Raw genomic sequence first — 113,198 nt, 5'->3', positions numbered from 1 at the left:
AGCTCCTGAACCAAGCCGTCCAAAGGGTATCGCCATGACCGCTTCGACGCCGACCGCCGCCCTCGCCTGCATCGTCCTGGCGGCGGGGAAGGGCACCCGGATGAAGTCCGACCTGCCCAAGGTGCTGCACCCGATCGCCAATGAGCCCATGGTGGCCCATGTCCTGCGGGCGGCGGCGGCGCTGAACCCGGATCGCGTCGTCGTGGTGGTGGGGCCGGGGCAGGAGGGGGTGGCCAAGGCCGTGGCGCCGCATACCACCGTGTTGCAGCCCCAGCAGCTGGGCACGGCCGACGCGGTGAAGGCGGCGCGGGCGGCCCTGGGGGATTTCCATGGCGACGTGCTGGTGCTGTTCGGAGACACCCCCCTGGTGCGGCCTGAGACGCTGTCCCTGCTGGTCCAGGCGCGGCGCGGTGCCGGTGATCCAGCCGTGGCGGTGCTGGGCATGCGCCCGGCCGACCCCGCCGCCTATGGCCGTTTGGTGCAGGATGAGACCGGTGGCCTGACCAAGATCGTGGAGTACCTGGACGCGACGGCCGAGGAGCGCGCCATTGGCCTGTGCAACGCCGGCCTCATGGCCTTCGATGGGCGCCGCCTGTGGGCCATCCTGGACGCCATCGGCAACGCCAACGCCAAGGGCGAATACTACCTGACGGACGCCGTGGCCGTGGCCCGCGCCCAGGGCCATGCCTGCGCGGTGGCGGAGGGGGACCCGGCGGATGTGGAAGGCGTCAATTCCCGTGTCGAGCTGGCCAAGCTGGAAAAGCTGATGCAGGCCCGCCTGCGCCGCCAGGCCATGCTGGACGGCGCCACCCTGGCCGACCCGGACACGGTGTGGTTCTCCGCCGACACGGTGCTGGGCCGCGACGTCACCGTGGGCCAGAACGTGGTGTTCGGCCCCGGCGTGGTGGTCGAGGATGGCGTGACCATCCGGCCCTTCTGCCATCTGGAAGGGGTGGTGGTGCGGCGCGAGGCCATCATCGGCCCCTATTCCCGCCTGCGCCCCGGATCCGACATCGGCGCCGGCGCCCACATCGGCAACTTCGTGGAGGTCAAGGCCTCCACCCTGGGCCAGGGCGCCAAGGCCAACCATCTGGCCTATGTCGGCGATGCCGATATCGGGGAGGGGACCAACATCGGGGCCGGTGCCATCACCTGCAACTATGACGGCACCTTCAAGTACCGCACCCAGGTGGGCCGCAACGTCTTCGTCGGCACCAACGCCACCCTGGTGGCCCCGGTGCAGGTGGGCGACGGCGCCTTCATCGCCGGCGGCAGCACCATCACCGAGCCTGTTCCCGCCGACGCCCTGGCCATCGGCCGTGGCCGCCAGGTGGTGAAGGAGGGTTGGGCCGCCGCCTTTACCGCCGCCCAGAAAGCGCGCAAGGCGGCGCAGAAGAAGGGCTGACCGGGAAAGGGTTAGGCTGGGATGGCCCGGCTGGGCGATGGTAGGGGACCAAGGATGGGTGCGGCGCATTAACGACAGGGGGCGTCATGCACAGGACGATGGCGGAGCCAGGCTGGCGGGAACTTTATAAACCCAAGCTGGTCACGGTGCTGCGTGAGGGGTATGGCCTGCGCGACCTGCGGGCCGACCTGGTGGCCGGGCTGACGGTGGCCATCGTGGCCTTGCCGCTGTCCATGGCCATCGCCATCGCCTCGGGCGTCACACCGGACCGGGGGCTGTACACCGCCATCGTTGGCGGCTTCCTGGTGTCGCTGCTGGGCGGCAGCCGGTTCCAGATCGGTGGCCCGGCCGGGGCCTTCATCGTGCTGGTCGCCGCGTCGGTGGAGCGGCTGGGGGTGGGGGGCATGGCGCTGGCCGTGGTCCTGTCCGGCCTGATCCTCATGGCCATCGGTGCCCTGCGCCTGGGCACCTTCATCAAGTACATCCCCTATCCCGTCACCGTGGGATTCACCGCCGGCATCGCCGTCATCATCGCGGCCAGCCAGGCTCGTGACCTGCTGGGCCTGACGCTGCCGGGCAAGGAGCCGGGGCCGCTGGTGCCCAAGCTGCTGGCCCTGGGGCACGCGCTGCCCACGCTGAACCCCGCCGCGCTGGGTACGGCGGTGGCGACCATCGCCCTGATCGTGCTGCTGCGGCGCTGGCGCCCTCACTGGCCCGTCCTGCTGATCGCGGTGGCGGCGGCCAGTGTGGCCGCGGCGCTTGCCCACCTGCCCGTCGAGACCATCGGCACGCGCTTCGGCGGCATCCCGCGCAGCCTGCCGGCCCCCCATCTGCCGCCCCTGTCGCCGGACCTGGTATTAGCGGTTTTGCCGGACGCGGTGTCCTTCGCGCTGTTGGGCGCCATCGAAAGCCTGCTGTCCGCCGTGGTGGCCGATGGCATGACCGGCCGGCGCCACCGGGCCAATGCCGAGTTGGTGGCGCAAGGTGTTGCCAACATCGCCAGCGCGCTCTGCGGCGGCATCTGCGTCACCGGCACCATTGCCCGCACCGCCACCAATGTGCGGGCCGGTGCGCGCGGCCCGGTGTCGGGCATGGCGCATGCCGTGTTCCTGGCGCTGTTCATGGCGGTGGCCGCCCCGCTGGCCAGCTATATCCCCCTGCCGGCGCTGGCGGCGGTGCTGGCGATCGTCGCCTGGAACATGGCGGAGAAGCATGCCTTCGGCCTGTTGCTGCGGGCGTCCTGGGGGGATGCCGCGGTGCTGCTGTCCACCTTCCTGCTGACGATCCTGCGGGACCTGACGCTGGGCATCGTCGTCGGCTTCGCCACCGGGTCGCTGCTGTTCATCCACCGCATGGCCGGGACCCTGCGGGTGGAGGGGGGCAGCCCCCTGGTGGCACCTGACGTGGCCGATCACGCCGGCCCGCTGCCGGACCAACCCCAGACACACGACGACGACATCCTGGTCTTCCGCCTGTCCGGTGCGTTCTTTTTCGGGGCGGCGGCCGGCGTGTCCGCCCTGTTCGACCGTATCGCGGCCCGGCCGAGGGCTTACGTGCTGGACCTGACGGCTGTGCCGCTGCTGGATTCCACGGCCGTGACCGTCATCGACGGGCTGGTGGCCAAGGCGCGCAAGCAGGGGGCCGTGGTGGCCATCGCCCTGGCCGATCCGGAGGCGCGGCGCCTGCTGCTGACCCAGGGCCTGAAGCCGCCGCAGGTCCATTTCGGCCGCACCCTGGACCAGGCGCTGGTCCGCGCGCGCCGTGCCTTGGGCCGGGCGGGGAGCCTGCCGGATACGGATCACGAAGCGGCCTGAGCCCCAAGATCCGGATTGCAGCTTGGCCTGGGAACGCAGGCGGGGGATGGCCGGTTATGACCCGCTGGCCGATAGTCGTGCCGGTTCCCGCATTGCAACACCGCCGTAGCCCGCCTACGTAAGAACCATGCCCCCCAGGCGGCCCCCAGGCGGTTGTTACAAGAGGTTTGCCATGGATACCCCCGTTCGCGCCCCCCAAGTTCGCGCCCCCCACGGGCCCCTCATCCGCACGGCTCAGGCCCTTGGGCTGAAAGACCCCGGCTTGCTGCGGGACCAGGCTTATATCGGCGGGTCCTGGGTGGATGCCGACAGTGGCGGCACCCTGGACGTCGACAACCCCGCGACGGGCGAGGTCATCGGCACCATCCCCAACATGGGCGCCGCCGAGACGGCATTGGCCATCAAGGCGGCCAATGCCGCCTGGGCCGGCTGGCGCGCGCGTACCGCCAAGGACCGCGCGGCCGTCATGCGCCGCTGGTTCGAGATGATCATGGCGGCGCAGGAGGACCTGGCCCGCATCATGACGGCGGAACAGGGCAAGCCCCTGGCCGAATCGCGGGGCGAGGTCGCCTATGGCGCCAGCTTCATCGAGTGGTTTGCGGAGGAGGGCAAGCGCGCCTACGGCGACACCATCCCCAGCTTCGCCGGCGATAAGCGCATCGTGGTGGTGAAGGAGCCCATCGGCGTCGCCGCCGCCATCACCCCCTGGAACTTCCCCATCGCCATGATCACCCGCAAGGTGGGACCGGCCCTGGCCGCCGGCTGCCCTATCGTGGTGCGGCCGTCCGAGGTGACGCCCTACAGCGCCCTGGCGCTGGCCGTGCTGGCGGAGCGGGCGGGCTTGCCGCCGGGGGTCTTCAGCGTCGTCACCGGCCATCCCAAGCCCATCGGCGGGGAGATGACCTCCAACCCGCTGGTGCGCAAGCTGTCCTTCACCGGGTCCACGCCGGTGGGCAAGCTGCTGATGAAGCAGAGCGCCGACACGCTGAAGAAGCTGTCGCTGGAACTGGGCGGCAACGCGCCCTTCATCGTCTTCGACGACGCTGACCTGGACGCGGCGGTGGAGGGGGCCATGGCCTCCAAATACCGCAACGCCGGCCAGACCTGCGTTTGCGCCAACCGAATCCTAGTGCAGGACGGCGTCTATGACGCCTTCGCCGCCCGGCTGGCGGAGGCGGTGGGACGGCTCCGCGTGGGCGATGGAGCGGAGCAGGGGGTGACCACCGGACCCCTGATCAACGCCGCCGCCGTGGAGAAGGCGGAACGTCACATCGCAGATGCGGTGTCCAAGGGCGCCCGCGTGGCCATGGGCGGCCGGCGCCATGCCCTGGGCGGCAACTTCTTCGAGCCCACCCTGCTGCTGGATGCCACGCCGGACATGATCCTGGCGCGGGAGGAGACCTTCGGCCCGGTGGCGCCGCTGTTCCGTTTCACGGACGAGGCCGAGGCCATCCGCATGGCCAACGATACCGAGTTCGGCCTCGCCGCCTATTTCTACAGCCGCGACATCGGCCGTATCTGGCGGGTGGCGGAGGCGCTGGAATACGGCATGGTCGGCATCAACGAGGGCATCATCTCCACGGAGGTGGCGCCTTTCGGCGGCGTGAAGCAGAGCGGCCTGGGCCGCGAAGGCTCCAAGTACGGCATCGAGGATTACCTGGTGGTGAAATACCTGCTGATGGGCGGCCTGAAGGCCTGAGCGGGCGCGCCGCCCACCCTGGAGAGCGCCTGCGGCCGCAGGGCAGTCATGTTGCGAAATTACCGGAAAATCACCGACCTTGTTACCAAAGGGGTGATTTTCCGGTGGCGCTTCCAGGGAATTGTGGTAGTGAAATAACCGCATAATTGATAACGGGCGGATGGCCCTGCCATCCCTGGGAACCTAAGCCAAGGCGCCATGATGGCTGAAGTGCTGCAAGTCAATCCCTTCGATTTCGTCGTTTTCGGCGGTACCGGCGACCTTGCCATGCGCAAGCTGTTGCCCGGTCTCTATTACCGGGAACGCGACCGGCAGATGACGGATGAAAGCCGCATCATCGCCGTCAGCCGCACCGAGCAGACGGTGGAGGATTTCCGGGGCACGGTGTGGGCGGCGCTGCAGCGCCACGTGCCCGCCGCCGACCTGGAGCCGGCCGTGTGGGAGCGTTTTTCCGCCCGGCTCAGCTACGTGTCGCTGGACGCCACCAAGCCCGCCGGCTGGGAGCCGCTGCAGAAGCTGCTGAAGGGGCATGAGGGCAAGGCCCGCGTCTGCTATTTGGCGACCGCGCCCAGCCTGTTCGGTGCCATCTGCCGCAACCTGCAAGCCGCCGGCCTGGTGACCGACACCTGCCGCGTCGTGCTGGAAAAGCCCATCGGCCACGACGGCCAGTCCGCCAATGCCGTGAACGAGGAGGTGGGCGCCGTCTTCCCCGAAGACCGCATCTACCGCATCGACCATTACCTGGGTAAGGAGTCGGTGCAGAACCTGATGGTCCTACGCTTCGGCAACGCCTTGTTCGAGCCGTTGTGGAACAGCAGCTGGATCGACCATATCCAGATCACCGTGGCCGAGAGCGTCGGCGTCGAAGGCCGGGCCGAGTATTACGACAAGGCCGGCGCCCTGCGCGACATGGTGCAGAACCACTTCCTGCAGCTGCTGTGCCTGGTGGCGATGGAGCCGCCGGCTCACCTGTCGGGCGACCAGATCCGCAATGAGAAGATCAAGGTGCTGCGGGCCCTGCGCCCCATCACCCAGACGGATGTGAAGGCCAAGACGGTGCGCGGCCAGTACCGCGCCGGTTCCATCAACGGCCAGCCCGTGCCGGGCTACGCCGATGAACTGACCCGCTCCAGTAACACCGAGACGCTGGTCGCCATCAAGGCCGAGATCGAGAATTGGCGGTGGAGCGGCGTGCCCTTCTACCTGCGCACGGGCAAGCGCCTGCCGGTCCGGTATTCCGAGATCGTCGTCCAGTTCAAGGACGTGCCCCACAGCGTCTTCCCCAAGGGCTCGGGCGACCTGATGGCCAACCGCCTGGTCATCCGCCTGCAGCCGGACGAGGGCGTGCAGCTGAACATCATGACCAAGGTGCCGGGGCCCGGTGGCCTGCGCCTGCGGTCCGTGCCGCTGAACCTGTCGTACGCCGAGGCCTTCAAGGATCGGTATCCGGAGGCTTATGAGCGGCTGCTGATGGATGTGGTGCGGGGCAACCCGTCGCTGTTCATGCGCCGTGACGAGGTGGACGCCGCCTGGTCGTGGATTGACACCATCCTGGCCGGCTGGGAACAGACGGACATGCGCCCGGACCCCTATGCCGCCGGCGGTTGGGGCCCGATCAGCGCCGCCCTGCTGCTGGACCGTGACGGCCGCCGCTGGCACGACCCCGAACTGTAAGGGTTCGGCGGAGTTCATTCGACTTGAAGCCCCGGGGCCGGCACCGCATCGCCGGCCCCGTCGGCGCCCCACGTTCATGGCTTTTCAGCCAGGGAGGACCCCATGGCGCTACACGACACCCTGCGGCGGGTCACAGACCGCGTCATCCAGCGCAGCGCGGACAGCCGCGCCCTCTATCTGCGGCGCCTGGACGCCCAGAAGGGCCAGAGCCCCCGGCGCGGAGCGCTGGGCTGCGGCAACCTGGCCCATGGTTTCGCCGGCTGCGCCGCCGACGACAAGGCGGCGCTGGCGGGCAACCGCAAATCCAACATCGCCATCGTGTCGGCTTATAACGACATGCTGTCGGCCCACCAGCCGTTCGAGCGCTTCCCCGCCATCATCAAGAAGGCGGCGCATGAGGCCGGTGTGGTCGCCCAGTTCGCTGGCGGCGTGCCCGCCATGTGCGATGGCGTGACCCAGGGCCGCGACGGCATGGAGCTGTCGCTGTTCTCCCGCGATGTCATCGCCCAGGCCACGGCCATCGCCCTGTCGCACGACATGTTCGACGCCGCCCTGTACCTGGGCATTTGCGACAAGATCGTTCCCGGCCTGCTGATCGGCGCCCTGTCCTTCGGCCACCTGCCGGCCATCTTCGTGCCGGGCGGCCCCATGCCGTCGGGCCTGTCCAACCCGGAAAAGGCGCGCATCCGCCAGCTGTACGCGGAAGGCAAGGCCACCCGCGACGACCTGCTGGAGGCGGAGTCCAAGTCCTACCACTCCCCGGGCACCTGCACCTTCTACGGCACCGCCAACTCCAACCAGATGCTGATGGAGATCATGGGCCTGCATTTGCCGGGCGCCTCCTTCATCAACCCGAATACGGAGCTGCGCGACGCCCTGACGGTGGCGGCCACCCAGCGTGTGGCCCAGCTGACGGAGCAGGCGGGCAACTACCTGCCCATCGGCCGCCTGGTGGATGAGCGCAGCATCGTCAACGCCATCGTCGGCCTGCTGGCCACGGGCGGATCGACCAACCACACCCTGCACCTGGTGGCGGTGGCGCGCGCCGCCGGCGTCCGCATCGACTGGCAGGATTTCAGCGACCTGTCGGGGGCGGTCCCCTTGCTGGCGCGGGTTTACCCCAACGGCGTGTCGGACGTGAACCACTTCCACGCCGCGGGCGGGCTGCAGTTCCTGATCAGCACCCTGCTGGACGCCGGCCTGCTGCATGGCGATGTCGCCACCGTGGTTGACGGCACGGAGCAGGGCACCGGCCTGGACGCCTACCGCCATGAGGCCTGGCTGAAGGACGGCAAGGCCGCCTGGCGCCCTGGCACCCCGCACAGCGCCGACACCACCATCCTGCGCCCCGCAGCCGAGCCCTTCGATCCGTCGGGCGGTATCCGCCTGCTGACCGGCAACGCCGGCCGCGCCATCATCAAGGTGTCGGCGGTGAAGCCGCAGCACCGCATCGTCGAGGCGCCAGCCATCGTCTTCGACAGTCAGGACGACATGCTGGCCGCCTTCAAGCGCGGTGAGCTGGAGCGGGACTTCATCGCCGTCATCCGCTTCCAGGGCCCTGCGGCCAACGGCATGCCGGAACTGCACAAGCTGACGCCGCCTCTGGGCGTGCTGCAGGACAAGGGCTTCAAGGTGGCCTTGGTCACCGACGGCCGCATGTCCGGCGCCTCGGGCAAGGTGCCGGCCGCCATCCATCTGACGCCGGAGGCGCTGAAGGGCGGCTCCCTGGCCCGCATCCAGACCGGCGACGTGGTGCGCCTGGATGGCGAGGCCGGCACGCTGGACATCCTGGTGGACGCGGCCGAGTTCGCCACCCGCCCGGCCGCCGCGCCCGACCTGAGCGCCAACAGCTGGGGCACCGGCCGCAACCTGTTCGGGGCCATGCGCGCCCATGTGACCGGCGCCGAGGAAGGCGCCCATAGCTTCGGAGAGGATTTCGCATGAGTTCGCAGAGCAAGTACGGCGTGGGCGAAATCCTGGCGCTGGGCCCCGTCGTCCCCGTCCTGATCATCGAAAAGGCCGAGGATGCCCTGCCGCTGGCTGAGGCCCTGGTCGAGGGCGGTGTGCGGGTGCTGGAGGTCACCTTGCGCACGGAGGCCGCCCTGGCCGCCATCGAGACCATCGCCGCCAAGGTGCCGGACGCCGTGGTCGGTGCCGGCACGGTGGTGACGCCGGACCAGGTGGGCCGGGTCCAGGATGCCGGGTCGCAGTTCATCGTCAGCCCCGGCTGCTATCCCGCCCTGCTGGACGAGGTGTTGGCCAAGGGCGTGCCCTTCCTGCCCGGCACAGCCACCCCGTCCGAGGTGATGGCGTTGCAGGCGCGGGGCCTGCGCCATGTGAAGCTGTTTCCGGCCGAGGCCGTGGGCGGCCTGAAGCTGATCAAGTCGCTGGCCTCGCCCCTGCCGGGTGTGACCTTCTGCCCCACGGGCGGCATCACCGTGAAGACGGCGCCCGACTATCTGGCCCAGCCCAACGTCGCCTGCGTCGGTGGCTCCTGGCTCACCCCGGCGGACCTGGTGGCGGCCAAGGATTGGGCCGGCATCACCAAGCTGGCGCGCGAGGCCTCCGCCCTGCGCGGCTGAGGACAATCGACTCCAACCACGTCTTACAGGGGGCAGGGCGTCGGCGGATCACCGCCGGCGCCCTTTTCCTAAGGAATAGGGGGACTTGCCGGGGGGCCGGCGGCCCGGCACAGTGCGGGCATGACCGACCATCCGTCCCCCCTGCACCTGACGCTCGACGATGACGGCATCGCCCTGGCGACGCTGGACGCCCCTGGCCGTGCCAACCTGGTGGATGACGCCCTGGTGGCGGCGCTGGATGAACTGGCCGCCATCCTGGAGGACCGGGAGGAGGTGCGCGGCTTGGTCATCACGTCGGCCAAGGGGCATTTCCTGCTGGGGCGGGAGCCGCTGGGCCTGCTGGCCCTGGCGGATGCAGCACCCGGTCTGGCCGACGACGCGCTGCTGGCGGCTATCGCCCCTTATGGCGACATCCTGCGTCGCCTGGAAGGAACGGCCAAACCCATCGCGGCGGCGCTCAGCGGGTCGGCCCTGGGACCGGGGCTGGAGCTGGCGCTAGCCTGCGGCTACCGCGTCGCCACCGACCATCCCGCCGCGCAATTCGGCTTCCCCGACCAGCGCCTGGGCCTGATGCCCATGGCCGGCGGCACCCAGCGCCTGCCCCGCCTGCTGGGTTGGGTGGGCGCGCACGGCCTGCTGTCCGGCGGCCATATGGTGACGGCGGCGGCGGCGCTGGAGGCGCAGCTGGTGAACGAGGTGGTGCCGGCCAGCCATGTGCGCGCGGCGGCCAAGGCCTGGGTACGTGGCCGTCTGGCGCAGAGGGCGGAACCGCCCTTCGTCGTTGGCCAGAAGCGCAAGCCCATCGCCGTGGCCTCGGCCACCGCCGCCATCGATACGGCGGTCAGCCAGGGGCTGAGCCTGGCGTTGGATGAGGGACTGGCGTTGGAACGGGCGCTGGCCGCCGGCCTCTTGCGCCGGGGCGAGGTCGCGGCCCTGGTCCGCACCCTGGTCGTGGCGAAGGGGGAGGCGGACAAGGCCACCTGGCGCCCGGCGTTGCCGGTGGCGGATTTGGCGCGCGTCGCCGTCCTGGGACGCGGCCCGGCGGCGGACGCCGTGGCGCTGGCGGCCCGCCGCGCCGGCCTGGATGTGTATGTGGTGGCGGACGCCGACGGTCTGGACCATCTGGCGCCCGCGCGCCTGGGCGGCCGTAAGATCGAAATCCTGTTCGACGCCAGCCGCGAGGATTTGGCGGCCAAGCGGGCCCTGCTGGCCGCGGCGGAGGCGGTGCTGGGCGATGATACCCTGTTGGCGCTGACGGGGCCCCGCCTGCGCGTGGGCGCGGTGGCCCAGGGCTTGTCCTGGCCGGACCGCCTGGTGGGCCTGCACCTGCCGGCCGATGGCGGCGTGGCGGAGGTGGTGGCCGGGTCCGCGACCTCGGCCCCCGCCCTGTCCATCGCCATCGACGCCGCCCGGCGCCTGGGCCGCACCCCCTTTCGGGTGGAGGACGGGGAGGGCCGTTTCCTTGGCCGGCTGTACGCGGCCTATCTGCGGGCGGCCCTGGACTTGGGCCCCACGGTTGGCGCGGCGGACGTGGACGCGGCGGCGCGCGGCGCCGGCCTGGCGGAGGGGCCTTGGTCCCTGGCCCGCCGGCTGGGATATGCCGGCGTCACCGACCTGTTGGGGGAGGAGGGGGCCGCCGCTGTCCTCGCCGCCCTGAAGCGCCCGCCGGACGACCCGCCGCCCGCCGATGCCGGGCGGCAACTGATGGCGGCGGTGCGCACCGCCATGGTCACGGCCCTGGCCGAGGGGCTGGTCAACGACGCGGCGTCCGCCGACCTCTTGGCCGTCCTGGGTTTCGGCTGGCCGGCCGCCAGTGGCGGACCGCTGGGCAGCTTCGCCCGGCGTTAGGTTCCCCCCGGATAGAAACAAAAAAGGGCCGGGCGATGCGGTCGCCCGGCCCTTTTCATCACCGGAAGCGCACCGATCAAGCGGCGCGGCGGCGGCTGTAGAAGAAGTACACGCCGAAGCCGATGACCATCCAGATGATCAGGCGCAGCCAGGTATCGCCCGGCAGGCCCGACATCAGGTAACCGCAGACCAGCACGCCCAAGGGGCAGACCAGCCAGAACAGCGGCGTCTTGAAGGGCCGTTCGGTGTCCGGCTGGGTGATGCGCAGCACCAGGACGCAGCCGCAGACGATGGCGAAGGCCAGCAGGGTGCCGATGGAAACCAGCTCACCCAGGATGTCGATGGGGAACAGGCCCGCCAGGAAGGCGGCCAGGACGCCGGTGACGACGGTGGCCACGTGAGGCGTGCGGTAGGTCGGGTGCACCTTGCCCAGCACCGGGGGCAGCAGCTTGTCGCGCGACATGGCGTACAGCACGCGGCTCTGGCCCAGCATCATGACCAGCATGACGGTGGTCAGGCCCGCCACGGCGCCCAGGTCCACCGGCAGGGCCAGCCAGTGCAGATCCTTCACCGCCTCGATGGCCACGACCACCGGGTGGGGCACGTTCAGCTCGGTGTAGGGGACCAAGCCGGTCAGCACCAGGGACATCAGGATGTACAGCACGGTGCAGAAGATCAGCGATCCCAGGATGCCGATGGGCATGTCGCGCTGGGGCCGCACCGCCTCCTGCGCCGTGGTCGAGACCGCGTCGAAGCCGATATAGGCGAAGAAGATGACGCCGGCGCCGCGCAGCACGCCGCTCCAGCCATAGTGGGAGCCCTTCTCGTCCACCACCTCGGCCGGGATCAGCGGCGACCAATGCGCCGGGACCACGTAGAACAGGCCGAAGCCGATGACCAGGAACACCACCACCAGCTTCAACAGCACGATCAGGCCGTTGACGCGGGCCGAATTGCGGATGCCCAGATACAGCAGCACGGTGATCAGGCCCACCAGCACCACGGCCGGCAGGTTCAGGATGGCGCCCGTGGTCTCAAAGTGGAAGCCGTCCTTCACCGTCAGCGGGGCGGAGGTCAAAGCTGGTGGGATGACGATGCCCACCTGTTTCAGCAGGTTCACGAAATAGCCCGACCAGCCGACCGCCACCGTGCCCGACGCGAACAGATATTCCAGCGCCAAATCCCAGCCGATGATCCAGGCCAGGAACTGGCCGACGGTGACATAGGCGTAGGTGTAGGCGCTGCCGGCCACCGGCACCATGGCCGCGAACTCGGCGTAGCACAGGCCAGCGAACAGGCAAGCGGTGGCCGCCAGCACGAAGGATAGGACGATTCCGGGGCCGGCGTACTGGGCCGCGGCCGAGCCCGTCAGGACGAAGATGCCGGCGCCGACGATGGCGCCGATGCCCAGCGCGGTCAGGTTCCATGCATTCAGGCTGCGCGCCAGGGTGGGGCGGCCTTCGTCGCCGTCATTGTCGGCGCTGGCCTCCGCAATAGTCTTTTTCGTCCAAAGGCTCAAAACCACCTCTCCCGTATCTGCCCAACCGGATGGCGGCGCTGTGCAAGCGCGTGCCGCCGGCGTGATGTGATGCCCCGCGTATTGCTTGGATGTCGATGTACCCGCTGGCGGGGGCGCTGTCACCTTAAACGGCGACCAAAAATGTTGATGGGCCAAGCTTTTCCGATGGTGCGGCCCCCGGCGGGGGTGAAGCGCGCTTGGCAGGCCATCCCGTCACACCATCCCCGCCTGGTCCACGCCTGTCCGGTTGGCCTAGTCACTTGGTGCGCGTCCCCGGTTATCCTGGATTGGTTTGAACCCGAAACGATTGCCGTTAATTGACACTCGGCGCGGCGGGGCCTGAAGATGGACCCCATGCCGCGCAGGGTCGGGGGTACGCCCGGCATGGGACCAAGGGAAGCGGCACGGACGGCATGGCAGGCCGGGTGGCGGCGGCAGGCCCCTCGAGTCTGATGGCGTCGGGCGCACCCTATGCGAATGCGCGCTTTATGGATTTGGGAACGCGTGGGTCGGCCTGATACCATTCCTGGTGCCGGGCGATGCCCCGGTCCGCTATTTGGAGTTCCCGCCGTGCGAGGCGACGCGCCCAACCCCTGGAAACGGCAGCCCGACAAGGGTCAGTTGTACACCCGCATCATCGGCGACATCCGGCAGTTGGAGCAGTCGGTGGGTGCCCTGCAGCGCACCTGCCAGATGGTGGCGCGGACCAAGGAGCTGAACGCCTTCCGCAGGCTGTGGGTGGAGGTGGGGGACACCCTGTCCTTCATCACCGTGCTGGCGTCGCGCGGGGAAAGCCTGGATGAGAGCAAGCGTCCCGCCACGCTGATCCGCCTGGCCCAACTGCGCCAGACGGTGACGGAACTGCACATCCAGTCGGTGGAGCCGGTGTTGCAGGCGATGGTGGACCGGGCTGAGCCCATGGGCCTGGGCACTGGCTATGTCATGGAAAAGTGGATCAGCCACCTGGACGTGACGGCGCAGGAGGTGGCACAGGCCGTTGCCGATCTGGAGCGATTGCACCAGGACGTGCGGCACGCCGCCCTGTTGGCGGAGACGGTGCCCGTGGGCGACGCGGCGGCCCCCTTGCTGAAGCAGGACGCGGTGGAGGCCTCGTACGAGGCGGCGGTGGCGGGCTATGGCCGCCTGGGCGGCGCTATCGCCCGGTCCCGCGCGCTGGCCCAGATCATCGTCCAGTCCGCACCCGCCCTGCGCGACTTCACCCATGACCGCCAGGAACAGACCGTCACGGCCTATCTGCGGGGCCCCGGCGATGTCGCCGCCCTGCCGGGACCAGGGGGCGGGGGCGCCATGACCGGCACGCTCTATCTGATCCGCAAGGAGGGGAAGCTCTATGTCGATCCGGAGCTGTCGTCCGACGCGGTGAAATCGTTGCGCGGCGGCGGCCTGATGGAGGATCTGTCCAAGCGGGTCGATCTGCCGCGCCACAAGCTCACCACCCTGCTGGCCGGCCGCGACGGTATCAATTTCACCTTCCTGTCCAAGCTGAAGGCGGGGGTGGAGGGCATGACCGGCGCCGGCGGCGTGAAGGTCGAGGTTCTGCAGACCTGAGCGGTCGGCAGGGGCCGCTTCTGCCATTGCCATCGCCCTCAAGGTCTGCCCCTAATCCAGCGCACCTTGCGAAGCGGTCCCGATGGTCAAGCCTGCCAGCCTTTCCCCCTCCCCAGACGACACGGTCCCCGCGGACGACGCCGACAATCCGCTGGCGCTGGATCGCCAGCTGTGTTTCGCCCTGTACCAGGCGACCAACCGCATCACCCGGGCCTATCGCCCGCTGCTAGAAGCCTTGGGCCTGACCTACCCGCAATATCTGGCGCTTATGGTGCTCTGGCAGGGGGCGCCCCCGGGGTCGTCCATGACGGTGGGGGATTTGGGGGCGCGCCTGGATCTCAACTCCGGCACCCTGACCCCCTTGCTGAAGCGCCTGGAGGCTGCCGGCCTGGTGGCCCGGCGCCGTGATCCGGAGGATGAGCGCCGCGTGCGTGTCGAGCTGACGCCGGCGGGATGGGCGCTGCGCGACAAGGCGCTGGCCATTCCCGGCGCCATGTTCTGCCGCTTTCCCATGCCCCTGGATGAGGTGACGGACCTGCGCGACCGCCTGCATCGGTTGGCGGCGGCGCTGGGCGAGGGCTGAGCCCTACTTCATGGGCACCAGCTTGACCTCGAACACCTTGGGCCAGCGCTTGCCGGTGACGAACAGCCGGTCACCTGCCGCGTCATAGGCGATGCCGTTCAGCACGTTGTCGACGTTGGGGGCCCGGCCCGACAGCGCCTCCAGCGGGGTCAGGTCGATCCAGCCGGTGACGGCGCCGGTGGTGGGGTTGATGCGGGCGATCAGGTTGGTCTGCCAGATGTTGGCCAGGATCTCGCCCTTGACGAACTCCAGCTCATTCAGGTTGCGGATGGGGTAGCCATTGTCGGTGACGGTGATGCGCCCCGTTTCCGCCAGCGTCTCCGGATCCAGGAAACGCAGTTCCGGCGTGCCGTCGCTCATGATCAGCCGGTGGCCGTCCTGGGTCAGGGCCCAGCCTTCGCCGCGATAGCGGAAGCTCTTCCGCTCTTTGAAATCGCCCAGGCCGTAGACGAAGCCGACCTCGCTGCGATAGGTCAGCTGCACCAGCCGGTCCTTCCAGTTGACGATGCCCTCGCCGAAATACTGGGACGGCAGGTCATGGCTTTGCACCACCTTGCCCGTCGCCAGTTCCACCTTGCGGACGGTGGACTGCCGTTCCAGGCCGGTGCTCTCGTACAGGAAGCCGTCCAGGTAGAAGAGGCCCTCGGTGAAGGCTTGGCTGTCGTGGGGATAGGTGCGCACCACCTCCACCCCATATTTGGCCGGCGCCACGGCCTGGGGTACCGGCTGGAACGCCGCCTGGGCCTGGGCGGCGACGGGCCAAGCCGCCGGGGACAGGGCTCCCAGGACAATAGCCATCAGCGGGGCGCGGACCAGTGGGACGCGGAGTCGGGACAAGGGCATGGGGGCGGGGCTCATGCGGAATAAGGGGCAGGGGCGTTATACGAGGGGCGGGCGCGGCCGTCGTCGGTCACGGCGCCGCGGCGGTGTCGGCCAGGGGATTTGGCGGTTCCTCCGACGGGGCGTCGCCCTCGGCCGGGACGTCAGGCTTCAGGCCCTGGCCCGTCACCTCGATGCCCCATTCCTCCACCAGCGCCTGGCGTTGCTCATCCAGCTCCCGGATTTTGGCCTGGTCACGGGCGACGGCCCAGCCGGCCACCAGGGGCGGTATGCCGAAATAGAGCAGCCAGCCCACGCCAGCGGCGGAATACATGACCAGCCAGGTCACGGGCTGGACCAGCAGGCCGGCGGCATAGTCCATGGTGTGGCCATGCTGCCAAAGCTGGATGCAGAAGGGCATGACGCCGCACAGGTTCAGGCCACCCACGGTCACCGCCGCGGGCTTGTCCGGGTCGCGGTCGACAATCCACGCCACCAGCGTGGGGATCATGCCGATGACGGTCAGCACCGAGGTGGGCAGCACCAGCGCGCCCAGGGGCAGCAGCAGCACGGCGGCGGCCAGCAGGCCGCCATAGCTGCGGCGTCGGGGGGATGAGGCGCTGTTCATGGCACCACCCTGGCTCACTTCACGCCCGCCATCAAGGTGACGATCAAGGCCAGGCCGGCCAGGGAGATGCCGCTGGCCACCATGGCGGCCACCCGCTTGCCCTTGGACACGGCGACGTCGCTGCGGTCGCCCAGTGTTTCCTCGATTTTGCTAATGCGGGCCGTCAGGCTTTCATGCCGGCGCATCGCGTCCAGGAAGCCATGGTGGTCCTGGGTCAGGGCCTTGGGGTCGTCGACGATGCTGAGCAGGATGTCCAGCACGCCCTCGCGTGCCGCCTTCTGCGCCGCCACGCGCACCTCCTCCCGCTTTTTCAGGTTGCGGAAGCGCTTGAACGACGGTTCCAGGATGCTGGTCATCCACAGGGCCAAGCCTGGAACCTTGGGCGGGCCCGCCCGGCGCTGGGTGTCGGCCAGGATGGCCAGCACCCCCACCGGCCGCCGCGCCGACTCCGCCGCCAGCGTGGCCAGCAGGCGCTCGTTCAACTTGGGATTGCGGGTGGCGACGAAGGCGGCGACATGGCGGTCCATGGGGTCCCGTCCCGGGCCGGCGCCTGCGCCCACCACGTCCAGCGCCGCCATCAGGTCACCCAGCGTCAGGGGGTAATCGTCGGCCACGGCCGGGCTGAGGCAGGGCGCCACCTGGTTCAGGCCGTACAGCGCGCGCTCGATGCCGAATCCGGGGCTGGTGTTCTCCAGCACGGCGCGCACCGCGTCGAACTGCTGGATCATCAGCACCTGCTCGGCCTTGTATTCCGATTGCACGCTGATCCAGAAGGCCGGCAACTGGCCCACGATCATCTCCGCCAGGGCCTGGCCGCCCTCCCCGGTGGCCAGGGCCTCGGCCAGGGCGGTGCCGAAGCCGTCCGGCATGATGGCCCGGCCCTTGTAGCGCAGGGGGCCTGGGGGATCGAGGGCGGTGCAGACGCGCGACACCAGCCGCTCCTCCACGTTGGAGGCGCGGCCGCCCGAGGTGGCGGTGCGGATGGCGTTGGCCACGGCTTCCGCCCGTGGCTCGTCATTCAGGGACCGGCGCAGCCAGCGATCCAACTCCCCGCGCTCGATCACCTGGGCGGCGGCGACGGGGGATTTGGAAAAGGCCCAGGCCGCACCCCGGACGTGCCAGATTTCCCGACCCTGGAATTCCATGGGGCGCGGTGCCCGCTTAGGCAGCTGCGCCTGCTTGGGGCTGAGGCGGCGCCCTTGCATCCACATGTCCAGGTCGTTCAGGGTCCAGCGCTGGCGGGCGTCGTCGGTGATCAGGCCGCGCAGCGGCTCCACCAGCGACTGCGGGATGCGCACGCCCGACGTCAGCGCCGAATACGTGCCCCTGTCCATGCGCGCCTGCAGCAGCGTCTGGTCGTCCAGCCCCCGGCCGGGTGCGCGCCCCAGGTATAGGGTCAGCAGGGTCACGCCCAGGGCGTACAGGTCGTCGGCGATGGTGCCGTTGCCCCGGCCGGCGCGGTCGGCCAACGCGCGCTCCAGCGGCTCGAACACCAGGGGCTGGGCATAGCCGGGGGGCAGGCTGACACAATCGCCGAGAACCACCGCCGCCGCCGCCGATTTGCGGATGAACAGGTTGGTGGGGTTGAGCGCGCCACAGCTCAAGCTGCGCTGGGCGATGTCGCGCAACACGGCGGTCAGCTGCGGCAACACCACCCGCACCAGCGCGTCGTCGGCGATGCCCTCGATGACGTCGTCCAACCGTTCCATGATGCGGCGGCCGGAGGGCCGCTCGAACACGCAAACGAAGCGGCGTCGATGTTCGGGCGTCCAATCGACCACACCCCAGTCCATGAGGTGCAGCAGGTTGTTGTTGTCGATGGCGCGAAAGCTGCTCATCGCCTCGATGCGCGGCGGCACGGGCTGTTCGCAGACGATGGCGAACAGCTCCGTCTTTTTTTCGCGCATGCGGTGGCACAGATAGGCGCGGCCGCCCGGCATGTCGAAGGCGGGCAGGGGGGCGCTGGGCTGGATCTCCGCCCGGCCGCCCAGGTCGACAGGGCCCAGGTCGGGAACCGGAAACTCTCTATTCGCCGCCGCCATCACACCCCATCCGGCCGGCGCCCGGCCAACCTCTCGCCCTCCGACCGCGCCCCCGCGTCCGGCATTCCCGATCATGCCCCATGGCGGGGGCGGCGAACAAGCCGGCTGGCCGGAATAGACAATCGGATCAAAGCCATTGGCCTAACGGCCGTCCTGTCCGCGCCGGGCCGTCGGCTGAAGGGCTCCTGACTGATTCCCAAGGCGGATTGCGATGGATCAATACCCCCGGCGCGGCGGCAGGCGCATGATGTCTGGCACATACCGTCCGGTGGCAACATCGTTGCCCTGCTAAACCACAGGGTTGATACTGCGTCCCGCTGATGCGCGAAATCGGGACCCTACTGATCAGGATGCCTTTCTTATGCTGTTTTCTGGCGATGATTCTTCCAGCGGCGTGGCTGCGCCTGCGGGCGAGGGCACCTTCGCCGTGGAGCGTCGCTGGCGGCCCCTGGTGCTGGTCGTCACCTTGGCCGCCCTATCCTTCGCCGGCCTGTTCGCCGCCGGCCTGGGGCGGGAAAACGGCATGGGCACGCCCCTGGTCATGGCACTGGGGGCCCTGGGCATCGTTGCCGGCCTGACGCTGGCGGCCCTGGTGCATGGGCGCGTGCGCCGGCATGAGGTGTTGCGCAGCCAGGTACGCCAGCGCACCTGGGAACTGGAACAGGCCCGCCACCTGGCCGAGGAACAGGCGGGCGCGCTGGCCGCCACCATCCGCGACCTGCGCGTCGCCGCGCGGGTGATCGAGCATAGTGTCGACGGCATCATCGTCACCGACGCCGACAACCGCATCGTCCTGGTCAACCGCGCCTTCACCGAAATCTCCGGCTACGCGGCCGATGAGGTGATGGGCCAGGACCCCCGCCTGTTGAACTCGGGCCGCCAGGGGCCGGAGTTCTACCGGGTGATGTGGCGCGCCTTGCGGGATGAGGGCAGCTGGACCGGCGAGATCTGGAACCGGCGCAAGGACGGCACCCTTTATCCCGAATGGCTGCGCATCACCCTGCTGCGGGATGAGGCGGGCGCCATCACCCACCACATCGCCGTCTTCAGCGACCTGACCGCCAAGAAGGAGGCGGAGGAGCGCAACCGTCATCTCTCCTATCATGATCCGCTGACGGGCCTGGCCAACCGCGCGCTGCTCATCGGCCGGGTGCGGCTGGCCCTGGCCAACGGTCGCCGCACGGGGGAGCCGGTGGCCCTGCTGCTGCTGGATCTGGATCATTTCAAGCTGCTGAACGACACCCGCGGCCATCCGACGGGGGACGCCGCCATCATCGCGGCGGGAGAGCGCATCCGGCGCACGGTGCGGCCGGGCGATACCGTGGCCCGCCTGGGCGGGGACGAGTTCGCCGTCATCCTCACCGGGCTGTCGCAGGGAAGCACGCCCCTGACCGGCGCCGACAGGCGGGAGGAAGCGCTGGCCGCCGTCGGCCAGGTGGCTGAGCGGCTGGTCGCCGCCTTCCAACAGCCACTGATGCTGGAGGGCAACGGCGGCGGGGAGGTGCGGCTGGCTTGTTCTGTCGGCGTGGCCGTGGCCCCCGCCGATGGCGACACGTGGGAGGCTTTGCTGCGCCATGCCGACGTGGCGCTGTATGCCGCCAAGCACGCCGGCCGCGACCGCTATCACTTCTTCACGCCCGAGATTGGCGACCGGGTGCGCGACCGCACCTGGATCGAGGAGGGCTTGCGCCTTTCCCTGGGGGTGGCCTCTGGCGGGGGCGACGATGCCGAGGTGCAGGGGTTCAGCCTGGCCTACCAGCCGCAATACCGGCCCGCCGCCCACGGCGGGGCCGGTGTTCTGATGGGGGCGGAGGCGCTGTTGCGCTGGAACCATCCAGAGGATTTGAGCCCCGTGTCGCCCGCCCGCTTCATCCCGGTGGCGGAGGAGACGGGCCTGATCGTGCCGCTGGGCGACTGGGTGTTCCGCACGGCCTGCCGCACCGCGCGCAAGGTGCGGGAGCGGGGGGTGGTGGGTTTCAAGATGGCGGTCAACCTGTCGGCGGTGCAACTGCGCGACAAGGGCTGTGGCGAGCGCCTGCTGCAAATCCTGACGGAGGAGGGCTGCACCCCCGCCGACATCGCGCTGGAGATCACGGAAAGCGCCCTGATGGGCGATGCCGAGGGCAACCTGCAGGCGGTGCATGAGCTGCGCGCCAATGGCTTCCGCTTCGCCATCGACGATTTCGGCACCGGCTATTCCTCGCTGGCCTACCTGCGCAAGTTCGCCGCCGCCTATGTGAAGATCGACAAGTCCTTCGTCGACGGCCTGCCCGGCGATGACGCCAGCCGCCAGATCGTGGCCGCCGTCATCGCCATGGCCCACCATCTGGGCCTGGAAACCATCGCCGAGGGCATCGAAACCCAGCCGCAGCTGGACTGCCTGCACGAGCTAGGCTGCGACATCATCCAGGGCTATTTGCTGGGCCGCCCCATGCCGGAGGCGCAGCTCATGGCGCTGCTGGCGCCGGCGACGGCCCCCGTCTAATACCCAGCGGCACGAGACAGTGGCTCGTGCCGCTGTAGGCCCCGAACGGGGCTGCCGGAGCGAGCACCGTAGGGCGCAGCGAGGACAAGCCTAGGCGGACGGATGTCCGCCGCCCGGCGACTGAGGGAGCCTTTGAACGGTCACGTTCAAAGGCCGCGCGTATAATTGCCCAAATCGACCCCAGCCTTCCAGTCGGTGCCGGCCTTGTAGATGCCCAGGCGCTTCATCTCGGTGGTGAAGCCCTCCCAGCGGGCGGCGGTCATGCGGCCGATGGCGTCGGGGCCGGTGGCATTGGAACCGGCCGGTGTGCCCTCCACGATGCCGTTGTCCACCAGGGCCTTGCGGCCATAGGCCAGGGTCTCCGCGTCCATATCGGGGTTGGACTTGCGGATCAGGGCGTCGGCGGCGGCCGCGTCGCCGTGCAGGTAGTGGCGCCAGCCCTCCGCCGTGGCGGCGACGAAGGCCTTCACCGCCGCCGGATGGGCCTGGATATAGGCGTCGTTGAACATCACCAGGCCGCTGTAGCCGTCATAGCCCTGGTCGGCCAGCAGGAAAACCTTCACGTCCGCCCCGGCCTTCTTGGCGATCAGCGGCTCGCTGGTGACATAGCCCTGGGCCGCCGCGGCGGGGGTGGTGAGGAAGGGCGCCAGGCTGCCGGTGTAGCGGCGGATCTGGCCGTCCTCATAGGGGTACTTGCTCTTCAGCCAGCGCCACAGGGTGTTGATGCTGGGATCGCCCAGGAAGATGGGGCGGCCCTTCAGGTCCGCCAGGCTGGTGGTGTTCTGGGCGTGCGCCATCAGGATGGTGGGGTCCTTCTGGAACATGGACGCCACCGCCTTCACCTTGGCGCCCGCCTCCACCAGGTTCAGCACGTAGAAGGCGTTGGAGCCGATGGTGCCGTCGATCTTGCCGGCGGCCAGCATCTGCTGCGCGCTCATCCCTGGGCCGCCGGGCACGATGGTCACGTCCAGCCCGGCCTTCTGGTACAGGCCCTCCGCCACCGCCTGGAAATAGCCGCCATGCTCGGCCTCCGCCTGCCAGTCCAGCATGAACACCAGCTTCTCGGCGGCGCGGGCCGGGTGGCTCAGGACCGGGGCGGTCAACAGGGCGGCCAGCGCCAGGCCGGCCTTCAGCAGGGCGCGGCGGGGGTGACGGGCAGGCATGGGGGCTCCCTCATCTCTCTCGATGGTCGACGGGGGCGGAGCATACCCACAGACGCCAGGGGACGGAAGCGGTGGCGGGATTTGCGGCTTGCGGCCAGGGAAGGCGGCCCTATAAGACTCAAGGGTGATTAACCCCTTGCTCTGGAAAGCCGTCCCCGACCATGCCGTGCCGCCCCTCCTTTCGCCGGAACGCCTATGCCTGCGCGGAGGGCCGGTCATGAGCCGCTGGCTGTTGGTGACGGGCGGGGCCAAGCGCCTGGGCCGCCTGATCGCGCTGACGGCGGCGGGGGCGGGCTGGGACGTCGCCCTGCATTGCCATGCCTCGGCGGAGACCGCCGAGGCCACGGCGGATGAGGTGCGGGCGCTGGGTCGGCGCGCCGTGGTGGTGCGGGCCGATCTGGCCGATCCCGCCCAGGTGGAAACCCTGCTGCCCCAGGCGGCCAGCGCCGCCGGCCAGGCCATCCAGGGCCTGGTCAACTCCGCCTCGCTCTTCGAATGGGATGACGCCGCCAGCCTGACGGCGCCGGGATTCCTGACGCACCAGACGGTCAACACCCTGGCGCCGGTGCTGCTGATCCGCGCCTTGCACCAAGGGCTGGTGGTGGAAGGGGCGGAACGGCGCGGCGCGGTGGTCAACATCCTGGATTTCAAGCTGGCCAATCCCAACCCGGACCACCTGTCCTACACCCTGTCCAAGTACGCGCTGGCCGGGGCCTCGCGCGTGCTGGCCCGCGCCCTGGCGCCCACCGTGCGGGTCAACACCGTCTCCCCCGGCTATGTCCTGCCGGCCCCCGGCCAGGACGAGGCGGAGTTCCAGCGCCTGAGCCGCCGCAACCCCCTGGACCGTGCGCCCGACGCGCAGCAGGTGGCCGACGCCGTGGTCTTCCTGCTGAACCACGACACCATCACCGACCAGGACATCGCCGTCGATTGCGGCCTGCATTTCCTGAGCCTGGCGCGCGACATCGGCATCGCCTGACGGGCACGCCGTAGGGCCCGCCGCACTGGTGCCGTCGCTCAATCTGATATGTCTGGAGAAGGGGAACGGATGGTGGGCGCGGTAGGGATTGAACCTACGACCCCCGCCGTGTGAAGGCGATGCTCTCCCGCTGAGCTACGCGCCCATCCGTCCGGGCTGTGCCAGCCTCTGCTGGCGGCAACATGATCTAAGGCATTGATCATGTTGGTTTCGACGAATGGTGGGCGCGGTAGGGATTGAACCTACGACCCCCGCCGTGTGAAGGCGATGCTCTCCCGCTGAGCTACGCGCCCATCCGTCGTGGGGGCGGTTTGTAGAGGGATGGGGGGCTGGTGTCAATATGCTTGTTCGGGGCCGATGATAAATCCATTCTGGTGCCGTCCCGGGGACCGGTCGGGTGCTGGGACAGGGGTTTCTGAGGGAAGGAATGGGTATGCGCGTCGCCTTGTGCCTGAGCGGCCAGCCGCGGACCTGGCGTCATTGCATCGACAGCCTGTACCGCTTCGTGGCCGGCCACGAGGTCACCACCTTCCTGCATCTGTGGGATGAGGTGCCGGCGGAGGAGCGGACGGAGATGCTGGCCGCCTATCAGCCGGCCGCGCATCTGGTGACGGCGCGTCCGCCCTTCGCGGCTGAGAAGCGGCGCATGGCGGAGCGCTGGCACTACCGCCCGCCCTTTTCCATCTTCGACATGTTCCACGCCGTGCAGCAGGTCCTGACCCTGGCGCTGGGCCATAAGGGGGCGGACGGCAAGGCGGCCCCCTTCGACGCCATCATCCGGGTGCGCTATGACAGCCGCTTCGACGACACCCTGCCGGATGACTGGTTCCGCACCCCCGGGCTGATCACCCCCGACAGCTGGTCCCCGCCCGCCGGGTACAACGACCAGTTCGCGTTCGGCCGTCCGCCCTTCATGCGCCTCTACGCCGCCTTCGCCACCTGGCTGCCCCGGGGGATGGAGGGGCATGAGCGGCCGGTGTTCCAGCCGGAGGTGGTGCTGCGGCATTACCTGGACCGCGTGGCCATGGTGCCCGTGCGCCAGGCGCCGCTGCGCATCACCCTGCTGCGCGAGGGGCAGGAGGATGTGCCCTTCGACAAGCTGACGGACCTGCCCATGGTCCACGCCCAGAAGGCCGCCGCCTGGAAGCAGTACGCGGTCGAGGGCCTGCCGCCGGAGCTGGTGGAAAAGCTGGACTTCTCCCATTACGCCGAGGCGCCGCTGGTGGTGGACCAGCAACTGGAGGCCCTGCTGGCCCCCATGGGGGAGGAGGCGCGACACGCCCTGCTGCGGTCCCCCTGGGCCGAGCGCATCGTGGCCGTGGACTCCTTCCTGGCCGCCCAGGTGTCGCAACGCTCCGGCAACGGCACCCTGACGGGAGAGGAATATGAGCGGCTGCGCCTGCTGTGCGCCGGCCTGATCTACCGCATGCCCCGGGACAGCATGATGGACCCGGATTCCGCCATCCTGCACGTGCTGTCCTGCAACGTGGTCGACGCCACGCGGGTTTCCGAATGGCTGAACGTGGTGGGCGATCCGGGGCGGGCGGCGCTGCAGCGCCGGCTGACGCGCCTGACCATCCTGGCGGCGGCCATCGCCCACGCCGACCCCTTCGAGCAGGACTTCCGCCTGGGCTGGCGCCTGAACTGAGCCGTCAGGGGGCCGGCTCCACCAGCGGCGCCAGGCTGCGCAGTGCGGCCAGCGCGTCGGGCGTGTCCACGTCCAGGTGAACGCCGTCCTCGGCCGGCACCTCCGCCACGCGGTCGGCATGAAGCGCCAGCAGCCCGCGGGCACCCTGGTCGCCGCTGATCCCGGCCATGGCGGGAACCAGGTTCGCCGGCCACAGCACGGGATTGCCGCGCCGCCCGTCCGCCACCGGCGCCACGATGGCACCGCCACGCTCTTGCCGGAACCGCGCCAGCAGCCGGCGCTGCAGATCCGCAGTGACGCGCGGCATGTCGCCCAGGCACACCAGCACGCCCGCCGCATCGGCGTCCAGGCCGGCCAAGCCGGCCTTGAGGGAAGCGCTGAGCCCCGCCGCGTGGTCTGGCGCCTCGATGAAGCGGACCGCCAGCCCGGCCAGGGCGGCCCGCACCTCGGCCGCCTGGTGGCCCAGCACCACCGTGACCCGGCCCGGGTTCGCCGCCAGCGCCGCCGTCACCGCGTGCCACACCAGCGGGCGCCCGGCGTAGTCGGCCAACAGCTTGTTGCTGCCCATGCGCCGCGCGGACCCCGCCGCCAGCACCAGGGTGGTGACGGGGGCTACCGCCGCGTCGGCAGTCGGCGGCGCCGCGCGCTGGCGTGGCATGGGGCGGCTGGGGATGTCCGTCAGCAGGCCGCCGACGCCCATGCCCATGATGTCGTCCGGCGTGACCTCCACCCCGGCGGCGATGCGCTGCAGGATCCAGTCGAAGCCGTTGACGCGGGGCGAGCGGGCGCAGCCCGGCAGGCCCAGCACCGGCACACCGTGCAACCGGGCCAGTAGCATCAGGTTGCCCGGGTCCACCGGCATGCCGAAATGCAGCACCTGGCCGCCCGCGCCCTCGATGCCGGCCGGCAGGACGTCGCGCCGGTCGGTGATGGCGGAGGCGCCGATGACCAGCAGCAGGTCAAGGTTCTGGCCCGCAAGCGCCTCCAGCGCTCCGGCCACGGACGCCGCGTCATGGGCCGTGCGCCGTTCGGCCACCAAGGTCCCGCCCACCTGGGCCAGGCGGGCGGCGGTGACGCCGGCGGTCTTGTCCAGGGTGACGGCCTTCAGGCCGGGCAGGCGGGTCTGCACCAGGCCGGCGCGGACGCCGCGCCAGGGGGCCAGGCGGAGGATGGGGCCGGCATCGCCGGCATCATCCGTGGCCACCTCAGCCACGCGGATCAGCAAGTCCGCCGGCACGGCGAAGGGGATGATCTTGACGGTGGCGGCCATGGCGCCCGCCTCCAGGGGCGTATGCGCGGCGACGGTGGCGACCGTCACCGCCTCATGCACCCGGTTCAGGCGGTTGAGGCGCGCGGCATCCACCAGCAGCAGCCCGGCGCGCTCCGCCATCAGGTTGACGCGGCCGGTGGTGGCCCGCGTCAGGGCCAGTCCGGGGCCGGCGATGGCGCCGGCCACCCGGGAGGCCGCCGCATCCTCCCCCACGTCGCCCGTTTCCAGCCGCACAGCAACCACCTCGGTCACGCCGGCGGCGGTCAGGTCCGCGAGATCGGCCTGCGTCAGCCGCTGTCCCTTGGGATAGCGCAGCGCCCCTGCCTTCAGGCTATGGGCCAGCACGGCCCCCTCGGCATCGGCGACGGGCAGGGGGCCGAACAGCATGGGCGTCAGCGCCCCGCGCCGGCGCGTTCGGCCTTGGCGCCGCGCAGGGCCAGGGTCACCTGCGCCAGGATGGACACCGCGATCTCCGCCGGAGTCACGGCGCCGATGTCCAGGCCGACGGGGCCCTGGATGCGTTCCAGCGCCGTGGGGCCGAAGTCGGCCATGCGTTCCAGCCGCCGCTGATGGGTCTTGCGGCTGCCCAGGGCGCCGATGAAGAAGGCGTCGCTTTCCAGGGCCGCGCGCAGGGCCGGTTCGTCCAGCTTGGCGTCGTGGGTCAGGGTGACCACGGCGGTGCGCCGGTCGGGCGCCAGGGCCGCCACGGCGTCATCCGGCCATTCCCGCACCAGCGTGACGCCAGCGGCGTCGGGGAAGCGGGCGGCGCTGGCGAAGGCGACGCGCGGGTCCACCACAATCACCTCATAACCGGCCAGGCGGGCCATGGGCGCCAGCGCCTGGGCGATATGCACCGCCCCCACCAGGACCAGGCGCAGGGGCGGGTTCCACACCTGCGCGAACCATTCCCCGTCCATGTCCTCCCCCTCCGGGTCCTCTCCTTCTGGGGCCCGGGGGGTGATGAGGGTGGAGCGGTCGCGGGCGATAGCATCGAGCACCTGGGCGCGGATGTCGTCGGGCAGGGCGGTTTCGCCCTGCTGGCGGTCGGCCTCCACCAAGGTCTGCTGTCCCGTGGCGAGGTCGGTCACCAGGGCGGCCGGCCGCTTGGCATCCGCGGCGGCCAACAGGGCGGAAAGCAGCCGCCGGCGGGTGGCGCCGTGGCCAGGGCCGACGGGGGCCACGTAGATGCGCACGGTGCCACCGCAGGCCAGCCCGACCTCCCACGCCCGCTCATCGGGCACGCCGAAGGTCAGCAGCCGCGGCTCCCCATCCTCCAGGGCGCGCAAGGCCTCTTCCACCACCGCGCCCTCGACGCAGCCGCCGGAGACGGAGCCGATCATGGTGCCCGCGGCGTCCACCGCCAGCTTGCTGCCCACCGGCCGGGGGGAGGAGCCCCAGGTGGCGATGACGGTGGCGATGGCCGCCGGGCGCCCCTGGGCCAGCCAGCCCTCGACCGTGCGCAGGATGGACAGCTCGTCCACCGGCGCGTTGACGGTGAACGGAATAAGGGGGGCGGACGGATCAGCGGTCATGGACACCAACGCATGGGACACCATTACGGGACCTGGGCTGCTGCATTGTCGATGGCGACATGCCCAGTCTTCCCCAGATAAGGGGTGTGGGGGTACTTTGCCAGCGCGGACATTGTGGGCGGATACGGATTCCAGCAGACCGTACTTTGGTGGTGTTGCGCGGATAAATCGTAAGTCCTACGGTGTCTTCATCCTGTCACGCGTGCGGGGCTTGGCCATGATGTGCGGCGAGATGCGGTATTCTTCTAAGATTGTCCTGGTTCTCCTGGGGGCGCTTGCAGGGCTGGTGGTCGCCATGGGCCTGTCCGGCCTGATCCTGACCGCGGTGTGGGGGGACGCTGTACCCCCGTCCTGTGTGGCCGGTGGTGGCCTGTTGCTGTTCCAGGCGGCAGCCACCGCCATCCTTTACTGGCGTCGTATCCGTGGGGCGCGGCGTGCGGGGCAGTTGGTGTCCACCCGGGCTACGCGCGGTGTGCGCCTCATGGGGGCGGAGGCCGCCTTTTTGCCGGTCATCATTTGTGTGCCGGCCATGGCGACGGGGCGTGGCGCGTCGTTTCAGGAGTGGACGCCGCTCCTCCTGACGTTGCTGGCCGCCGGCTTGCTGGTCATGCTGGCCGCCTTCCGCCTGACGCGGGCAGAGCCCTGAGCGGCCCGCTCGCCTAGCGGATCAGCACGATCAGCAGCAGCAGGACCAGGACCAGCAGCGGGATCCAGATCATGGGGCGCAGACCGGCATGGGTGACCGGGTGCGCCACTGTGGGCGCCGGTTGGGCGTCATCGGGCGCCGCTGCCGGAGACACCGGTTCAGGGGGAGGGAAATGCCGGCCGATCCCAGCGCCTCCGCCTCCGTCGGCCGCACCTGATGCTCGATGGCGCGGGCGTGGGCTTCCGGCTCCAGGGGCAGGGTGGCAGGTTCGGGGGCGGCCTCGGACGCGGCCTCTGACTGGGCGGCTATGACCAGGGACGGCGCCATGGCCTCGCTCAGCGGCGCCATCTCGACCAGCGGGATGGACTCCGCCGGCACCGCTTCGGAAATGGCGGCGGCGTCGACGGCAGGTTCGGCCAGGGCCACATCCGCGACCAGGGCGGCGTTCGGGCCGCTCGCGGCCTCCAAGAGAGCCGCCAGGTGGGCGAAGAAGGCGCGGGTGTCCTCCTCGGCGCCCACGTCGATCTCCGCGTCGAAGGCCAGGCGCGTCCGGCCGTCGTCGGCGACGGCCAGCCGAACCCGTGCCCGTTGGCCGTCACCGTTCAGGACGCAGGCATGGGGCGGTTCCAGGTCCGACAGGGTGAGGGTGCTGGAATATCCCGGCGGCACGCTTTGCCGCAGCACCTCGGCGTCGGTCAACGCCGCCCACACCCGGTCCTGCGGGGCCGCGATCAAATATTCGCCGGTAAAGTCCATGGGGGACGTCCTTATTCTGCCAATTCCCGCGACCGTACTGGGCAGGCGCCTTTGGGGCAAGTGTCTGGAAAGCCGCGCGTTCCGGCATCATGGGGCCTGGTGGTGGCGGCGTGCTGGCGGATGCCTGACCATTTGGCATAGGCTTCATTGCGCCGTGTCGGCAAAAACACCCTATTTTCATTGCCGAACGGAAAGGGCGATCTTCGACAAAGGCAATAACCGCGAGGGTGATCTTGGCCTAATGACGGGAGCGTTGTGGCCTCTATTAGGGGAAGTCTGTCCTTCCCTTGAGATCCGATTCGATTCGCGGTAGGGTGGTGTATTATGATCATGATACCGCCGCCCCCTGTCCTGGACCTCAGCCCCGCCCACCCCCCGGCGGCGTCGCTGCATGTCGACCGGGTGGACGCGGTGCAGGAGCGTGAGGCGCGGCAGCGGGACCGCCGTCGCCGCACGCCCGCTGAGGCGGGGCAGCGTCATGGCCGCTCCCTCTTCGATGACATCGTGGATGAGGCCGACCCCACCGGCGCCCTGGAACCCCACCATGAGGAACGGCTGCGCCAGAACCTGCGCGGCCTCGTCCGCAGCGGGGCCCCGGTGGCGCCACCGGCCCCGGGCCAGGAACTGGCGCATGTGGTGGACCATCTCGCCCCCCAGCATGCGGAACTGAGCGATGCCGAGCGGCTGGAGAACGCCCGCCTAGCCGACGCCCTGCGCCAATGTCTGGCGGTGCACAGTGACGGTGCCCGCAAGATCGCCAGCTATCTGCAGGCCCTGTTGGCCCAGAACGGTGAGATCCATCATGTGGAACTCACCGTCTGACACGACCGCTTGGCGTGGGGCCGTCCGACTGGGCGTCAGCTGGTGCGCCGGGCGCCCAGGGGCAGGCTCAGCAGCGCCTCGCGCCGTTGTTCCTGCCGCAGGCTGAGGTGACGGACCGCCAACAGGTCGCGCTGCGCCACCAGGCCCACCAAACGGCCGCTGTCCCGTGACAGGACGGGCAGGCGGCTGTGGTCGGTGGCCCCCATGCGGTCGGCCACCCGCCCCACCAACTCGTCATCATAGGCGACGGCCACCGATCCATGGGCGCATTGGTCGCCCAGCGTCCAGCCCTTTCCGGCCGCGCCTTCCTTGTCCCACTGCCCATCCCTGGCCCAGCGCAGCGCATCGGTGCGCGACGCCATGCCCACCACCTGGCCGTCGGCGTCCACCACCGGATAGCTGCGGTGCCGGGTCCTGGGCGCCTGTCCGTCCTCCTCGGGTCCGGTGAAGAACGCCAGCGCGTCGGTCAGGGGCATGGCGGCCGGCAGGGTGTCCACCGGTTGGGCCATCACCTGGGCCACACGCATGGTCTCGAACGGGTCGACGGCGTATTCGCGCACGATGTGATGCCCGCGCCGGGCCACCTTCTCGGTGAGGATGGAGCGTTTCAGCAGCAGCACCGTGGTGCCGTGCGACAGGGCGCAGGCGATGGCGAGCGGCAGCAGCGCACCGACGTCGTGCGACAGTTCCAGGGCGAAAATCATGGCGGTCAGCGGGGCCCGCATGGTGCCGCCCATCATGGCCGCCATGCCCACCAGCGCCCACTCGCCAGCCTCGCCCATGGGCGCCACGGCGCCGAACAGGGCGCCCAGCGCGCCGCCCATCATCAGTAGGGGCGCCAGCACCCCGCCCGACGTGCCGGACCCCAGCGCCACCGACCAGATCACCGCCTTCACCGCCACCAGCGTGAGGGCGGAGGCCGGGGGGATTTGCCCGTGCAGCAGCCCGGCGATGTTGTCATAGCCTACGCCCAGCGCGCGCGGGTCGATCAGGCCGCCCAGGCCGATGAACACGCCGCCGATCATGGGCCACCACATCCAATGCAGGGGCAGGCGGCCGAACAGGTCCTCGAACCCGTAGACCAGGCTGGTCAGAAGGCCGGAGCCCAGGCCCGCCAGCACGCCCAGCACGGCGCACAGGGCCAGGCCCGTCGCCGGCAGCGCGGCGCTGTCGGCCAGGGGAAACAGCGGGCCGGCGCCCAGCAGGGCGGGCCGGCAGGCGGCCGCCACGGCGGCGGCGATGGCCACCGGGATGAAGCTGCGCGGCTTCCACTCGAACAGCAGCAGTTCCACGGCCAGCAGCATGGCCGCCACCGGGGTGCCGAAGGTGGCGCTCATGCCGGCGGCGGCACCCGCCACCAGCAGGGTTTTGCGCTCCGCATCCGTCAGATGGAAGAACTGCGCAAAAAGGGAACCGATGGCGCCGCCCGTCATGATGATGGGCCCCTCGGCGCCGAACGGCCCGCCGCTGCCAATCGAGATGGCCGAGGACAGGGGCTTCAGCAGCGCCACCTTGGGCTGGATGCGACTGCGGCCCACCAGGATGGCCTCCATGGCCTCCGGGATGCCGTGTCCCCGGATCTTCTCGCTGCCGTAACGCGCCATCAGTCCGATGATCAGGCAGCCGACGACGGGCACCAGGGGCATGAAGGGCCCCCAGATGCTTTGGGCGATCACGGCCGGCGCGGTGCTGAGCCGCCCGAAGTAGAACAGGTTGGTGGCAAGGTCGATCAGGCGCAGCAGCACCCAGGCGGTGCCCGCCCCGGCGGCCCCCACCACCCCGGCCATGGCCATCAGCATCAGCAGCCGCCGGTCGGCGCTGAAATCGCCCAACACGTGGTCCTGGGTCACAGGGTCCTGGGGCGTCTTGGTGGCCTCCTGCGGCGCGGCCGGGCGCGCCTCACCGGGCTGGCCGCCCAACAGCAAATCATTCGCCATCGCATCAACAACCGTTAAAAAGGGGAAAGCCGGACCCGCCGGCCGATGGCTTGAATATATCGTATTGCGATATTTATGAAGAGGCCATCCGACAGTGCTGTATTGCGTCCCGACTGCAGGAGTGGCCCCCCATGCCCGATACCGTGGAATCCCTCGAAAAGGCGGACTATGAGCTGCTGGCGGAGTTCCGGCACATGCTGCGCTGTTTCCTGTCCTTCAGTGAGGACGCGGCGGCGGAGGCCGGGCTGACGGCGCAGCAGCATCAGGCGCTGTTGGCCATCAAGGGCTATCCCGGTCGCGACCATGTGACGGTGGGGGAACTGGCGGACCGGCTGTGCGTGCGCCCGCACAGCGCCGTGGGCCTGATCGACCGCCTGGAAAGCCATGGCTGGGTGCGCCGGGCCCCGGGGCCGGAAGACCGGCGCCAAGTGGTCATCAGCCTGACCCCGGCGGCGGAGGATTCTGTTGGCCGGCCTGTCGCGGGTGCACCGGGACGAAATCCGCCGCCTGTCCCCCCTGTTGCGCACCCTGTTCGACCGGCTGGAGGGTTAAGGGACGCGCGCCCGCAATTCAGCGGCAAAGCTGTAGATCTGCACCAGATAGCCGTCCAGGTCGCGCATGAATGCGGACGGGTAGGGCGTATCCATGTCGCGCCGTTCCAGCAGTTGGCCACCAGCGGCCAGCCATTCTTGTACCAGGCCTTCCACCTCTGCCGGCTCGTCCACCTCTATGCCCAGATGGTCGATGCCACCCAGGCTGCCGACAGGGCCCGTGGGGCCGGTGTCATATTCCCGCGTCTCTTTCCGATCGGTCAGGTTCATGACATAGCGCAGGCCGGGGGCGGCCAAGGTGATGGTGTGGGGCTCCGTCCGCACCCGGGCCAGACCCATGATGCGCTGGTAGAAGGTGGCGGCGCGGTCAATGTCGGTCACGACCAGCACGATGTGGCGAAAGCCCAATGAGGCGGCCATCGGCATCCCCCTAAACGGCGCGGGTGAGGGTGATGGCGTGCTCGGGGCAGGCGGCCACGCACAGGCCGCAGGCCCGGCACTGGTCCGCCCGCACGGCGAAGGCCTGGTGATAGCCGTGGAAGAAGCCCTTTATCCGGCCACCCAGGCTTAAGTCCCGGCGCTCCGCCTCCGGCAACACCCCGATCTCAAAGACGTCGTAGGGGCAGACGCGCACGCAATCGTCTTTGCCTTCGCAGCGGTTGCGGTCGATGCGCGGGACGATGACGCCAGGGTCCTGCTTGCAGGACAGGTTGCCGGTCACGATAATCCTCCGTAAATATGAGTAAAAGCTCGCATCATAGTAGGGGGCCGCGTCTTGGCTGAAAACTCGCGTTCCGAACGGCCTGCGGCGGCTTGCCCAACCCCAAGGAAACGGCCGCGCCAGGCCCGGTCCCGCGCCTTGGTGGACGCCATCCTGGATGCGACCGCTCGCGTTCTGGTGCGCGACGGCTACGCCGCCTTGACCACCAACGCCGTCGCGGTCGCGGCAGGGGTCAGCATCGGCTCGCTCTACCAGTATTTCCCCAATAAGGAGGCGCTGGTCCTGGCTCTGCGGGAACGCCATGTACGGCATATGAGCGCCCTGATGATGCGGGAGGCCGCATTTTGGGACGCGGCGGAGCAGGACGTACCCCTGGAAGCCTTGATCACCCGCACCATCCATGTCGCCATGGTGGCGCACCGGCTGGAGCCTGCGCTGCACAAGGTGCTGGCGCTGGAGGCGGCGCACCTGGAAGCCCACCATGAGGAGGACGGAACGGAGGGCGTGCTGAGGGCCCTGCTGGAACGCTATTCCCAGGGACCGGACGCCGAGGTCACCGTGCCGATCTGGATGTCGCCACCTTTGTCGTGGGACGCATGGCCCACGCCCTGATCCATGCCGCCGTTCTGGACCCGCCGCCGGGCGCCGACCCGCATACCCTGGAGCGGGAGACGGTGCGGGCGGTGATGGCCTATCTGACGGCGTAGCGTGGGGGTTAAGGAAGCGGGTCCAGGCGCAGCGCCCGGCTCGGCGGTGGGGGAACGTGGCACGGGGCTGAAAGCGGCGGGGCGCCATCCGGCCGGTTCAGCGCCACATCCTGGCCGGCGGCGCACCGCGCTACCACCGCCTGGAACAGGGCCATGGCGTCACCCGCCAGGGCATGCCCTTCCATCCCGGTCACCACCGGATCGCCTGACAGGGGGCCGCAGCGGTCGCCGGTGTCCAGCGTGTAGCGGGCGCCCCGCCAAAAGCCATGGGTGCCCGTGCAACTTTGCTTCAGCACATGCTCCAGTACCTCATCCGCCGATGGCGCCCCCGTGTCCACCCAGCGGGCCGAAACACCCAGCCCAGCCAGGCTATCGGCCCAGTTGGTCCAGCGCTCCGGTCCCCCGCCCGTCAGCAGCAGGGACAGCGCGCGGGTGGCGGCGGGGCTGCCGGCCACCGCCTGGCGCAGGCTGTCGCCGGCGCTGACGCCATCGTGCGCCGTCATGTCGGCCCACAGCGCGAACAGGCCCGTGTCGTCGGGCTTGCCGGTCCGGCGCAGCGCCTTGTCCACCAGCCAGTGGGCGACGAAGCCGCAGGCATAGGGCATCCGGTTGCGCGCCGTGGTGGCGGGGTTGTCCAGCGGACGGTCGCCCAGGCTAGTGACGCACAAATCCAATTGGATCTGAACCTCCGGCAGGGAGGGCAGCGCGCCGTGGCGCATGACCAGGCCCGCGGCGTAGTCGGCCGCCCCTTCGTTCATCCAATCGGGGAAATCGGCATTGTCATGGCGGCGCAGGAACAGGTGGAAGGTTTCATGCGCCAGCACCCGGTCCCGCTCCGGCTTCAGTTCAAGCCGCGGCACCCGCCAGACGCCGCCGACCTGCAGCAGCATCACGCCGCCGCCGGTGACGCTGCCCCGCAGGAAGGGGGCCGGCTGGTCCTGATAGACGATGATGGGGGAGACGGTGTTGCCGCGTGGCGACAGGCGCGCACGATAGTAGGCCAAGGCACGGGCCAGGCCCGGCGCCACCTCATCCCGCCAGGCGGCGGGCAGGTCCGGCCGCGCGACAAGGCGCCCCAGGCCCGGATGGACCGCGTCAATGGGCCTGACATAACCCGCGGGGCCGACGAAGAAATAGCCCTCCAAGGCGCGGCCGCCTGCCGGTTCGGTGGGGATGGTCCCCTGGCTCAAGCCGGTCGCCAAGCTGTCCGAGCGCACCAGCAGGAAAGGCCCATAGACCAGAAACCCTTGCGGCCCCAGCCGCAGCATCACCGGATAAGTTCGATCGACGACGCGCTTATCCTCATCGATCAGCAGGCTGAACTCCCTGAAGGCTCGACCATCCGCCGCCCGCACCTCCTGATTCTGCAGAACCAAGCCGGGGGTTTCCATCCGCCATACCGGATTCCGCCAGGCGACCGGACCTTCGCCCAGGCTCAGGCGCGTGACAGGGGTGTCCAGGCGGTAGGTGGCGCGCAGGCTGGCGCCCTGGGGGCTGAGCGTGATGTAGGCGGCCGGCGGGACCGGCGGCACGGTTGCCCGCGCCGGCCAACCCATCAGCAGCGCCAGGAGCACCAGGACGATGGAGGTGCAGTGTCTAGGCATGGTGCTGCACCCGGGCATTTGGAAGGGCCGCCGGTTCGGACGGTGGTGGCCTTCAGGCCCGCCGGCCGCCAAAGGTCAGGATCAGGAACAGCGCCAGCGCCGCCAGGCCCGGCCAGAACAGCAGGTGGTTCAGCCCCTCCCAATGCGCCATGTCGCGCACCGAGGTGTAGGGGTTCACAAACAGGTCGATCTTGTCGCTGAGGCTGAGATCGCCTGCCTTGAAGCGGTCCGGGGACTGGCCGAAGATCTGGCCGATGGCGCCCGCCATGTCCGCCAGCGCGCGGGAGGGCGCGCGGATGCGGTCCACCGCCTGCTGATAGGCCAGCACGTGGTTGCCGATCAGGCCGATGATGGCCACCCACTTGGCCGCCTGGCGCAATCCACCCGCTTCCGTCGCCATAGTTCGCCTTCCCAATCAGAATATTCCGCAAGCTAGAGCAGATCGCGTAAAGGCGGAATCGCCTTGACGCGTGAATCTGCTCGCGGACAAACTCAGCTAGAGCCGGTTGTGGTTCCGATCAAACGCAACCGGTTCTAGACGGCCGATGGGAGAAGCGCAAAAGCAAAACGGCGCGGTCCCGAGGAACCGCGCCGTTTCGTTACTCAGGCGATCCGACGAAGGATCAGGCCTCGGTCTCTTCCGTGGCCTCGTCGGCGGCTTCCACCACCTCTTCGTCCTCGTCCTCATCACGCTGGCCGGCGACCATGCCACCGCGAGCGGCCTGCAGGCCGGCTTCTTCGGTGGTACGGGCGACGTTCACGGTGATGCTCACCGACACTTCCGGATGCAGGACCAGACGGACCTTGAACAGGCCCAGGGTCTTGATCGGGGTGTCGATGGCGACCTGGCTGCGCTCCACGGCGGTGCCGGCGGCGGTGACCGCCTCGGCAACGTCACGGGCGCTCACCGAACCGTACAGAATGCCGGTTTCGGCAGACTGGCGGATGATGATGACCGACAGATCGTTGATCTTGGACGCGACCTTCTCAGCCTCGACCTTGCGCTCGGCGTTCTGCGCTTCCAACTTGGCCTTCTGGCTCTCGAAGTAAGCCAAGTTGTCCTTGGAGGCGCGCAGGGCCTTCTTCTGGGGCAGCAGGTAGTTGCGGGCGAAGCCGGGCTTCACCGTGACCACTTCGCCCATGCGGCCGAGCTTCTCGACACGCTCCAGCAGAATGACTTCCATCGTTCCTACTCCTTACTTCACGATGTAAGGCAGCAGGGCGAGGAAGCGGGCGCGCTTAATGGCGCGGGCCAGCTCACGCTGCTTCTTGGCCGAAACCGCGGTGATGCGGCTCGGGACGATCTTGCCCCGCTCGGAGATGAAGCGCGACAGCAGCTTCACGTCCTTGTAGTCGATCGCCGGAGCGTTCGGACCGGAGAAGGGGCAGGTCTTGCGACGACGGAAGAACGGACGACGGCCACCGCCGCCACCGGCCGGACGCGGCGCGCCGGCGTTACCCTGGGTGCCGAAGCTCATGCCCGGTCTCCTTCAGAAGAGGCTTCCATGCGGCGGGGCGGACGGGGGCCGCGATCACCGCGGTCACCACGGTCGCCACGATCCTCGAAGCGGCGCGGACCGCGATCGCCACGCTCACCGCGTTCACCACGCTCGCCGCGATCGCCCTTGTTGGACAGCATCGCGGTCTGACCTTCCTCGATCTTCTCGATGCGGGTGGTCATGAAGCGCAGGACGTCTTCGTTCAGGCCCATGTTACGCTCCATCTCGGCGACGGCGGCCGGGGCGGAATCGTGGGCGAAGTAGACGTAGTGGCCCTTGCGGTTCTTCTTGATCTTGTAGGTGAGGGTCTTCAGACCCCACTGCTCGACCTTGGCAACCTGGCCACCGTTCTCCTTCAGGATACCGGTGAAGGTTTCGGTCAGGCCTTCCACCTGGGCGGACGTGATGTCCTGCCGTGCGATCAGCACGGTCTCATACAAAGCCATTTGATACTCCTCATGGCTGTTACGTGGTCCGCCGCTGTGCCCGTCCGGGACATCGGATCATTCCGATGGCCAAGGGGTGGGTCAGCCGCACGGACCTAGCCGGCGCCATGGCAAAGGCACCGGCAAGGAGCGGTTGAAGCGCGGGCTTATACAGGAAGCTCAGCCGGCGGGCAAGGGAAAAGGTGGTCGCCCCGGCCACCCGCCAGGCTCAGCAGGCGTTGCGCCGCCAGGGCCACGCAGCCGGGCACCGTCGGGCCTTGCGGGGCGGCCGGAATGATCGCCATGGCATTGAACCACGGCCGCGCCCCGGTGCCCAGCATGGACCAGTCATGGTCGGTGCCCAGGCGCCAGCACGGTACCCCCAGCGCCCCCGCCAGTTCCCCCACGGCGGTGGGGGCGGTGATCACCAGGTCCAGCCCCGCCATCAGGCCCGCCACCCCCTCCATATCCTCGCGCAGGTCCAGGTCCGGCCAGCGGTGCAGGGTGACGCCCAGCGCCCGTTCCACCGGCCGGATCTCCTCCTCGGGCGCGCTGTATTGCAGGGTGACGGGGATGAGCCCGGGCAGGGTCAGCACCGGGGCGTAGTCCGCCAGGGTGGTATAGGCGCCGTCGCGGTCGCCGCGCCGGATGCCGCTGCGCCAGCTGATGCCCACGCGCAGGCCGGGGCCCAATGGGTCCAGCCGGCTCCGCCACAGGGCGGCCAGATCGTCCCGGGGCGTCAGGAAGGGCGCACCGCCGTGCCAGTCGGCCAGGCGGGGGCGCAGCAGGCCGGGCAGGCTGCCCATGGGCAGATGAAAGTCCATGTCCGACAGCATGGGCGCGCCCGGGGCCGAGGTCGGCGGCCGGACCACCACACCCGGCAGCGCCCGACCGAACAGGCCCACCAGGCGCGGCGTGCACTCCACCACCAATTGCCCGCCCTCCGCCCTCATCCGCCGGTGCAGGTCGGGCAGCAGGCTGGCGAACAGGATCTCGTCGCCCAGGCCCTGTTCACCCCACACCAGCAGGCGCTTGCCCGCCAGCCCCTCGCCCCGCCACTGCGGCGCGGGGAAGGGACGCCAGAAGGGGGCCAACTGCCGCCCCCGCCAGCGGGCCTCGTAACCCGGCCAGCCGCTGGCGAGGTCGCCGGCGGCCAGGCGGGTGGTGCCCAGGCAGAAGCGGGCGTCGGCATGGTCCGGATCGGCGTCCAGCGCCCGGCGGTACAGCGCCTCCGCCTCCTCCTGGCGGGCCAGCGCCTGCACCGTGGTGGCCAGGTTGTGGAGGATGTCCGCGTCATGGGGCGTCAGGGCCAGGGCCGCACGAAAGTGGCGCTCCGCCTCCGTCAGACGGCCCAGGCGCTGCAGCAGCGTGCCCAATGTGTCCAGCGTGGCGGCGTGTCCGGGGCGTAGGGCTAGCGCCCGCTCGGCATGGGACAGCGCCTCGCGTACCAGGGCTGGGTCGCGCATCAGCAGGTCGCTGGCCAACAGGCGGGCCAGGTTCAGGTGGGCGTCTGCGTCGCCGGGGGCCAGGGCTGCCGCCTGGCGCAGGCAGGCCGTCGCCTCCGCTATCCGATCCTGCGCCTGCAAGACGGCGCCCAAATTGTTCAGGGCATCGGCGTGGGCGGCATCCAGCGCCAGGGCCTGGCGCAATTCAGCCTCCGCCCCGGCCAGGTCGCCCAGCGCTTTCAAGGTCTTGCCCAGGTTGACCCGGGCCAGGACTAGGCCGGGATTCAGGGCCAGGGCGCGGCGGTAATGGCCGGCGGCTTCTTCCAGGCGGCCTTGGGCCTGGCGGGCGGAGCCCAGGCCGTTATGGGCGTTGGCATAGTCGGGCCTCACCGCGATGGCCTGGCCATAGTGTGTCGCGGCTTCGTCCAGGCGGCCCAGATCCTTCAGCGCGTTGCCCAGGGTGTTCCGCGTCTCCGCCTGATCCGGTTTCATGGCCAAGGCCCGCTGGAGCGGCGCCAGGGCGTCGGCAGGGCGGCGCAGGGTCAGCAGCACGGTGCCCAGGGCGGCCTGCATGTGGGCGGCATCGCCCTGGGCGGCCACAGCCTTGCCCAGTAGCTCGGCGGCGGCGTCGTGCCGGCCGGTCTGGTGATGGACCATCCCCAGCAGGTACAGCGCGTCGGCATGGCGGGGGGCTTGAGCCAGCACCTGGCGGTAAGCCGATTCCGCCTCCGCCAGGCGGCCGGCCTGGTGATGCTGAGTTGCCTGGCTGAACAGCAGTTGCGCCGCCGCGGGTACGGGGAGCGTGCCCTGCTTCTTGTCCAGGCGGCGCTGGTTGCGGTTCATCTGTCTGTCCTGACATGGTTCCAAGCCGCAGACTAGCCTGCCGATGGGGCCCGCGTCGATGACGCCGCGCGGCCGGGCGGGGCTGGCTTAATCCAAGGAAGTACACCGGCAGATAGGCCGCCATGGTCGCCGTCATGTCATATCCCGGGCGCACCATGACGCTTCCCATCCTGATGGAGGTGGCACATGTCTCAGGTCCCGGCGCGCGCCTGGTGCAACAACGAAGTGGCCTGTCTGGCATGGCGTGCGGCCGGCCGCATCGACGGCCTGTTGGGCTTCATGATCGTGCGTGTGCATGAGGACGGCGAACGCCGCCTGCTGCCCACCTGGGTGGCGTTCACGGACCAGTCCAATCCCGATTGGCACCAGCAGGACAGCAGTGTCTGGCCCATACAGAAGTTCTCCTGGCGCGACCTGACCCTGCGGCGTAGCCGTGACAGCCTGTCGGTGCGCCAGCCCTTCACCTGCCATTATGAGATCACCCCCGTGGGCTATGCCGCGCCGGGGCGGGAGGCGGTGGCCGACTGGGTGAAGCGGACTGAGACGTTCAGCAGCGCCCAGCCCGGCGCCTACACCGGCACGCCCCGGCCCCTGTTCATCTGCGATGACGCGGTGGTGACCAACGCCATCACCGTCACCTGGACCTATGGTGATTTCACCGCCGTCTTCACCAACGGCATCCTGTCGACGCAGAACCTGCGCCAGCAATTGCACACCCCCGCTGGCCAGGCACCCAGCAAGGGCTATGTGCTGGATCAGGTGCGTCAGCCGGGTAACGCCATCCGCACCTTCCTGACCGGTGACGTGCTGCCCACCCTGACCGATTTCCTGGGCCAGGTGGGACCGGCCGACAAGATCTACGCCGCTCTTTATGAGTTGTCGGACCCGGAACTGGTGGCCGGCCTGACCGGCCTGGGCGACCGGCTGCACCTGATCCTGTCGACGGCGGGCGAGGGAACCAAGACCAACCCCGTCTGGGACCGAACCAACCAGGCGGCCCGCCAGGCCCTGCACGGCACGGCGAACGAGGTCATCGACCGGCTGTTCAACAACAGCGCCCATATCGGTCATAACAAGTTCCTGGTGCGCACGGACGCCAACGACACGCCGCTGGCCCTGCTGACCGGCAGCACCAACTGGACGCCCACGGGCCTGTGCACCCAGTCCAACAACACCATCCTCACCCAGGATACCGCCCTGGCGCAGGCCTACCTGGATTATTGGAACCGGCTGAAGACGGACACGGCCAGCTTCCCGGTGCAGGCCGGCACCGGCGCCCCCAACCACAATGTTCAGCAAAAGCCCCTGCGGCGGGCGGACGGCCACGCCTATCCCGATGCCGCCGCCAATCCCCGGGTCTGGTGCGCGCCCACCACGCTGGCCACCACCAAGACCGCGGCCACGCCGCCAGACCTGGCCGATGTGTTCCAACTGATGGACCAGGCGCGGCACGCCATCCTGTTCCTGACCTTCTACCCTTCCGTCGAGGGCAAGCAGAGCATCATCGAGGCGGCGGTGGACCTGGGCAAGCAGCGCCCCGATCTGATGGTCATGGGCGCCGTCAGCAGCCCCCAGGCCCTGCCCATCGAGGGGGACGCCAGCAGCGGCGATGACGCGGGCGACGAGACGGATGCCCAGGGCGCCAAAATCCCCAAGCCCTCCGTCTATGCGCCCAAGGATGCGCCGCAGGTGCTGGTGGTCCGGGCCGCCGCCATCGACACGCCCACGGGCGACCTGCAGCCCGAACTGCTGACCGCCGGGGCCGCCATCATCCACGACAAGATCGTGGTGATCGACCCCTTCTCCCCCGACGGCGTCGTCATCACCGGCAGCCACAACCTGGGCTACAAGGCCTCTTACGCCAACGATGACAACCTGCTGATCATCCAGGGCAACCAGCCGCTGGCCCAGGCATACGCCGTCCATGTCCTGGACGTCTATGAGCACTATCGCCAGCGCGCCATCCTGGAAGAGCGGGAGCGGGACGCCCTGCTGAAGGGACAGCCGGCCCCCAGCACCCCGCAAGGCGGTTTCCTGTCCACCAACGACCAGTGGCAGGACGCCTATCTGTCGGGCGACAAAGGCAAGGAGCTGGACTACTTCCTGAGCTGATGCCCGGACACTGATTGTCCGGCCGCATGCTCCGCTAGCGGCCGGACAACGGTTTCAGATCATGCTTCAGCCTTCGTCAAAGAAATCGACGGTGCCCTCATCCAAATCGTAGGTGGCGCCGACGATGCGCAGCTTCCGTTTACTCAGCGGTTCCAAGAGCATTGGCTCCGACGCGGTGCGAAGCCGCATAACGGTCCGCGCCACGTTGGCCTGAACCGATTCCCGAAGCAAGTCGGCCGGCTTTTTGGCCTGCGCCGACAACACCGCGGGAACGATGGGTTCGATCATACGGCCGATGGAGCCAGGGTAATAACTGTTCTTGGTCACCACGTTCACCGCCGCTTCGACGGCGCCACAGCGTTCATGCCCCAGGATGACGATGAGCGGGACTCCCAGAACACCCACCGCGTATTCGATCGACCCCAGCGCCGTGGCGTCAACGGTGTTGCCAGCGTTGCGAATGACGAAAAGTTCCCCCAAACCACGACCGAACAGGAGTTCCGGAGGAACCCGTGAGTCGGAGCACGTCACGACTGCGGCGAATGGGGCCTGCTTCTGCGCGATGGCATTGCGTCTTTCTCGCCCAATCGCCGCGTTGTACGGTGTGTCGACCTTGAATTCGGAATTGCCTTTTTTAAGCAATTCCAATGCCTCCTCCGGTGTTAGATCGGTCTTCGTACCCTCGGCGGCATAAGCGGAGGCCGGTATGAATCCCCCCCCAAGGGTCAGCCCAATGCCATACGCGGACCCGACAATTAAAACTCTGCGGGAAACACTCATAATGGTGCCTCTATAAGGGAAGGCCATGGAGAGGCGGTCGCCTCCGGGCGCTTGGCTTCAGTTCGCCGGCGATTGCGCGTGGTGCAACGCCGCCGCCAGCTTGGCGACGCATTGGCGGTGATCGACGCTGCCGGGGGTGTGTCCCATTTCGGCGCAGGCTCGCGACTTAGGCAGCGTCTGCTGGGCGGCCGTCGCCTGCTTTTTCAAGCTGTCCACGCAAGCGACAAAATCCACATTGGTGGGGGCCAACCCCATGGTGTCGCGGCAGACGCGCCGCGCCGCGTCCTGAGCGCCATCCTGCGCGTCCGCGGCCTGAGCCACGGTGCAGCACATAGCCAGGGTTAGGGCTCCGACCAGCGCGGCGGGGACAATCAGCGCCTTGTAAAAAGGGGCATTCATCGACATCTCCTTTTATTTTCTCTGAGAGGGTGAATGCTTGGGGTTTCCCTGGATTTATTTTTATTTGGAAAATGAAAACAATTAATATTGGATGCGCTGCATTGATTTTCTAATGGCAGCCATTTAATTTAATAAAATTAAAAAATTTAATGACGGAAATGAAAATTAGAATCGGAGCCGGTGCCGGTTGATGGTCGTGGTTGGCAGGGTAATTTGTGGGTCTATTTCCTAGGCGAAGTGGTGGTCGATCAGGCCTTGATAACGATATTCCGCGGATTTTGCTGCGCGGGCATCTTATATCACTCTCAAGAACAAAACGTCCAGACGGTTTGTGATCGTGAGAATTCCGAATTTGAGACGGTTCAAGAGGGGCGGCGCCCCTGGGCAAGTCGCCCTACGCCTTCGCTTATTTAGTTGTATTAGCCCGTTGGGTGTAGGCATTCTCACGACGTAAGGCGCAACTTAACCTAATCCTTAAGGCATATATCTGTGGCATGGCGCCTCATTGGTACTCCGCCGGAATGGCCACCCACGCCGCAGGCGAACGCCCCGCACCCGTGGCCATTGGGGACGTTTTCCAATCCAGTGTTGGGGGCTTGGCCGGCTTTTCAGCTGATTGGATGCCGGCGGCGAACCAGCAGCAGGGCGCTTCCGGCCGCCAGCACGGCCAGCACCGCCGCCCCGCCCAGCAGGGCCTTGCGATGGTTCTGCCGGATCCAGCGGTGCGCCTGCCGCGCCGGCGCCTGCCACCATTCCTTGGCGGCGGCGTCGAAATCCGGCGCCGGGCAGGCGTGGCCGAAAGGAGCGGCCCAGGGTTGGTGGGGGCCGGTTTTGATGTACCGGTCGTAGAGCGCGGCCGCGCGGCCCTTTGCCTGCTTGTCACGCTCGATGATGCCGCGCACGACCGATTGCCAATAAGGATCCTGGATGGTGTTGGGATCGTCGGTCCAGGTGCCGATCATCTGATCCGTGGCATAATTGACCGCCCAGCACAGGGTGGCGGCATAGGCCTGGCTGGTGTGCGGCAGCTGGTCGGCCGCATGCTCGGCGGCATCGGTGGCCATGAAGCGGTAATGGAAGCGCTGGTCGGGCTGCGGTGTGCTGTCGGCGAAGCGTTTGCGCTCCCCATCCGTCACGTACGGGGCTCCGGCGGGCGGCAACGTGGCCTGGCCGATGCCCACATCGTAAGCGCCTTTCAGGGCGGCCTCATCCGGCGGGCCCTCCGTCCCCATGATCTCCATGCCCTTCGTCCGAGCCAATTGCGCCGCCTGGAACCAGGCGCGGGCGCGGCTGGCGCCCCACCAGGCGCTTCCGGCTGTCTCCAACGCGTCCAGATAGCCGCGCGCATCCTTGGCCACGGCCGGATTGTGATAGTAGGCCAACGCCTCCTTGCCCCGGCCCGCCCGCATCAGGCGGCGGGCCAGCAGGCTGCGCAATCCCAGGGGCGCGCCCTGGTAGCGCAGCCGGTCAGCCTCCTCATCATACTTATAGCCCACGCCCATGGTGTCCAGCAGGGAGTTGGGCCACTGTTTGTTGTCCACCGTCCGCGTCCAGTTGGCGACGATGCTGGCCGGCAGCTTGGCATCGACATAGGCCTTCAGCTCATCGACGGTCAGCACCCGCTCCGCGATATGCACCACATCGCCCCAATAGATGTCGGCCATGGGCATCAACTGATCCAGCGCCGCCACGTACTCGCCCCGCGCCAAGGCCACCACACCGCTTTCGCCCAGCAGGCGGTTGCGCTCCGCTGCTCGCATAGTGGTTCCCTGGGGACCGTCGCCGGAGGCGGGGAAGGCGGCCGCCGCCTCGGCATAGAATTTGGCCGCTTGCGCCAGGTCGCCCCTTTGCAGGGCCAGCTTGGCCTGGACCCAGCTGGACAGGGGGCCCGGCTTCATGGCTGCCAGGCGGGCCGCCAGCTCATAATCACCCTTGCGGTAAGCCAGCGTCGCCAACTGGTCGGCGGCGGCCGGGGTGGGGCCGCCCGTCGCGCCGATTTGGGCTTCCGCCAGTGCCGCCGTCAACGCCCCGAGGTGCGGGGTGGGCGGCGTTGTCGGATCCATGCCCCGGTGAGGCCGCCAACTGGGCGTGTCCGCCTCGAACGCCAGGACATGGGCGGCCAGCAGGCGTTGGACCAGCGGATCGGTAACGGCGGCCTTCAACGGTGCCGAATGATCCAGCAAATAAGTGCCGATGAGATAAAGCGCTTCCACACCGTGGAAAGAGTCATGAGCCGCTTGTTGGGCGTAAAGGCTTATCGCCTGGCTCAGGGCGGCGGAATCAAGTGGGCCGATCGCGCGAATTTCGACGGCATATGTGGAAACGGCGCGCGCCGGCGTGTCGTCATCCGTCGCCTCGTGAACCGACAGCCCCGCCTGCGCCAGGCGCACGCGGGCTTCCTCGCCCAGGCTGGCCACGCCCAGGCCCAGCGGGTCGGGCGCGCCGGCCTGGGCCAGGCTGCGGGTCTTGGCGAAGGCAGCCGTCGCCGCGTCCTGCTGGCCCCGCAGCGCCGCCACGCGGCCCAGCATGTAGGCGGCCCAGACAGCGCGGGGTGCCGCCTCCGCCGCTGGCAGGTCCAGCACCGCCTGGAAGCGGGTGGCGGCCTGGTCCAGCCGGCCGGCCTGGTAATCCACGGCGGCGGCGGTGTAGAGGCGCACGGCGGCCGGCAGCTTCTCCCCCAGGCCGTAGGCCTTGTCGCCGTCGCCGGCCGCGCGCATCGCGCTGATCAGGCTGGCCGCTTCCGGGCTCAGGCCCGTCGTTTCGGCGTCGATACGCAGCTTGGCGCGCGTGTCGTCGGTGGCCCAGCGGTTCTCCACCGCCTTCATCGTGTCCGTGGGGGTGGGCACCAGATGTGCCGCCTCCCAGGCGAAGGGGTTGGCCGGCGTCTCCGCCAGGGTCACGTCGCGGCGGTCCAGCAACTGCCAGGGAAAGTCCGGCCCGCAGGCGATGGCGATGCCGGCGGCGCCGGTCAGCAGAAGGACGGACAGGGCGAGGGCACGGCGCTTATTACGGACGGACATGGATCACCGGGGATGAGGGGACGTCGGGGCACCGCACCCAACCGACGGACCGGTGGTCGCCGGGGTGCAACAGGCCGGGGGACAGGCGCACCAGACGCGGAGCCGTCTGGGGGGCCAGGGGATCGCGGGCATAACCGTTGGCGCCGTCGCCCAAGGGGCAGGCGGCGGGCAGGTCCAGGCCGGATGGCAGCTCGGCATCGGCGGCGCCATCGTTGACCAGCATCAGGGTGGACAGGCCGGGCGTGGCCGTGGCCTCGGCCGTCGCTGTGACATGGGCCATGGGCGTTTCCCCCCGCGCCACCGTCGCCCAGGTGGCCAGTGACCACGCGCGGCGATCCTCGGTGGTGGGCAGACGGAACCAGGCGATGCCCCTGAGATTGGCCGGCGCCTGGGCGCGCAGATCTTTCAGGAAGGCCGCCACATCGGCGGGCCTGGCCATCAACTCGTTGGCGTGCGCGCCGCCCCCCAGCAGGGGCGTCTCACCCTCCACCGTCGCCAGGCTGTCGTCGGCGTTCCAGCTGACCCGCGCGCCATAGTCGGGCAGGGCCACCCTGAAGGGCGTGCGGAAGCGCTGGGCATAGGCCGCGATCCAGCGCGCGGCCTGGGCCGGGTTGAACAGCCCATCGGTGGGTGCGGCCACGGCGTGGACCTGCAGCACCACCTCATCCGGCACGGCCACCACATCGGCCAGGGCCGGGGCCTGCAGCCAGGTGGGCAGGGCGGTGATGGACAGGCGCGTGCCGCTCAGCCCCCTCTCCTTCAATCGCGCGCGCAGGTCCGTCAGGAAACGGGCGTAGAAGGGCAGGCGGGCGTTGGGGCAGTCATGATCGATCTCCAGGCCCGCCACCCCGACTCCGGCCTCGCGCCAGCGTTCCAGGGGTGCCAGGGCCGCTGCCACCAGGGGGGCGGGGTCGGCCTCGGTCAGCCGGCCGTCGATTCGCACCACCAGGATGACCGGCCGCCCGGCCAGATGCGCCCGCAAGGCCTCCAGCCGACCATCGTTCGACAGCGCGGGAGCGACATGGCCGTCCGCCGAAACCTCCGCTGCCAGCACGTGCCAGGCGGTGATGTCCGGCGCCGCCTGGTCCATGGCCTGGCCCAAGGCCGGCGTCCAGGCGCGCTGCCAGACATAGATGTTGTTAGGCAAGCGGGCGGGCAAAGGAGCCGAATGGAGGGCGGCGCGGGGTGGCATCAGGCTCGCCGCCGCGGCACCAACAACGCACATCAAAATGAGGGCGGGGAGAAGGAACCGGGGCCTGGGAAGCGGCATAGAAGGGGGGCTGTCGGCGGAGAAGGCGGGACGGGGCATTCTACCCGCTATACCCGCCCCGCCGGTACGGAATTCCCCTTGTCCTTAAGGGAGATGGTCTCAGCGCTTCAGGTTGACGATGGCGACACCGCCCAGCGCCATCAGGCCACCGATGACGCCCATCACGGTCGGCACCTCCCCCAGCCAGAGATAGCCCAGCAGCATGGCCAGGGGTGGCGCGCAATAAAGGAAGTTGCTGGCGCGGGCGGCGGGCATGCGTGACAGCACGACGGTCCAGGTGGCGTAGGCGACCAGGCTGGGCATGACGCCCAGATACAGAGCGGCCATCAGGCCGGGCAAGGGGGCGGTCTGGGCTTGGGCATAGGCGCCGGGCAGCCAGGGCGACAAGGCCAGGGCGCCGATCACCATGTTGCTGGCCGACACTGTCAGGGCCTTGTGCCGGACGAAAAGGGGCTTCTGCACCACCGTGGTAATGGAATTGCACAGGGCCGCGCCCAGCACCAGCAGGGCGCCCCAGCCCAGCTGTAGGCCGGTGCCGCTGCCTACTGCCTCGTTCCCCATCGTTTCGGTCAGGGCGATCAGGCCGATGCCGCTGAACGACACGGCGGTGCCGATCCAGCCCCAGCGGCCGAATTGCTCCCCCAGCAGGAAGGAGGCGAGCACGGCGGTGATGATGGGGTTGATGTTGATGATGAAGGCGGCGGCGCCGGCGGGCACCGTGCGCTCCCCCAGGTTCAGCAGGGCGGTGTAGAGCGCGACGAACAGCAAGCCGCCGGCGGCGAAGCGCCACACCTCATTCAGGCGGGGCAGGGCGGGCCGGGTCATCAGCAGGTAGAGCCCCGCCGGCACCGCCGCGATGGAGAAGCGCGCCGCCCCCAACTCCAGCGGCCCGAAGGCCTTGAGCCCGGCGCGGATGGCCGCGAAGGCCGATGCCCAGATGATGACGGTGACCACGACGATGGCCAAGGTGCCGCCGTCCAGCCGGCGGCCTTTGGCAGGGGACATGCCGATGGCGGCGGCGGAGTCGCAGGTGGGGGCGAGCGGTGTGGAAGACATCGCGGATTTCCGGACAGGGGGCGATAGGTGATGCAGTACGCGCCGGCCCAAGCTGATTGACAATCGATGAAATCGGCAACCAACTGTGAGCATGGATCACAGCTCACACCCCCTGCCGCCTCTGGACGCGCTGCGCGCCTTCGAGGCTGCCGCCCGCACCGGCAGCTTTTCCGCCGCGGCGGACACCCTGAACGTCACCCACGGCGCCGTCAGCCGCCAGATCGCCAAGCTGGAGCAATGGCTGGGTCTGCGCCTGTTCCATCGCCAGGCGCGCGGCGTGGCGATGACGCCAGACGGCCAGCGGCTGTTTCAGCGCACCAGCGAGGCTTTCGCCCTCATCGCCGATACCTCCAACCGCTGGACGGAGCCGAGAGGCACGGCGGTGGTGCGGCTGACCTCGCTGCCCTCGGTTTGCGGGCTATGGCTCATGCCTCGCCTGGCTTTGCTGGAGGGCCGGGACTCGGAGCCCGGTGGCGCCCTGCGCCTCCTCCTGTCGGTGGACCATCGGCCCCTGGATTTGGCGGATGAGGGCATGGATCTGGCCATCCGCTGCGGCTGGGGCGCCATGCCGGGCCGGGTGTCGCTGAAACTGTTCGAGGAGTGGTGTTATCCCCTGGCGTCGCCGGACCTGGCGGCGGCGGTGGGGCAGGGCGATCCCGAGCGGCTGTTGGCCTTCCCCCTGATCCACGACTCCGACGCGACCGGCTGGCGCGCCTGGTTCGCTGCCCACGGCCTGGACTACAAACCCCGCCCACAGGACCGCCGGTTCGAGGATTACAATCTGGTGCTGGACGCTTGCGCGTGCGGGTTGGGCATCGCGCTGGCGCGGCCGCCCCTGGCGCAATTGCAAATCCAGGGCGGCCGGGTCGTGCGGGTGGACCCGCGCACGGCCCTTAACCCCACCAGCTATTGGTTGGACCGCCCGCCGGGGCGCATGCGTGCCGCCGCGACCGAACTGGCGCGCCGCCTCACGGCGGAGGCCGACGTGACGCCCGAGGCGCTGTCGGTCTTCCTGAACCCCGAGACGCCGGAGGGGCATGGACGCCCCTTCATTCCCTGGACAGCCGCCTAGCGCTGTTGCGGACGCCGTCCGATGCGTTGGTACGATCGTCCGACGGCGCGGAAAGGAGGGGCAGACGACGCCAAAAAACCAGGCGCAGCCCACGTCAACCAGGGGGCGTCCGCTGTAATGATGATTGACAGATTGATCGCAGGCGGTATGCATGGCGCGACTTGCGGTGCCCGTTTCAGGCTACGGCGGGGTTTTCCGTCCTGGCCCGTGTTTGGGGGAAGGGGCATCGCACCGGAATAAGCTTCCAGGGTATTCGCATATGATTCGCGCTTTCGTGTTTCCCGGCCAGGGCAGCCAGGCCGTGGGTATGGGCCGGGATTTGGCCGATGCCTTCGCCACCGCCCGCGACGTCTTTGGCGAGGTGGACGAGGCGCTGAAGCAGAAGCTGTCCACCCTGATGTTCGAGGGGCCGCTGGACGAGCTGACCCTGACCGAGAACGCCCAGCCGGCCCTGATGGCCGTGTCCGTGGCCGTCGCCCGGGTGCTGGAAAAGGATGGCGGGTTGGACTTGGCCAAAGCCGCCCGCTTCGTCGCTGGCCATTCGCTGGGTGAATACTCCGCCCTCTGCGCCGCCGGGGCTCTGACCCTGGCCGACACCGCCCGCCTGCTGAAGCTGCGCGGGCAGAGCATGCAGCGCGCCGTTCCGGTGGGCGTGGGCGCCATGGCCGCCATCATCGGCGCCGATTTCGAGGCCGCCCGCGCTATCGCCCAGGATGCCGCCCAGGGTGAGGTCTGCACCGCCGCCAACGACAACGCGCCCGGCCAGGTGGTGATCAGCGGCCACAAGACGGCCGTGGAGCGCGCCATCGCCATCGCCGCTGAGCGTGGCTTCAAGCGCGCCGTGCTGCTGCCGGTGTCCGCCCCCTTCCACTGCCCGCTGATGCAGCCGGCGGCCGACGCCATGGCCGAGGCCCTGGTCGGCACCACTATCCAGGCGCCGCGCGTGCCGCTGGTGGCCAATGTCATCGCCAGCACCGTCACCGACCCTGCCGAAATCCGCCGCCTGCTGGTGGAGCAGGTCACCGGGTCGGTGCGTTGGCGCGAAAGCGTGCTGTTCATGAAGGAACAGGGCGTGGAGCAGTTGGTGGAGTTGGGCGCCGGCAAGGTGCTGGCCGGCATGGCCAAGCGCATCGACAAGGACATGACCGCCGTGTCGCTGGGGCTGCCCGCCGACATCGACGCCTTCCTCAAGGCCTGAACGGACAAACCCCGCAAGAACGATAGGGACCATCCCATGTTCGATTTGACCGGCAAGACCGCGCTTGTCACTGGCGCCTCGGGCGGCATCGGCGCCGCCATCGCCCGCACCCTGCACCAGGCCGGCGCCACTGTCGCCTTGTCCGGCACCAAGGTCGAGGCCCTGGAGGCCCTGGCCGCCGAGTTGGGCGAGCGCGCCGTGGTCGTGCCCGCCAACCTGTCCAGCCCGGAGGCCGTTGAGGCCCTGGCCAAGGACGCGGAGGCCAAGCTGGGCCAGGTGGACATCCTGGTGAACAACGCCGGCCTGACGCGCGACGGCCTGATCCTGCGTATGAAGGATGAGGATTGGGCGTCGGTCATCGACGTAAACCTGACCGCGGCCTTCCGCCTGTCGCGCGCCCTGGTGAAGGGCATGATGAAGCGCCGCTGGGGCCGCATTATCGGCATCACCTCCATCGTCGGCGTCACCGGTAACCCGGGCCAGGTCAACTATGCCGCCAGCAAGGCCGGCATGATCGGCATGACCAAGGCGCTGGCCGCCGAGGTCGCCTCGCGCAACATCACCGCCAACTGCGTGGCGCCCGGCTTCATCGCGACCGCGATGACCGACGTGCTGCCCGATGCGCAGAAGGAAAAGCTGACCGCCGGCGTGCCGGCCGGTCGCCTGGGCACGCCGGACGAAATCGCCTCCGCCGTGCTCTACCTGGCCTCCACCGAGGCAGGCTACGTCACCGGCCAGACACTGCACGTCAACGGCGGCATGGCCATGATCTGATCGGGTCCCGTCGATCTGGGGGCTTGTCCTTTCGCGGGGCGCCCCTAAGTATCGGCGGGTCCCACTCTTGGCGAGGGCGTCCCCCTTTGTGGGGGGGCCAGTTCCTGCGGGCGCTAGGCAAGATGAGCCTACCTGTGGTATCTGACGGCACTTTTCCAAAGGATGGGCGCTCGAATTCGTCCTGACGGACGTGCCCCGCCGATCAGACAAGTCAGTAAACAACCCCAACATTGAAATTCGGGAAGGTATAGGAAATGAGCGACATCGCCGAACGGGTGAAGAAGATCGTCGTCGAGCACCTGGGTGTGGAAGAGGGCAAGGTCACCGACACCGCCAGCTTCATCGACGATCTGGGTGCCGACAGCCTCGACACCGTTGAACTCGTCATGGCCTTCGAGGAAGAGTTCGGGATCGAGATCCCGGACGACGCGGCGGAGAAGATCCTGACCGTGAAGGACGCCATCGACTTCATTTCCAGCAAGCAGGGCTAATCCCCGCTTTCCCGGAATTCAGGCGCCGCGCCGCCATCATCGCGCTGGCGCGGCGCCTGGAACCGATAAAGCGCTTGCTGATTTTCCAGGGCCTTTGGGGGCGCCGGTTCCGTGACGGATCCCATGACATGCGATTCCAGGCCCTTGCTTCATTCCAGAACTAAGTACAGGTCTGACCCATGCGTCGCGTCGTCATCACCGGTCTCGGGTTGGTAACCCCTCTCGGCACGGGCGTTGAGCACTCGTGGAAACAGCTGCTCGACGGCAAATCGGGCATCCGCGCCATCGACACCTTCGACGTGTCCGACCTGCCGGCCAAGGTCGGCGGCCTGGTTCCCCGGGGCGACGGCACGAACGGCACGTTCAACCCCGACCTGTCGGTCCCGCCCAAGGACCAGAAGAAGATGGATGATTTCATCGTCTACGGTATCGCCGCGGCGGCCGAGGCGGTGAAGGACAGCGGTTGGGAGCCGCGGACCGAAGAGGATCGTGAGCGCACCGGCGTCATGATCGGCTCCGGTATCGGCGGCCTGTCCTCCATCTATGAAACGTCGCTGCTGCTGGCCGAGAAGGGCCCGCGCCGCATTTCCCCCTTCTTCATTCCGTCGGCCCTGATCAACCTGGTCTCCGGCCACGTGTCGATCATCCACGGCTTCAAGGGGCCGAACCATTCCGCCGTCACCGCCTGCTCCACCGGCGCGCACGCCATCGGCGACGCCGCGCGCCTGATCATGTGGGATGATTGCGACGTCATGGTCGCCGGCGGCGCCGAGGCCGCCATCAACCGCCTGGGCGTGGCCGGCTTCGCCGCCGCCCGCGCGCTGTCCACCGGCTTCAACGAGACGCCGGAAAAGGCCTCGCGTCCCTATGACAAGGACCGGGACGGCTTCGTCATGGGCGAGGGCGCCGGCGTCGTCGTCCTGGAAGAGCTGGAGCACGCCAAGGCCCGTGGCGCCAAGATTTATGCCGAGGTCGTGGGCTACGGCCTGTCGGGCGACGCCCACCACATCACCGCCCCGGCGGATGATGGCAACGGCGGCTATCGCTCCATGGCCATGGCGCTGAAGCGCGCCGGCATGACCCCAGCGGACATCGATTACGTCAACGCCCACGGCACCTCCACGCCCCTGGGCGACCTGATCGAGTTGGGCGCCGTTAAGCGCCTGTTCGGTGAGGCCCTCAACACCGCCTCCATGTCCTCCACCAAGTCGGCCACCGGCCACCTGCTGGGGGCGGCCGGCGCCATCGAGGCCATCTTCTCCGTGCTCGCCATCCGCGATCAGGAAGTGCCGCCGACGCTGAACCTGGACAATCCGTCCGACGAGTGCGCTGGCGTCGACCTGGTGCCGCACAAGTCCAAGAAGCGCCGGGTGCGCGCGGCGCTGTCGAACTCCTTCGGGTTCGGCGGCACCAACGCCTCGCTGATCGTCAAGGAATACACCGGCTCGTGACCGACAAGGTTCCGGCCCCGGGACCTCAATCCCGGCCCGCGTCTTCCCTGGGCCGCCGTCTTCTGAAGGCGGCGGCCTTGGCGATTCTGGTGGCCGCCGCGTTGGCCTGGGTGGGCTATCATCGCTATGTCGATCCGGGGCCCCTGGCCCAGGAAAGCATCGTCGTCGTCTCGTCGCGCGGCGGCTTGCAGGCCATGGGGCAGACGCTGGCGGAGGCCGGCGTGGTGCGCGGCGACATCGACTTCATCGCCGCTGTGCGCATCAGCAGCGCGCTGGGCATGGGCAGCCAGGTGCTGAAGCCGGGCGAATACGCCTTTCCGGCCCATGTCTCGCTGAAGGACGTGGTCGCGCTGCTGCGCAGCGGCAAGACCGTGGTGCACCGGCTGACCATTCCCGAGGGCCTGACCTCCGCCCAGATCGTGGCGTTGATCGAGGCGGAGCCCGCCCTGTCAGGCACCATCAAGGACAAGCCGGCGGAAGGCAGCCTGTTGCCCGAAACCTACTTCTTCGGGCTGAACTACGGCCGTGCGCAGATGGTGGAGCGCATGCAGGCGGCCATGCGCAAGACGGTGGACGAGATCTGGCAGGCCCGCGCGCCGGATGTGGCGCTGAAGTCGCCGGAGGAGATGGTGACCCTGGCCTCGCTGGTGGAGAAGGAAACGGGCGTGCCGGCCGAGCGGCCCCATATCGCCGCTGTCTTCTACAACCGCCTGAAGCTGGGTATGCGCCTGCAGTCCGACCCCACGGTCATCTATATCCTGACCAACGGCGCCGGGCCCCTGGGGCGGCCCCTGACCCATGCCGATCTGGCGGTGGCGTCACCCTACAACACGTATGCCGTGGCCGGCCTGCCGCCCGGCCCCATCGCCAACCCGGGGCGGCAGGCCCTGCGCGCCGTGGCCAACCCGCTGGCGAGTGACGATCTCTACTTCGTCGCCGACGGCAGCGGCGGTCACGCCTTCGCGGCAACCCTGGCCGAACACAACCGCAACGTCGACAAATGGCGCGACCTGCGGGAGAAGGCGCAGCGGTAAGGATTTATCCCGCCAGCACGACGGCTTCGTTGCCGTAGAGCGCGGACAGCAGGTCGGCGGTGGTGACCATGCCCACCAGGCGGCCGGTTTCGTCCACCACCATGGCCTCATGCGCGCCGGCGGTCATGGCCGGCAGGATGTTGACGACCGGCGTGGTCGCCAAGGCCGCCACCGCCGGCTGCACCAGCCGGCGGATGCCTTGACGGCCGCCGACGCTGGCGGGCTGGGGCGGCACGACGCCCAGCAGGCGTCCGTTCTCGTCCGTCACCGGCACGCTGCGCATATGGTAGTCCGCCATCAGGCCGCGCACCGTCGCCACCGTATCCTCCGGCCCCACCGCCGCCGGGACGCGCGACCGGATGTCGCCGCAGCGGATGTCGCCATGGCGCCGCTGATAGGCCCGTGCCTCCACCTGGCGGAAGACGGCGTCCAAATCGTCGCGGTCGACGTCCAACTGCTCCCCATAATGCGCCAGCACCTGGTCCAGGTCCGCGATGGTGTAACCGGCGCTGTTGCGCGCTGTCGGGGTCGGCTGGGCCGGGGCGACGTGGGGATAGCGATGGCGGGTCAGGTTGTTGAAGGCCAGGCCCATGGCGATCAGGATCGCCGTGTTCACCGCCACCGGCGCCAGGATGAAGCCGAAGCCCGCCGCGTGTATGGCGGGCCCGCCCAGCACCGCTGTCAGTGCCACGGCCCCGCCCGGCGGGTGCAGGCAACGCAGGAGCGACATACCCAGCACGGCCAGGGCCACGGCAGCGGCCCCCGCCATCACCGGGTCCGGGATCAGGCGCGCGCACACCACGCCCGCCAGCCCTGACACCACGTTGCCGCCAAAGACCGCCCAGGGCTGGGCCAAGGGGGTGGCCGGGGCCGCGAACACCAGCACGCTGGAGGCGCCGATGGGCGCCACCAGATAGGGCAGGCCCTGTCCGTCACCCAACCACCAGCGGCTGATGAGCGTGGTCAGCAGGATGCCCAGCAAGGCCCCCGCGACGAAGCGGATGCGCTCCACCGGCGGCAAGGCGGGCTGAGTGGCGCGGAAGGAGCGCAGATAGGGATGCATGGGCGGACCGGGGGAAAATGAGGGGTCGCAAATAAGATGTACAAATTATTCATCTTACAAGCCGTCTGTATCACGTCCCCGGCATGCTGGGAATGTCACCGTCTCCGCCAGTCCCCTCATGCCGGGCCCCAATTCCAGACGCCTCCTCATTCCAGACGGTTCAACAGCGCGATGTCGCTGGACACCTCATCCATGTTGCGCTGTTGGCTGGCGACCATGGTGCCCAGGGATTCCAGGGTCCGCTCGATCCGCGCGGTGTTGTCGAACACCTCGTTCATCTGTCCGAAGACGCCGCGGTAGCGGTCGTGGGCGCTGGCGAACTGGTCGCGCGCCTTCTGGATGTGCTCCCCCAGGGTGGCGAGGTTGGTTTCCATGCCCGCGATGTTGGCTTGGGTCTTGCCCAGGGTGGTCTTGGTGTCGGTGGCCAGCTTCTTGACCTCCGTCGCCACCACCGCGAAGCCGCGGCCGGCCTCACCGGCGCGCGCCGCCTCGATGGTGGCGTTCAGCGCCAGCAGGTTGGTCTGGCCGGCGATGGTGTCGATGATCTTCAGCACGTCGCGTAGGCCGGTCATGGCCTGGGCCATACGGCCGAACTCCGCCGCCAGGGTGCTGGTGTCGGCATTGTCCTCCGCCGCCTTCTGGCTGGACATGACCACATCACGGATGCGGTTGATGGTCTGCCGGATCTCGTGCGTTTCCTTCAGCACCTGGTCGAAGGCTGCGCCCAGGCCGGCGCTGGCGTTGAAGTGGTCGATCAGCCGATGGATGATCCCCGACCGCAGGCTGTTCATCAGTTCGGCCCGCTTCAGCGTCGTGTAGGTGAAGTAGTTGACGAAGCTGGCATAGTGGATGGGGAAATTGTCCACGATGGCGTCGTGGAAGGGCTTTCCCGGCGCCTGCTCGAAGAAGACCAGGGCGCTCAGGGTCTGGTTGATGTTGACGCCCAGCAGTTCGCCGAAGGTGGAGAAGCCCGCCGTGGGCGCGGTCCATAGCCCATTCAGCCCGCCCAGCTGCTTATCGTTGTTCAAGCGGCGCAGGATGCAGTCGTTCAGAAGGACGGCGATGGGGGCCGGCTTGTCGCGCAGGAAGGCGGCCACATCCCGCCGCGTCTGGTCGACGAAGTCGGTGGCGCGCAGCAGCAGCAGCTCATCGCCCGTGTTGACGTCGCAGAAGAAGCTGACGACGCCGCTGTCGGCATCGACGGCGGCGACGGAGCGCACGAACAGTTCATCCCCAATCTCGATGCCGAAGGTCTGGCGCCCCAGGGTGTCGAGCACGCGGGCCGGGGTGGTCTTCAGGGTGCGTGCCAGCACATCGGCGAAACGGTCCACCCGGCCGGTGGCGGGGTCAATCACCGCGCTCACGGTGCGGCGGTCGGGGTCCGCCTCCGCGACGACGAAACGGGTAGGGGTGCGCTCGAAGTTCTGGCTTTTCAGCACGCCATAATGCTTGCCGGGGGCCAGCTTCAGGAAAGCGATCACGGCGCGGTTTTCCAGCACCTGCCCGTCGGCGTAGAGGTAGGTGTTCTTGAAGTCCAGTTTGCCGCCGGCCGACCCACCGACGAACACGCAGGGGAAGCGGCGGCTGGCGTACACCGCCTCCATGAAATAGTTCTCGCTGTTGGACAGGCCGTCGATGAAGGTCAGGGCCAGTGTGTCCCGATAATCCACCGCGAAGGCGGGCTTGACCCCGGCCAGCCCCTCGCCGATGCGGGCCACCCGTTCTTCCCGCGTGCGCGACGGCTTCCCTTGCCGGATATCCTCATTGCACAGCGGTGCGGTGTGGATGCTGACGCCGGCGAACAGGTCGGGGGAGAAGACCTGGACGACGCTGGTGGACCACCGGTCGCCGGCGGCACAGTAAAGGGGCCCTGTCTGGCCGGTGCCGCCGCACAGCTCCCCCGCCGTGGTCATGGCCAGCAGCGGGGTGCTTCCTGCCAGCCGGCGCAGCGCGTCCACCTGGCGTTGGAAATCGAGGTGCGGCGAGATGAACGCCAAGGCCAGCGCGGCCGGTCGATCCCCGAAGCGGAAGGTTCCCGCGTCCAGGCCGTCCAGGCGTTCGTTGGTATTGATCACCCGGACCAGGGCCGCGCCGGCGGCCGCGCTACCGGGCTGCGCGGGGGGGAGGGCGGCGGCGGTTGGCAGGGACATTGTGGCTTCCTCCAGATTCTGTTCAGCAAAGGCGGCCCCGTCTGCGCGAGGCTTCGTCGAAAGGGGCGGCGGCTTGGGGTGCCAGCGCTCCCAGCAGGCCACAAACATGTAAACGAAGCGTTAAATATCAATGCGTCGCCCTGCTGAAGAGGCGCTCACAACTTAATGATTTCGCTGACAAATTACTTTCCGGCGCCGCTTCCGGGACGGGGTCGCTCTCAGGAGAAAAAAAGCCCACCCCTCCGATCAGGAGGGGTGGGCATGGGCGGACGCTAGGGTAGGGGCCGGGTGGATGGGAGCCGCACCCGGGCAGTCAGGAACGCCGCCCAAAGGAAGGATCGAGATGAAGGGATAACGTTGATGCCGCTCAGTTCAGCGGGGTCTGGGCATGGCCCACCGCGGCCGCTAGATGGGCGACGCACTGGTGATGGTCGGTGCCGCCCGGGGTATGCCCCATCTCGGCGCAGGCCCGCGCCTCGGGCTGCGGCTGCCGGGCGGCGGTCGCCTGGGTTTTCAGGCTTTCGACGCAGGCGGCGTAGTCCACGTTGGCCGGGGCCAGGCCCAGCGTGTCGCGGCAGACGCGCCGGGCCGCGTCGGTCTGGGCCGCCGTGATGGTGATGGTCGGCGTCTCGGTGGTGCCTGCGGCGTGGGCTATGCCCAGGGGGGCCACCAGGGCGGCCAGAACGGGGATCAGGGCCAGGGTCTTGGTCATCTTCATGGTTTCCTCGTGATGGGTAGGATCTGATGCGTAAGGTCTTGAGGGGGGTCAGCCGTGGCTGACCTGAAGCTTGGCGGCGAAGGCCTGGTGGCGGGCGACGTCACCATCGTCGATGATCACCCGCTCGCCCTGGGCGCGCCGACGGTCCATCCAGCCGCTGATCAGTTCGGCGCAGGTATGGTCCATGAACCACAGGGACCGCAGACGCAGGGTGACGCGGCGGGCGGGCGGCAGGCTTTCCAGCGCCTGGGCCAGGCGGGGCAGTTGCACCAGGCTGGCGGAACCGGACAGCACCACCTCCCACGCGCCTTCCTCCCGTTCACGGGTGACCACCAGCAGCCGCAGGCGGCGCACCTGGGGCAGCACCTCGATGAGGCTGAGGCCCAGGCCCACCAGCACGCCGGTCAGCAGGTCGGTGGCGACCACGGTGACCAGGGTGACGGCCCAGATGGTGGCGGGCAGGACGCCGTAGCGTTCGAACAGGTGGCGGGCATGGGCGACGCTGACCAGGCGATAGCCGGTGACCACCAGCACGCCGGCCAGGGCCGACATGGGGATGGCGCGCAGCAGCCAGGGCAGCAGGGCCACAGCTCCCAGGATCCACACGCCATGCAGGATGGTGGAGGCGCGGCTGGTGGCACCCGCCTGCACGTTGGCGGAACTGCGGACGATGACGCCGGTCATGGGCAGGGCGCCGGCGAAGCCGCAGAGCAGGTTGCCCACCCCTTGGGCGGTCAGTTCGCGGTTGTAGTTGGTGCGCACGCCATCGTGCATGCGGTCCACCGCCGCCGCCGACAGCAGGGTTTCGGCGCTGGCGATGAAGGCGATGGCCACCGCCATGATGATCAGCTTGGGCTCGAACAGGCCGAAGCCGTTGGCGAAGTCAGGCGGTTGGATGGCCGCCCACAGGCTTTCCGGCACCGCCACCTTGGCGACGGGCAGGTTCAGCAGCGTGGCGGCCAGGGTGGCGGCCACCACGCCCACCAGGGCGCCCGGCACCAGGCGCAGGCGCTGCGGCCGCACCCATTCCCACACCAGCATGCTGGCGATGGTCAGCAATCCTAGGCCCAGCGCCGCCTCCGCCGCCTCACCGCTGAACGGGAACAGGCCGAGATAGGCGGCGGGGGCGGCCAGGATGTTGGCCAGGCCCCCCGCCTGTGGCTTGGCGTCCAGCATGACGTGCAACTGGCCCGCCACGATCAGCACGCCGATGCCGGCCAGCATGCCGTGGACCACGGCGGGAGAAATGGCGCGGAACCATTGCCCCAGCTTCAGCATGCCGGCCGCCATCTGGATCAGGCCGGCCATGATCAGCACCGGCCCCAGGGCGCCGATGCCGGCGTCGCGGATCAGCTCGAAGACGATGACCGCCAGGCCCGCCGCCGGCCCGCTGACCTGCAAGGGGGAGCCGGCGAATAGGCCGACGATGATGCCGCCGATGATGCCGGTGATCAGCCCCTTTTCAGGCGGCGCGCCGGAGGCGATGGCGATGCCCATGCACAGCGGCATGGCCACCAGGAAGACCACGATGGACGCGGGGAGGTCCCGCGCCAACGTGGCGGGAAAAAAACGCTGCATGTTTCTGTTCCCTTTTTCGGACCGCCCCGTCACTCGGCGGCCGTGACATGGGCCGCGTGATGGGCGCAGCAGGGATCGGCGACCGCGCGGCGCATGCCGCGCACCGCCACTTGCAGCGTCTGGTTCTTGTCCCTCACGGGCAGGAACGTCCCCGTATCGCCGTCCAGCGCCAGGATATGTCCATTCTCCAGGTCGAAGAACCAGCCGTGCAGGTTCAATTGGCCGGAGGCCAGTTTGGCGGCGACGGAGGGGTGGCTGCGCAGGTGGTTCAACTGGGCCACCACGTTTTCCATGGCCAGCACGCGGGCGGCCTCCGCCTCGGGCAGCAGGCTGTACGCCTCGCGCAGCACATGGCGGGCGCTTTCGGCGTGGCGCAGCCAGGCGGCCACGTTGGGCATGTCCTTCAGCGCCTCCGGCTTCAGCAGGGCCTTCATGGCGCCGCAGTCGGAATGGCCGCAGACGACGATGTCGTTCACCCCCAGCCCCACCACCGCGTATTCGATGGCGGAGGAGACGCCACCGTTCACCTGGCTGAAGGGTGGCACGATGTTGCCGGCGTTGCGGCAGACGAACATCTCGCCCGGGCCGCTTTGGGTGATGATCTCCGGCACCACGCGGCTGTCGGCGCAGGAGATCACCAGCGCCTTGGGCTGCTGCCCGTGGTGGGCCAGCTTGCGGTACAGCGACCGCTGTTCGGGGAACACAACGGATCGGAAATGCGACACGCCGTCGATGATGCTGTCCATGATGGGAAGACCCTCGCGTTTCAGTCGGTGATCCCCGGCCGGACGGTGGCGCGGCGCCTGGCGCCTGGAACCACCGTCCCCGTTGGGGGCCCCCTAGACCTAACGCCCGAGTTTTTCCCGGATACGTTTCGATTATGACAAAGTGTGTCCGGCGATCTTTTGGGGCGGCCTCTGAGGCATCTCATCCTGTTTCGGTATCGTAATGATAACCGCCAGGCCGCCTTCCGGACGATTTTTGAGGGCGATGCTGCCGCCCTCCCGCGTTACCGCTTGGCGCGCGATGGTCAGGCCCAGGCCCGTGCCCCCGGTTCCCCGGTTGCGGGATTCCTCCAAACGGTGGAAGGGCTCGAACACCGCCTCGAATTGAGCCTCGGGGATGCCGGGGCCGTCGTCGCTGATCGACACGACCGCGGCCTTGGCGGTATCGCGCACCACCACCCGGGCGCCGCCGCCATAGGCGATGGCGTTGTTGATGATGTTGGAAAAGGCGCGCCGCATGCCCAGCGGCCGCAGGGTCAGGGCCAGCCGATCCGGCCCGTCATACCGGGCGGCGTGGCCGGCATCGACGGCGTTGTCCACCAGGGTCGACAGCAGGGCCGGCAGGTCGGTGCGGCGCGGCCGCTCGGGGTCCTCCTCTCCGCCCAGATAATCCAGCAGGTCGTTGACCATGCCTTCCATCTCATCCAGGTCGCTGTCGAAGGCGGCGCGCTCGTCCGCGCTGGGCAGGAAGCCCGCCCGCAGGCGCAGGCGCCCAATGGGGGTGCGCAAATCGTGGGAGACGGCGGCCAGCGCCTCCGTCCGGCTTGTGATCAGGCGGTCGATGCGCCGCTGCATGGCGTTGAAGGCCAGGGCAACGCGCCGAATTTCCTGAGGGCCGCGGGCGGGGATGAAAACGGGGGGCCCGTTGCCCACCGCATCCGCCGCCTTCACCAACATCTTCAGGGGGGCCGCCAGCGTCTGCACCAGGAACAGCGCCATCAGCAGCACGCCGATGGACAGCAGGGCGATGGACCCCAGCTGGGCATACAGGACGGGAACGTAGGCCGGCAGGTCGGTGGCACCGAAGCGTAGGATGCTGCCATCCGTCAGCCGCAGATCGCCGTCGAAGGTCTTGGACGGCGTTTCGGCGCCGGTGCGCAGCCGCAGATCCAACCCCGCCAGCGTCGGCCGATGCTCGATCATCTCATGGCGCAGCAGCCAACTGGCGGGATTGTCACCCTGGTTGGCGCGCTCCGCCGGGTTTGGAACCCAGGTGAAGGCCAGGAAGGGGGAGGACAGGGAGTCCGCGACCGCCGCACGGCGCTCGGGCTCGATGGCCGAGAGGACGTGACCCGCCGTTTCCACCTGCTCCGCGATGTGCCAGGTCTGGGTTTCGTCGCCATAGTCCTGTTCGGCCTGGACCAGGACGATGGCGTTACCGATGACGGCCAGCAGCACGGCGCCGAACAGCACGACGCCCAGGCGGCCGATCAGGCTGCGCGGCCACAGATGGGCCCACCGATGAACAAGCGGCGGGGTCATAGGACGGTCACGTCGGCGGTGAAGATGTAGCCCACCCCCCGCACCGTGCGGATCAGGCGGTTCTCATCCCCCAGCTTGCGCCGCAGGCGGCTGACCAGCACGTCGACGCTGCGGTCGTTCACATCGCCCAGGCGGGCGCGGGACAGTTCCAGCAGGCGCTCGCGGCCGATGACGCGCTGCCGGTTTTCCAGGAAGCTGACCAGCAGATCATGTTCCGCCCCCGACAGGTCGACCGCGACGCCGTCGGGGTCCGTCAGCTCCCGCCGCCGCCGGTCCAGGCGCCAACCGGCGAAGACCATGACGTCCTGGGGTGCGGCGCCGACGGAGCCAGCGCCGTTGCCGTTGTTGGCGGCGCGGCGCAGCAGGGCGCGGATGCGGGCCAGCAACTCCTTGGCGCGGAAGGGCTTGGGCACGTAGTCGTCGGCGCCCATCTCCAGCCCCAGCACCATGTCGATCTCCTCGCCATGGGCGCTGACCATGATGATGGGCACCTGGCTGGTGCGCCGCAATTCGCGGCAGATGTCCAGCCCGCTTTGACCCGGCAGCATGACGTCCAGCAACACCAGGTCGTAGCTGCCCTGGCCCAGGGCGTCGGCCATGTCGCGGCCGTCCCGCACGCCGGTGGCCTCGAACCCGTTTTCCTTGAGCACCCGCAGGATCAGGGTGCGCATCGCCGGGTCGTCCTCGACCAGCAGGATGCGCGCGATGGATAGGCTGTTCATCGAGCTTAAATAAGGGCCGGGCGCCATCTTTCCAGGGGCGGCGTGACCGTCCATGCTGCATATGCACAAGATGTAGGGACGCTCTCAGCCATCGCACCAGTCGAAGCGCTTAGGCGACAGGCGCTGGGCCAAATAGCCGTCGTTTTCCTTGAGGTTCCACAAATCTGTCTGCTCGTCCGTGTCCCAGGTCCAGTAGGCCCAGCCGGCGAAGCGCAGGGTGCAGGACTGGTGCAGAATGCTGCGCAGGGTGCTGTCCACCTGGGCAACCTCCTTGATTTCACTCTTGAAGGCGCCGGTTTCGGCCAGCAGCACCGGCTTGGTGTCCCGGGCAGGGGTAAATTCCAGGGAGGTCAACTGGTCATCCAGCGTGGCGTCGGTGGTGTGAGGATAGAGGTGGACTTCCAGGAAGTCGGCCCGTGAGTCCTGGATGGCGGATAGACGGAAGGGCTGGCGCGGGTCCCCCCATTTCGCATCGTGTTGGAAGACACCGACATAGCCAGGGCGGAAGACATCCAAGGGAGAAAAGACGCTGGCAGTGAAAAGCACGCCCGGTGCCACCCGTTTGGCTTCTGCGATCACGCCGTCGATCCAACGGATGGTGGCCGCGTCCGCCAGGCGTTGACGGCTGGCGGGGTCGGTCAAGTCGACGACGTTGCCGTCCTCAGCCGTGTAGAGGCCCACCTCGCGGGAGAAGGGCAGATCCTTGGACTCGAAACCCAGCTCGTTCCACAGGTCGACGCAGAAGATTGCGGACATGAGTTCCGGGTCGGCCGCCTTGATGGCCGCCAGCATGTCAGCGATGTAGCGACCATAGGCGTGGATCAGTCCCTGGCTCAGCAGCAGTTCGTTGATGCCACTCGTGTTCTGCCGGTCGGGCTCCGGGAAGCCGTCGCGTGACACCAGCATATAGTAGTTGGCGGGCAGCCATTGCCCGGTCGGCTCGACATACAAACCGTCGGCTGCCGCGGCGCGGATGAAGTCGATGACGTTGGCCATGTAGGCGGGGTTCAGCCCCACCGTGCCGGTCGGTCCGGCGATGCCTTCCGCGTCCAGGCGGATGCGAACGAAGTTAACAGGATGCGGAAAAACCCTTCCGTCTGAGTTCCTGTCGTGATTCGCTTCCTCATGACGCTGAGGAGGATGGGATGCGTGGCGGAGACATTCGGACGGAAGGCTTGTTTTCGTACGTGAGTTGCGAAGCGCGTGTTCCGTCAAGCCATCCGCTTCGGGCGATCCGGGCGATCTGTGACGAGGCGCTGGAGGTTTTGTCGCCGGACTTTGAGGCGATGTACGCGAAGGTGGGTCGTCCTTCGATCCCGCCGGAGAAACTGCTGCGGGCGCTGCTGCTCCAGGCCTTCTATTCGGTCCGGTCGGAGCGACAACTGATGGAGCAGATGGACTACAATCTGCTGTTCCGCTGGTTTGTCGGGTTGGCGATGGACGCCCCGGTGTGGGACGTGACGGTGTTCACCAAGAACCGTGAGCGGCTTCTTGGAGGCGACGTCGCGGCGAAGTTCCTGGGGGCGGTGGTGGCCCAGGCGCGAGGCCGGAACTTGCTGTCGGACGACCACTTCTCGGTGGATGGCACGCTGATCGAGGCCTGGGCGTCGATCAAGAGCTTCCGGCCCAAGGATGGCGGTGGCGACCCGCCGGGCCCCGGTCGCAACGGGGAGCGCGACTTCCACGGGGAGAAGCGCTCCAACCAGACCCACGCGTCCACCACCGACCCTGAAGCCAAACTGTACCGCAAGAGCAATGGCCAGCCATCGCGCCTAGCCTACATGGGGCATGTGCTGATGGAGAACCGCAACGGCCTGGTGGTTGGTGCGACGCTGACCCAAGCGACCGGCACCGCCGAACGCGAGGCGGCGTTGGCATTGGTCGACGGGCTGAAGCCGACGCGGCGGATCACCTTGGGCGCCGACAAGGCCTTTGATGCGCGTGAGTTCGTCCGGGAACTCCGTGCCCGCAAGGTGACGCCGCATATCGCCCGGAATGATCACCTGACCAAGACCGGGGCGCGGCGCACGTCCGCCATTGATGGACGCACCACCCGCCACCCCGGCTATGGCGTGTCCTTGCGTATCCGCAAGCGTATTGAGGAGGTCTTCGGCTGGATCAAGACCACCGGCACCTTGCGCAAGACGCGCCACAAGGGAACCGATCGCGTCGGCTGGGCCTTCATGTTGACCGCCGCCGCCTACAACCTCGTCAGACTGCCCAAGCTGATGGTGGCGGCCTGACCATGCCCGGATTCCGCCTGCAAACGGCGGAAGCCGGGGAAGATGGCCGCAAAAGCGGCCCGTAGCCCCTCGATCAAGCCTTCAATCGGCTTGGCTCATGGGGAAAGGGGCCTTAACGCTCCATTCTTCCGCACCCTGTTAAAACCGTTGCGCGCGATCTCCTTCAAGCTGTCATGAATGACGGCGCGGTGGGCCGGATAATAGTCTGGGTTGAAGCTGATGTTCTTTTGCGTGGCGGGGGTTCCGGGCGAGACCACCACCCAATTGACACCTTGCGGGATGAAGGGGCGGCCATCCGCCGTGATGAAATGGTTAGTGCCGGTCGCCATCGTGACGGCGGGCAGGGCCGCTTCCGCTGCAGGGCTTAGCGCCAACATTGCCGCGCCCATTATTCCCGTGAGCGTTTGACGCAGGATTTCCATGTCCGTTCCCCGCTTGCCATTGGGGCGGATGGTACGCACGGCGACCAGTGGCACAAATGGCCTCCGCTTCCGTGTAACAAAAAATCACCGACGCGAAATCTGCGGCACCGGCCCGTGGCAACGATGTTGCGGTCGCGTGACTACATGGATATCAGGCCTTCTTTTCCCAGCCCTTGTCGGTCTGCTGCCAGTAGGTCAGGTCCAGCCCGGCCTCCTTGGCGGCCTTCCAGCGCTGACGCGCGGCGGCCACCGCGTCAGGGTCGATGCCATCGAAGATGTCGCAGACGCGGACGTAGTCGGCCATGCGGGCGCTGGTGGCGCCGTCGGTCAGGAACAGCACCTGGGCGTCGTTGGGCCGCTCATCCACCGCCGTCAGCCAGATGGGCTGGTCGGCGGCGTGGCCATCCTTGGCCGTGCCGTGGGGCAGGAAGCTGTCCGGCCGCCAGGTCCACAAATGCTGTGCCAGTTGTTCCGACCGCTCCTCCACCGTCGACAGCACCACCGCCCGCCAGCCGCGCGCCAGCGACCGCTCCAGCAGGTCGGGCAGGGTCTGCTCCAGGCTGCTGCGCTGCAGGTGGTAGAAGTTGACCTCGGTCATGGGAACGATCCGCGCGGCAAGAAAAAAGGGGGCGGCCCTTGGCTGAGCCGCCCCCGATCTTACCCTGACTGCAAAGGCTTTTGTCAGCCCTGGTTTCTTGCGCGGGCCTTCGATCAAGACCGATCGAAGGCCCCCTCAATCGCCGGGCGTCCGCATCCGCGGACTTGGCTTCCTCGCCTTTCAGTCCACTGCGTTACCCGAAAGGCTCCGGCGGCCCCAGTCGGGGCCTATGCGGCATGAGTCGCTCAGCCTTCGTAGTGGTCCGCGACCAGCCGGTCCAGCAGGCGGACGCCATAGCCGGTGGCACCCTTCGGCACCGTGCCGCCGTCCTTCTTGCTCCAGGCCGTGCCAGCAATGTCCAGGTGGGCCCACGGCACGTCGTTGACGAAGCGCTGCAGGAAGACGGCCCCGATGATGCTGCCGGCCTTGCCCGGGCTGCCGATGTTCTTCATGTCGGCGACGTCGCAGTCGATGTCCTTGTCATAGGCGGCCCCCAGCGGCAGGCGCCACAGGGTCTCGCCCGTCTTCAGGCCGGCGTCGGTCAGGCGCTGCGACAGTTCGTCGTTGTTGGAGAACAGGCCGGCATGCTCGTTGCCCAGCGAGACGATGATGGCGCCGGTCAGGGTGGCCAGGTCGACCATGAAGCGCGGCTTGAACGTCGCCTGGGTGTACCACAGGGCGTCGGCCAGGATCAGCCGGCCCTCGGCGTCGGTGTTCAACACTTCGATCGTCTGGCCGGACATGCTGGTGACCACGTCGCCGGGGCGCTGGGCGTTGCCGTCGGGCATGTTCTCCACCAGGGCCACCACGCCAACGACGTTGGCTTTGGCCTTGCGGCCGGCCAGGGCGGCCATCAGGCCGATGACGGCGCCGGAGCCCGCCATGTCCCACTTCATGTCTTCCATGCCGGCGGCCGGCTTGATCGAAATGCCGCCGGTGTCGAAGGTGACGCCCTTGCCCACGAAGGCCAGCGGGGCGGCACCCTTCTCGCCGCCGTCCCAGCGCATGATCACCAGCCGCGGCGGCCGGGCCGAGCCCTGGCCCACGCCCAGCAGCGCGCCCATGCCCAGCTTCTTCATCTGCTTCTCATCCAGCACCTCGACCTTGACGCCCAGCTCGGTCAGGGCCTGGCAGCGCTCGGCCAAGGTTTCCGGATAGATGACGTTCGGCGGCTCGGACACGACGTCGCGGGTCAGGAAGACACCGTCGGCGACCTTCTCCAGCTTGCCGTAGGCCTTCTTGGCGGCGGCATGTTCGGCGGTGGCCAGCGTCAGCTTCTTCAGTGTCGGCTTCTGGTCCTTCGGTTCCTTGGTCTTGTACTTGTCGAAGCGGTAGGAGCGCAGGCGGGCCCCGTAGCCGACGTTGGCGGCGAAGGTGGCCGGCGACAGCACCAGGCCGTCATGGCCGTCCAGCACCAGCGTGGCGTCGGAGTCGCCGGCACGGGCCAGGCTGGCCGCGACCGTGCCGCCCAGCGACTGGGCCGTCAGGTCCGTCACCTTCTCCGCGGCGCCGATGCCCACCAGCAGGATGCGCGAATAGTCGGTGCCGGCGGGCGCCAGCAGGGTCAGCGTCTCGTCCGCCTTGCCGGTATAGCGGCCCGCCTCCATGGCGCGGGCCAGCGCGCCGCCGGCCTTCTGGTCCAGCTCGGCGCCCAGGCTGCCCAGCCCGCGGCCCTGCGATACCGTGATGGCCAGCACGCCGGATTGCGGCAGGGCGTTCTGGGCGTAAGCGATCTTCATCTTGCCTCTCTTGGTGGTCCCTTGGGACGGCGGCGCCCACGCGGCGCCTTTACCCCGTCCGGATGGCTTCGCCTTAATGGCGGTCCTGAAGTCCTATACAGGATTTCTCAATGTTGTTCGTCAACGCTCGAAATCCAGTCCTTTCGTCCCTGGCGGTTGTTTCCGGAGACGGGAGTCGATAAGAACAGCGTACCAAGCCCTGTGGGCGGGGTCCCACGACGGCTGCCCTCTTTCGAGGGCTGGGGCAAAGCGCCCTGGTTTCGCCAAATTGTGGGGCCCTATAGTGGCCGGGCCAAGGGCGCGCCTCAGGGTGCGTTCGCGGTGCCGGATGGCGGAATGGGGGACGCCCTTTTGGCTGGCGCCGGTTCCGCCTTTTCTTGTTGTGGAGCACGATGAATCTGATCGGCCGGTATTTGTCGCGCAACCTCGTCGTGGCGATGATTTTCATCACGGCCGGGTTGTCCTCGACCATCTGGATGACGCAATCGCTGCGCCTGATCCAGCTGGTGGTCGAGGGCGGGGCGCCGATCACCATGTTCCTGCGCCTCGCGTTCTCCACCCTGCCGACCTTCCTGGCGCTGGTGATGCCCTGGGGCGTGCTGATCGCCACGCTGTTCACCTACAACCGCCTGACGCTGGACAGCGAGCTGGTGGTCATGCGCGCGGCCGGCATGGGGCCGCTGACCCTGGCCCGGCCCGCCCTGCAGCTGTCGGCCATCGTCCTGTTCCTTTGCCTGGTGCTGAACCTGTTCCTGGCGCCCGCGGCTCAGCGCGAGTTCGTGCGCCTGCGCGAGGAGATCCGCACCGACTATTCCTCCGTCCTGCTGCGTGAAGGCACCTTCAACGACGTGGGCGAGGGCAAGACCGTCTACGTCCGCCAGCGTGGGGCGGAGGGGATGCTGAGCGGCCTGATCATCTATGACAGCAGCAAGCCGCAGCGCCCGGTGATGACCATTGCCGACCACGGCATCCTGGTGACGGCGGAGGCCGGGCCGCGCGTCATCGTCTATGACGGTGTGCGCCAGGAATATGACCGCGACACCGGCCACGCCTCCAACCTGGAATTCAAGCGCTACACCGTCGACCTCAAGGTGCTGAACGCTGGGGAGGCCCCGCGCTGGCCCGACCCGCGTGAGCGGACCCTGAGCGACCTGTTGTTCGATACCGGCAACCCCACGGATACCCAGTTGCGCCCCCGCCTGAACCAGGAACTGCACCAGCGCTTCGCCACGCCGCTGCTGGCGCCGGCCTTCGCCATGATCGCGCTGACGGCCCTGATGTCGGGTGAGTTCTCGCGCCGCGGCCAGGCCCGCCGCATTTCACTGGCTGTGGTGTGCGGCATGTTGCTGCAGGCCATGATGCTAGGCATCTCCAACCTCGCGGTCAAAACCCAGCTTTTCAACGCCGTGCTGTATGTCGTCGGCATCGCCCCGGTGCTTGTCGGTTATTGGTATCTGCAGAACTGGCGCCGGGTGAGCGGCGGAGGCCCCCGCAAGGCGCCCCCGCCGCTCGGTGGCCCGCCCCTGGATGGATCATTGGGCGGAAAGGTGGCCTGACATCATGCGCATCTCACCCACCCTGTCCGTCTACATCACCCGGCAATTCGTCTTCTGGTTCCTGGTCATCCTGGGGGGCATGCTGGCGCTCGTCCTGCTGTTGGACACGGTGGAGCTGTTGCGCCGCGCCGCCGCCAAGACCGACGCCACCTTCCAGATCGTCCTGGGCATGGCCTTGCTGAAGCTGCCGGAGATCGGACAGCAAATCTTTCCGTTCGGCGTGCTGTTCGGCGCCATGTACACCTTCTTCCGCATGACCCGTAGCGCGGAGTTGGTGGTGGTGCGCGCCTCCGGCATTTCGGTCTGGCAGTTCATGACGCCGGTGCTGTTGACCGCCATGACGGCCGGCATCCTCAACATCACCCTGCTCAGCCCCGTCTTCGCCACCATGCTGACCCGCTATGAGCAGCTGGAAAGCCGTTACCTGCGCGGACAGCAAAGTTCGCTGGACGTCGCCCGCTCGGGCGTGTGGCTGCGGCAGGTGCAGGAGGGGGAGAACGGCAACTACCTGATCCATGCGGAGTCGGTGGGGCCGGGCAAGCCGGTGAACCTGCGCACCGTCACCATCCTGTTGTTCAACGGCACCGACCAGATTCCCGTGGGCCGCCTGGATTCGGATACGGCGGAATTGCAGAAGGGGCAGTGGGTGCTGCGCAACGCCTGGCTGAACCGTCCGGGCCGACCCACCCAGCATGTCGACGTCACGGCCTTGCCCACCGACCTGACGGAAGCCCGTATCCAGGAAAGTTTCGCTCAGCCCGACACCCTGTCGTTCTGGGAACTTCCCGGTTTCATCCAGACCCTGGAACAGACCGGGCTGTCGTCGGTGCGGCACCGCATGTATTACGAATCGATGCTGGCCGTGCCCGCCTTCTTCTGCGCCATGGTCTTCCTGGCCGGCACATTTTCCCTGCGCCACGCCCGCCGTGGCGGCACCTTGCAGATGCTGGGCACCGGCCTGGTGACCGCCCTGGTGCTGTTCGTCAGCCAAAACATCATCCAGGCGCTGGGGCGCAGCGGCGTGTTGCCGGTGTTCCTGGCCGCCTGGGCGCCGGCGGGGGTCTGCCTCATGCTGGGGGCCGCCGCCCTGCTGCATCTGGAGGATGGTTGAACGGCCGCGCGTGGCGCGCGGCGGCCGTTTGCCTTCCCCCATCCTTGGCACTATAAGTTCCGTTCCCTGCTTTTCCCGGTAAGGTCAGATGATCCAATTCTCCCGCCGTTCCGCCGCTGCCGTGCTTGCCTTTGGCTTGGCGCTGACCACCAGCCTGGCCACGCCCGCGCTGGCGCAGTTGGCCGGCCCCCGGACGGCCAACGCCGCCAACGGCCTGGCCGTGGGCCCGCGCGTCAGCGCCACGCAGGGGCAGCAGGAGGAGCGTATCGTCGCCGTGGTGAATGACGAGGCGATCTCCCAAACCGACTTGGCCGGTCGCATGCGCCTGGCCATCGTCAATACGGGCCTGCCCGACACGCCGGATGTGGAGCAGAAGCTGAAGCCTCAGGTGCTGCGCCTGCTGATCGATGAGAAGCTGGAGCTGCAGGAGGCCAAGAAGCAGAACCTGGTGGTGACGGATGAGGAGGTGGACCGGGAGTTCGCGCGCCTCGCCAAGCAGAACAAGGCGGCCTCGCCGGAAGAGTTCGCGGCCACCCTGGAACGCAGCGGGGTTCCCGTCGCCGCCCTGAAGGACCAGATGCGCGCCAACATCGCCTGGAATAAGGTGGTGCAGCGGCGTATCCGTCCCACCATCCAGGTGAGCGATGAGGAGATCGACACCCGGACCCAGCGCATCATCGCCAACGCGGGCAAGCCAGAATACCTGCTGACGGAGATTTTCATCTCCGTCGACAATCCCAAGCTGGACCAGGACGCCCACCAGTTGGCCGACAAGCTGGTCGGCGAAATCACGCACGGCGCCAATTTCGCCGCCGTCGCCCAGCAGTTCTCGCAGAGCGCCACGGCGGCGGCCGGCGGCGACATGGGCTGGGTGCAGCAGGGCCAGCTTGAGCCGGCGCTGGACCGCGCCTTGCAGCGCCTGCCCACGGGCCAGGTCTCGGTGCCGCTGCGCGGCGCCGGCGGCTATTACATCTTTCTCGTGCGTGATGAGCGCACCGTCACCGGCGGTGACCCCAACGACATCCAGGTGTCGGTGGGCCAGGTTGTGGTGCCGGTGCCGCCCGGAGCCGACATCCAGGCCCTGGGCCAGACCGTGAAGAAGATCGGTGACACCTCGCACAGCTGCGAGGCCCTCGCCGCCGCCGCCAAGGCCAACCTGCCGGGCTCCACCACCCGCGCGCAGCCCATGACCCGCCTGGGCGACATCCCGGGTGAGCTGGCCAAGCTGATCGGCCGGCTGGGCGTCGGCCAGGCGACCGATCCGCTGGAAACCCAGGCCGGCCTGATGCTGCTGATGGTGTGCGACCGCAAGGTGCCGGAGGGCAGCGCCCCGCCGCGTGACCAGGTGGCCAACATGATCGGTGGCGAGCGCATGGACATGCTGCAGCGGCGCAACCTGCGCGACCTGCGGCGGGCCGCCACCATCGACATCCGTAGCTGAGGGGCGGGGGGCGACAGCCCCCCGATCCGTTTCATGACCGCGCCGCTTCCTTCGTCCCCCTTGCCCCTGGCCCTGACCATGGGCGAACCGGCCGGCATCGGTGGCGAGATCGCCTTGATGGCCTGGCGGCTGCGGCGTGACCGGGGCATCCCGCCCTTTTTTCTGATCGACAGCCCGGACCGCCTGGCGACCTTGGCCCACGCCACCGGCCTTGACGTGCCGGTGCGGCAGATCGTTGAGCCGGCGGAAGCCGCCGTCGTCTTCAGCAACGCGCTGCCGGTGCTGCGCCAGGATCTGCCCGTGCCCGTGGTGCCCGGTCGGCCAGACCCCGCCAACGGCGCCGCCGTCATCGCCAGCATCGACCGGGCTGTGGCCTTGGTGCGCGGGGGCCGAGCGGCCGCCGTCGTTACCAACCCCATCCAGAAAAGCAGCCTGTACGCCGCCGGCTTCCGCCACCCCGGCCACACCGAATACCTGGCCCACCTGGCCGGGATGACGGAGGAACCGGTGATGCTGCTGGAGGGCGGTGGTTTACGCGTCGCCCTGGCCACCATCCATGTGGCGCTGAAGGACGTGCCCAGCCTGCTGACGCCGGCGGTGCTGCTGCACGCGGCGCGGACGACGTGTCAGGCGCTACGCCGTGATTTCGGCATCACCCAGCCGCGCCTGGCCGTGGCCGCCCTGAACCCCCACGCGGGGGAGGGGGGCGCCATGGGGCGGGAGGAGATCGAGATCATCGCCCCCGCCGTCGCCGCTTTGCGGGCGGAGGGGCTGGCCGTCACCGGTCCGCTGCCGGCCGACACCCTGTTCCACGCCGGCGCCCGCGCCGCTTACGACGCCGTCATCTGCCAATACCATGACCAGGGCCTGATTCCGCTGAAGACCCTGGATTTCGAAACCGGGGTCAACATCACCCTGGGCCTGCCCTTCATCCGCACCTCGCCGGACCACGGCACCGCCCTGTCGCTGGCGGGCACGGCCCAGGCCAGCCCGTCCAGCCTGGTGGCGGCCCTTCTGTCGGCCGACCGTCTGGCGCGGCAGCGCGCCCAGTCATCCGCTTGATCCCTTCCTGTTCCAAGATCGCCCCATGACCAGCCTTGCCCATCTGCCGCCGTTGCGCGACGTCATCGCCCGTTTCGACCTGGGCGCCCGCAAGGCCCTGGGCCAGCACTTCCTGCTGGACCTGAACCTGACGGCCCGGGTGGCGGCCGCCGCCGGCGACCTGGCCGGCGTCACCGTCATCGAAGTGGGGCCTGGCCCCGGGGGTTTGACCCGCGCCCTGGTGGAAAGCGATGCCAAGGCGGTGATCGCGGTGGAGCGGGACAGCCGCTTCGTCGCGGCCCTGGCGGATGTCGTCGAGGCCGCCGCCGGCCGCCTGACCATTGTGGAGGGTGACGCGCTGGCGGTGGACATGACCGCCATCGCCCCAGCGCCGCGCGCCATCGTCGCCAACCTGCCCTACAACGTCGGTACGCCCATGCTGGTGGGTTGGCTGCGGCAGATCCGGGAGTTCCGCAGCCTGACGCTGATGTTCCAGAAAGAGGTGGTGGAGCGCATCGTCGCCGTGCCGCGCACCAAGGATTACGGCCGCCTGGCGGTGATGAGCCAATGGCTGGCCGAGGCCCGCCTGGTGTTCGATATCCCGCCGCAGGCTTTCTCGCCGCCGCCCAAGGTCATGTCGGCGGTGGTGCATATCACCCCGCGCGTCCTGCCGGATGACGCCCCCTCCTTCAAGGACATGGAACGGGTGGTGGCAGCATGCTTCAACCAGCGCCGCAAGATGCTGCGCGCCGGCCTGAAGGGCCTGGTGGCGCAGCCGGAGCCTTTGCTGGAGGCGGCGGGCATCCCGCCAACGGCGCGGGCGGAGGAGGTGGACGTGGCGGGCTTCGTCCGCCTGGCCCACGCCTGGCGCGCGCATCAGGACGCGCAGGGCTGATTGCCCCCGGATATTCCCCACGGCGGTGCCCCCTCCGCTTGGCATGCGGTGGGCGGGGGGCGCCCATGTCCGCTCATCTGCGCGTTTATGACGCCCGTCACTCCCGGCTCGGCTTCGCTTCGCTAGATTTGCGATACGGAACGAGCTGAAATTTGGGGATGACGCCATGACCAAGGCCATCAATCACTGGGTGCGCCGCCTGCTGCCCACCCGTCTGTTACCCACCCTGGGCGTTTTGCTGCCCATCGCCGCCTGCACCGGCGCGCCGGACCATGATTATGTCCAGGTGGCCGATGAAAATCCCGCCTTCTCCAGTTGCTCGCTGTCGGCGTTCGACCTGTATCCCGGTGCGGAGCAGGACGCCCAGCGTGCCGATCATCTGAACGCCTGCCTGGCCGGCCGCCAGGCCAATGCCTATGACCAGGTGGCTGTGGCCCGTATCCACAGCTTCTAAGGCGTTCCCGAGGTTCCTGGGCGTCATCCCGCCGCAGATCCCCGAGCCGCTTTGGGTGGCGTGGGGTGGTAGAGACGCCAGACCCGCCGCATTTGCCGGGTCGAGGCGAAGCCCGCGCGCTCCGCCACGCTTTCCATGTCCAGCCGCGTATGGCCCAGCAATTGGGCCGCCAGCGCCACCCGCAGCCGGTTGACATAATCCGGCAGCGTCATCCCCGCATGATCATTGAACAACCGCGACAGATGGCGGGGGCTGGCCCCGGCCACCGCCGCCAGCGACTCCTGCGTCCAAGGATGGGCGGGGTTGGCGGTGATGGCGTCCTGCACCCGGTGGACCGCCGGATGCACATGGTTGCGCCCCTCCAGCCAGGCGGACAATTGCGGATCGCCACCCGCCCGCCGCACATAGACCACCAGGGCGCGCGCGGCGGCCAGGGCCACGGCCGGGCCCAGCAGGGTGGCGACCAGGTGCAGCATCAGGTCGATGCCGGCGGTGACGCCGGCGCTGGTTGCCACCTTGCCATCCTCGACATACAGGCGGTTCTCCAGCACCCGCGCGCGGGGCGCCAGCCGTGCCAGCGTTTCGCAGTCGCTGTGATGGGTGGTGCAGGACCGGCCGTCCAGCAGACCGGCACGGCCGGCCAGCAGCGCCCCGGCGCAGATGCTGACCAGCCGATGGCTGGCCTGGACGCGGCTCCGCAGCCAGTCGACGATGGCCTCGTTGCCCACCTCGACCTCCGCCGCGTCCGGCCCCGCATCCCCCATCATCTGCTCCACTGAACCCACCACCATCACCATGGCGTCGGCCGGCAGCGTGTCGGGCAAAGGCTCCACGCCCGACACGGTCAGGCCGATGGACGTGACCAGCGTTGCCGCTGGGCCGACATAGCGAACGGCGAAGCGCACGCAGTCCTGCTCCACATTGGCCCGGCGCAGCACCTCCACCGGCCCCGCCACGTCCAGCAGCAGCGTGCGCGGCGGCAGCACCACATAGACGGGCAGGGGGATGGGATCGTCGTTCATGCGTCGAACGCCGTGGCGACGGTGGCGATGCGGGCGAAGCGGCCGTCCAGCACCAACTCCGTGGCGGCCTTGATCTCCGCCGTCGGCCAAGTGCGCCCGCGCGCGTCGGTCATGGGGAAGGTCAGCGTCGCCTCCGTCACATAGGTGACGTCGAAGCCCAGGTCGGAGGCATGGCGGGTGGTGGTTTCACAGCACTGCTCCGTCCGCACGCCGGAGATGATGACGCGCCGGATGCCGTGACTGATCAGCCAGACGTCCAGCCCGCTACCGACCAAGGCGCTGTGCCGCGCCTTGTGGAACACCGCGTCGGGCGTGATGTCCAACCCCTCCAGCGTGCGGATGGTGCCGGACTCCAGGCTGAACGGCGCCTCGCCATCCACATGGAAGATCTGGACGACGGGGATGCCGCGCGCCTTGGCGCCATTGACCAGCGCCTGCTGCGCCGGGCGATAGGCGTCATACTCCGCGTCCACCCAATAGGGGCGGTGACGGAAGGACTCCTGCGCGTCGATGACGATCAGGGCGGTGGGGGTTGCCATGGGGTTCATGAGGACTATTTCCTGCCATCTGGGTTCGGCGATGGCCTGAATGCTAGTCCCCAGCCTAGCACCAGATAATGGGCTTGGCGGACAAAGATGGGACAGTTTACGCCATCAGTTATAGCGCGAAGCAGCCCGGTAGCCGACGAACGCCGGTTACGTCACGAAGATTGCAGCGAGCCTGTGTTCTTGCCAGGCTGGGTTCCTTATTGATTTGTGACATACAGTTCCACCGCCGCAGGAGGGGGGTATGGCCCCGGTGAACAGCCAAGCCACAGACATGACCAATTCCGCCGCGCCGGCGCCGGGCCTCTGGCACCGGCTGATGTCAAGCCAGGCGGCCGGCACCATCTCCCTGGCCATCGGCCTGCTCAGCATCGGCGCGGTGCTGTGCCTGCGCTATCCCGCCTGGCTGACGACGCCGGAGCTGCGGCCGCACTACGACATGGATCTGCTGCGCCTGATCCTGGCGCTGTCCATGGGGGTGGGGGTGTTCCTGGGACTGGGGGCGTGTGTTCTGAACCGGCGCCGGCGGGCTGGTCTTATCGGCATCAGCGGCGTGGTGCTGGCCCTGCTTCTGGGCGGACCCTATGTGCCGTACGAGGATTTCGACCAGGCCCGGACCTGGGTGGGCCTGGACTGGCTGGTGCTGGACCTGTTCTTCACCGGCAGCGCCTTCATCCTGCTGGAGCGCCTGTTACCCCGCGTGGCCCCGGACCAGCCGGTGCTGCGGGAGGGGTGGCGGCTGGACCTCAGCTATTTCACCGTGAACCATTTGCTCATCGGCGCCTTTTTGTTGACCTCCAACCATTTCGCCCATGATGTCTTCGGTTGGGCGGTCAATGGCTGGCTGCAGGCGCAGGTCGCGGCGCTGCCTGGATTTGTGCGCTTCCTGCTGGTCATCCTGGCGGCCGACGCCGTGGAGTATGCCAGCCACCGCGCCTATCACGAGATCCCCTGGCTGTGGCGCTTGCACGCCGTTCACCACTCGCCCCAGCATATGGATTGGCTTTCCGGCTCCCGCCTGCATGTGCTGGAGGTGCTGATCACCCGGTCGCTGATCCTGGTACCCATCTTCCTGCTGGGGTTCCCCCAGGACACGGTGTTCGCCTACCTGATCTTCGTGTCCATCCAGGCGGTGCTGATCCATTCCAACATCGCCATGGATCTGGGCTGGCTGCGCTACGTCATCGTGACGCCGCAGTTCCATCATTGGCACCATGCCTCGGATGAAGAGGCGTTGGATCGCAACTACTGCGCCCACACCCCTTTCTGGGATCTGGTGTTCCGCACCTACCATCAGCCCAAGGACCGCTGGCCGGAGAAGTACGGCACGGTGAAGCCCATCCCCGGCGGTTTCGTCCAGCAATTCCTCTACCCGTTCAGCGGCCCCGTGGAGCTGCTGACTGGCAAGCGGGAGGGGTAGGGAAGGGCGGCTCAGGCCGCCAGTTCCAGCACCACGGGCGTGTGGTCGGACGCCTTTTCCTGGCCGCGTGGGCCCTTGTCGATGGCGCAGCCGACCAAGCGGTCGGCGGCCTGGGGCGACAGCAGGAAGTGGTCGATGCGCAGGCCCATGTCGCGCGGCCAGGCGCCGGCCTGGTAGTCCCAGAAGCTGTAGGCGCGCTCGGCGGTGGGATGCACGGAGCGGAAGGCTTCCACCAGCCCCAGGTGGGTGATCTCGCGGAACTTGGCCCGGGTCTCGGGCCGGAACAGGGCGTCCGTCACCCAGGCGGCGGGGTCGTAGACGTCGCGCGCCTCGGGGATGACGTTATAGTCGCCGCCCAGCACGAAGGGCACTTCGCTGGCCAGCAGGCTGCTGGCGTGGGCCTTCAGCCGGTCCATCCAGCGCAGTTTGTAGGGGTATTTCTCCGTGCCCACCGGGTTGCCGTTGGGCAGGTACAGGCTGGCGATGCGGATGCCGCCGACGGTGGCCTCGACATACCGGGCCTGTTCATCCTCCGGCTCACCCGGCAGGCGGGTGATGATGTCCGTCGGTTCCTCCCGCGACAGCAGGGCGACGCCGTTGTAGGCCTTCTGGCCCACGACGGCGCAGTGATAGCCGAGGTCCTGGAATGCCTGCAGCGGGAAGGCGGCCGTCTCGCACTTGATCTCCTGGAACAGCACGACGTCCGGCTTGGCGCTGTCCAGCCACCCGGTCACGTTGGCCAGGCGGGCTTTGACCGAGTTCACGTTCCAGGTGGCGATGCGCATGGGAAGGCTCTCATCAGGCTGAATTTGCCCGCACCTTAGAGCGAAGCCTTGGTCAACGCGAGAGGCTTGCGCCCCAGCGTCGTCCAAAGCCGGCGGACGGCCGCGCCCGGCGCCTGAGGGAAGAACCATTGGGACGCGACCGTGTCCGCCGGACCTTTGTGGGGAGCGTAGCGGACTGCAAAGGGAGGAAGCCAAGGCCGCGGATGCGGCCGCCCGGCGCCTGAGGGAATCTTATAGCGAAAAACTCTGCCCGCAGCCGCAGGAAGAACTGGCGTTGGGGTTGTTGACCTTGAAGTAGGAGCCGGCCAGTTCCTCGACGAAATCAACCTCGGCGCCGCCCAGCAGGTCCAGCGAGGTGTCGTCCACCACCAGCCGGGCGCCGTCCCGCTCGAACACATGGTCGTCGTCATTGAGGGTGGCGTCGAAGCTGAAGCCGTACTGAAAGCCGGAGCAGCCGCCGCCCGAGACGGTCAGGCGCATCATGACATGGGCGCCGCCCTCCATCTCCGCCAGCTTGCGCACGCGCCGGGCGGCGCTGGCGCTCAGGGTCATGGCGCGGGGCGGGGTCGTGTCGGTCGGGCCGGCGGGGGCGAGGCCAGTGGGGGCGAGGCCAGTGGGGGCCGTGCTGGCGGAAGACGGGACGGCGGTCGCGGTGTCGGTCATCGACGGATTTTTCCGGCTGCGAACTCTTACAGTTGCGCTCAGGCGGCCCGCACCCCACGTACCCGTTGAAAAGGCGACTGGACAGGGGGCGCGTTCCTCTGTAACGCCCATAGTATGTAGGCGCTCCAAACGGTTCCGTCAAAGGACGGGAATCATTCGGTGCCCGCACCGGTCTGGCATGAGGTATGCGGCGATGATGAACTGGAACAGCCTGCTGTCGCGCAAGCGCTTGGCCAAGAAGACGGCCGATGCGGAACTGCCGCACCGCAGCGCCTATGAGATTGACATCGACCGCATCACCTTCACCACCAGCTTCCGCCGCCTGGCGGACAAGCAGCAGGTGCACGGCATCGGCGGATCGGACTATGTCCGCTCCCGCCTGACCCACTCCATGGAGGCGGCGCGGGTGGGCCGGTCGCTGGGCATGTGGGTGGGGCCGGCCATCCTGGGCAGCATCGCCTATCCCTTGAAGGCCACCCCGGCCGACATCGGCCATGTCGTGGCCGCCGCCTCGCTGGCCCACGACGTCGGCACGCCCTGCTTCGCCCACACGGGGGAAGACGTCATTTCCGACTGGTTCGCCGACAGCGCCATCGGCCGCCGCATCCGCGATGGGCTGAGCGATGTGGAGCAGGCGGAGCTGTGCAAGTTCGAGGCGAACGCCCAGGGCTTCCGCGTGCTGACTCGGCTGCAGGGCTGGCGCGGAGTGGGCGGCCTGCAACTGACGGCGGCGACGCTGGCGGCCGGCGCCAAGTACCCGTGGGGCGTGGAGGTTCCAGGCGGCCCCGTGCGGCGTCCGCACAAGCGTAAATACGGCTATTTTGAAAGCGAGCAGGCGGTGTTCGCCGAGGTCGCCGCCGAGGTGGGGCTGGTTGAAACCGGACCGGGCGCCTGGTGCCGTCACCCCCTGGCCTATCTGGTGGAGGCGGCGGACGACGCCTGCTACCACGTCGTGGACATCGAGGACGCGGCCAAGATGCGCATGCTGAGTTTCGAGCATGCCGAGGATCTGTTGCTGGCCTTCATCCGCGACGACAAGAGCAAGGACTGGGAAGCGGACTACAAGACGCTGGAGGATGAGGACCGCAAGCTGATCTTCCTGCGCGCCCAGGCCATCGACCGCTTGGTGCGCGACGCGGCGGAGATTTTCCTGGAGCGCCTACCCAGCCTGATGGCGGGGGAGTTCTGCAAGCCGCTGCTGACCCTGTCGGAGCGGGCCCAGGCCCTGCGCCACATCGAACAGGTCAGCCACGAGCGCATCTATCGCGGCCAGCAGCGTTGCGAGACCGACATCATCGCCGCCCGCACCATCACCACCCTGCTGGACGCCTATGGCGAGGCGCTGCTGGACCGGGAGAAGCTGGGCCCCGGCGCCAAGCTGCCTCGCCGCTGGGCCTCCCTGCTGGAAACCATGCCGGAGTCGCGGCAGCTGCCATATGAGCGGGCGGATTGGGTGCGTGGCCTGCTGGATTACGTCGCCGGTATGACCGACCGCTTCGCCATCCGCCAGGCGCAATTGATCGCGGGATAGTGCCTGCGCCCCTTCTATGCTACCTCGGGGGGATATTCTCCAGTGGTTGCACGAAGGGGTTTGAATGCAGGGCAGGATACTGGGTTACGACGCCGTGACGTTCACCGGCGCCATCACCGGCCATGACGGGCTGCGGTATGATTTTACCCGCGCCGACTGGCGCGATGGGCGAGAGCCGGCGGTCGGCATGCAGGTCGATTTCGTTCAGGCGGGTGAGCGCGCGCATGATGTCTATCTTCTTGCGCAACAGCGACCGCCCTTTACCTGGGCCTGGTTCCTGCTGTCGCTCGATGGCCGCATCTCTCGCAAGGAATTCTGGCTGAAGTACCAGTTGCCACTGATGGTTCTGTATTGCGCCGTCGGATACCTGGGGATCCTGACGGCCGATACCGACGCCGCCGTGGGGAATGGGGTCGGCTCCGGTCTCAGCCCCGTGGCCGGCGTGCTGCTGGTGCTGCTGACACTGCTGAGCCTGTGGCCGGGAATTGCCGTGCAGGTCAAGCGCTGCCATGACCGCAACCGTAGCGGATGGTTTCTCCTGATCAGCCTGATCCCGATTGTCGGCAATTTGTGGCTGCTGGCGGAATTGGGCTTCATCAGGGGAACATCGGGTGACAACCGCTTTGGCGGAGATCCGCTGGCCTGAACGATCACCGTCAAAGGCGGGGCGCGAGATGGTCGCGATCTTCCCTTTTTGACTGTATTGCTGCGCCGCAAAACAATTTATAGACTCATATATGGCCTCATGATAACTGAAGGTTGCAATCAACCAGGCGGTCCCCGTTGGCGGTTCGGGGGCGCCGCGATCTTCAACGGAGGCTGTCATGATGAATTTCTTTGCGCCCGCTCAGGTTAAGGGCATCGACGGCGCGGTTTATAACGGTGCCGGTGCCGCTGCGGCGGTTGTGGCCAACAATGTGACTGTTTTCGCCTTGGCGCCCATGGGTGTCGAGGTGGGCAGCCACTATGAGATCACCGGCCCGGGCGGTAAGCCTGATTACAAGGTCGTCTGCGCCTTCGCCCTGCCGGCGATGGCCGTTTTCACGCTGAAGGGCTGAGGCACGCCGTAGAGGCAGCCGTGGACGGACGGTTCAATACCGGCCGCCCACGGCGCTTCGAACCGACCGCGGACCCATTCCGGGGGCCGGGCACCCCCGTCTTCACGCGTTCATGAAACCTCACGGATGAAAACTCCACGGATGACCTGGGCGACTGGAACCTTGTAAGGTGCGCCGCCGCCGGTCACCATGGCCGGCGAACGTGTCCCTATTTGGATTTGCCGGTTCTAACGCCATGAACGTCTACAAGGAATTCGAAGCCCTGGTCCGCCGCGCACTGGAGGCCCTGGCGGCCGAGGGCGGCATTCCCGCCGGGCTGGACCTCTCTCGCGTGACGGTGGAGCCGCCGCGCGAAGCGGCGCATGGCGATATCTCGACCAATGCCGCCATGGTGCTGGCCAAGCCGGCGGGCAAGCCGCCCCGCGCCATCGCGGAGGCGCTGGCCCCCCACCTCCGCGCCCTGCCGGACGTGGCCGAGGTCACCATCGCCGGCCCCGGCTTCGTCAACCTGCGCGTGGCGGCCAGCTACTGGCGCGCCCGCATGGCCGACATCCTGGCCGCCGGCGTGGGCTTCGGCGCCAGCACCGTCGGCAACGGCACCCGCGTGAACGTGGAATACGTCTCCGCCAACCCCACCGGCCCGCTGCACGCGGCCCACGCCCGCGGCGCGGTGGTGGGTGACGCCCTGGCCGCCCTGCTGGAAAAGGCCGGCTATGACGTCACGCGTGAGTATTACATCAACGACGCCGGCGCCCAGGTGGACGTCCTGGCCCGCTCCACCCACCTGCGCTACCGCGAGGCGCTGGGCGAGACGGGGATCGAGATCCCGGCCGGCATGTATCCGGGCGAATACCTGAAGGATGTGGGCCAGGCCCTGGCCCAGCGGGACGGCGCCAAGTGGCGCGACCTGCCGGAGGAAGAGTGGCTGGCCCCGGTGCGCGCCTTCGCCATCGACCAGATGATGGCCGGCATCAAGGAAGATTTGGCCTCCCTCAACATCCATCATGACCTGTTCAGCAGCGAACGCGCGCTGGTGGACAGCGGGGCGGTCGACCAGGCCTTCAAGGCGCTGGAGGATGCCGGACTGATCTATGTCGGCGTGCTGGAGCCGCCCAAGGGCAAGAAGCCCGACGATTGGGAGCCGCGGCCCCAGACCCTGTTCAAGGCCACGCAGTTCGGTGATGACGTCGACCGTCCGCTGAAGAAGTCCGACGGGTCGTGGACCTATTTCGCCAACGACATCGCCTATCACTACGACAAGTACCGGCGCGGCTGCCCCGTCCTGATCGACGTGTGGGGTGCCGACCACGGCGGCTATGTGAAGCGCATGGCGGCGGCCACCAAGGCCATCTCAGATGGCAAGGCCGCGCTGGACGTGAAGCTGTGCCAGCTGGTGCACCTGCTGCAGAACGGCGAGCCGGTGAAGATGTCCAAGCGCGCCGGCACCTTCGTCACCCTGCGCGACGTCATGGACGCCGTGGGCCGCGACGTGGTGCGCTTCATCATGCTGACCCGCCGCAACGACCAGACGCTGGAGTTCGACTACGCCAAGGTGACGGAGCAGTCCAAGGACAATCCCGTCTTCTACGTGCAGTACGCCCACGCCCGCTGTCGCTCCGTCCTGCGCCAGGCGGCCAGCCTGCATCCCGACTGGGACCTGTCGGCCGGCGCCCTGGCCGGCGTGTCCTTCGACGGCCTGGCCTCCACGGCGGAGGTCGACCTCATCCGCCTGATGCTGAACTGGCCGCGCACGGTGGAGTCGGCGGCGGAGGCGCATGAGCCGCACCGCGTCGCCTATTACCTGCAGGACCTGGCCGCCGCCTTCCATGGCTTCTGGAACCAGGGTAAGGACGACGCCACCCTGCGCTTCATCATCGAGGGGGACGACGCCCTGACCCGCGCCCGTCTGGCCCTGGTGACGGCGGTGTCCCTGGTCATCGCGTCCGGCCTGGCCATCATGGGCGTGGTGCCGGCCGAGGAGTTGCGCTGATCCCATGAGCGACATGCACGACCGTCACGGCGACCCCGACTACGACTACGATCCCGGCTATGACTGGCAGGGGCGGCGCCAGCCGCCCCCCGGCGGCGTGGGTTTCTCAGCCTGGCCGTCGTCCTGGTGGCCGTCGGCAGCTTCGGCGGGCTGATCTACTTCGTCTACACCCAGGGCCAGCGCGCGGGGACGGAGGCGGTCGCCCCCATTATCCACGCCGATCCCGGGCCGACGAAGGTGAAGCCGGAGACGCCGGGCGGGATGGACGTGCCCAACCAGGACCGCCTGATCTACGACCGCCTGCGCGCCGACAAGACCGATCCGGGCGTGGAGCGGCTGTTGCCGCCGCCCGAGGCGCCCATGGAACGGCCGACGGCACCACCGCCCAGCCAGCCGGCGCCACAGCAGGCCGCCGCCGCCCCCGCCCAGACGCCGGCCCCAGCGGTGACGCCGCCGCCGGCCACGGCATCGGTGCCGCCCACCGTGCTGCCGCCGACGGCCGCAGGCACCAAGCCGGCGGCGCCACAGCAAACCGCCCAGGCGCCGGCCTCAACGCCTTCCACCACGCCGCCTGCCACTCCGCCCTCTGCCAACGCGCCCACCCCCCTGGTGCCTCAGCCCCAGCCGGCGGCGCCCAAGCCCGTGGTCGCGGCACCGCCGGCCCCGACGCCCAAGCCGGTGGAAAAGCCCGTCGCTCCGCCGGTGCCCGCCCCGGCCGCCTCAGGCGGCGGAACGATCAAGCTGCAATTCGCCTCCATCCCCTCCGAACCGCAGGCGGAGGCGGAGATGCAGCGTATCCAGCGCAAGCATGCCGCCGTGCTGGGCGGGCTCAGCCTGCGGCTGGTCAAGGCAGACCTGGGCGCCAAGGGCATCTACTACCGGGTCCAGTCGGGGCCCGTGGACGAAGCCCAGGCCAAGCGCATCTGCGAGGCGGTCAAGGCGGCCAAGGACGGCTGCATCCCCGTTCATTAAGGCGGTGCCTGCGATGACCAACTCCCCTGTCCCGGCGGCCGTCATCTTCGGCTGCGCCGGTCCCATCCTGACCGAGGCGGAGCGCGCGCTGTTCGCGGCGGCCAATCCCCTGGGCTTCATCCTGTTCCGGCGCAACTGCGAGACGCCGGAGCAGGTGGCCGCCTTGACGGCTGCGCTGCGCGATAGCGTCGGCCGGCCGGACGCGCCCATCATGATCGACCAGGAAGGCGGGCGGGTGGCCCGCCTGCGCCCGCCGCACTGGCCGTCCCTGCCGCCGGCTGGACGGATTGGCGCTATCGCCGATGACGGGCTGGCCAAGGAGGCGGCCTGGCTGCACGGCCGGCTTCTGGCCGCCCTGCTGGCGCCATTGGGCATCGACATGGACTGCGCCCCCGTGGCCGACGTGCCCCAAGCGGGCGCGCACGACGTCATTGGGGACCGCGCCTTCGGGCAGGACCCGGCGCGCGTCGCCCTGCTGGCCGGGGCCCAGGCGGAAGGGTTGCTGGCGGGCGGTGTCCTGCCCATCGTGAAGCATTTGCCGGGCCATGGCCGGGCGCTGGCCGACAGCCATAAGGAGCTGCCGACGGTGACGGCGGATCTGGCGACGCTGGACGCGGTCGACTTCGCGCCCTTCAAGGCCTTGGCCCATCTGCCGGCGGGCATGGTGGCCCACATCCTGTTCACCGCCGTGGACGCCCAGCATCCCTCCAGCACCTCCGCCCTGGTCATCACCAAGATCGTGCGGGAGAGGATCGGCTTCGACGGCCTGCTGTTCAGCGATGACCTGGACATGCAGGCGCTGTCCGGCACCCGGCCGGAACGGGCCGCCGCCGTGTTGGCCGACGGCTGCTGCGACGTGGCCCTGCACTGCAACGGCACGGTGGAGGACATGGCCGCCGTCGCCGCCGTGGTGCCCCCCCTGACGGCCCAGGCGCAGGAACGCTGGGCCCGGGCGCAGGCCCTGCGGCCCCACCAGGACACCGACGCCGACGCGGCCACCATCGCCGCCTGGCGCGCCCGCCTTATCGACCTTGCCGGCAATTGGGACTGACCCCTTGGACACCTCCATTCAGGAACTGATCGTTCGCCTTTCCGTGATGGCCATCCCCATGGTCCTGGCCATCACCCTGCACGAGGCTGCCCACGCCTGGGTGGCCTGGAAGCTGGGCGACGACACCGCCTATTCCCAGGGCCGGGTCAGCTTCAACCCCGGCAAGCATATCGACCCGTTCGGGACCATCCTGATCCCGGCCACGCTGTTCCTGTTTACCGGCTTCGTCTTCGGCTGGGCCAAGCCCGTGCCGGTGGTGCAAAGCCGGCTGCGCCGTCCCCGCCGGGATATGGCCCTGGTGTCCCTGTCGGGGCCGGGCATGAACTTCCTGCTGGCCATTCTGTTCGCCCTGCTGCTGCACACCGTGTTCCTGCTGCCTGCCTCCGTCGCCGATTGGGTGGGGCAGAACTTCGTGGCCGGCATCCAGATCAACCTGATGCTGGGCGTGTTGAACATGCTGCCCTTCCCGTCGCTGGACGGCGGCAAGGTGCTGGAACAGATGCTGCCCTACCGCCAGGCGCAGTGGTTCGCGGCGCAGGAGGTGCGGGGTAACATGATCCTGCTGACGATGTTCTTCCTGCTGCCCTACCTTCTGAATAAGATGGGGCTGTCGGCGTACGACCCCTACATGTGGCTGGTCCGGTGGCCGACCACGGCCCTGTGGAACGTGATCGCCACGGTGACGGGACTGAATTGATGGCTGAGCCCCAGGGCCCCGATCCGGATTGGCCCGACCAGGACCAGAAAGAGGCCCCCGTCCTTGACCTGGCGGGGGAGGGGGAGCCGGCGCTGCTGGTCGACCTGGGGGAGTTCGAAGGCCCCATCGATCTGCTGCTGACCCTGGCGCGCGACCAGAAGGTCGACCTCACCCGCATTTCCATCCTGGCCCTGGCCGAGCAGTACCTGGCCTTCGTGGAGGAGGCGCGGCGCCTGCGGCTGGAGGTGGCGGCCGATTACCTGGTGACCGCCGCCTGGCTGGCCTATCTCAAGTCCCGCCTCCTGCTGCCCACGCCCGAGACGGAGGAACCGACGGGCGAGGAACTGGCGCAGGCCCTGGCCTTCCAGCTGCAGCGGCTGGAGGCCATGCAGACCGCCGCCGCCCGCCTGATGGCCCGGCCGCGCCTGGGCCGCGACGTCTTCCCCCGCGGGGCGCCGGAGGACCTGCCGGTGTTCGAGCGGCGGGTGACCGAGGTGACGCTGTACGATCTGCTGCGCGCCTATGGCGACATCAAGCGCCGCCAGCAGAAGACCGGGCCCCTGCATCTGCCGCCGGTGGACCTGTTCACCATCGAGGATGCCATCCGCCGGGTGGAGGCCATGTTGGGCCGGCTGCCGGATTGGACGCGCCTGGACCGCTTCCTCCCTCCCGATTGGCGCGGCGGCACCAGCCGGGAGGACAAGTTGAAGGCCCGGTCCGCCTTGGCCGCGACCTTCGTCGCCACGCTGGAACTGGCCAAGGCCGGCCAGTTGGAGGTGCGGCAGGACGGCACCTTCGGACCCCTGTACGTCCGGCGGACCGATGCGTCCCCCCAGCCGGCCTCTCCGCCGGACCAGAGCACGGATAAAGAGCCATGACCGTCGAAACCGTTACCGACGCGCCTGCGGATCAGGGGGAGGGCTTCGACCGCCGGGCCGAGCAGATGCGCCTGGTCGAGGCGGTGCTGTTCGCCTCCGCCGAGCCGGTGGAGGAGGCCGCCCTGGCCGCCCGGCTGGGGCCGGAGGCTGACCTGCGCGGCATCCTGGATGAGCTGCAAGCCCACTACAGCCATCGTGGCGTGCACCTGGTGGCGGCGGCCGGCCGCTGGGCGTTCCGCACCGCGCCGGATCTGGCCCCCCTGCTGCAGCGGGAAACCGAGGTGACCTCGCGCCTATCGCGCGCCGCCGTGGAGACGCTGTCCATCATCGCCTATCACCAGCCGGTGACGCGGGCGGAGATCGAGAGCATCCGCGGTGTCGCCACCAGCAAGGGCACCCTGGACATCCTGATGGAAGCGGGCTGGATCAAGCCGGGCCGTCGGCGCGAGACGCCGGGCCGGCCGCTGACCTGGCTGACCACGCCGGCTTTCCTGGATCATTTCGGTTTAGAATCGTTGCGCGACCTGCCCGGCGTGGATGATCTGCGCGCCGCGGGCCTGCTGGACGCCCGCCCGGCCATCACCACCCTGTTCTCGCGCGGCGATGATGCAGCGCTGCCACGGGCGGTGGAAGACAGCGCGGAGGATTAGGACAGGGGGTTACTCTGCGTCCTCAAGGAGGCCGGGCGATATGGGCTCTGCCGCTTTGGCCAAGGCTGCCAACGCCCGTCTCACCCATTGAAGGTCGTTATCGCCCAGGCGCCGCGACAACTCCGCTTGGGCCCGCCTCCATACCGGGATCGCCTCCGCCAGCAAATGGTGGCCTGGCCCCGTCAGGCTGAGCCGCTTTCCCGCACGGCCCCGCCCGCCTTCGGCGCAGACCCAGCCGCGCTTTTCCAGATTCTGGATATTGCGGCTGAGCGTTGTCGTGTCCACCCCCGCGCTGAGCGCGAGTTCGACCAATGTGGCGCCCTCGGCCGCGCCTATCCCCACCATCAGGCTGAATTGCTCGGCCGTCAGCCCCAGCGGCCTGAAGCAGGCGTTGTGATAGCGCGTGATCGCCCGCGCGGTTGCCCGGGCCTGGAAGCCCGGACATTCCGCAGCGATGGTGCGAAAGGCTTGGGGGTCAAATCCGCTCATGTCTGCTGGCCCCTGTACATCACGGCATGCGACATATAGTGTATATGCATTATTAAGGGGAATGTCATGCCAGCCTACGTTCACATCAATCTGCGGATCATCGACCCCGCCAAGCAGGCGGCGCTCGCCCCCCGTTTCCAGGCCGCCTTGCAGGAGGCTGGCGGACGGATCCTGTACTTCGGCCGCGTCGCGCAGGTGCTTGAGGGTGATGACCTGCCCTTGCCGATGGCGGGCGTGCTGGAGTTTCCGACGCTGGCCCAGGCGTTGGCGTTCTATGATTCCGAGGCCTACGCCCCGATCAAGGCGGATCGCCGGGAAGCCCAGCAGGCGACGATGTTCGTCGTCGAGACCGCCTGATCCCCTGTTCGCCGCGGGCTAGCCTTTACTTCGCGCTCGCCTCGCACGCCGCCACGGCCTCCGCCACCATCTGGTCCACCTCCTTGTCGCCGGTGGCCTTCAGCCAGCCGCGCAGGGGCTTGATCAGGTCGGGGTGGGCGCACAGCGCCGCCGCCTCGAACACGGTGGGATAGACGCCCTCGGCGCTCAAAGCCTCCAGCACGTGGGGACGGGCCAGGTCGCCGTCCCGCTGGGCCAGGGCCACCAGGGCCTCGGCGCGCACGCTGTCGTCCTCATCGTTCAGGGCGGCGACCAGGGCATCGCGCACGGCCTTGGTGTCGACCTCCGACTGGCCCAGCAGGAAGACGGCCCAGTCGCGGTTCGCGGCGTCGGCGTCCTTGAAGAAGGACAGCAGACGCTTGACCGTGGCCGTGTCGTCCGTCTCGATCTCCACATCCTCGTCGATCAGGTCCCGCAGGAAATCCGACGGGGGCATGTAATCCTTGGCCATCCTGGGCATCCTTATCGTGGGGGCATATTTTTGGGGGCGGCTGCGGTCGGGCGCACCATCCGTCTCGCCGGTGGCATAGTCCGGCCACGGGATATTGTAAAGGCTGCGGCCCCGTCGCCTGTGGTTCCGCCCGTCCGCGACGGTCAGGCTCTTGACCCAGGACACGGCGGGGTTCCCTATGGTTCACTGAAGGAAACATCCAAGAGCCCGCCCATGCCCCGGCCCGTTAAGCCGCCGAAAGCCGCGCCGCCCCGCCACAGGTCTTGGTTGCGATGGCCGAATTGGACGCGGTGGGTCGGCCCCGCCCTGGTGCTGGCGGCTGTCGTCCTTGGCGTCTGGGGCATCGTGGGGCGGTCGCTCACAGCATCCCCGGACCCGGCGGTTCCCACCTTGGCCAGCATCGGCGGTCCCTTCGCCCTGACAGACCAGGATGGCCGGGCGGTGACGGACAAGACCTATGCCGGCAAGACGCTGATGGTCATGTTCGGCTACACCAATTGTCCTGACGTCTGCCCCACCGGCCTTGCGTCCATGAGCGTGATCCTGGACGCGCTGGGGCCGGACGCCGACCGCGTGCAGGGCCTGTTCATCACCGTGGACCCCGCGCGGGACACGGTGGCGGTGCTGAAGGACTACATGGCCAACTTCAACCCGCATATCGCGGCCCTGACCGGCACGCCAGCGCAGGTGGCGCAGGCCGCCGTGAGCTATAAGGTGCTGTACCGCAAGGTCGCGGCCGACGGCACGCCCCTGGCCCTCGACGCCCATCCTGCTGACTACGGCATGGACCACAACGCCGCCATCTTCCTGATGGACCCCGCCGGTCACCTGAAAAGCACCATCAACCCCTTCGAACCGCCCGCCACGGCGGAGGGCAAGGTGCGCCATGCGCTGGGGCTGCCGGTGGCGGTGAACTGACAGGAAAAAGTTCTTGGCAATTGGCTGCTGGCGGGGATGGGGATTTTCCCCTCAAGCCAATCGCTGGAACACCCTCTCGACCACCCTGTCGGGATTTTCGGCGGACGCGTGCCAGATCGCGCATACCCGTTGGCCGTGCGCGTAGACGGCGATGGTGCTGCCGGGACCCGCACCCCGATGGCCGATGGGATGATCCAGCGGCGAAACGGCGTTCAGCATGAGGCCCAACCCGTAAGCGGGGTCCGGAAAGGTCTCATTCCGGTGTTCCGGCAAGGCGCGACGGTCAAGCATGGAGCTGAACGTGGCGGGTTGCAGCACCTTGCCCGTCACCAAGCGGTGGAACAGTCGGGCGGCGTCGGCGGCGGTTCCGGTCACCAGGCCGTGATAGACCCAGCCCGGGTGATATCCTTCCCCGTCGGGGCCCATCTGAACGCCGCGCAGGTCCTCGGGCTGGGTGGCGACCCGCGCCGTCGTCAGTTCCGCCGGGGTTAACACCAGCCGATCCAGCGCGCCCGCCAGAGACAGGCCGGTCGTGGCTTCAATCAGCTCCCGCACCTTGAGATAGCCGATATTGGAATACGCCCAGCCTTTTCCGGGTTCATAGCGTAACCGTCGCGTGTCCAAGGCCTGGAGGAGGCGCCCGACCGGCCACGGGGATTTACCTGCCCGCACATCCTCATGATACCGAGCCACGCCGCCATAGTCGGGAAGGCCGGCCTCATGCCGCAACAGCTGCGCCAAGGTGAAGGCCTCGCCGGCGATCGGCGCGTCCAGGGAAAGCGCGCCGTCCTCGACCAGGCGCAGCGCTGCGATCGCCAACACCGTTTTGGTGACGCTCCACCACGGGACAGGATCGGCCACGCTACTGACCGTGACGGTTCCGTCTTCGTCAATAAGCGCCACCGACTCCAGAGTCATTTCCACCAGTCGTTCCTGACTACTTCGCCAGCGGGGCGTAGGCGCCGTTGTGCCAGGCGTAGATGACGTAGTCGTTCTGCTTGCGGTCGCCCTTGGTGTCGTAGGACACGGGCCCGACCGCGGTCATGAACTCCTGGCCGCTGTGCAGCACGGTGGCCACCTTCTTGGGATCGGTGCTGCCGGCCTTGGCGGCGGCCTGGGCCCAGACCTGGACGGCGGCGTAGGAGTAGAGCGAGAAGATGTTGGGCTCCCCCCGTTCTTGCGGAAGCTGTCCAGCGCCTCCTTGGCGGCGGGGCTTTGCCGCACGTCGGCGTTGTAGGCCATCATCACTCCTTCGCCCATGGTGCCGGCGGTGGTCCAGAACTCATCGCTGGCCAGGGTGTCACCCGCCAGGAAGGCGGCCTTCAGGCCGGCGGTGCGCGACTGGCGCACCAGCAGGCCCGCTTCCGGGTACAGGCCGCCGTAGAACACGGCGTCCACGTCCGCCGACTTCAGGCGGGTGACCATGCTGCTGAAATCCTTCTCGCCGGCGGTCAGCGTGCCGTTCAGGGCCACGGGCACGCCGCGGGCCTTGAGCGTGGCGCGCACGGCGTCGGCCAAGCCCTTGCCGTAGGTGGTCTGGTCGTCGACGATGGCGATCTTGCCGCCCTTGTAGTGGTCGGCCAGGTAGGCGCCGATGACTTGGCCCTGCTGGTCGTCGCGGCCGCAGGTGCGGAACAGCGTGTCCCAGCCCTGGGCGGTCAGTTCTGGACTGGTGGAACTGGGAGTGATGACGATGACGCCCTCATCGGCATAGACCTGGGCCGCCGGCATGGTGGTGCCGGTGGTCATATGGCCCATGACCATGGCGACGCGGTCGGTGACCAGGCGGTTGGCGGCGGCCACGGATTGCGTGGGCTCACCGCCATCATCCACCGCGTCCACCACCAGCTTTTGCCCCAGCACGCCGCCCTTGGCGTTGATGTCGGCCACGGCCTGGTCGGCGCCCCGGCGCAGCTGGGTGCCCACCGCCGCCAGGCGACCGCTGAGCGGAACGCCGACGCCGATCTTGATATCCGCGAGGGCGGGCAGGCTGATCGACAGCAGGGGCAGGGCGAGGACGGCGGCACGGGCGAAGGAGGGGACACGCATCGAACTGTGATTCCTGAACCGAGGGGAGGCTAATTCACACTATTTGATCTCGGTATAGGATCCGTCGCGCCATTGGTAAACTGTGTAATCGGCAGTGGTGCGATCTCCTTTTGCATTGAAGGAGAGGGGGCCGATCACCGTCTGGAAGCTGCCCTTGTGCAGGGCGTCCGCCACCTTGGCCGGGTCCGTGCTCTTGGCCTGGGTCGCCGCCTGGGCCCAGGCCTGCACGGCGGCGTAGGAATAGAGGGTATAGGCCTCGGGCTCATAGTTCTGGGCGCGGAAGCTTTTCACAACCTCCGCCGCCACGGGCTGCTGGCGATAGTCGGCGCCGAAAGTGTTCAACACGCCGTTGCCGGTGGCGCCGGTGATGTTCCAGAACTCGTTGGAGACGATGCCGTCGCCGGCCATGAACTTGGCCTTCAGGCCTTTCTCTGCCATCTGGCGCACCAGGAGGCCCGCCTCAGTGTGCAGGCCGCCGAAATAGACGAAATCGACCTGCGCGTCCTTCATGCGGGTGATGACGGAGGACATGTCGCGGTCGCCCACCGTCACCGCCTCATACACCACCTCTTTCAGGCCCAGCTTGGCCAGGGAGGCGCGGGTGGCGTCGGCCAGGCCGCGGCCATAGGTGGTTTGGTCCTGCAGGATGCCGATGCGGGCCTTGGGGAAATTCTTGGCGATGTACTGGGCCGCCACCTCGCCCTGCTGGTCGTCGCGCCCGCAGGTGCGGAAGGTGGTGTGGCTGCCCATCTCCGTCAGTTGCGGATTGGTCGAGCCGGGGGAGATCTGGACCACGCCCTCCTCCGAATAGACCTTGGCGGCGGCGATGGAGACGGCGGAGTTGTAATGGCCGATGACGGCCGCCACGCCCTGGGTGATCAGCTTGTTGGCCGCGGCCACGCCCTGGCTGGGGTTGCTGGCGTCGTCGGCCTGGATCAGCACGATCTGCTCGCCCAGCACGCCGCCCTTGGCGTTGATGTCCTTGATCGCCTGTTCGCTGCCCCGGCGCAGCTGCTCCCCCACCACGGCGTTGGGGCCGGTCAAGGGGGCGCCCAGGCCCAGCTTGATCTCGGCGTGCGCGACACCCGCCGCCAGCCCCGCCGCCACCATGACCGCGATGCCGCCCGTCATACGGATCATATCCGAACCCCCATCATTGCCGCCGGCGGTATCCCGGCTTCCTGTTCGCCAACAAGGTAACATGCGTCCGGCGCCACAATTCCAGCGTGACGCCGTCCCTTGCGCCGAAGGGGAAAAGATACGACATCTGGGCACACCCGTTCGTCCTATCCCCCCTATCCACAACAGGGAATCCGGCCATGGCCGCCTATGATTACGACCTTTTCACCATCGGCGCCGGCTCTGGCGGGGTGCGCGCCAGCCGAATCGCGGCTGGCCATGGCGCGCGCGTGGGCGTCGCGGAGGAACGGTACCTGGGGGGCACTTGCGTCAACGTCGGCTGCGTGCCCAAGAAGTTCCTGGTCTACGCCGCCCAGTACTCGGCTGGCTTCCAGGATGCCGCCGGCTATGGCTGGGACGTGGAGGCCAAGGACCATGACTGGCAGCGCTTGATCGCCAACAAGGACGCGGAGATCACGCGCCTGAACGGCATCTACCGCCGCCTGCTGGAGAATGCCGGCGCGACCATTTTCGAGGCGCGCGCCACCATCGTGGATGAACACACGGTGGACGTGGGCGGCAAGCGGGTGACGGCGGAGCGTATCCTGATCGCCACCGGCGGCTGGCCGGAATTGCCGGAGAAGCCCGGCGTGCGCGATTACGCCATCACCTCCAACGAGGTGTTCCACCTGGAAAAGCGCCCAGAGAACATCGCCATCGTCGGCGCCGGCTATATCGCCACGGAGTTCGCCGGCGTGTTCAACGGCCTGGGCTCCCGCACCGTGCAGATCTACCGGGGCGACAAGCTGCTGCGCGGCTTCGATGAGGACGTGCGCGACTTCCTGGATACCGAGACGGCTAAGGCCGGCGTGGAGTTGCGGCCCCGCACCACCATCGAGCGCCTGGAAAAGGCCGGCGGCTGCCTGCGGGCCACCCTGTCTGACGGTACGACGCTGGACTTGGACGCGGTGCTCTACGCCACGGGTCGCCGGCCCAATGTGCGCGGCCTGGGACTGGAGCGCGTCGGCGTGGATCTGGACGAGCGCGGCGCCATCAAGGTGGACGACCAGTACCGCACCACCGTGCCCAACATCTATGCCCTGGGCGATGTGACCGACCGGGTGAACCTGACGCCGGTGGCGACGGCCGAGGGGCACGTGCTGGCCGACACCCTGTTCGGCAACAAGCCGCGCAGCGTGAACTATCTCAACATCCCGACCGCCGTGTTCTCCATCCCCCCCGTCGCCACCTGCGGCATGACGGAGGCGCAGGCGCGGGCGGTTTACCCAGCGGTCGACATCTACCGCACCAACTTCAAGCCCATGCGGCACACCCTGTCCGGCCGGGACCAGCGCATGCTGATGAAGCTGGTGGTGGACCGGGCCAGTGACCGGGTGGTGGGCTGCCACCTGGTGGGCGACGACACGCCGGAGATGATCCAGGGCGTGGCCGTGGCCATGAACGCCGGCGCCACCAAGGCCGTGTTCGACAGCACCATCGGCCTGCACCCCACGGCGGCGGAAGAGTTCGTGACCCTGCGCACCAAGGTGCCGGATCCGGCGTGACAAGACGCGCTACGATCCACAAGCCGGCACGCCGGCGGTCCCTGGTCAGGCCGCCGGGGTCAGGCCGCCGGGTGGGCGCCAATTCGCTTTCAGCCCGATCTCGACCAGATCCGCCAGGCCGGGCATCATTTCCTGGCGCAGCCAGTCCATTTTCTGCCCCGGGGCGCCCCGGCCGGCGGTGGGGAAGGCGCGTTTCCAGCCGCCCAGCTTCACCGCCAGGCCACAGCACAGGGCGCCAACCCCGGTATGGTGCGCCTCGATCTCCCGGCGCATGGCCTGGAAGCCCTCGGCGGAAAGGTCATCCCACAACTGCTGCGTCATGCGGTCGAAGCTGCGGAAGCATCCCTCCAACTGGGCCATGATGGCGTCCAGGCTGGTGTCCACCGTGGCGATCAGCCGCACGGCGGCGCTGTCGGTCTGCACCAGCGGGGTGCGCCTGAGGTCCGCCAGCCAGCGCCCCAGCTCCTGCAGCAGGGCGTGGGCGCCGTCACGGCAACTGCGGAAGTAGGCGATGGACAGGAAGATGTCGCCATACTGCGCCAGGAACTCCGGGATCTCGGTCAGTTTCAGGCCCAGCCGGCCGGCGATGTGGCGCAGGTTGGCCAGCGTTTCCTCCCGGTCGGGGCTGGACAAAAGCGCGGTGAGGTCGCCCATGTTGTCCACCCGCGCCGCCTGTTCACCATAGACGCGGCGGAGGAGGGGGCGGGTGAAGCCCTGCATGTAGTGGGTCAGCTCTTCTTGCTTTTCCGGCGACAGCACCAGGTGCTGATGCTCATCCACGGCGATGCCCAGCGCGCGCAACTCAATGCGCAGGGAATAGACGTCGAAGGACGCTATGGCCCCCAGCTTCAGCAGCAGGGCCATGTCCCGTTCCAGCGCGGCCTTGTCTGCGGTGAATTCGCGGCCCAGCCCTTCGATCTGGATCAGGCCGGTGCCGGCGCGGGCATCCCGGAACAGCTCGACCATCGTTTCCAGGCGCGCCGTCTTCACCAGGCGGGCCCGCTTCAGGCCGCTGACGGACAGGGGAAGAAGATGCAAGGGCAACAGGTGCAGGGCGTCGGTTTCGTCCGACCAGGCGCTGGTGTCGTGGATATGCCCGTCGGCGGCGGCGTGTGACATGCCATCCGCACGCGGTGGTGCCAGAAGGACGGGGCGCACAGGCGTCGAGGTGGAGGACGAAGTCCTGCCCGCATGCTTAGCCCTCTGGGGCGCATCCTGGACTGCAGGCGGCATGGAGTCGTCCTAGAAAACCACAAGACACCCCGCCTGATTTCTGCGGAGGCCGTGGTGATGGTGTTGGACGCTGCCTGGCCCAACTACCAAAAAGTATAATTTCCTTTGGATAGGAGTAAAGGCTTAACTGATGGCCCTGCCGATAAGGGATTATAGTTTTCCGTATATTAGGCATGCGCGATCCAATTTAGATAAAATCCAACATTAATGATGTCAGAATTTGTCATTTTTTATAATGGCGTAAAAATTAATTGATGGCGGCACCGGCGATACCGGGATGTCCATTGAGCACGGGCGAGGGGCCTGCGCGCATCGCCGGGCAGCCATCCGGTCCTTGCCTGCGGGCGGCGGCGGAGCCATAGTCCGGCCCCGATACGGCGGCGCCCCCCGTGCGGGAGGCGATCCGTCCCCTCTGACCGCCCTAGGGATCCCATGCGCTTTCCGCACCGGCACCTGCTTGGCATCGAAGGCCTGAGCCAGGCCCAGATCAACACCATCCTTGATCTGGCCGACACCTACGTCGAACAGAACCGCAGCCCCAACAAGAAGTCGGATGTGCTGCGCGGCAAGACGGTGGTGAACCTGTTCTTCGAGAACTCCACCCGCACCCGCACCAGCTTCGAGCTGGCGGCCAAGCGGCTGGGCGGCGATGCCATCAACATGTCGGTCGATGGCTCCAGCGTGAAGAAGGGCGAGACCCTGCTGGATACCGCCACCACCCTGAACGCCATGCATTTGGATGTGCTGGTGGTGCGCCATCCGGAGTCGGGGGCGGTGAAGCTGCTGGCCGACAAGGTCAACTGCGCCGTCATCTCCGGCGGCGACGGCGCGCACGAGCATCCGACCCAGGCCCTGCTGGACGCGCTGACCATCCGCCGCAACAAGGGGCGTCTGGATGGGCTGACCGTTACCATCTGTGGCGACATCCTGCACAGCCGCGTCGCGCGCTCCAACATCCAGCTGTTGAACATCATGGGCGCCCGCGTGCGCGTGGTGGCGCCGCCCACCCTGCTGCCCCGCGCCATTGGTGAGCTGAGCGTCGAGGTGCACCACGACATGGCCACCGGCCTGAAGGACGCCGACATCGTCATGATGCTGCGCCTGCAGCTGGAGCGCATGCAGGGCCAGTTCGTGCCTTCGGTGCGGGAGTACTACCGCTTCTTCGGCCTGGACTATGAGAAGCTGGCGGCGGCCAAGCCGGACGCCCTCATCATGCACCCCGGTCCAATGAACCGCGGCGTGGAGATCGACAGCCTGGTGGCCGACGACATCAACCGCAGTGTCATCCTGCAGCAGGTGGAACTGGGCGTGGCCGTGCGCATGGCCTGTCTGGATCTCTTGACCCAGCACGGCCGGAACGACCCGGCCTGACGCGCCAGCCCGTCGCCGCCCCGCCTTAACGCTCTCGCTCTTCCGGGACCATCCCCATGGCCACACACGCCCGCACCGCCATCCTGAACGCCCGCCTGCTGGATCCGGACAGCCGCCTGGACCAGCGCGGCTCCTTGTTGATTGATGGCGGCAAGATCGCCGACCATGGGCCCGGCCTGTTTCGCGACGGCGTGCCGGACGGCATCGAGGTCATCGACGCCGACGGGGCCTGCGTCGCCCCCGGCCTGGTCGACCTGCGCGCCCAGGTGGGCGAGCCGGGGCACGAGGATAATGAGACGCTGAAGACCGCCAGCCAGGCGGCGGCGGCCGGCGGCGTCACCGCCCTGGCCTGTCTGCCTGACACCGACCCGGTCATCGATGACGTGGCGGGGCTGGAGTTCATCGCCCGCCGCGCCCGCGAAGTGAGGCTGGTGAAGGTCTTCGCCTATGCCGGCATCACCCGTGATCTGGGCGGCAAGGAACTGACCGAGATGGGCCTGCTGGCCGAGGCCGGCGCCGTGGGCTTCACCGACGGCGGCAAGGCCGTGGCCGACGCCCTGGTCATGCAGCGCGCCCTGGCCTATGCCAGCATCTGGGGACGCCCCATCCTGCAACACCCGCAGGAGCCGCGCCTGGCCACCGGCGCCATGAATTCCGGCGAGATCGCCACGCGCCTGGGCCTGTCCGGCATCCCCGCCGTGGCCGAGGTCATCATGCTGGAGCGGGACCTGCGCCTGGTCGAGGCCACGGGTGGCCGCTACCACGCCGCCGACATCTCCACCGCCGAGTCCGTGGCCGTTATCCGCGCCGCCAAGCGCAAGGGCCTGAAGGTCACCTGCGACACCGCCCCGCCGTACTTCACCCTGACCGAGCGGGACGTCGGCGACTACCGCACCTTCTTCAAGCTGTCGCCGCCGCTGCGCACCGAGGACGACCGCCAGGCCATCGTCGAAGGTCTGGCCGATGGCACCATCGATTGCATCACCAGCGACCATCTGCCCTGGAACCAGGACGCCAAGCGTGTGCCCTTCGCCCAGGCGGCCTTCGGCTCCGTGGGGCTGGAGACGCTGCTGCCCCTGACGCTGGACCTGGTGCACAAGGGGCACATGAGCCTGCTGGACGCCCTGGCCACCGTCACGATCAAGCCGGCCGCCGTGCTGGGCCTGAACCTGGGCCGGCTGCGCACCGGTGCCGCCGCCGACCTGGTCATCTTCGATGCCGAGCGGCCGTGGCGCGTCGATGCGGAGGCGCTGCATAGCAAGTCCAAGAACAGCTGCTTCGACAAGCATCCGGTGCAGGGCCGGGTGTTGCGCACCCTGGTGGACGGCCGCACCGTCTTCCAACTGGCGGCTTGATGTCCATGGACACGGCGGCGCTGCCCTTGATGCCCCTGCTGCCGGCGCTGGCCGGCGGCTATCTGCTGGGCTCCATCCCCTTCGGCCTGGTGCTGGCCTATCTCGGCGGCTATGGCGATATCCGTAAGATCGGCTCGGGCAACATCGGCGCCACCAACGTGCTGCGCACGGGCAACAAGCCCTTGGCCGCCGCCACCCTGGTGCTGGACAGCGGCAAGGGCGCCATCGCCGTGGGCATCGCCCATTGCCTGGCCATGAGCGTCCTGCCCTCGCCGGAAGCGCCCCACCTTGCCGCCCTGGTGGCGGGCGGTGGCGCCATGCTGGGCCACACCTTCCCGGTGTGGCTGGGCTTCAAGGGCGGTAAGGGGGTGGCCACGGCGCTGGGCGTGCTGCTGGCCACCAGCTGGCCGGTGGGCGTCATCGCCTGCCTGACTTGGCTGCTGGTCGCCGTCCTGTTCCGCATCTCCTCCCTTTCCGCCCTGGTGGCCTTGGCCTTGGCGCCCCTGGTCGCCTGGTTCCTGCCGGCGGTGTGCCCGGCCGCCGCCGGGTTTGGCGCCGGCGGGGCGGAGGCGGCCCTCGCCCTGGCCATCGCCGCGCTGGTCTGGGTTCGCCACCATGCCAACATCCGCCGCCTGCTGGCGGGGACGGAGCCCCGCATCGGCCAGGGGAAGAAGAAGTCATCCGCCGATACCGGTACCTGAGCCGTTCGGACAAATCGGCGTCTTGCTGATCTGGCTCAGCGCGTTTGAACCTTGGCAAGCGCATTCCTATCTGAAGGAACAGGTCCCCGAGGAGACGCGATGATGAGCACGAAGACCAACAAGGACGCCGGCACCGGCAGCATCCTGGGCAACATCATCCTGGAAGAGGTGGTGGAGGCCATCGAGGAGGCGCGGTCACCCACGCCTGACATCTTCCCGCCCATCCCGCATGAAGCGCCGCCGGCCAAGCGCGTGCCCGCAGCCGACAAGCGGGAGGAGGAACGGGAGGCCGCCAAGAAGCGGCCGGACACGCCGGGCCATCACAGCCGATGAGCCTCAGGGCCGCTGATTTGGCCCATTCTTCGGCCCGCCAGCTTATCCGGTAATCCAGTCGATCAGCGCCTGATTGACCGCGTCAGGCTGTTCCAGCGTGGAGGAATGGCCGCACTGCGGCACGACGACCAGCCGGGCGCTCGGGATGGTGGCAGCCATTTCCTGGGACCGTTCCAACGGCATCAACGGGTCGCTGTCGCCCGTCAGCACCAGCGTCGGCGCGGTGATGGTGGGCAGGGTGGGGCGGCTGTCGGGGCGGCCGATGATGGCCGTCGTCTGCCGCGCCAGCCCTTCGATACCCACCGTCAGGCCCATACGCAGGGTGATCGCCGCCAGATGCGGATCGTCCCGATGCCGGGGATGGAGCATGGAGGCCGTGGCCTGGCGTAGGACGGCCCCGAGTTTAGCCTTGCGCGCCAGGGCCACCAAGGCCCGCCGCTGGGCCGACTGTTCCGGCGTGTCGGGCACCGCCTGGGTGCTGAGCAGGGCCAGCTTCGCCACCCGCTCCGGCGCCCGGCGCCAAATCTCCAGGGCGATGTAGCCGCCCATGGAAACACCGGCCAGGGCGAAGCGGGGAGGGGCGTCGGCCAGGATGGCGTCCGCCATGCCCGCCATCGTTTCCCCGGCCAGGGTATTGGCCACGGTGACCGGGCCATGGGGCCACAGCGCCGCCACCTGCGGGGCGAAGACCTCCGCCGTGCACAGCAGGCCAGGGACAAGGACGGTGGGGGTCATGCCCCCTTGGCCTTGCGCTTCTTGGGCGCGACGGCCTCCACCGCAGGGGGGACCTCTGACAGGTAGGGCTTCAGGTAATGGCCGGTGTGGCTCTCCGGCACCGTGGCCACATGCTCCGGCGTGCCCTCAGCCACGATGCGGCCGCCGCCGGCGCCACCCTCCGGCCCCATGTCGATGATCCAGTCGGCGGTCTTGATGACCTCCAGATTGTGCTCGATCACCAGCACGGTGTTGCCCTGGTCCACCAGGGCGTGCAGCACCTCCAGCAGCTTGCGCACATCCTCGAAGTGCAGGCCGGTGGTGGGCTCATCCAGGATGTAGAGGGTGCGGCCGGTGGCGCGACGGGACAGTTCCTTGGCCAGCTTCACGCGCTGCGCCTCACCCCCCGACAGGGTGGTGGCCGGCTGGCCCACATGGATATAGCCCAGCCCCACCTCGTTCAGCGTCTGCATGCGGTCGCGGATGGCGGGGACGGCCTGGAAGAACACGGCCGCCTCCTCCACCGTCATGTCCAGCACCTCGGCGATGCTCTTGTCCTTGTACAGGACCTCCAGCGTCTCGCGGTTGTAGCGCTTGCCGTGGCAGACGTCGCAGGTGACATAGACGTCGGGCAGGAAGTGCATCTCGATCTTGATGACGCCGTCGCCCTGGCAGGCCTCGCACCGCCCGCCCTTGACGTTGAAGCTGAACCGCCCGGCGCCATAGCCGCGGGCCTTGGCCTCCGGCAGCCCGGCGAACCAGTCGCGGATCGGAGTGAAGGCGCCGGTGTAGGTGGCGGGATTGGAGCGGGGCGTGCGGCCGATAGGTGACTGGTCGATGTCGACGATCTTGTCCAGATGCTGCAGGCCCAGGATGTCATCGTGGGCGCCCGGATGTTCCCGCGCGCCGTTCAGGCGCTTGGCCAGGGCCTTGTACAGCGTCTCGATGATCAGGGTGGACTTGCCGCCGCCGGATACGCCGGTGACGCAGGTGAAGGTGCCCAGGGGGATGCGGGCATGCACGTCCTTCAGGTTGTTGGAGCGCGCGCCGATGACCTCCAGGAACTGGCCCTTGTGGCCGGCGCGGCGGCGGTCCGGCAGGGCGATGCGGCGCCGGCCGGTCAGGTAGTCGCCGGTGACGCTGGCCGGGTTGGCCATCACCTCCGCCGGCGTGCCGGCCGCCACCACCGTGCCGCCATGGACGCCGGCGCCCGGCCCCATGTCGACCAGATAGTCGGCGGTGCGGATGGCGTCCTCGTCATGCTCCACCACCAGCACGGTGTTGCCGAGGTCGCGCAGGCGCTTCAGCGTGGCCAACAGGCGGTCGTTGTCGCGCTGGTGCAGGCCGATGGAGGGCTCGTCCAGCACATAGAGCACGCCGGTCAGGCCGCTGCCGATCTGCGAGGCCAGGCGGATGCGCTGGCTCTCCCCACCGGACAAGGTGCCGGAGGCGCGGTCCATGGCCAGATATTCCAGGCCGACATTGTTGAGGAAGCCCAACCGCTCGTTGATTTCCTTCAGGATGCGGTTGGCGATGTCCTTCTGCTTTTGCGTCAGGTGCCCGTCCAGGCTCAGGAACCAGGCGCCGGCTTCCTGGATGGACATGCGGCTAACCTCGGCCACGTTCAGGCCGTTGATCTTGACGGCCAGGGCCTCCGGCTTCAGGCGCGCGCCGCCGCAGGCCTCGCAGGGCTGGGCCGACTGGTACTTGGAAAGCTCCTCCCGCATGAAGTTGCTTTCCGTCTCCTTCCACCGGCGCTCCAGGTTGCGCACCACGCCCTCGAACGGCTTGTTGGTCTCGTAGGAGCGCAGGCCGTCGTCATAGCGCAGGGTCACCGGCTTGCCGTTGGACCCGAACAGGATGAGGTTGCGCAGCGCCTCCGGCAGGTCGCTCCAGGGCGTGTCCATGCGGGCGTTGTGGTGTCGCGCCAGGCTTTCCAGCGTCTGGGCGTAGTATTGGGAGGTTGAGCCCGCCCAGGGGGCGATGGCGCCGTCCTTCAGGGACAGGCGCGTGTCCGGCACCACCAGCTCCGGATCGAAATACAGCTTCTGGCCCAGGCCGTCGCAGGCGGGGCAGGCGCCGAAGGGGTTGTTGAAGGAGAACAGGCGCGGCTCGATCTCCTCGATGGTGAAGCCGCTGACCGGGCAGGCGAACTTGGCGGAGAAGACGGTACGCTCGCCTGAATCCGCGTTCTCCGCGAACACCAGGCCGTCGGCCAGCTCCAGCGCCGTCTCAATGGAGTCCGCGAGGCGGTTGCCGAGGCCGTCGCGCACGACGATGCGGTCGACCACCACCTCGATATCGTGTTTCAGCTTCTTGTCCAGCGCCGGCGCCTCGTCGATCTCCATCATCTCGCCGTTGATCTTGACGCGCTGGAAGCCGCGCTTGCGCAGTTCCTGAAGCTCTTTCTTGTACTCGCCCTTGCGGCCGCGCACGACGGGGGCCAGCAGGTACAGGCGCGTGCCCTCGGGCATGGCCATGATGCGGTCCACCATCTGGCTGACCGTCTGGCTTTCGATGGGCAGGCCGGTGGCGGGGGAGTAGGGGACGCCGACCCGCGCGTAGAGCAGGCGCATATAGTCGTAAATCTCCGTCACCGTGCCGACGGTGGAGCGGGGATTGCGGCTGGTCGTCTTCTGCTCGATGGAGATGGCGGGGGACAACCCCTCGATGCTGTCCATGTCCGGCTTCTGCATCAGCTCCAGGAACTGGCGCGCATAGGCGGACAGGCTTTCGACATAGCGCCGCTGCCCCTCGGCGTAGATGGTGTCGAAGGCCAGCGAGGACTTGCCCGACCCCGACAGCCCGGTGATCACCACCAGCTGGTCGCGCGGCAAATCCACGTCGACGTTCTTCAGATTATGTTCCCGCGCGCCGCGGACGCTGATATATTTGTTCATGGTATGTTCTGAATAGTCGATCGGGGCGGGCGCTGGCAAGGGGGAATACGCCGGTAGGTGCGCCCCGCCCCGCCAGCGCGCGACAGCGCCCTAATATGGGGGTGGCTGTGTCAAAAGGCGACAGCAGGATGCATCCTCTTTTGTGGCATGGGGGGATGCGGTGGCGGTTGCCCGTTTGGGGGCCTTGGGATCGATATTTTGGGTATGCCGGGGGCCTGCACCACCATCGCTGTGGCAATGCGCCGGCGGGACGGTGTAGGCTCTCCCCATCAACGGCGGGGCCCCGGGCCCCTTCATGGATTCAGGACGGATCGGACATGGCTGGCAGCGTCAACAAGGTCATTCTCATCGGCAACCTCGGCAAGGAGCCGGAGGTGAGGTCGATGCAGAACGGGGGCAAGGTGTGCAACCTGCGCATCGCCACCTCTGAAACCTGGAAGGACCGCAACAGCGGGGAGCGTCAGGAACGCACCCAATGGCACCAGGTGGTGATCTTCAATGAGGCGCTGATCGGCGTGGCCGAGCGCTTCCTGAAGAAGGGCTCCAAGGTCTATATCGAGGGCCAGCTGGAGACCCGCAAGTGGACGGACCAGTCCGGCCAGGAAAAGTACACGACCGAGGTGGTGCTGCGCCCCTTCCGCGGTGAACTGACCATGCTGGACGGCCGCGAGGGCGGCGGTGGCGGCGGCTACGAGTCGGGCGGCGACTTCGGCGGCGGCGCCAGCTACGGCGGTGGTTCGTCGGGTGGCGGGTATGGCGGCGGCGGTGGCGGCAGCTATGGCGGGGGCGGTTCCTCCTCCAGTGGTGGCGGCTCGCGCGGCGGCTTCGGCGGCGGCGGCAAGCCGGCCGATGATCTGGATGATGAGATACCGTTCTGACGCATCCGCTTCAGCAAACTTAGGAATAAGCCAAGGGCCGCGGTGACGCGGCCCTTTCGCTGTAAACGGTTTGATGGGACGCCTCACGCTCACGGCGTCACGAGGTGCTGCCGCGTCCCCGGCTACTGTTGGCCTTAGTTGCCGTGCCCGCCGTGCTCTCCGACCGGTCGCCCTGCGGGCCGCGCTGGCCGCTGCCGCCGGCGTCCCAGTCGCCTTTGCCGCCCGGGGCGGTGCGGGTGCCCCCCTCCTGGGGCGGCGAGACGTGCTCCGGCCCCGGCCCGCCCGGTTTCTTGGTGGCGGCATGGCCGGTCATGGCCCATTCGTCCTTGAGGCGCTTGGTGTCGCTGGCCTCCCCTACCTCGCGCCTCCTGTCCGCCGGGCTGCGATGATCGGGTTGGGGCGCCGCTTGGGACGCGCCCGGCGGCCGGGTCCTGTCGGCAGAGTCGGTACGGTGATGAGGCATTTGATTCTCCGGGGTCGCTGGGGCTGCCGGGAGTTCAAGGCTTGAGGTCCGTTCTTCGTTCCCTGGGTCGTCTCCCCGCACCCGCTATCGGGCCGCTGCCCCCTCCGATGCAGTCGTGAGCGGACATGGGGGCCCTTTGCTTTCGGGGGATTGCCGCCGCCCGGCCAGGGAGTGATAGGCTGCGGCCGTGAGGTTAACGATTGCGCCCGTCCCTTGAACTGGTCGGGCGCCCGGCACACCAGGACAGAGAGCATGCGCACGCTGACGGTCGCCCTGCACCAGATGAACTACACCACGGGCGATTTCCGGGGGAATTTCGAGCGGACCAGGGCCAGCATCCTGGCGGCGGCCGGGGCCGACCTTCATGTCCTGCCGGAATGCGCCGTGGCCAATTATGCCGCCGGCGACTACCTGCTGGAGGCCGACTATCAGCAGGCCATCGTCCATTGGACGGAGCAATACCGCCTGCTATCCGGGGAGGTCGGCACCGCCATCGCCGTGGGTACGCCACTGCGCGGCAAGGTGCAGGGGCGCAAGATGGGCAACGGCCTTGTGGTGTTCGACCGGGGCCGGGAAGTGCTGAGCCAGTTCAAGACCCATCTGCCCAATTACGACGTCTTCGACGACGTGCGCTGGTTCGAGGCGCGGAATGAACAGACGGGCGCCGACGCCGAGATCGGCGTGTTGCGCTTCGAGGCCGCCGGCGGCCCCGTCACCCTGGGTTTCTGCATATGCGAGGATATCTGGTTCGACGATGTCACCCGCGACCTGAAGGCCCTGGGCGCGGAGGTCATCGTCTCGCTCAACGCCAGCCCCTACGCCATCGCCAAGGGCAATTTCCGCCGTCGCCTGTTCGCCCAGCGCATCGCCGAAACCGGCCTGCCCCTGGTCTATGTCAACCAGGTCGGCGGCAATGACGAGCTGGTGTGGGAAGGCTGTTCCGCCATCATGGACCCGGCCGGAACCCTGCATGAGATGGAGATCGGCCGCGAGGGCGGGGAGGTTGTCGCCCTGGTCGACCGGGGGGAGGGCTTCCGCTTGGTGGAGGGCAAGGCGCCCGTCCAGTTGACCGATCCGCAGGAACGCTATCTGGTCGTGGGCCTGGGCTTGCGCGATTACATCGAGAAGAACGGTTTCCAGGACGTGGTCTTCGGCCTGTCCGGCGGTGCTGATTCCACCCTGGTGGCGGCCCTGGCGGCCGACGTGTTCGGCCCGGCCAAGGTCAACGCCGTCATGATGCCGTCGCCCTATACCAGCTCCGGCTCCAACACCCGGGCGGCGGAGTTCGCGGCCGGCGTGGGTGCCGGCTTCAGCGCCATCTGCCTGCCCATCACCGTGGAGTATGAGGCCGGGCTGGCCAAGTTCCGCCAGGCTTTCGGTAGGGACATGGGCAGCCTGGCGGATGAGAATTTGCAGGCCCAGATCCGGGGCAACACCCTGTCCGCCATCTCCAACGACCATGGCCGCCGCGCCATCCTGGGCACCAGCAACAAGAGCGAGATCCTGATGGGATACGGCACGCTCTACGGTGACATGCGCGGCGCCTTCAACCCGCTGAAGGACCTTTACAAGGCCATCGACGTCTTCCCCATCTTGGAAATGCGGCTGGCCCAGGCGCGTAACCCCGACCCGCTTTTCGCCCGCATCTGGGAGGGAGCCTTCGGTAAGCCGTTGGAGGCCTATGACGCCCAAGCGCAGGCCGCCCTGCGCGCCGTCATCGATGTGGAGCCCAGCGCCGAGCTGAAGCACAACCAGCGCGACACCGACAGCCTGCCGCCCTATCCCCGCCTGGACGCGGTGCTGTGGGAGATGGAGGACGCCAAGGAGCGCCAGACCGACGCCGAGATCGCGGAAAAGCTGGGCGAGCCGCTGGCGTTCGTGCAGGACATCCGCCGTCGCGTCCGCCGGGCTGAGTTCAAGCGCTTCCAGTCCCCGCCCGGTCCCAAGGTGCACCGCAAGTCCCCCACCACCAAGGACCGGCGGTTCCCCCTGACGGCGTGCTTCACCGGGTAGGCGCCGCCGCTGTCCCGTGACATTTCTGTAGCGGCTCCGGCGCTCCGGTGCGGTCGGGCTGCCGCCGCTGTAGGGTACAACCTGTCGGTGCGGCAACAAGCCTGCAGGCTGGTCTCGGATGCGTCGATCGTTTCCGGCATGGTTCCTGGCGTCGCTCGCCAGCCTGGTCTTGCTTCCCCCATCGGCGGGGGCGCAGCAGACACCGGATGCCGGTAGTATTTTGCGCGACACGGAGCGCGCGATCCCGCGTCTGACCGTCCCGCCGGTGCCCTTGCGCCCGATGGTGCCGGAAGCCCCTCCGGCCGAACGCCCCGCCCAGGGCCCAACGGTGCATGTCACCGCCTTTCATGTGACGGCCACGCTGCTTCCCGAGGCGGAGGTGCAGACGGTGCTGGCGCCCTTCCGTGACCGCGACTTGACGTTGGCGGAGCTTCAGTCGGCCGCCGCCGCCGTTAGCCGCTATTACCGCCAGCACGGCTATCTCGCCCGGGCCTATCTGCCGCGGCAGGAAATTCACGACGGTGTCGTCATCATCGCCGTGCAGGAAGGCCGGCTGGGCCGGGTGGTGGTCGACCCCAGCAGCGACACCCGACTGGATGCCGATGTCGCCGCCGGCTACTTGCTGGATCGGCAGGCCGCGGGCCAGGTCGTACGCCTGGATGCGCTGAAGAAGGGTGTCGCGGCCATAGAGATGCTGCCCGGCATCACCGCCACGGCGACGGCTGAAGCGGGACAGGCGGCCGACGAGACGGACATTCGGCTGAAGCTGACCGAAGGTCCGCGGTTCAGCGGTGTCGCCTTGGTGGACAACCAGGCGCAACGGGCCAGCGGCGCGTGGCGGGGCATCGCCGTGCTTTCGGCGAACGACCTGGCTGGCATTGGTGACCAGACCATCCTGACTGGCGTGCGCAGCCTGGGCACCACTTATGGTCGTCTGGCCGCCACCGCGCCCGTGGGCTATTCCGGCCTGCGCCTCGGCATCAATGGCGGCGCCTTCGACTACCGCGTCGCCCATGACTTCAACGCCGGCACCCCCGATGGCTGGGGCGCCACCGGCGGGATCATCGCCACCTTGCCTCTGTGGCGGACCGAGGATATGGCCCTGGACGGCCGCCTGCTCTATGAACATCGGCGCCTGGTCAACCGTACAGCGGAGGTCGTCACCGGCATCAGCGTCATCGATGCCGGCACCTTGGGTGTCGGCGGGTTAGTCCGTGACGGCTTGGATGGCGTCAACCAGGCGGATCTGGCGCTGACCGCCGGCACGATCGACCTCGGCGGCGTAGCGGGAAACCAGGCGGTGGACGAGGCCACCGCCCGCACCGGCGGCGGCTATGCCAAGCTGGCCGTGAGTCTCAGTCACGCCCAGCCCCTGGGCCAGGGGGTGGAACTGGTGGCGCGGCTGGCCGGCCAATGGGCCAGCGGCAACCTCGATAGCTCCGAGCGGCTGGCCCTGGGCGGCCCCGACGCGATCCGCGCCTATCCGGTGAATGAAGGTCAAGGGGCGGAAGGTGGCCTTGGCACCCTGGAACTGCGCTGGCGTCCCGTGGACAGTCTGCGGCTGGCAGCCTTCTGGGAGGGCGGATGGATCCGGCAGTTCGTCAGTCCCTGGTCCGGCTGGAACCGGGGCACGGACCTGCCCAACGATTATGGGCTTCAGGGCATCGGCGCCGGCATCTCCTGGCGGCCGGCGGAGGCCATGATGGTCGACGTGACGCTCGCTCATGTGCTGGGCGACAACCCAGGACGGATCGCTGGCCTGGACAGCGACGGCCTGCGCCGCCGCACGCGGGCCTGGGTGCGGTTGACGGGAAGTTTCTGACGGACCTCATGGCGCCATCGTCGGATGTGCCCGGCAGCCGTGCGCCAGTCGTGGGTTGCGGTTGTCCCGCCGGCGCGGTAGGCAAGGGAAGCGCCCAGACGGTTGTCCAGGCAACGATAAAGCCGCCAGAGCACGCTCGTCATGACCCAGTTCGAGCCCCCCGTGCCGCCGGAAGTGTCGGCGGCGGTGACGCCCCTGCCGCCCCTGGACGAGGCGGCGGTCGAAGCGGCGTGCCCTGGCCTGCCGCCCCGCGGGCCGGATGAGGCGCTGTTGCCCCGCGTGCTGGTCCATGCGCGCGACCTGGTGCTGCTGGCCGCGCCGCTGATGCTGACCCGCATCGGGCAGCTCTTCATGCAGACCGTCGACACCGCCATGGTCGGCCGCTACAGCGCGGAGGAACTGGCCTATTTCGGCCTGGGCAACACGCCGGTGGGCACAGCCTTCGCCACCGTGGTCGGCTTGATGATGGGAACCATCATCCTGGTGGCCCAGGCCGTGGGGGCGGGCCGGCCGCACGAGGCGGGGGCCGTCTGGCGCCGCTCTTTACCTTATGCCCTGTTGATCGGCGGCATCGTGGCCATCGCCTGCCAGTTCGGGGAAACTTTCTTCCTGCTGACGGGACAGGAGGCGGACATCGCCCACGGCGCGGCGGCGGTCATCGCCATCCTGGGCCTGGGCATGCCGGCCGCGGTCATGCAGATCACCACCTCCTTCTTCCTGGAGGGGATCAAGCGGCCGTTTCCGGCCATGATTTCCATGATCGTGGCCAACCTGCTGAACTTCGCCCTCGATTACACCCTGGTTTTCGGTCATTTCGGCCTGCCCGCCCTGGGGGCCATGGGGTCGGCCATCGCCACCACCAGCATCCGTTGGATCACGGCCCTGGGCCTGATCCTCTATGTCTGGACCATGCGCGACCATGCCCGTTACGGCGTGCGCGGGTCCTTCCTGGAATGGCGGCAGGGGCGGGGCCATCGTCACCTGGGGTATGCCGCCGGTCTCAGCCAGGGGGCGGAGTCGTCCGCCTTCGGCACCATGGGCATCTTCGCCGGTTGGCTGGGGGCTCTGGGCCTGGGGGCCTACGCCGTCGGCCTGAACGTGCTGGCCCTGGTGTTCATGGCGGCCCTGGGGCTGGCGTCGGCCACCGCCGTGCAGGTGGGGCAGGCGCACGGCGCCGGCAACCGGCGCGAGGCCACGCTGGCCGGGTGGACGGGCCTGGCCCTCACCGCCCTGACCTTGGCGGTGGTGGGTGTGGTGTTGGCCCTGGCGCCCGAGATCATCGCCGGCCTCTATGCCAGCGATCCGGCGCTGATCCGCGTCCTGGTGCCCACCATCGCGCTGATGGCCTGGATCGTGGTGGCGGACGGCGGGCAGACGGTCATGGCCAGCGCCTTGCGCGGCCAGGGCGACAGCTGGATTCCCACCGCCCTGCATTTCTTCAGCTATTACGGCGTCATGATCCCGACGGCGGCCTATGCCGCCTTCCATCTGGGGCACGGCATCCTGGGCATCTTCGAGGGCATCCTGGCGGCCAGCATCGTGGCGGTGTCGGTGCTGATGATCCGTTTCCACCTGCTGTCACGACGCTGAGCCCCCCTGGGGCTTAGGGCAACGGCAGCAGCAGTTCGACCTGGGTGCCTTCGGGGTCGCAGATATAGAGCGACAGGGTGGGGCCGTGGCGGTTGTCGCCGACCCGTTCCTCGATGATGTCCAGGCCGTGGGCCGCCAGGTGCCGGCGCACCGCGGCCTCGTCGCAGGCCTCCAGCGCGATGCACAGATGGTCCAGGTTGCGGCCGGGTCCCGCCGGCGGCTTGGCCCAGGCCCCCTCCGCCACCGTCACATCGACCAGGAACAGGTCGGACGTTCCCACCCGCAGCCGCAGCAGCGCATCCTCCGGCCATTCCGCCGTCACCGGACATCCCAGGATGTCACGATAGAAGGCCAGGCTGCGCGCCATGTCGGTGACCGGCAGCGCCAAATGATCCAGGCCGCGAAGGGTGAAGGGAGGTGTCATGCGGGGCCATCGTCAGGGAAAACGCCGCCGCCACTGTACCGCCGGGGCCCAACGCCCGAAACCTTATGCGTCAAGGCTGGGGACATCGGGGCGCGAGTCGCGCCCGCGCGCGCGAACCATAGAGATACGCGCCGTGCCGGTTTCATTGTTCACATGCGCGATTGGTGCTAGAAAAGCGGCCGACCCCCATCGCCCCGGGGCGGCCACCCGGCCGACCCTAAGGCTTGGTTTTTCTTGCTTTTGGATTCCGGTTTGGTCACGACTCCGACGCCCCCCGCGGCCCCTCCCGCCAGCGACATCACCCCCATCGCCATCGAAGAGGAGATGCGCAACAGCTATCTCGATTACGCCATGAGCGTGATCGTGAGCCGCGCGCTTCCCGACGTGCGGGACGGCTTGAAGCCGGTGCATCGCCGCATCCTCTACGCGATGAAGGAAAGCGGCTACGACAGCACCAAGCCGTACCGCAAATCGGCCAAGGCGGTCGGCGATGTCATGGGTAACTACCACCCCCATGGCGACAGCTCGATCTATGAGGCCATGGTCCGCATGGCGCAGGATTTCTCCATGCGCCTGCCGCTGATCGACGGCCAGGGCAACTTCGGCTCCATGGACGGCGACCGCGCCGCGGCCATGCGATACACCGAGGCCCGCCTGGCCAAGTCGGCCGAGGCGATGCTGGACGACATTGATAAGGACACGATCGACTGGCAGAAGAACTACGACGAGTCGAAGGATGAGCCGACCGTCCTGCCGTCGCGCTTCCCCAACCTGTTGGTCAACGGCGCCGGCGGCATCGCCGTGGGCATGGCCACCAACATCCCGCCTCATAACCTGGGTGAGGTGATCGACGCCTGCTGCGCCTATGTCGACAACCCGGACATCACCATCCCCGAGCTGATGGAGATCGTCCCCGGTCCTGACTTCCCCACCGGTGCCCTGATTCTCGGCCGCTCCGGCATCCGCTCCGCGTTCGAGACGGGGCGCGGCTCCGTCGTCATGCGCGCCAAGAGCGAGATCGAGGAGATCCGCAAGGACCGCTGGGCCATCGTCTTCACCGAGATCCCCTACCAGGTGAACAAGGCCAAGCTGATCGAGCGCATCGCCGAGGTGGTGCAGGAGAAGCTGGTCGAGGGCATCTCCGACGTTCGTGACGAGTCCGACCGCGACGGTGTGCGCGTGGTGGTGGAACTGAAGCGCGACGCCGTGGCCGACGTGGTGATGAACCAGCTGTTCCGCCACACGCCGCTGCAGACCTCCTTCGGCGTCAACACCCTGGCCCTGAACGGTGGCCGGCCGGAACTGATGAACCTGAAGGACATCATCGCGGCCTTCGTGAAGTTCCGCGAGCAGGTCATCACCCGTCGCACCGAGTTCGAGCTGGGCAAGGCCCGCGAGCGCGCCCACACCTTGGTGGGCCTGGGCGTGGCCGTGGCCAACCTGGATGAGATGATCGCCCTGATCCGCCGCGCGCCCGACCCGCAGACGGCGCGGGAGGAGATGCTGGCCCGCGAGTGGCCCGCCCTGGACGTGGCGCCGCTGATCACCCTGATCGATGAGCCGGGCCGCGGCCTGTCCGAGGCCGGCACCTATCGCTTGTCGGAAGCCCAGGCCAAGGCCATCCTGGAACTGCGCCTGCACCGCCTGACCGGGCTGGAACGTGACAAGATCGGCGCCGACCTGACGGCGGTGGTGGATCAGATCCGCCACTTCCTGGAGGTGCTGTCGTCCCGCCCCCTGCTGCTGACCATCCTGCGCAATGAGTTGGCGGAGGTGAAGGCGCGCTTCGACACGCCCCGCCGCACCAAGATCGAGGATTTGGAGTTCGAGGCGGACATCGAGGACCTGATCCAGCGCGAGGACATGGTCGTCATCGTCACGCAGGGCGGCTACATCAAGCGCGTGCCCGTCTCCACCTATCGGGCGCAGGCGCGCGGCGGCAAGGGCCGCAGTGGCATGCAACTGAAGGCGGAGGACACGGTCAGCGACCTGTTCGTCGCCAACACCCACACCCCCATGCTGCTCTTCACCAACCGCGGCATGGTCTACAAGCTGAAGGTCTGGCGCCTGCCGCTGGGTCAGCCGCAGACCCGGGGCAAGGCCCTGGTCAACCTGCTGCCGCTGGAGGAGGGCGAGGTCATCACCACCGTGATGCCTATGCCGGAGGATGAGACCAGCTGGGGCGACCTGAACGTGCTGTTCGTCACCAGCCACGGCAACGTCCGCCGCAACAAGCTGTCGGACTTCACCAACATCCGCGCCAATGGCCTGATCGCCATGAAGCTGGAGGAAGAGGGTGAACTGCTGATCGCTGCGCGCACCTGTGGCGAGGCCGACGATGTGCTGCTGGCCACGCGCCTGGGCCGTTGCATCCGCTTCCCGGTGGTGGACGTCCGCGTCTTCGCCGGCCGCACCTCCACCGGCGTGCGGGGCATCCGCCTGGCCGAGGGGGACGAGGTCATCGGCCTGTCCATCCTGCACCACACCGAGTACACGCCAGAGGAGCGGGCGGCCTACCTGAAGCAGGCGGGCGCCGAACGGCGGCAGCAGGGTGAAGACGTTGAGGAAGCCGTCGACGTTGATCCCGAGGTCACGGGCGATGTCGGCACCTTGGCGCCCGAGCTTTATGCCGAGATGAAGGCGCGCGAGGAGTTCCTGCTGACCGTTTCGGTCCAGGGTTTCGGCAAGCGCACCTCCGCCTATGAGTACCGCCTCACCGGGCGCGGTGGCCAGGGTATCTGGAACATGGACATGGGGGCCCGCAACAAGGCCATCGCCGCCGTGTTCCCCATCGCCGAGACCGACCAGGTGATGATGGTCAGCAACGGCGGCCAGGTCATCCGCATGCCCGTGCACGACGTGCGCATCACCGCGCGCAAGAGCAAGGGCGTCACCCTGTTCCGCCTGTCGGCGGACGAGGGCGTGGTGTCGGTGGCGCGGCTGGCGGACGACGGTACCGAGGACGGCAGCGTGGATGACGCCGTGCCGGCTGAAGCCATCGCGGGCCCGGCCCCGGATGGTTCAAACGAGGGAACCGGCGGCTGAGTATGGCGGGGGATCGAATCACACCGTTGATTTGGTCCCTCGACACTCGGCAAAGCCGGCGGATGGAGCTGACGATGGGCGGATTGGATCAGCGGGGGCGAGGATGAGCGAGCGTCGCATCGGGGTTTATCCCGGCACCTTCGACCCCATCACCAATGGGCATTTCGACATCATCCAGCGGGCGGCCAAGCTGGTCGACCACTTGATCATCGGGGTGGCCAGCAATGCGGGTAAGGG

At 68.4% G+C, this 113,198-nt stretch carries 100 protein-coding genes, 2 tRNA genes and 2 pseudogenes (1 of these 104 only partly in view); 55 read left to right on the top strand and 49 right to left on the bottom strand.

Translation table 11 applies throughout. The annotated features are described in order from the left end of the window. Positions 1 to 34 precede the first annotated feature (34 nt). The 7 genes from glmU to UCD39_RS01000 all read left to right on the top strand — a co-directional run bounded on the left by glmU (position 35) and on the right by UCD39_RS01000 (position 11,022). Entirely contained in the window at positions 35 to 1,405 is a 1,371-nt protein-coding gene (gene glmU / locus UCD39_RS01030) for a bifunctional UDP-N-acetylglucosamine diphosphorylase/glucosamine-1-phosphate N-acetyltransferase GlmU (RefSeq protein ID WP_330494294.1), read from the top strand. Between the two features lie 86 nt (positions 1,406 to 1,491). Further along, positions 1,492 to 3,219 (top strand): SulP family inorganic anion transporter, encoded by a 1,728-nt coding sequence (locus tag UCD39_RS01025; protein WP_330494293.1) that lies wholly within the window; start codon positions 1,492 to 1,494, stop codon positions 3,217 to 3,219. A gap of 172 nt (positions 3,220 to 3,391) precedes the next feature. Then, a complete protein-coding gene (locus UCD39_RS01020) occupies positions 3,392 to 4,918 on the top strand; it encodes an NAD-dependent succinate-semialdehyde dehydrogenase (protein ID WP_330494292.1) in 1,527 nt (508 codons plus the stop codon). A gap of 201 nt (positions 4,919 to 5,119) precedes the next feature. Then, complete coding sequence (zwf, locus tag UCD39_RS01015) at positions 5,120 to 6,592, top strand: glucose-6-phosphate dehydrogenase (RefSeq protein WP_330494291.1); 1,473 nt, start codon at positions 5,120 to 5,122, stop codon at positions 6,590 to 6,592. 102 nt (positions 6,593 to 6,694) lie between these two features. Beyond that, positions 6,695 to 8,536 (top strand): phosphogluconate dehydratase, encoded by a 1,842-nt coding sequence (gene edd, locus UCD39_RS01010; protein ID WP_330494290.1) that lies wholly within the window; start codon positions 6,695 to 6,697, stop codon positions 8,534 to 8,536. Next, positions 8,533 to 9,174: a bifunctional 4-hydroxy-2-oxoglutarate aldolase/2-dehydro-3-deoxy-phosphogluconate aldolase gene (locus tag UCD39_RS01005; protein ID WP_145730583.1), complete on the top strand. Its 642-nt coding sequence runs from the start codon at positions 8,533 to 8,535 to the stop codon at positions 9,172 to 9,174. The genes edd and UCD39_RS01005 overlap by 4 nt, the downstream gene beginning before the upstream one ends. A gap of 120 nt (positions 9,175 to 9,294) precedes the next feature. Then, positions 9,295 to 11,022: an enoyl-CoA hydratase-related protein gene (locus UCD39_RS01000; RefSeq protein WP_330494289.1), complete on the top strand. Its 1,728-nt coding sequence runs from the start codon at positions 9,295 to 9,297 to the stop codon at positions 11,020 to 11,022. A gap of 76 nt (positions 11,023 to 11,098) precedes the next feature. Here the strand turns inward: UCD39_RS01000 and UCD39_RS00995 are convergent, their stop codons facing one another. Further along, a complete protein-coding gene (locus UCD39_RS00995) occupies positions 11,099 to 12,547 on the bottom strand; it encodes an amino acid permease (protein WP_330494288.1) in 1,449 nt (482 codons plus the stop codon). 564 nt (positions 12,548 to 13,111) lie between these two features. On the opposite strand from UCD39_RS00995, the gene UCD39_RS00990 reads away from it, so the two are divergent. Together UCD39_RS00990 and UCD39_RS00985 are read left to right on the top strand one after the other, a co-directional pair. Beyond that, complete coding sequence (locus UCD39_RS00990) at positions 13,112 to 14,110, top strand: hypothetical protein (RefSeq protein ID WP_330494287.1); 999 nt, start codon at positions 13,112 to 13,114, stop codon at positions 14,108 to 14,110. 82 nt (positions 14,111 to 14,192) lie between these two features. Next, on the top strand, positions 14,193 to 14,693 hold the full coding sequence (locus tag UCD39_RS00985; RefSeq protein ID WP_330494286.1) for a MarR family winged helix-turn-helix transcriptional regulator: 501 nt from the start codon (positions 14,193 to 14,195) through the stop codon (positions 14,691 to 14,693). A gap of 3 nt (positions 14,694 to 14,696) precedes the next feature. Here UCD39_RS00985 and UCD39_RS00980 read toward each other — a convergent pair whose 3' ends face one another. The 3 genes from UCD39_RS00980 to UCD39_RS00970 form a co-directional block, all read right to left on the bottom strand. Continuing rightward, positions 14,697 to 15,536, bottom strand: coding sequence for a glutaminyl-peptide cyclotransferase (locus tag UCD39_RS00980; protein WP_330494285.1), 840 nt, complete (start codon positions 15,534 to 15,536; stop codon positions 14,697 to 14,699). Positions 15,537 to 15,603: 67 nt separating this feature from the next. Further along, positions 15,604 to 16,140, bottom strand: coding sequence for a hypothetical protein (locus UCD39_RS00975; protein WP_330494284.1), 537 nt, complete (start codon positions 16,138 to 16,140; stop codon positions 15,604 to 15,606). Between the two features lie 14 nt (positions 16,141 to 16,154). Next, positions 16,155 to 18,182: a serine/threonine-protein kinase gene (locus UCD39_RS00970; RefSeq protein WP_330494283.1), complete on the bottom strand. Its 2,028-nt coding sequence runs from the start codon at positions 18,180 to 18,182 to the stop codon at positions 16,155 to 16,157. Positions 18,183 to 18,543: 361 nt separating this feature from the next. On the opposite strand from UCD39_RS00970, the gene UCD39_RS00965 reads away from it, so the two are divergent. Next, a complete protein-coding gene (locus UCD39_RS00965; RefSeq protein WP_330494282.1) occupies positions 18,544 to 20,667 on the top strand; it encodes a putative bifunctional diguanylate cyclase/phosphodiesterase in 2,124 nt (707 codons plus the stop codon). Between the two features lie 146 nt (positions 20,668 to 20,813). Here the strand turns inward: UCD39_RS00965 and UCD39_RS00960 are convergent, their stop codons facing one another. Next, on the bottom strand, positions 20,814 to 21,830 hold the full coding sequence (locus tag UCD39_RS00960) for an ABC transporter substrate-binding protein (RefSeq protein ID WP_330494281.1): 1,017 nt from the start codon (positions 21,828 to 21,830) through the stop codon (positions 20,814 to 20,816). 217 nt (positions 21,831 to 22,047) lie between these two features. Between UCD39_RS00960 and UCD39_RS00955 the strand changes: the two genes are divergently transcribed. Further along, a complete protein-coding gene (locus UCD39_RS00955; RefSeq protein WP_330494280.1) occupies positions 22,048 to 22,809 on the top strand; it encodes an SDR family oxidoreductase in 762 nt (253 codons plus the stop codon). A 70-nt stretch (positions 22,810 to 22,879) separates the two neighbouring features. Here the strand turns inward: UCD39_RS00955 and UCD39_RS00950 are convergent. After that, positions 22,880 to 22,954 (bottom strand) — tRNA-Val (locus UCD39_RS00950). Between the two features lie 73 nt (positions 22,955 to 23,027). Beyond that, a tRNA-Val gene (locus UCD39_RS00945) sits at positions 23,028 to 23,102 on the bottom strand. 140 nt (positions 23,103 to 23,242) lie between these two features. On the opposite strand from UCD39_RS00945, the gene UCD39_RS00940 reads away from it, so the two are divergent. Further along, positions 23,243 to 24,457 carry a hypothetical protein gene (locus tag UCD39_RS00940; RefSeq protein WP_330494279.1) on the top strand — a complete coding sequence of 405 codons (1,215 nt, stop codon included), beginning with the start codon at positions 23,243 to 23,245 and terminating at the stop codon, positions 24,455 to 24,457. A gap of 4 nt (positions 24,458 to 24,461) precedes the next feature. Here UCD39_RS00940 and UCD39_RS00935 read toward each other — a convergent pair whose 3' ends face one another. Together UCD39_RS00935 and UCD39_RS00930 are read right to left on the bottom strand one after the other, a co-directional pair. Continuing rightward, on the bottom strand, positions 24,462 to 26,114 hold the full coding sequence (locus tag UCD39_RS00935) for an NTP transferase domain-containing protein (protein ID WP_330494278.1): 1,653 nt from the start codon (positions 26,112 to 26,114) through the stop codon (positions 24,462 to 24,464). A gap of 5 nt (positions 26,115 to 26,119) precedes the next feature. Next, positions 26,120 to 27,259, bottom strand: a complete 1,140-nt coding sequence (locus tag UCD39_RS00930) for an XdhC family protein (protein ID WP_330494277.1) — start codon at positions 27,257 to 27,259, stop codon at positions 26,120 to 26,122. Positions 27,260 to 27,491: 232 nt separating this feature from the next. On the opposite strand from UCD39_RS00930, the gene UCD39_RS00925 reads away from it, so the two are divergent. Next, positions 27,492 to 27,905 carry a hypothetical protein gene (locus tag UCD39_RS00925; RefSeq protein ID WP_330494276.1) on the top strand — a complete coding sequence of 138 codons (414 nt, stop codon included), beginning with the start codon at positions 27,492 to 27,494 and terminating at the stop codon, positions 27,903 to 27,905. 69 nt (positions 27,906 to 27,974) lie between these two features. Here the strand turns inward: UCD39_RS00925 and UCD39_RS00920 are convergent, their stop codons facing one another. Next, positions 27,975 to 28,661: an SRPBCC family protein gene (locus UCD39_RS00920; protein ID WP_330494275.1), complete on the bottom strand. Its 687-nt coding sequence runs from the start codon at positions 28,659 to 28,661 to the stop codon at positions 27,975 to 27,977. Positions 28,662 to 28,985: 324 nt separating this feature from the next. Between UCD39_RS00920 and UCD39_RS00915 the strand changes: the two genes are divergently transcribed. Continuing rightward, complete coding sequence (locus tag UCD39_RS00915; protein ID WP_330494274.1) at positions 28,986 to 29,483, top strand: hypothetical protein; 498 nt, start codon at positions 28,986 to 28,988, stop codon at positions 29,481 to 29,483. A gap of 35 nt (positions 29,484 to 29,518) precedes the next feature. Here UCD39_RS00915 and UCD39_RS00910 read toward each other — a convergent pair whose 3' ends face one another. Beyond that, on the bottom strand, positions 29,519 to 31,420 hold the full coding sequence (locus UCD39_RS00910) for a chloride channel protein (protein WP_330494273.1): 1,902 nt from the start codon (positions 31,418 to 31,420) through the stop codon (positions 29,519 to 29,521). Positions 31,421 to 31,551: 131 nt separating this feature from the next. Here UCD39_RS00910 and UCD39_RS28380 point away from each other — a divergent pair. After that, a pseudogene (locus tag UCD39_RS28380) lies at positions 31,552 to 31,791 on the top strand (winged helix DNA-binding protein); the annotation flags it as partial. Positions 31,792 to 31,968: 177 nt separating this feature from the next. On the opposite strand, the gene UCD39_RS00905 reads toward UCD39_RS28380, so the two are convergent. Both UCD39_RS00905 and UCD39_RS00900 read right to left on the bottom strand, forming a co-directional pair. Further along, positions 31,969 to 32,391: a VOC family protein gene (locus tag UCD39_RS00905; protein ID WP_330494272.1), complete on the bottom strand. Its 423-nt coding sequence runs from the start codon at positions 32,389 to 32,391 to the stop codon at positions 31,969 to 31,971. Between the two features lie 10 nt (positions 32,392 to 32,401). Then, entirely contained in the window at positions 32,402 to 32,692 is a 291-nt protein-coding gene (locus tag UCD39_RS00900; RefSeq protein ID WP_330494271.1) for a 4Fe-4S dicluster domain-containing protein, read from the bottom strand. Positions 32,693 to 32,833: 141 nt separating this feature from the next. Between UCD39_RS00900 and UCD39_RS00895 the strand changes: the two genes are divergently transcribed. Together UCD39_RS00895 and UCD39_RS00890 are read left to right on the top strand one after the other, a co-directional pair. Continuing rightward, positions 32,834 to 33,304, top strand: coding sequence for a TetR/AcrR family transcriptional regulator (locus tag UCD39_RS00895; RefSeq protein WP_330495469.1), 471 nt, complete (start codon positions 32,834 to 32,836; stop codon positions 33,302 to 33,304). Beyond that, positions 33,289 to 33,399 (top strand): hypothetical protein, encoded by a 111-nt coding sequence (locus UCD39_RS00890; RefSeq protein ID WP_330494270.1) that lies wholly within the window; start codon positions 33,289 to 33,291, stop codon positions 33,397 to 33,399. Before UCD39_RS00895 ends, UCD39_RS00890 begins: the two co-directional genes overlap by 16 nt. 8 nt (positions 33,400 to 33,407) lie before the next feature. Here UCD39_RS00890 and UCD39_RS00885 read toward each other — a convergent pair whose 3' ends face one another. The 6 genes from UCD39_RS00885 to UCD39_RS00860 form a co-directional block, all read right to left on the bottom strand. Then, entirely contained in the window at positions 33,408 to 35,003 is a 1,596-nt protein-coding gene (locus tag UCD39_RS00885) for a hypothetical protein (RefSeq protein ID WP_330494269.1), read from the bottom strand. 52 nt (positions 35,004 to 35,055) lie between these two features. Continuing rightward, positions 35,056 to 35,403, bottom strand: coding sequence for a hypothetical protein (locus UCD39_RS00880; RefSeq protein WP_145730628.1), 348 nt, complete (start codon positions 35,401 to 35,403; stop codon positions 35,056 to 35,058). A 223-nt stretch (positions 35,404 to 35,626) separates the two neighbouring features. Further along, positions 35,627 to 36,187, bottom strand: a complete 561-nt coding sequence (gene rplI, locus UCD39_RS00875) for a 50S ribosomal protein L9 (RefSeq protein WP_330494268.1) — start codon at positions 36,185 to 36,187, stop codon at positions 35,627 to 35,629. A gap of 12 nt (positions 36,188 to 36,199) precedes the next feature. Beyond that, complete coding sequence (gene rpsR, locus UCD39_RS00870) at positions 36,200 to 36,481, bottom strand: 30S ribosomal protein S18 (protein ID WP_044561423.1); 282 nt, start codon at positions 36,479 to 36,481, stop codon at positions 36,200 to 36,202. Next, positions 36,478 to 36,948, bottom strand: a complete 471-nt coding sequence (gene rpsF, locus UCD39_RS00865; RefSeq protein ID WP_145619656.1) for a 30S ribosomal protein S6 — start codon at positions 36,946 to 36,948, stop codon at positions 36,478 to 36,480. The genes rpsR and rpsF overlap by 4 nt, the downstream gene beginning before the upstream one ends. 146 nt (positions 36,949 to 37,094) lie before the next feature. Continuing rightward, positions 37,095 to 39,215: a tetratricopeptide repeat protein gene (locus UCD39_RS00860; protein ID WP_330494267.1), complete on the bottom strand. Its 2,121-nt coding sequence runs from the start codon at positions 39,213 to 39,215 to the stop codon at positions 37,095 to 37,097. A gap of 186 nt (positions 39,216 to 39,401) precedes the next feature. Here UCD39_RS00860 and UCD39_RS00855 point away from each other — a divergent pair, with 186 nt between their 5' ends. Continuing rightward, a complete protein-coding gene (locus tag UCD39_RS00855; RefSeq protein WP_330494266.1) occupies positions 39,402 to 41,327 on the top strand; it encodes a phospholipase D-like domain-containing protein in 1,926 nt (641 codons plus the stop codon). A 66-nt stretch (positions 41,328 to 41,393) separates the two neighbouring features. On the opposite strand, the gene UCD39_RS00850 is transcribed toward UCD39_RS00855, so the two are convergent. The 5 genes from UCD39_RS00850 to UCD39_RS00830 all read right to left on the bottom strand — a co-directional run bounded on the left by UCD39_RS00850 (position 41,394) and on the right by UCD39_RS00830 (position 47,852). Continuing rightward, on the bottom strand, positions 41,394 to 42,107 hold the full coding sequence (locus UCD39_RS00850) for a carbonic anhydrase (protein WP_330494265.1): 714 nt from the start codon (positions 42,105 to 42,107) through the stop codon (positions 41,394 to 41,396). 57 nt (positions 42,108 to 42,164) lie between these two features. Continuing rightward, entirely contained in the window at positions 42,165 to 42,512 is a 348-nt protein-coding gene (locus UCD39_RS00845; RefSeq protein WP_330494264.1) for a hypothetical protein, read from the bottom strand. 602 nt (positions 42,513 to 43,114) lie between these two features. Then, positions 43,115 to 45,526: a hypothetical protein gene (locus tag UCD39_RS00840; RefSeq protein ID WP_330494263.1), complete on the bottom strand. Its 2,412-nt coding sequence runs from the start codon at positions 45,524 to 45,526 to the stop codon at positions 43,115 to 43,117. Next, positions 45,513 to 46,673, bottom strand: a complete 1,161-nt coding sequence (locus UCD39_RS00835; RefSeq protein WP_330494262.1) for a DUF3142 domain-containing protein — start codon at positions 46,671 to 46,673, stop codon at positions 45,513 to 45,515. Before UCD39_RS00835 ends, UCD39_RS00840 begins: the two co-directional genes overlap by 14 nt. Positions 46,674 to 46,895: 222 nt before the next feature. Continuing rightward, positions 46,896 to 47,852 (bottom strand): DMT family transporter, encoded by a 957-nt coding sequence (locus UCD39_RS00830; protein ID WP_330494261.1) that lies wholly within the window; start codon positions 47,850 to 47,852, stop codon positions 46,896 to 46,898. Between the two features lie 91 nt (positions 47,853 to 47,943). Between UCD39_RS00830 and UCD39_RS00825 the strand changes: the two genes are divergently transcribed. From UCD39_RS00825 to mltG, 6 genes are all read left to right on the top strand, one after another. Then, complete coding sequence (locus UCD39_RS00825; RefSeq protein WP_330494260.1) at positions 47,944 to 48,924, top strand: LysR family transcriptional regulator; 981 nt, start codon at positions 47,944 to 47,946, stop codon at positions 48,922 to 48,924. Between the two features lie 259 nt (positions 48,925 to 49,183). Next, positions 49,184 to 50,122 (top strand): ACP S-malonyltransferase, encoded by a 939-nt coding sequence (gene fabD / locus UCD39_RS00820; protein ID WP_330494259.1) that lies wholly within the window; start codon positions 49,184 to 49,186, stop codon positions 50,120 to 50,122. A 36-nt stretch (positions 50,123 to 50,158) separates the two neighbouring features. Next, positions 50,159 to 50,896 carry a 3-oxoacyl-[acyl-carrier-protein] reductase gene (gene fabG / locus UCD39_RS00815; protein WP_330494258.1) on the top strand — a complete coding sequence of 246 codons (738 nt, stop codon included), beginning with the start codon at positions 50,159 to 50,161 and terminating at the stop codon, positions 50,894 to 50,896. Positions 50,897 to 51,150: 254 nt separating this feature from the next. Further along, the gene (locus UCD39_RS00810; RefSeq protein ID WP_004272228.1) at positions 51,151 to 51,387 is read left to right on the top strand and encodes an acyl carrier protein; all 237 of its coding nucleotides are present in this window, start codon (positions 51,151 to 51,153) and stop codon (positions 51,385 to 51,387) included. A 179-nt stretch (positions 51,388 to 51,566) separates the two neighbouring features. After that, positions 51,567 to 52,838, top strand: coding sequence for a beta-ketoacyl-ACP synthase II (gene fabF, locus UCD39_RS00805; protein WP_330494257.1), 1,272 nt, complete (start codon positions 51,567 to 51,569; stop codon positions 52,836 to 52,838). Positions 52,839 to 52,915: 77 nt separating this feature from the next. Then, the gene (gene mltG, locus UCD39_RS00800) at positions 52,916 to 53,872 is read left to right on the top strand and encodes an endolytic transglycosylase MltG (protein ID WP_330494256.1); all 957 of its coding nucleotides are present in this window, start codon (positions 52,916 to 52,918) and stop codon (positions 53,870 to 53,872) included. A gap of 4 nt (positions 53,873 to 53,876) precedes the next feature. Here mltG and UCD39_RS00795 read toward each other — a convergent pair whose 3' ends face one another. From UCD39_RS00795 to UCD39_RS00760, 8 genes are all read right to left on the bottom strand, one after another. Beyond that, complete coding sequence (locus tag UCD39_RS00795) at positions 53,877 to 54,935, bottom strand: HPP family protein (protein WP_330494255.1); 1,059 nt, start codon at positions 54,933 to 54,935, stop codon at positions 53,877 to 53,879. Between the two features lie 146 nt (positions 54,936 to 55,081). Further along, on the bottom strand, positions 55,082 to 57,085 hold the full coding sequence (locus UCD39_RS00790; protein WP_330494254.1) for a methyl-accepting chemotaxis protein: 2,004 nt from the start codon (positions 57,083 to 57,085) through the stop codon (positions 55,082 to 55,084). Positions 57,086 to 57,452: 367 nt separating this feature from the next. Further along, positions 57,453 to 57,797 (bottom strand): hypothetical protein, encoded by a 345-nt coding sequence (locus tag UCD39_RS00785; RefSeq protein WP_330494253.1) that lies wholly within the window; start codon positions 57,795 to 57,797, stop codon positions 57,453 to 57,455. 54 nt (positions 57,798 to 57,851) lie between these two features. Further along, complete coding sequence (locus tag UCD39_RS00780; protein ID WP_330494252.1) at positions 57,852 to 59,381, bottom strand: SulP family inorganic anion transporter; 1,530 nt, start codon at positions 59,379 to 59,381, stop codon at positions 57,852 to 57,854. A gap of 29 nt (positions 59,382 to 59,410) precedes the next feature. Next, positions 59,411 to 60,127 carry a carbonic anhydrase gene (locus UCD39_RS00775; RefSeq protein ID WP_330494251.1) on the bottom strand — a complete coding sequence of 239 codons (717 nt, stop codon included), beginning with the start codon at positions 60,125 to 60,127 and terminating at the stop codon, positions 59,411 to 59,413. A 132-nt stretch (positions 60,128 to 60,259) separates the two neighbouring features. Further along, positions 60,260 to 61,648, bottom strand: a complete 1,389-nt coding sequence (locus UCD39_RS00770) for an ATP-binding protein (protein ID WP_330494250.1) — start codon at positions 61,646 to 61,648, stop codon at positions 60,260 to 60,262. After that, positions 61,645 to 62,370, bottom strand: coding sequence for a response regulator transcription factor (locus UCD39_RS00765; RefSeq protein ID WP_330494249.1), 726 nt, complete (start codon positions 62,368 to 62,370; stop codon positions 61,645 to 61,647). Before UCD39_RS00765 ends, UCD39_RS00770 begins: the two co-directional genes overlap by 4 nt. Positions 62,371 to 62,454: 84 nt before the next feature. Further along, the gene (locus UCD39_RS00760; protein ID WP_330494248.1) at positions 62,455 to 63,387 is read right to left on the bottom strand and encodes a hypothetical protein; all 933 of its coding nucleotides are present in this window, start codon (positions 63,385 to 63,387) and stop codon (positions 62,455 to 62,457) included. Between the two features lie 128 nt (positions 63,388 to 63,515). On the opposite strand from UCD39_RS00760, the gene UCD39_RS00755 reads away from it, so the two are divergent. Beyond that, positions 63,516 to 64,613: an IS5 family transposase gene (locus tag UCD39_RS00755; protein WP_330494247.1), complete on the top strand. Its 1,098-nt coding sequence runs from the start codon at positions 63,516 to 63,518 to the stop codon at positions 64,611 to 64,613. 95 nt (positions 64,614 to 64,708) lie between these two features. Here UCD39_RS00755 and UCD39_RS00750 read toward each other — a convergent pair whose 3' ends face one another. The 3 genes from UCD39_RS00750 to UCD39_RS00740 form a co-directional block, all read right to left on the bottom strand. Beyond that, complete coding sequence (locus tag UCD39_RS00750; RefSeq protein ID WP_330494246.1) at positions 64,709 to 65,035, bottom strand: hypothetical protein; 327 nt, start codon at positions 65,033 to 65,035, stop codon at positions 64,709 to 64,711. Between the two features lie 151 nt (positions 65,036 to 65,186). Continuing rightward, positions 65,187 to 65,633, bottom strand: a complete 447-nt coding sequence (locus tag UCD39_RS00745; RefSeq protein ID WP_330494245.1) for a DNA polymerase III subunit chi — start codon at positions 65,631 to 65,633, stop codon at positions 65,187 to 65,189. Positions 65,634 to 65,878: 245 nt separating this feature from the next. Continuing rightward, positions 65,879 to 67,372, bottom strand: a complete 1,494-nt coding sequence (locus UCD39_RS00740) for a leucyl aminopeptidase (RefSeq protein WP_330494244.1) — start codon at positions 67,370 to 67,372, stop codon at positions 65,879 to 65,881. 392 nt (positions 67,373 to 67,764) lie between these two features. On the opposite strand from UCD39_RS00740, the gene lptF reads away from it, so the two are divergent. The 6 genes from lptF to UCD39_RS00710 all read left to right on the top strand — a co-directional run bounded on the left by lptF (position 67,765) and on the right by UCD39_RS00710 (position 73,870). Then, on the top strand, positions 67,765 to 68,928 hold the full coding sequence (gene lptF / locus UCD39_RS00735; protein ID WP_330494243.1) for an LPS export ABC transporter permease LptF: 1,164 nt from the start codon (positions 67,765 to 67,767) through the stop codon (positions 68,926 to 68,928). A gap of 4 nt (positions 68,929 to 68,932) precedes the next feature. After that, on the top strand, positions 68,933 to 70,039 hold the full coding sequence (lptG, locus tag UCD39_RS00730) for an LPS export ABC transporter permease LptG (protein ID WP_145730670.1): 1,107 nt from the start codon (positions 68,933 to 68,935) through the stop codon (positions 70,037 to 70,039). Positions 70,040 to 70,127: 88 nt separating this feature from the next. After that, entirely contained in the window at positions 70,128 to 71,480 is a 1,353-nt protein-coding gene (locus UCD39_RS00725; protein WP_145730672.1) for a peptidylprolyl isomerase, read from the top strand. A 33-nt stretch (positions 71,481 to 71,513) separates the two neighbouring features. Further along, positions 71,514 to 72,542, top strand: coding sequence for a 4-hydroxythreonine-4-phosphate dehydrogenase PdxA (gene pdxA / locus UCD39_RS00720; RefSeq protein WP_330494242.1), 1,029 nt, complete (start codon positions 71,514 to 71,516; stop codon positions 72,540 to 72,542). A gap of 25 nt (positions 72,543 to 72,567) precedes the next feature. Then, positions 72,568 to 73,416 (top strand): 16S rRNA (adenine(1518)-N(6)/adenine(1519)-N(6))-dimethyltransferase RsmA, encoded by an 849-nt coding sequence (rsmA, locus tag UCD39_RS00715; protein ID WP_330494241.1) that lies wholly within the window; start codon positions 72,568 to 72,570, stop codon positions 73,414 to 73,416. A 166-nt stretch (positions 73,417 to 73,582) separates the two neighbouring features. Next, positions 73,583 to 73,870, top strand: coding sequence for a hypothetical protein (locus UCD39_RS00710; RefSeq protein ID WP_330494240.1), 288 nt, complete (start codon positions 73,583 to 73,585; stop codon positions 73,868 to 73,870). 23 nt (positions 73,871 to 73,893) lie between these two features. Here the strand turns inward: UCD39_RS00710 and UCD39_RS00705 are convergent, their stop codons facing one another. Next, the gene (locus UCD39_RS00705; protein WP_330494239.1) at positions 73,894 to 74,892 is read right to left on the bottom strand and encodes a GlxA family transcriptional regulator; all 999 of its coding nucleotides are present in this window, start codon (positions 74,890 to 74,892) and stop codon (positions 73,894 to 73,896) included. Further along, entirely contained in the window at positions 74,889 to 75,440 is a 552-nt protein-coding gene (locus UCD39_RS00700; protein ID WP_330494238.1) for an isochorismatase family protein, read from the bottom strand. The genes UCD39_RS00705 and UCD39_RS00700 overlap by 4 nt, the downstream gene beginning before the upstream one ends. Before the next feature lie 241 nt (positions 75,441 to 75,681). Here UCD39_RS00700 and UCD39_RS00695 point away from each other — a divergent pair, with 241 nt between their 5' ends. Continuing rightward, positions 75,682 to 76,857, top strand: coding sequence for a sterol desaturase family protein (locus UCD39_RS00695; protein ID WP_330494237.1), 1,176 nt, complete (start codon positions 75,682 to 75,684; stop codon positions 76,855 to 76,857). 11 nt (positions 76,858 to 76,868) lie between these two features. Here UCD39_RS00695 and xth read toward each other — a convergent pair whose 3' ends face one another. Next, the gene (xth, locus tag UCD39_RS00690) at positions 76,869 to 77,642 is read right to left on the bottom strand and encodes an exodeoxyribonuclease III (protein ID WP_330494236.1); all 774 of its coding nucleotides are present in this window, start codon (positions 77,640 to 77,642) and stop codon (positions 76,869 to 76,871) included. A 231-nt stretch (positions 77,643 to 77,873) separates the two neighbouring features. After that, positions 77,874 to 78,194, bottom strand: coding sequence for an iron-sulfur cluster insertion protein ErpA (erpA, locus tag UCD39_RS00685; RefSeq protein WP_330495468.1), 321 nt, complete (start codon positions 78,192 to 78,194; stop codon positions 77,874 to 77,876). A gap of 304 nt (positions 78,195 to 78,498) precedes the next feature. On the opposite strand from erpA, the gene dgt reads away from it, so the two are divergent. From dgt to scpB, 10 genes are all read left to right on the top strand, one after another. Next, a complete protein-coding gene (gene dgt, locus UCD39_RS00680; protein WP_330494235.1) occupies positions 78,499 to 79,836 on the top strand; it encodes a dGTP triphosphohydrolase in 1,338 nt (445 codons plus the stop codon). Positions 79,837 to 79,900: 64 nt separating this feature from the next. After that, a complete protein-coding gene (locus tag UCD39_RS00675; protein WP_330494234.1) occupies positions 79,901 to 80,482 on the top strand; it encodes a DUF805 domain-containing protein in 582 nt (193 codons plus the stop codon). A gap of 178 nt (positions 80,483 to 80,660) precedes the next feature. Then, positions 80,661 to 80,894, top strand: a complete 234-nt coding sequence (locus UCD39_RS00670) for a hypothetical protein (RefSeq protein ID WP_145730689.1) — start codon at positions 80,661 to 80,663, stop codon at positions 80,892 to 80,894. A gap of 235 nt (positions 80,895 to 81,129) precedes the next feature. After that, positions 81,130 to 82,884, top strand: coding sequence for an arginine--tRNA ligase (argS, locus tag UCD39_RS00665; RefSeq protein ID WP_330494233.1), 1,755 nt, complete (start codon positions 81,130 to 81,132; stop codon positions 82,882 to 82,884). A 4-nt stretch (positions 82,885 to 82,888) separates the two neighbouring features. Beyond that, positions 82,889 to 83,038 (top strand): hypothetical protein, encoded by a 150-nt coding sequence (locus UCD39_RS00660; RefSeq protein ID WP_330494232.1) that lies wholly within the window; start codon positions 82,889 to 82,891, stop codon positions 83,036 to 83,038. After that, positions 83,011 to 83,856: an SPOR domain-containing protein gene (locus UCD39_RS00655; RefSeq protein ID WP_330494231.1), complete on the top strand. Its 846-nt coding sequence runs from the start codon at positions 83,011 to 83,013 to the stop codon at positions 83,854 to 83,856. Before UCD39_RS00660 ends, UCD39_RS00655 begins: the two co-directional genes overlap by 28 nt. A gap of 13 nt (positions 83,857 to 83,869) precedes the next feature. Beyond that, complete coding sequence (gene nagZ / locus UCD39_RS00650; protein WP_330494230.1) at positions 83,870 to 84,907, top strand: beta-N-acetylhexosaminidase; 1,038 nt, start codon at positions 83,870 to 83,872, stop codon at positions 84,905 to 84,907. 4 nt (positions 84,908 to 84,911) lie between these two features. Continuing rightward, positions 84,912 to 85,604, top strand: coding sequence for a site-2 protease family protein (locus UCD39_RS00645; RefSeq protein WP_330494229.1), 693 nt, complete (start codon positions 84,912 to 84,914; stop codon positions 85,602 to 85,604). Beyond that, complete coding sequence (locus UCD39_RS00640; protein ID WP_330494228.1) at positions 85,604 to 86,482, top strand: segregation and condensation protein A; 879 nt, start codon at positions 85,604 to 85,606, stop codon at positions 86,480 to 86,482. The genes UCD39_RS00645 and UCD39_RS00640 overlap by 1 nt, the downstream gene beginning before the upstream one ends. Next, the gene (gene scpB, locus UCD39_RS00635) at positions 86,479 to 87,132 is read left to right on the top strand and encodes an SMC-Scp complex subunit ScpB (protein WP_442943533.1); all 654 of its coding nucleotides are present in this window, start codon (positions 86,479 to 86,481) and stop codon (positions 87,130 to 87,132) included. The genes UCD39_RS00640 and scpB overlap by 4 nt, the downstream gene beginning before the upstream one ends. Before the next feature lie 9 nt (positions 87,133 to 87,141). Here scpB and UCD39_RS00630 read toward each other — a convergent pair whose 3' ends face one another. Further along, positions 87,142 to 87,621, bottom strand: a complete 480-nt coding sequence (locus tag UCD39_RS00630) for a MarR family winged helix-turn-helix transcriptional regulator (protein WP_330494227.1) — start codon at positions 87,619 to 87,621, stop codon at positions 87,142 to 87,144. A 66-nt stretch (positions 87,622 to 87,687) separates the two neighbouring features. Between UCD39_RS00630 and UCD39_RS00625 the strand changes: the two genes are divergently transcribed. Then, positions 87,688 to 87,978, top strand: a complete 291-nt coding sequence (locus UCD39_RS00625) for a DUF1330 domain-containing protein (protein WP_145730704.1) — start codon at positions 87,688 to 87,690, stop codon at positions 87,976 to 87,978. Positions 87,979 to 88,003: 25 nt separating this feature from the next. Here the strand turns inward: UCD39_RS00625 and UCD39_RS00620 are convergent, their stop codons facing one another. Next, on the bottom strand, positions 88,004 to 88,468 hold the full coding sequence (locus UCD39_RS00620; protein ID WP_330494226.1) for a HEAT repeat domain-containing protein: 465 nt from the start codon (positions 88,466 to 88,468) through the stop codon (positions 88,004 to 88,006). Positions 88,469 to 88,735: 267 nt separating this feature from the next. On the opposite strand from UCD39_RS00620, the gene UCD39_RS00615 reads away from it, so the two are divergent. Further along, complete coding sequence (locus UCD39_RS00615) at positions 88,736 to 89,386, top strand: SCO family protein (RefSeq protein ID WP_330494225.1); 651 nt, start codon at positions 88,736 to 88,738, stop codon at positions 89,384 to 89,386. A gap of 51 nt (positions 89,387 to 89,437) precedes the next feature. On the opposite strand, the gene UCD39_RS00610 is transcribed toward UCD39_RS00615, so the two are convergent. The 3 genes and pseudogenes from UCD39_RS00610 to UCD39_RS00600 form a co-directional block, all read right to left on the bottom strand. Beyond that, positions 89,438 to 90,304 (bottom strand): serine hydrolase domain-containing protein, encoded by an 867-nt coding sequence (locus UCD39_RS00610; protein ID WP_330495466.1) that lies wholly within the window; start codon positions 90,302 to 90,304, stop codon positions 89,438 to 89,440. A gap of 19 nt (positions 90,305 to 90,323) precedes the next feature. Next, positions 90,324 to 91,435 (bottom strand): annotated as a pseudogene (locus UCD39_RS00605) (branched-chain amino acid ABC transporter substrate-binding protein). A gap of 39 nt (positions 91,436 to 91,474) precedes the next feature. Then, positions 91,475 to 92,575 carry a branched-chain amino acid ABC transporter substrate-binding protein gene (locus tag UCD39_RS00600; protein ID WP_330494224.1) on the bottom strand — a complete coding sequence of 367 codons (1,101 nt, stop codon included), beginning with the start codon at positions 92,573 to 92,575 and terminating at the stop codon, positions 91,475 to 91,477. A 179-nt stretch (positions 92,576 to 92,754) separates the two neighbouring features. Between UCD39_RS00600 and gor the strand changes: the two genes are divergently transcribed. After that, on the top strand, positions 92,755 to 94,119 hold the full coding sequence (gene gor / locus UCD39_RS00595; RefSeq protein ID WP_330494223.1) for a glutathione-disulfide reductase: 1,365 nt from the start codon (positions 92,755 to 92,757) through the stop codon (positions 94,117 to 94,119). Between the two features lie 45 nt (positions 94,120 to 94,164). On the opposite strand, the gene UCD39_RS00590 is transcribed toward gor, so the two are convergent. Beyond that, positions 94,165 to 95,238 (bottom strand): hypothetical protein, encoded by a 1,074-nt coding sequence (locus UCD39_RS00590; protein WP_330494222.1) that lies wholly within the window; start codon positions 95,236 to 95,238, stop codon positions 94,165 to 94,167. Between the two features lie 546 nt (positions 95,239 to 95,784). On the opposite strand from UCD39_RS00590, the gene UCD39_RS00585 reads away from it, so the two are divergent. From UCD39_RS00585 to UCD39_RS00570, 4 genes are all read left to right on the top strand, one after another. Then, entirely contained in the window at positions 95,785 to 96,723 is a 939-nt protein-coding gene (locus UCD39_RS00585; RefSeq protein ID WP_004272168.1) for an aspartate carbamoyltransferase catalytic subunit, read from the top strand. 56 nt (positions 96,724 to 96,779) lie between these two features. Then, on the top strand, positions 96,780 to 98,078 hold the full coding sequence (pyrC, locus tag UCD39_RS00580) for a dihydroorotase (protein ID WP_330494221.1): 1,299 nt from the start codon (positions 96,780 to 96,782) through the stop codon (positions 98,076 to 98,078). Beyond that, the gene (plsY, locus tag UCD39_RS00575) at positions 98,078 to 98,779 is read left to right on the top strand and encodes a glycerol-3-phosphate 1-O-acyltransferase PlsY (protein WP_330494220.1); all 702 of its coding nucleotides are present in this window, start codon (positions 98,078 to 98,080) and stop codon (positions 98,777 to 98,779) included. Before pyrC ends, plsY begins: the two co-directional genes overlap by 1 nt. A gap of 102 nt (positions 98,780 to 98,881) precedes the next feature. Next, the gene (locus tag UCD39_RS00570) at positions 98,882 to 99,112 is read left to right on the top strand and encodes a hypothetical protein (RefSeq protein WP_330494219.1); all 231 of its coding nucleotides are present in this window, start codon (positions 98,882 to 98,884) and stop codon (positions 99,110 to 99,112) included. Positions 99,113 to 99,154: 42 nt separating this feature from the next. On the opposite strand, the gene UCD39_RS00565 is transcribed toward UCD39_RS00570, so the two are convergent. Together UCD39_RS00565 and uvrA are read right to left on the bottom strand one after the other, a co-directional pair. Further along, entirely contained in the window at positions 99,155 to 99,847 is a 693-nt protein-coding gene (locus tag UCD39_RS00565; protein ID WP_330494218.1) for an alpha/beta fold hydrolase, read from the bottom strand. Next, positions 99,844 to 102,726, bottom strand: coding sequence for an excinuclease ABC subunit UvrA (gene uvrA, locus UCD39_RS00560; RefSeq protein ID WP_330494217.1), 2,883 nt, complete (start codon positions 102,724 to 102,726; stop codon positions 99,844 to 99,846). Before uvrA ends, UCD39_RS00565 begins: the two co-directional genes overlap by 4 nt. Before the next feature lie 317 nt (positions 102,727 to 103,043). Between uvrA and ssb the strand changes: the two genes are divergently transcribed. Next, positions 103,044 to 103,604, top strand: coding sequence for a single-stranded DNA-binding protein (gene ssb, locus UCD39_RS00555; RefSeq protein WP_330494216.1), 561 nt, complete (start codon positions 103,044 to 103,046; stop codon positions 103,602 to 103,604). A gap of 97 nt (positions 103,605 to 103,701) precedes the next feature. On the opposite strand, the gene UCD39_RS00550 is transcribed toward ssb, so the two are convergent. Continuing rightward, complete coding sequence (locus UCD39_RS00550) at positions 103,702 to 104,067, bottom strand: hypothetical protein (protein WP_330494215.1); 366 nt, start codon at positions 104,065 to 104,067, stop codon at positions 103,702 to 103,704. Between the two features lie 252 nt (positions 104,068 to 104,319). Between UCD39_RS00550 and nadE the strand changes: the two genes are divergently transcribed. From nadE to UCD39_RS00535, 3 genes are all read left to right on the top strand, one after another. Next, positions 104,320 to 106,080, top strand: a complete 1,761-nt coding sequence (gene nadE / locus UCD39_RS00545) for an NAD(+) synthase (RefSeq protein WP_330494214.1) — start codon at positions 104,320 to 104,322, stop codon at positions 106,078 to 106,080. 118 nt (positions 106,081 to 106,198) lie between these two features. After that, positions 106,199 to 107,902, top strand: coding sequence for a ShlB/FhaC/HecB family hemolysin secretion/activation protein (locus UCD39_RS00540; RefSeq protein ID WP_330494213.1), 1,704 nt, complete (start codon positions 106,199 to 106,201; stop codon positions 107,900 to 107,902). Positions 107,903 to 108,043: 141 nt separating this feature from the next. Next, on the top strand, positions 108,044 to 109,492 hold the full coding sequence (locus UCD39_RS00535; RefSeq protein ID WP_330494212.1) for an MATE family efflux transporter: 1,449 nt from the start codon (positions 108,044 to 108,046) through the stop codon (positions 109,490 to 109,492). 13 nt (positions 109,493 to 109,505) lie between these two features. Here UCD39_RS00535 and UCD39_RS00530 read toward each other — a convergent pair whose 3' ends face one another. Continuing rightward, positions 109,506 to 109,916 carry a VOC family protein gene (locus UCD39_RS00530; protein WP_330494211.1) on the bottom strand — a complete coding sequence of 137 codons (411 nt, stop codon included), beginning with the start codon at positions 109,914 to 109,916 and terminating at the stop codon, positions 109,506 to 109,508. 252 nt (positions 109,917 to 110,168) lie between these two features. Between UCD39_RS00530 and gyrA the strand changes: the two genes are divergently transcribed. Together gyrA and coaD are read left to right on the top strand one after the other, a co-directional pair. Further along, complete coding sequence (gyrA, locus tag UCD39_RS00525) at positions 110,169 to 112,961, top strand: DNA gyrase subunit A (RefSeq protein ID WP_330494210.1); 2,793 nt, start codon at positions 110,169 to 110,171, stop codon at positions 112,959 to 112,961. Positions 112,962 to 113,064: 103 nt separating this feature from the next. Then, positions 113,065 to 113,198 carry the 5' end (the start) of a pantetheine-phosphate adenylyltransferase gene (coaD, locus tag UCD39_RS00520; protein WP_145730758.1) on the top strand. The gene runs 421 nt beyond the window's last position, so only the first 134 of its 555 coding nucleotides appear in the window; its start codon is at positions 113,065 to 113,067; its stop codon lies off the right edge, out of view.

The sequence above is a fragment of the Nitrospirillum karajorum genome (genome assembly GCF_036348415.1).
GTDB lineage: Bacteria > Pseudomonadota > Alphaproteobacteria > Azospirillales > Azospirillaceae > Nitrospirillum > Nitrospirillum amazonense_B.
Note: the sequence above shows the minus strand (reverse complement) of the source record. Positions and strands in the feature narration are given on the sequence as shown.

Bases quoted from the DNA above. Each gene is read 5' to 3' on its own strand.
- glmU (WP_330494294.1), top strand. From the start codon at position 35: ATGACCGCTTCGACGCCGACCGCCGCCCTCGCCTGCATCGTCCTGGCG.
- UCD39_RS01025 (WP_330494293.1), top strand. From the start codon at position 1,492: ATGCACAGGACGATGGCGGAGCCAGGCTGGCGGGAACTTTATAAACCC.
- UCD39_RS01020 (WP_330494292.1), top strand. From the start codon at position 3,392: ATGGATACCCCCGTTCGCGCCCCCCAAGTTCGCGCCCCCCACGGGCCC.
- zwf (WP_330494291.1), top strand. From the start codon at position 5,120: ATGGCTGAAGTGCTGCAAGTCAATCCCTTCGATTTCGTCGTTTTCGGC.
- edd (WP_330494290.1), top strand. From the start codon at position 6,695: ATGGCGCTACACGACACCCTGCGGCGGGTCACAGACCGCGTCATCCAG.
- UCD39_RS01005 (WP_145730583.1), top strand. From the start codon at position 8,533: ATGAGTTCGCAGAGCAAGTACGGCGTGGGCGAAATCCTGGCGCTGGGC.
- UCD39_RS01000 (WP_330494289.1), top strand. From the start codon at position 9,295: ATGACCGACCATCCGTCCCCCCTGCACCTGACGCTCGACGATGACGGC.
- UCD39_RS00985 (WP_330494286.1), top strand. From the start codon at position 14,193: ATGGTCAAGCCTGCCAGCCTTTCCCCCTCCCCAGACGACACGGTCCCC.
- UCD39_RS00980 (WP_330494285.1), bottom strand. From the start codon at position 15,536: ATGCCCTTGTCCCGACTCCGCGTCCCACTGGTCCGCGCCCCGCTGATG.
- UCD39_RS00975 (WP_330494284.1), bottom strand. From the start codon at position 16,140: ATGAACAGCGCCTCATCCCCCCGACGCCGCAGCTATGGCGGCCTGCTG.
- UCD39_RS00970 (WP_330494283.1), bottom strand. From the start codon at position 18,182: ATGGCGGCGGCGAATAGAGAGTTTCCGGTTCCCGACCTGGGCCCTGTC.
- UCD39_RS00965 (WP_330494282.1), top strand. From the start codon at position 18,544: ATGCTGTTTTCTGGCGATGATTCTTCCAGCGGCGTGGCTGCGCCTGCG.
- UCD39_RS00960 (WP_330494281.1), bottom strand. From the start codon at position 21,830: ATGCCTGCCCGTCACCCCCGCCGCGCCCTGCTGAAGGCCGGCCTGGCG.
- UCD39_RS00955 (WP_330494280.1), top strand. From the start codon at position 22,048: ATGAGCCGCTGGCTGTTGGTGACGGGCGGGGCCAAGCGCCTGGGCCGC.
- UCD39_RS00940 (WP_330494279.1), top strand. From the start codon at position 23,243: ATGCGCGTCGCCTTGTGCCTGAGCGGCCAGCCGCGGACCTGGCGTCAT.
- UCD39_RS00935 (WP_330494278.1), bottom strand. From the start codon at position 26,114: ATGCTGTTCGGCCCCCTGCCCGTCGCCGATGCCGAGGGGGCCGTGCTG.
- UCD39_RS00930 (WP_330494277.1), bottom strand. From the start codon at position 27,259: ATGACCGCTGATCCGTCCGCCCCCCTTATTCCGTTCACCGTCAACGCG.
- UCD39_RS00925 (WP_330494276.1), top strand. From the start codon at position 27,492: ATGCGGTATTCTTCTAAGATTGTCCTGGTTCTCCTGGGGGCGCTTGCA.
- UCD39_RS00920 (WP_330494275.1), bottom strand. From the start codon at position 28,661: ATGGACTTTACCGGCGAATATTTGATCGCGGCCCCGCAGGACCGGGTG.
- UCD39_RS00915 (WP_330494274.1), top strand. From the start codon at position 28,986: ATGATCATGATACCGCCGCCCCCTGTCCTGGACCTCAGCCCCGCCCAC.
- UCD39_RS00910 (WP_330494273.1), bottom strand. From the start codon at position 31,420: ATGGCGAATGATTTGCTGTTGGGCGGCCAGCCCGGTGAGGCGCGCCCG.
- UCD39_RS00905 (WP_330494272.1), bottom strand. From the start codon at position 32,391: ATGGCCGCCTCATTGGGCTTTCGCCACATCGTGCTGGTCGTGACCGAC.
- UCD39_RS00890 (WP_330494270.1), top strand. From the start codon at position 33,289: ATGGCCCACGCCCTGATCCATGCCGCCGTTCTGGACCCGCCGCCGGGC.
- UCD39_RS00885 (WP_330494269.1), bottom strand. From the start codon at position 35,003: ATGCCTAGACACTGCACCTCCATCGTCCTGGTGCTCCTGGCGCTGCTG.
- UCD39_RS00880 (WP_145730628.1), bottom strand. From the start codon at position 35,403: ATGGCGACGGAAGCGGGTGGATTGCGCCAGGCGGCCAAGTGGGTGGCC.
- rplI (WP_330494268.1), bottom strand. From the start codon at position 36,187: ATGGAAGTCATTCTGCTGGAGCGTGTCGAGAAGCTCGGCCGCATGGGC.
- rpsR (WP_044561423.1), bottom strand. From the start codon at position 36,481: ATGAGCTTCGGCACCCAGGGTAACGCCGGCGCGCCGCGTCCGGCCGGT.
- rpsF (WP_145619656.1), bottom strand. From the start codon at position 36,948: ATGGCTTTGTATGAGACCGTGCTGATCGCACGGCAGGACATCACGTCC.
- UCD39_RS00860 (WP_330494267.1), bottom strand. From the start codon at position 39,215: ATGAACCGCAACCAGCGCCGCCTGGACAAGAAGCAGGGCACGCTCCCC.
- UCD39_RS00855 (WP_330494266.1), top strand. From the start codon at position 39,402: ATGTCTCAGGTCCCGGCGCGCGCCTGGTGCAACAACGAAGTGGCCTGT.
- UCD39_RS00850 (WP_330494265.1), bottom strand. From the start codon at position 42,107: ATGAGTGTTTCCCGCAGAGTTTTAATTGTCGGGTCCGCGTATGGCATT.
- UCD39_RS00845 (WP_330494264.1), bottom strand. From the start codon at position 42,512: ATGTCGATGAATGCCCCTTTTTACAAGGCGCTGATTGTCCCCGCCGCG.
- UCD39_RS00840 (WP_330494263.1), bottom strand. From the start codon at position 45,526: ATGTCCGTCCGTAATAAGCGCCGTGCCCTCGCCCTGTCCGTCCTTCTG.
- UCD39_RS00830 (WP_330494261.1), bottom strand. From the start codon at position 47,852: ATGTCTTCCACACCGCTCGCCCCCACCTGCGACTCCGCCGCCGCCATC.
- UCD39_RS00825 (WP_330494260.1), top strand. From the start codon at position 47,944: ATGGATCACAGCTCACACCCCCTGCCGCCTCTGGACGCGCTGCGCGCC.
- fabD (WP_330494259.1), top strand. From the start codon at position 49,184: ATGATTCGCGCTTTCGTGTTTCCCGGCCAGGGCAGCCAGGCCGTGGGT.
- fabG (WP_330494258.1), top strand. From the start codon at position 50,159: ATGTTCGATTTGACCGGCAAGACCGCGCTTGTCACTGGCGCCTCGGGC.
- UCD39_RS00810 (WP_004272228.1), top strand. From the start codon at position 51,151: ATGAGCGACATCGCCGAACGGGTGAAGAAGATCGTCGTCGAGCACCTG.
- fabF (WP_330494257.1), top strand. From the start codon at position 51,567: ATGCGTCGCGTCGTCATCACCGGTCTCGGGTTGGTAACCCCTCTCGGC.
- UCD39_RS00795 (WP_330494255.1), bottom strand. From the start codon at position 54,935: ATGCATCCCTATCTGCGCTCCTTCCGCGCCACTCAGCCCGCCTTGCCG.
- UCD39_RS00790 (WP_330494254.1), bottom strand. From the start codon at position 57,085: ATGTCCCTGCCAACCGCCGCCGCCCTCCCCCCCGCGCAGCCCGGTAGC.
- UCD39_RS00785 (WP_330494253.1), bottom strand. From the start codon at position 57,797: ATGACCAAGACCCTGGCCCTGATCCCCGTTCTGGCCGCCCTGGTGGCC.
- UCD39_RS00780 (WP_330494252.1), bottom strand. From the start codon at position 59,381: ATGCAGCGTTTTTTTCCCGCCACGTTGGCGCGGGACCTCCCCGCGTCC.
- UCD39_RS00775 (WP_330494251.1), bottom strand. From the start codon at position 60,127: ATGGACAGCATCATCGACGGCGTGTCGCATTTCCGATCCGTTGTGTTC.
- UCD39_RS00770 (WP_330494250.1), bottom strand. From the start codon at position 61,648: ATGACCCCGCCGCTTGTTCATCGGTGGGCCCATCTGTGGCCGCGCAGC.
- UCD39_RS00765 (WP_330494249.1), bottom strand. From the start codon at position 62,370: ATGAACAGCCTATCCATCGCGCGCATCCTGCTGGTCGAGGACGACCCG.
- UCD39_RS00755 (WP_330494247.1), top strand. From the start codon at position 63,516: ATGCGTGGCGGAGACATTCGGACGGAAGGCTTGTTTTCGTACGTGAGT.
- UCD39_RS00750 (WP_330494246.1), bottom strand. From the start codon at position 65,035: ATGGAAATCCTGCGTCAAACGCTCACGGGAATAATGGGCGCGGCAATG.
- UCD39_RS00745 (WP_330494245.1), bottom strand. From the start codon at position 65,633: ATGACCGAGGTCAACTTCTACCACCTGCAGCGCAGCAGCCTGGAGCAG.
- UCD39_RS00740 (WP_330494244.1), bottom strand. From the start codon at position 67,372: ATGAAGATCGCTTACGCCCAGAACGCCCTGCCGCAATCCGGCGTGCTG.
- lptF (WP_330494243.1), top strand. From the start codon at position 67,765: ATGAATCTGATCGGCCGGTATTTGTCGCGCAACCTCGTCGTGGCGATG.
- lptG (WP_145730670.1), top strand. From the start codon at position 68,933: ATGCGCATCTCACCCACCCTGTCCGTCTACATCACCCGGCAATTCGTC.
- UCD39_RS00725 (WP_145730672.1), top strand. From the start codon at position 70,128: ATGATCCAATTCTCCCGCCGTTCCGCCGCTGCCGTGCTTGCCTTTGGC.
- pdxA (WP_330494242.1), top strand. From the start codon at position 71,514: ATGACCGCGCCGCTTCCTTCGTCCCCCTTGCCCCTGGCCCTGACCATG.
- rsmA (WP_330494241.1), top strand. From the start codon at position 72,568: ATGACCAGCCTTGCCCATCTGCCGCCGTTGCGCGACGTCATCGCCCGT.
- UCD39_RS00710 (WP_330494240.1), top strand. From the start codon at position 73,583: ATGACCAAGGCCATCAATCACTGGGTGCGCCGCCTGCTGCCCACCCGT.
- UCD39_RS00705 (WP_330494239.1), bottom strand. From the start codon at position 74,892: ATGAACGACGATCCCATCCCCCTGCCCGTCTATGTGGTGCTGCCGCCG.
- UCD39_RS00700 (WP_330494238.1), bottom strand. From the start codon at position 75,440: ATGAACCCCATGGCAACCCCCACCGCCCTGATCGTCATCGACGCGCAG.
- UCD39_RS00695 (WP_330494237.1), top strand. From the start codon at position 75,682: ATGGCCCCGGTGAACAGCCAAGCCACAGACATGACCAATTCCGCCGCG.
- xth (WP_330494236.1), bottom strand. From the start codon at position 77,642: ATGCGCATCGCCACCTGGAACGTGAACTCGGTCAAAGCCCGCCTGGCC.
- erpA (WP_330495468.1), bottom strand. From the start codon at position 78,194: ATGACCCTGAGCGCCAGCGCCGCCCGGCGCGTGCGCAAGCTGGCGGAG.
- dgt (WP_330494235.1), top strand. From the start codon at position 78,499: ATGATGAACTGGAACAGCCTGCTGTCGCGCAAGCGCTTGGCCAAGAAG.
- UCD39_RS00675 (WP_330494234.1), top strand. From the start codon at position 79,901: ATGCAGGGCAGGATACTGGGTTACGACGCCGTGACGTTCACCGGCGCC.
- UCD39_RS00670 (WP_145730689.1), top strand. From the start codon at position 80,661: ATGATGAATTTCTTTGCGCCCGCTCAGGTTAAGGGCATCGACGGCGCG.
- argS (WP_330494233.1), top strand. From the start codon at position 81,130: ATGAACGTCTACAAGGAATTCGAAGCCCTGGTCCGCCGCGCACTGGAG.
- UCD39_RS00660 (WP_330494232.1), top strand. From the start codon at position 82,889: ATGAGCGACATGCACGACCGTCACGGCGACCCCGACTACGACTACGAT.
- nagZ (WP_330494230.1), top strand. From the start codon at position 83,870: ATGACCAACTCCCCTGTCCCGGCGGCCGTCATCTTCGGCTGCGCCGGT.
- UCD39_RS00640 (WP_330494228.1), top strand. From the start codon at position 85,604: ATGGCTGAGCCCCAGGGCCCCGATCCGGATTGGCCCGACCAGGACCAG.
- scpB (WP_442943533.1), top strand. From the start codon at position 86,479: ATGACCGTCGAAACCGTTACCGACGCGCCTGCGGATCAGGGGGAGGGC.
- UCD39_RS00630 (WP_330494227.1), bottom strand. From the start codon at position 87,621: ATGAGCGGATTTGACCCCCAAGCCTTTCGCACCATCGCTGCGGAATGT.
- UCD39_RS00625 (WP_145730704.1), top strand. From the start codon at position 87,688: ATGCCAGCCTACGTTCACATCAATCTGCGGATCATCGACCCCGCCAAG.
- UCD39_RS00620 (WP_330494226.1), bottom strand. From the start codon at position 88,468: ATGGCCAAGGATTACATGCCCCCGTCGGATTTCCTGCGGGACCTGATC.
- UCD39_RS00610 (WP_330495466.1), bottom strand. From the start codon at position 90,304: ATGACTCTGGAGTCGGTGGCGCTTATTGACGAAGACGGAACCGTCACG.
- UCD39_RS00600 (WP_330494224.1), bottom strand. From the start codon at position 92,575: ATGATCCGTATGACGGGCGGCATCGCGGTCATGGTGGCGGCGGGGCTG.
- gor (WP_330494223.1), top strand. From the start codon at position 92,755: ATGGCCGCCTATGATTACGACCTTTTCACCATCGGCGCCGGCTCTGGC.
- UCD39_RS00590 (WP_330494222.1), bottom strand. From the start codon at position 95,238: ATGTCACACGCCGCCGCCGACGGGCATATCCACGACACCAGCGCCTGG.
- UCD39_RS00585 (WP_004272168.1), top strand. From the start codon at position 95,785: ATGCGCTTTCCGCACCGGCACCTGCTTGGCATCGAAGGCCTGAGCCAG.
- pyrC (WP_330494221.1), top strand. From the start codon at position 96,780: ATGGCCACACACGCCCGCACCGCCATCCTGAACGCCCGCCTGCTGGAT.
- plsY (WP_330494220.1), top strand. From the start codon at position 98,078: ATGTCCATGGACACGGCGGCGCTGCCCTTGATGCCCCTGCTGCCGGCG.
- UCD39_RS00570 (WP_330494219.1), top strand. From the start codon at position 98,882: ATGAGCACGAAGACCAACAAGGACGCCGGCACCGGCAGCATCCTGGGC.
- UCD39_RS00565 (WP_330494218.1), bottom strand. From the start codon at position 99,847: ATGACCCCCACCGTCCTTGTCCCTGGCCTGCTGTGCACGGCGGAGGTC.
- uvrA (WP_330494217.1), bottom strand. From the start codon at position 102,726: ATGAACAAATATATCAGCGTCCGCGGCGCGCGGGAACATAATCTGAAG.
- ssb (WP_330494216.1), top strand. From the start codon at position 103,044: ATGGCTGGCAGCGTCAACAAGGTCATTCTCATCGGCAACCTCGGCAAG.
- UCD39_RS00550 (WP_330494215.1), bottom strand. From the start codon at position 104,067: ATGCCTCATCACCGTACCGACTCTGCCGACAGGACCCGGCCGCCGGGC.
- nadE (WP_330494214.1), top strand. From the start codon at position 104,320: ATGCGCACGCTGACGGTCGCCCTGCACCAGATGAACTACACCACGGGC.
- UCD39_RS00540 (WP_330494213.1), top strand. From the start codon at position 106,199: ATGCGTCGATCGTTTCCGGCATGGTTCCTGGCGTCGCTCGCCAGCCTG.
- UCD39_RS00535 (WP_330494212.1), top strand. From the start codon at position 108,044: ATGACCCAGTTCGAGCCCCCCGTGCCGCCGGAAGTGTCGGCGGCGGTG.
- UCD39_RS00530 (WP_330494211.1), bottom strand. From the start codon at position 109,916: ATGACACCTCCCTTCACCCTTCGCGGCCTGGATCATTTGGCGCTGCCG.